The following is a 112,349-nucleotide window of genomic DNA, read 5'->3' as shown; positions in this document are numbered from 1 at the left end:
CGGCCATGTCGACGCGGCGGTGCGGGGCCAGCTGAGCGGCGTCCAGGGCGATGCGGGCGCCGTGGGCGTGGGCGACGCGGGCGAGTTCGGCGATCGGCCAGATCTCCCCGGTGACGTTCGACGCGCCGGTCACCGCGACCAGCGCCGGTTCCCGCAGTCCCGCAAGCGCTTGCTCCAGCGACGCCACCGCGTCGGCCGGGGTCGCGGGCACGGGCAGGCGGATCGGGTCGCGCCACGGGAGCAGGTTCGCGTGGTGCTCGCCCGCGAACGTCACCACCCGGGTACCCGCCGGGACCAAATGGGCCATCAGGTTGAGCGAGTCGGTCGTGTTGCGGGTGAACACGACCAGGTCCTCCGGCCGCGCGCCGACGAACCAGCCGACTGTCTGCCGGGCCGCCTCGAACGCGCGCGTACATCGCTGCGAGAGCGCGCCCGCGCCCCGGTGCACGCTGGCGTAGTACGGCAGCAGCTCGTTGACCGCCTCGTGGGCCACGACAGCGCACGGCGCCGACGCGGCGTAGTCCAGGTTGGCGTAGGTGAGCGGGCCACGCGGGGTGTCGACGACGACGTCGCCGCCGAGCACCCGAGGCCCGGGGGCGCTGGGTTGGTCAACGGGAACCCGCCTGGTGAGCATGGCCTCAGTCGACATCGGTGTCCTTTCGACGGTCGGGCGGCCCGGGTTGTGTCCGGCGCGCGCCACAACTTGGCAGGTTCGGCAGGAGGCGTCCACAGCCATCGGTGTGATCTCCGCCCGGTCTCATGATTCACATTTCCCGGTCGGCCCCGCGTCTTTCAGATTGGGACGCCCGCGGGGTGCTCGGGTTCAGCGGCCTAAAGTGGCTGTCGACGGTCGGATGAGGATGGGGCGAATGGCGAGGTCGCTGGCCTGGGAGGATTCCACCATTGTCGCGGTGGATCAATGCGCGTTGCCGCATGTTTATCGTCAGTTGCGGCTGCGCACGGTCGATGAGGTCGTCGACGCCATCAAGCGCCTGGCCATTCGCGGCGCCCCCGCCATCGGCGTCGCCGGGGCCTTGGCGGTCGCGCTCTCCGCTGAACAGAACACCACCGGCGACGGCTGCGACGAGGCCGCCGTCCGCGCCGACGCCCGCCGGATCGCCGACGCGCGGCCGACCGCGGTCAACCTGAGCTGGGCGGTCGAGCGGGTCCTCGGACATCTGTCCGGCGGCGCTGCCGCAGTGCTCGCCGAGGCCCAGCGCATCCTCGCCGAGGACGAGGACCGCAACCGCGCCGCCGCCGACCACGCCGCCGACCTGGTCACCCGCCTCTGTGGCGACCGTCCGCTACGGCTGCTCACCCACTGCAACACCGGCAGGCTCGCCACGGTGGCCTGGGGCACCGCGCTGGGCACGATCCGGGAGCTGCACGAGCGCGGCCGGGTCGAGGAGGTCCTGTTCGGCGAGACCCGCCCGCTGCTCCAGGGCGCCCGCCTCACCGCCTGGGAGCTGGCCGAGGCCGGGATCCCGCACCGGATGATGGTCGACTCGGCAGGCCCAGCCGCGCTGGCAGCAGGCCTGGTGGACGCGGTGCTGGTCGGGGCCGACCGAGTCTGCGCCAACGGCGATGTCGCCAACAAGATCGGCACCTATTCGCTGGCCCTGGCGGCCAAGGCGGCCGGGGTCCCGTTCATCGTCGTGGCCCCGGTCTCGACCCTGGACCCGGCGCTGCTCAGCGGCGCCGACATCGAGATCGAGCAGCGCGCCGCCACCGAGGTCACCACCCTCGGCGACACTCTCCTGGCGCCGCGAGGGACGCCCGCCTACAACCCCGCCTTCGATGTCACCCCGGCCGCGCTGGTGACCGCCGTGGTCACCGAGGACGGCGTCCACCAGCCCTCCGGCCACGGCCTCGCCGAGGTCGCCGGGCAGCTCTACGCGCGCGGCTGGATGGAGGGCACGGCGGGCAACATCTCGGTCCGGGTCGACGCCGAGACCGCGCTGATCACCGCCAGCGGCGTCAGCAAAGGCGCCATGACCAGCCAGGACGTCGTCCGAGTACGGATCGCGGACAGTTCGGCTGTCGGCGCGGGCCGCCCGTCAGCGGAGACGTCGATCCATACCGCGATCTACGCCGCGTTCCCCGAGGCGGGCGCCGTCGTCCACGCCCACCCGCCCTACGCGACCGCGGTCGCCGCGCTGGCCGCCCGCGCGGGTGCCGACGTGGTGGAGTTCGCCGGACTGGAGATCATCAAGGGCCTTGGCCTGACCGACGCCGTGTCGGTCCCGGTCTTCGAGAACCACGCGCACGTGCCGCGGATCGCCGCCGACGTGGCCGAGCGGCTCACCGCCGACGCTCCCCCGGTCCTGCTCATCGGCGCCCACGGCGCGACCACCTGGGGCCCGACCCTGGAGTCGGCGCGCAACCGGATGGAGTCCCTTGAGACGCTGTGCAGGCTGCGCCTGCTGATCGACCGCCCCGCTTAAGGAGAAGAAATGACCCTGCTGCAGGTCATGCCGGAGAACGACAGCTCGACGGTGCTGCTGCGCACCCGCGACCTGACCGAGATCGCCGCCCAACTCGCTCCGTTCAACATCACCTTGGAGCAGTGGGGCACCGTCCCGCTGCCCGCGGGCGCGGGCCAGGACGAGGTGCTCGCGGCGTACCGGGACGAGGTCGCCCGGGTGTCCGCCGAGGGCCCATACCCGCTGGTGGACGTCGTGCGGCTGGTCCCGGACGACACCGACCCGGAGTGGCCCGCCAAGGCCGACGGTGCCCGCCAGAAGTTCCTCAACGAGCACACCCACGACGAGGACGAGGTCCGTTTCTTCGTCGAGGGCACGGGCTGCTTCTACCTCCACCTCGGCGACAAGGTCTACGCCGTGGTCTGCGAGGCGGGCGACCTGATGTCGGTGCCCGCGGGCACCACCCACTGGTTCGACATGGGCTCGCGCCCATACTTCTGCGCCATCCGCTTCTTCCAGGAGGAAGACGGCTGGGTCGCGGGCTTCACCGGCGCCACCATCTCCGAGACCATGCCCACCCTGGACGAACTGCTGGCTCCCGCGTCGTGATCCGGCATGTAGTGCTCGATATCGAGGGCACCACCAGCCCTCTGTCGGCGGTCCACGACGTGCTTTTCCCGTACGCGCGGGACCGGATCACCCCGTGGATCACCGGTGGTCGGGAGGGCACGGCGGAGGTATCCAGCGGCGTGCGGGAGTTCGTCGGCCGACGCCTCGACGCGGCCGAGGTCGCCGCGGTGCTGGTCGACTGGCACGACCGCAACCTGAAACACAGTCCACTGAAGACACTGCACGGCCTGATCTGGGCAGAGGGCTTCGCCGCGGGCGACCTGACCGGCGTCATCTACCCGGACGTCCCACCCGCTCTGGCGGCGTGGCAGGCAGCGGGCGTCGGCCGATGGATCTATTCGTCGGGATCCGTGCTCGCGCAACGACTTTGGTTCTCCCGCACCGACCACGGCGACCTGCTCGGTCTGCTGGACGGCCATTTCGACACGGTCACCGGCGGCCCGAAGAAGGAAACCGCCTCGTACCAGCGCATTGCCGCCGCCATCGGCGCCGCTGGGCCGGAAATCCTCTTCCTGTCGGACGCGGTGGCGGAACTCGACGCCGCCCAGGCCGCGGGCTGGCAGACGATCGGCGTGAGCAGGCCGCAGGACGACAACCCCGACGTCGGCACCCACCGAGCCGTCAAGGACTTCGGCGACATCTGAGGAACACCCACCGCAAACGTGAGGACGTCACGCCAGGGGCATGTGGCGCACCCTTATGAGGCGGCGGAAAACGGGGACTTTGGTCGGCGATCCCGACCACCACCCGATCACGGCCGGTACCGCGCGCACGGTGCCGGTCGTGACATCCGCCCCTAACGTTTGATAGCGGTGACGAAGGCGGACCAGGCCAAGCGGTCAACCGCCAACCTGGGTCCATCCGCGTTCTTGGAATCCCGGACACCGGCCTGGCCCGAATGAAGGGCGACTTCGACGCAGTTGCCCTCGGAATTGTTGCTAGAGCTGCTCTTGCGCCACCTGCCAAGGGTCATCCCAGTAGCCTTCCGCCCGGTCGTACTCATCGGCCAATGTGGTGATGAACATCCGGGATTCTTCCTCATTGAGGGAGACCTTGACTATCTGCCGCAGGAGTGACCTCTGCGCCTCCACGTAATCGCGATCTTCCACGATGAATCCGCCGAGTGCCGCGTCGAGGTAGACCATCGGCGAATACTTGTCGTGGTCAAGGTAGAGAAACGATCCACCGAACAGGGCTCGGTGGCGGGCGGACGCGGGCATGACTCGGATGCTGATGTTCCACTGGTCGGCGAAGAACATCATGGCGTACAGCTGGTCGGTCATGATCCGGTAGTCGCCGACCTCAAGCCGAAGCGCGCGCTCGTGGATGACGAAGGTGAACTTCGCCTGCCGGTTCCGAATCAGGATCTGCTGCCGCTCCAAGCGATCCTTGACTCGCTCTTGCCGCCTGTCGACCGGGATGTCCTCGCGACTGAGCAACGCCTCGATGTATGGCTGGGTTTGCAGCAGGCCCGGGATCACCTCTGGTTCATAGTTCACCAGCCGGGTTGCATTGGCCTCGTGGAAGACGAGCGACCGGAGCGAATCCGACATGAACTGGCCGCTCGAACACAGCCGATACCCTCGATCGTGGATGGTCTCCTTGGAAAGGCGGACCAACTCATCGACGGCCTGGTAGGTCGAGCCGCAGGCGACCATGTAGTGGACGACCTCTGTCTCCGAGGTCGCCGACCGCTCCCCCACTTCCAAGCGGTGCAAGAACGTTGTCGACTTGCCGATCCGGGCTGACAGCATGTCCAGGGTCAGCCCGGCCTTCTCACGGTGGCGGCGCAGCAGGGCGCCAAGTTCACGCCCGCCTGCCCGACTCTTTGCTCGCATTCCCCACACGGTAAGGAATCCGTGTCACACCACGCGACCGGGCGGCAGCGAATCCACCTGATAGCGCGAGGTCTTGCCACCAATGGGAAACTCACACCGCCCGAAGTCGGGGCGCCCGAACGGAACCGAGAGTTTCGCGGCGGGCCAACGTGACCGCGATCGGCGGATCCGTCGGGTCCAGCTCACGCAGTTGGATCCGTAGGTCCGTCGGGCGGCCCTCGCCCACCACGACCGGGGTGCGAGGCGTGTCAAGCAGGATCGGGCCGTTGACCGCGCGCGCCATCGCCAGCGGGTACCAAGTCCCCGTGGGCACAGCGGGAATGGTGAACTGGCCGGACCCGTCCGCCGACAGGTACTGGAACGCGACCGGGGCGCTCTGTGGGATCGGGTCGGCGAACAGGCCGACAAGGACCTCACCGCGCAAACCGTCCGGGAAGCGCACTCGGCCGTGGACCGCGTCGGCGCTCGATGCCAGGCCGACCGGCGCACCCGCGCCGCGCAGGTCGTCCAGGGACGGCATGAAGAAGAACTCCGGGGCCAGCGCGAGCAGCAACTTCGACACGTCGGGCGAGCGGTACTGCGTGGGGGTCAGGCCGACGGCCTTGGTGAAGCGGCTGGTGAACGTCCCGACACTGCTGTACCCGACGCCGCAGACGATGTCGGAGACGGTCAGGGACGTGGTCAGCAGCAGTCTCTTGGCCTCGAACAGCCGGACCGCGGTGAGGTAGCGGCCGGGGGTCACCCCGGTCTCCTTGGCGAACACGCGCGAGAAGTGGAAGGGGCTGATGAACACCTCGGAGGCCAACTCGGTCAAGGTGATCGGCTCGGCGTAGCGGGCTCGGATCGCCGAGATGGCCTTCCGCACTACGGGTTTCATGGCACCCTCCTGTCCTGGTCCGCGGTCCGCGGTCACTCCCCGAATTCCGTGTGATCACACAATGCGACTTGCGGTTCGAACGAAAGACGAAGCAAGGTCTAACGCCACGTCTGGCGCATGAACTCGGCATGTTCGAGTACCCACCGACTCATCCACACAGTCGTGTCCGGATCACTGCCGCTCGCTCTCCGAGCTAGCTAGTGTCATGGAACCAGCGCTGGGCCCGCCGAAAGTCGGGGCCGGACCCGCGCGGCTGAGGGGAGGTCGACCACTGTGACACGCGCGCGCGGCGACCAACCTGACAAGCCCGCTGTCCGTTTCACACTTCTTGGCCCGTTGGAAGTCCGCATGGACGAAGTGGACTACGCACCCACCGGGCCGAAAGTGCTGCAGCTTCTCGCACTGCTGCTAATGCGCGCGGGCCAGGTCGTCGACGCAGACACGATCATCCGGGAATTATGGGCCCAGGACCCGCCCCGAAGCGTCCGCAAGACCATGCAGACCTACGTCTACCACCTGCGGCAATGCATCGAGCGCAACGGCCTGGCGGCGGGCGACGTGGTGGTAACCAAGCCGCCGGGGTACGTGTTCAAAGTGGACCGCGAGCAGATCGACGTCTTCACCTTCCAGCGGCTCTGCAAACAGGGCCGCGACCTCCTGGCCACCGACCCGGCCGCGGCGGCCAACACGCTACGGGCGGCGTTGGCGCTGTGGGCGGGACCGCCGATGGCCAACGTGCCGTGCGGGCCGGTGCTGTCGGCGTACGCGGTCGACCTGGAGGAGCAGTACAACGCCGCCCGATACCTGCGCATCCAGGCCGAGATCGAGGCGGGCCAGCACCGCGCCCTGATCCCCGAGCTGCGTTCCCTGGTCGCGGAGAACCCGCACGACGAGGGCCTGCACGGGCAGCTGATGAAGGCACTGGGACTGAGCGGACGGCGCCTGGAGGCCCTGGAGATGTACCGCGACCTGCGGACGAAGCTGAACGAGGAACTCGGCCTCGAACCCTGCGCTGATCTGCAGAAACTGCAACGGGAGCTGCTGTCGGTCGGGACGTCCACAAGCTGACACCGTCCGCCGCTGCGAGGGCATGCGCGGCGGGCGGTGTCCCCCCAATCCCGCCGCCGCACCGCCACCGGGGCTACGATGCTCTCGCTCTTCAAAGTTTGCACGAGCAAGGGGTCGTCGTGATCAGGGTGCTGCTCGCCGAGGACATGCATATGGTCCGGGGTGCGCTTGTGGCGCTGCTCAACCTCGAAGAGGACATCGAGGTAGTGGCCGAAGTAGCCGAGGGCGACAAGATCGTGCCCACGGCCCTCCAATGCTCGCCTGATGTCGCCATCATCGACATCGACCTGCCTGGAAAAGACGGCCTGACCGCCGCCGTCGAACTCCACGCCGAACTACCGTCGTGCCGCACCCTGATCCTGACCAGCCTCGGCAGGCCTGCGACGGTCCGCCGGGCACTGGCCGCGAAGGTCAACGGCTTCATGCTCAAGGACGCCCCCGCCGACAAACTCGCCAACGCCGCCCGCCGAGTAGCCGCAGGTGAGCGAGTTGTGGACAGTCAACTGGCACTGGCCGCCTGGGACATGCCCGACTGCCCACTCACCGATCGCGAAACCGAGATCCTGCGCCTCGCAGCGGATGGTTTGGACGCTCAACAGATCGCGGGCAGGCTGTTCCTCTCCCCCGGCACCGTACGCAACTACCTGGCCTCCATCGTCACCAAGCTGAACGCCCGCAACCGCGTGGACGCCATCCGCATAGCCCGAGAAGCAGGCTGGCTGTAGGCCGTGCCGGAACGGGTAGCGGTGGTCGGTCCTGGAGCGATCGGCTCGGTGTGCGCGGCAGCGGTGCAGCAGGCCGGGCGGTACAAGACGGTACTGTGCGGACGACGCGATCCCGGTCGGATCACTGTGGCGAACGAGCGAACCGGCGAGAAGACCGTGTTGCCTGGACCCGTGCTCACTTCTCCGGCGGATGTGCACGGCCCGGTGGACTGGGTCCTGCTCGCTGTCAAGGCTCATCAGACCGCCGCGACGGCGGGCTATCTGTCGGCACTGTGCGATGAGGACACCACTGTGGTGGTCCTGCAAAACGGTGTCGAACACCGGGAGCGCGTCATGCCGCTGGTGGGGCAGGCCGCGGTACTTCCCGCGATCGTCTGGTTCGGCGCCGAGTCGGTGGCGTCGAACCACGTCGTGCTGCGGGCAGGCTCGCGGATAATGGTGCCCTCGGGCGAGGCGGGCGACAGGTTCGCCTCGCTGATGCACGGCGGAATGACCCTGGTCGAGACCGTGGACGACTTCACCACCGAACTGTGGCGCAAGCTCACGAGCAACGCGGTTGGTGGATTGATGGCCCTCACCGGGCGACCAGCGGGCATCTACCGCCGCGAAGACATTCAGGAACTCGCGCGGGCGATGGCCGCCGAATGCCTCGCGGTGGCTCGGGCCGAGGGCGCCCGACTGGACGACACGGTGGGCGGGGAACTGGTCGACGCCCTGGCCGCGATGGCGCCGGGCCTTGGTTCGTCCATCTTGGCCGACCGCGTCGCCTGCCGTCCCCTGGAATGGGAGGCCCGCAACGGCGTCGTGCGACGCCTGGGACGCCGACATGGCATCGCCACCCCAGTCAGTGACGTCGTCGTCCCGTTGTTGGCCGCGACCTCCGAGAGCGGCTAGTAGGCATGGCCTGCCGTTAAGCGGGTCGGACCGTCACGGGCACTCCGGAGAACACCGCGTTTCCCGACGCCCGATCGATGACCATCTCGTTGGTGAGCGCGTTCGCGTTGACCCCTGCATGAGCCAGCGCCACTGGCATCGACTTCTCCGTATGGCCCCAACCGTGCGGCAGGCTCACCACGCCCGCCATGATCGTGTCGGTCGCCTCCACCGGCACGACAAGCTCACCCGCCGCCGACTTGATGATCGCCCGCTCCCCCAGGCCGAGTCGTTCGATGTCGGCGGGGTTCACCTGAAGCGTGCATTGGTTGCTCCCACCAACCAACGTGGGGACGTTGTGCAGCCAACTGTTGTTCGACCTCAACTGCCTACGCCCGATGAGCAACAGATCGGCAGGCTCAGCCGCCAGACGCTCCTTCAGTCGTCCCACTTCTTCGGCAAGGGGTTCCGGCGCCAGTTCGACCTTGCCCGACGCCGTCATGAGAAGCTCACCAAACCGCGGCTTCAACTCACCCAGATCAAGTCCGCTGGGGTGCTTCTTCAGTTCCGCCAACGAGAGCCCGTACGGTCCGAGTTTCAGCAACGCGTCCAGGAAGATCTCGGGGCCGGTGTCACCGGTAAGTTCCGCTCGAACCTCAACAGGATCACGACCAGCGATCGTAGTGATCGGGATCTGAGTCATAGCCTCCAGAAGCCCGCCGATGACCATCTCGTCAAAGCCCGCCACCTCACCATCCGGCCCCATACCGCTGACGATCATCGTCAACTTGGCCAGAATCTCCGCCTCCGAGCGCTGGTCATCCGCCAGCGGCTTCACAGCGGGCGAGAAACGGACGTAGTTGCGCACGACCACCGTCAACTCAAGGAAGTCGTAATGCGGGGCCTGGAGGATGCCTGGCGGGGGGAGGATGACGTTGGCGTGCTTAGTGGTCTCGTTGAGATAGGGATCGACGCAGACCATGAAATCGAGGTCCGCGAACGCCCGGTCAAGCCGCGGTCCGTTGGGCGCCGACAGAACGAGATTCCCGGCAATCATGATCATCGCCCGAACCTGACCCTCCCCAGGCGTCTCGATCTCATCAGCGAGAGTGGCGACCGGAACCTCGCCAAGAATCTCCGGAAGCCCGCGAACCCGACTGTGCCAGGAACCCATCGCGAACGTCTGACCAGTCCGGAAGATCTCGAACGCGGCCGTGCGGGTGAACATCACGCCGCCAGGAGAGTCAAAGTTTCCGGTCAGGATGTTGACCGTGTCGATCAACCACTGCGCCACCGTGCCGAACTCGACCGTGCTGGTGCCGATCCGCCCATACACCGCCGCGCTCGGGGCGGCGGCCAGTTCACGGGCCACGCGGTGAGTCGTCGCGGACGCGATACCGGTGATCGACTCCGTCACCGCCGGACTGAAGTCGGCAGCGAGCGCGCGCAGTTCATCAAGGCCCGCGACAGGGACCTCGATAGTCGTCAGATCCTCGGTGAGCAACGTATGCACGATCGACAACAGGAAGTACGGGTCGGTACCCGGACGAATGGCCAGGTGCTCGTCCGCGACCGCGGCGGTCCGGGTCCGGCGGGGGTCGGCCACCACGAGCTTGCCGCCACGCGCCTTCAAAGCCTTGAGCCTGCCGCCGAAGTCGGGGGCCACACAGAGGGAGCCGTTGGACACCAACGGGTTCGCGCCGAGGACCAGGAGATAGTCTGTACGGTCGATGTCGGGCACGGGGAATGCCATGGCGTCGCCGAACATCAGGCCGGTGGAGACGTGTTTGGGCATCTGGTCGATCGTCGCGGCCGAGTAGACGTTGCGGCTGCCCAGGGACTGCGAGAGCGGTTGGCGGTACATGAAACCCGCCATCGTGTGATAGGTCGGGTTGCCGAAGTAGACACCGACCGCGTCCCGGCCATGGGTGTCCATGACGGCGCGCAGACCCGTGTCGACCGCGCGGAACGCCTCTTCCCAGCTCGCCTCGCGCCACTGCTCGCCCTCACGGATCATCGGCATGCGCAGGCGGTCGGGGTCGGCGTCGATGTTGGCCAGGCTGGCGCCCTTGGGGCACAGGTAGCCCTTGGACAGCGGGTCGTCGCGGTCGCCCTTGACCGACGTGACCTGGCCGCCGTCGTCGACGGTGAGCCGCAGGCCGCAGATGGCGTCGCAGATGGGGCAGGTCCGGTGCGCGGTTCTCATCGGCACTCCTGGCACTGGCAGGTGGTGGGCCCACCCATCATGTCCCGCGCGTAGGCGCCGTTTGTCTTCCGAAATGCGGACTGTCCGGCCCGCGGCGAACGCAGGCCGGACAGTCCATAATGGACTTTCCCGCTAGCTCGCCAGCCATTCCTCACGCTGGGGCGGCGTGCGGCCCATGAAGGCCGTCAGTTGGCGCACCGAGTGGGCCAGCACCTGCAGGTCTTCCTTGACCAGTGCCTGGGGGCCGTCGCACAGCGCGGCCTCCGGCTTGGGGTGCACGTCGATGATCAGCCCGTCCGCGCCCGCCACGATCGCCGCGCGGCTCAACGGCAGGACCAGGTCGCGCCTGCCGCCGGAGTGCGACGGGTCGACGATCACCGGCAGGTGCGAGAGCCGTTGGGCGACGGGGACCGCGGAGATGTCGAGGGTGTTGCGGGTCGCGGTCTCGAAGGTCCGGATCCCGCGCTCGCACAGCACGATGTCGAGGTTGCCGCGCTGGGCGATGTACTCCGCGGCCATCAGCCACTCCTCGATCGTGGCGTTCATGCCGCGCTTGAGGAGAACCGGCTTGCCGCACTCGCCGACGGCTTGCAGCAGCGGGAAGTTCTGCATGTTCCGAGTGCCGACCTGCAGCATGTCGGCGTACTCGGCGACCACGTCGACGTCCTTGGGCCCGACCACCTCGGTCACGATCGGCATCCCGGTGGCGCGCTTGACGTCGGCCAGGATCCGCAGCCCGTGCACCCCGAGCCCTTGGAACGCGTACGGCGAGGTCCGCGGCTTGAACGCCCCACCCCGCAGGATCGTCGCCCCCGCCGCCTGCGCCATCCGCGCCGCGAGGAGGGTCTGCTCAGGTGTCTCGACCGCGCACGGCCCGGCGATCATGGTGACGGTGTGCGGGCCGATCTGCACCCCACCGACATGGACGGTGGACCGCGCCGGGTGGTGTTCCCGGCTGACCAGCTTGTACCCCGCGGTGATCCGGCGAACGCTGCTGACCCCACGCAGCCGGTCGAGGTCCATCTCGACGAACCGGTCGACGTCGCCGACCAGCCCGATGATCGTCCGGCGAACGCCCCGGCTGACGAACGCCTGGCCGTCGACCGATTCCACCTGGCTGACAACCGCCGCGACATCCGCCTCGGTCGCGTCGGCCGTCATGACAATTACCATTAGCGTGGTTCCTCTCGTCCTACCGTCACGCGGACAAGCCCGGCTCGCCGCGCGTAGTCCGCCGCTGGATTTGACGCGAGCGGTCGACCAGATCCGGCCGCAACCGCCCCGCGCCGCGCAGATAGACGTGTTCGACGTCGCTCCGCGAGAGGTCGGTGTTGATATGGGCGAGAACCCGAACAACCCGCCGCAGGGCGTTGGGCACCGCGATCTCGGTGGCACACATCAGCGGAACGTCCACCAGCCCCAACTCCCGCGCCGCCGCGGCCGGGAAACCGCTGGCCAGATCGGGGGTCGTGGTGAAGAAGAGACTGATGATGTCGTCGGGCGCGAGCTCGTTGCGGAGCAGGATCTCCTCCAGCAGGGTTCGCGTGTCAGCGATGATGAGGTCGCGCTCGTCCCGGTCGACCTGGATAGCACCCCGCACCGCCCGCACCGCCGCCATTCGCACTTCACCGCCCGTGGTTGGGGGAACCCAGCGTCTCACCGCCCTTTCCGGACCGTCTTCTCCATCGATGCTTACAAAGCAGACCGGAGTACGCGCAACAGGATCGCAATCTCTGTTGTTCTGGTGTCCGGACAGGGACGTCCGGGGAACGGGCAGGTGTGGTTGCGGATCAGCTGTCGGCCACGCGGGGGAGATCGAACAGGTCGACCTGTGGGAGGTCGTGGCCTAGTCGGTCTCGCTTGGCTGTTAGGTATCCGATGTTGTGGTCGGTGGCCCGGACCAGCAGCGGCACTCGGTCGACCACTGGTACGCCCTGCGACTCCAGTGCGTCGACCTTGTCCGGGTTGTTCGACATCAGGCGTACCGAGCGAACGCCCAAGTGTCGGAGCACCGTCGCGGCGGGGGTGTAGTCCCGGACGTCGACCGGCAATCCCAGTGACGTGGCCGAGTCGAGGGTGTCCAGGCCCTGCTCGTCCTGCAGCACATGTGTTCGGACCTTTGCCACCAGGCCGATTCCGCGACCCTCGTGGCCGCGTAGGTAGATCAAGACCCCGCTGCCCTCGCTGACAATCGCGTCTAGTGCGGCGTTCAGCTGTTCCCCGCACTCACAGCGCATGGCGCCGAAGATGTCGCCGGTCATGCACTCGGAGTGCACTCGTACGAGCACGCGCTCGCGGAGGCGGACCTTTCCGTAGACCATGGCCATGTGTTCGTGCCCGGCCAGTCGGAACGCGACAGCGCGGAACGTGCCACGTCGGGTGACCAGGTTCGACTCGGCGACGTCGTCGCCGTTGATGACATGCTGCTCGTGCATCCGGTCCTCTCGCCCGGGCCGACTTGATCGCCATTTACGATCGTCCGGCCGTCGTACCGTAACCCGCTCACACCGTGGAGGACACCCTGTTCAGCATCACTGTCCGTGATCACGTGATGATCGCCCACAGCTTCCGCGGCGAGGTCTTCGGACCAGCGCAGCGGTTACATGGAGCCACGTATGTGGTGGACGCCCGGTTCACCCGACCTGAACTCGACGCCGACAACATCGTCGTCGACATCGGACTGGCGACCGTCCAACTTCACGAGGTCCTCGATGAACTGAACTACCGGAACCTCGATGACGTTCCCGCTTTCGCCGGGATCAACACCTCGACCGAGTACCTCGCCAAGCACATCGCCGACCAGCTCGCCGACCGGGTGCACCAAGGCGCGCTCGGTGAAGGCGCGCGCGGGCTGGCCGGGATCGAGGTCACGCTGCAGGAGTCGCACGTCGCGTGGGCCGGCTACACGCGCTCGCTGTGATCCACATCGTGGTGCCGGGCGGCATCGACGACCCGGTGACGCCCAGCGGGGGTAACGTCTACGACCGGCGGATGTGCGCGGGGCTCGTGGACCTGGGGATCCCGGTCCACGAAATCTCTGTCCCAGGCACCTGGCCCAGGCCGGACCAAACAGCGCGTGCCCTGCTCGCCAAGGCACTCGCCGACTGCCCGGACGGCGCGGTCGTGCTGCTCGACGGTCTCGTGGCCTGCGGCGTGCCCGAGGTGGTCCTCCCCCATGCCGGCCGGCTGCGGCTGGCCGTGCTGGTCCACCTTCCACTGGCCGACGAGACCGGCCTGACGCCCGCTGACGCCGCGAAACTCGACGCGCGGGAAGGCGAGGTTCTGCGGGCCGCACGCCTGGTGGTGGCGACCGGCCCGTCGACGGCGTCGCGGCTGGTCCAGCACCACGAACTGAGCCGGGTGCGCACGGTCGTGCCCGGCACCGACCCAGCGCCGGTCGCGCCCGGCACGGACGGCGCGTCGCGGCTGCTCTGTGTGGCCTCGGTGACTCCGCGCAAAGGGCACGACGTGCTGGTCGAGGCCCTCGCGACGCTGACCGACCTGCCTTGGCACTGCGAGTGTGTCGGGCCGCTGCCCGACACGGCGCACGTCAAGCGGGTGGAGTCGCTGATCGAGCGGCACGGGCTCGGTGCCCGGATCCAGTTCACCGGTCCCCTGGTCGGCGAGCCGCTCGCCGACGCCTACGCCGCGGCCGACCTGTTCGTCCTGCCGTCCCGTGCCGAGACCTTCGGCATGGTGGTCACCGAGGCGCTGGCGCGCGGTGTCCCGGTGCTGGCCAGCGGCGTTCCCGACGCGCTCGGCCAAGGCGGGACACTCCTGCCGCCGGGCGACCCCGACGCGCTCGCGACGGCTTTGCGGAACTGGCTCAGCGACAGCGCGCTGCGGCAGCGAGCACGGGCTGCGGCGCTGCGCCGTCGGGATGAGCTGTCGACGTGGGACCAGTCAGTGCGGGATCTCGCCGAGGCGCTGTCTAGCCTGCGCCAATGACCTCGCCTGGTTTCGCCCCGGAATGGCTGGCACTGCGCGAGCCCGCCGACGCCGACGCCCGGTCGGCCGAGTTGGCCGACCTGGTTCCGAAGATCATTGTGAACCGAATCCCCTTGGTCGTACGTGACCTGGGATGTGGAACAGGATCAATGGGCCGATGGCTCGCAGGCAGGCTGGGTCGCCCCCAGGAATGGGTGCTGCACGACCGGGACCCCCGGCTGCTCGCGCTGGCGGCCGAACGCGTGGCGGGCCCGAACGTCACCGTGCGCACCCAGGAGGGCGACGTGACCGCGCTGACCGCCGCTGACCTCGACGACACCGACCTCGTGACCGCGTCGGCGCTGCTGGACCTGCTCACCGCCGACGACGTGCGGGCGCTGGCGAACGCGTGCGCCGGGGCGGGCGTCCCCGCCCTGTTCACCCTGTCCGTCGCCGGAGTCATCGAGTTCGACCCGGCGGACAAGTTGGACAGCGAGTTCGAGGCGGCCTTCAACGCCCACCAACGCCGCCGCGTCGACGGACACGAGCTGCTCGGCCCGGACGCCGTGGCGGTCACCGCCGAAGCCTTCCGCGGACTCGGCGCGCGCGTGACCACCCGGCCGAGCCCGTGGCGTCTGGGCCCGAATCAGGCCGCCCTCGCCCAGGAATGGCTGCGGGGCTGGGTCGGCGCGGCCGTCGAGCAGAAACCTGACCTGGCCGCCGAGGCCGACGCCTACCTGCGGCGCAGGCTGGAGACGCCGTTCCGCGTGGTCGTGCACCACACGGATCTGCTCGCGGTCCCGGAGGTGACCAGATGAAGCGCCTGTGGCCGTGGCTGCGGCTGGGCCTCGCGGTCGCCGTCCTCGTCGGCCTCGGTCTGCGGCTGGGAACCGACGCGTTCCTCGACGGCCTGCGCGCCGCCGCCGGGTGGCCGGTCGTCGCCGCGCTCGCCATCGGCGGGCTGACCACGGTGGCGAGCGCGTGGCGGTGGTGCCTGATCTCGCGCCGACTCGGCCTCCCGCTGAACCTGCGCACCGCGGTGGCGGACTACTACCGCGCGCTGCTGCTCAACGCGGTGCTCCCGGCGGGCGTCCTCGGCGACGTGCACCGCGCGGTGAGCCACGGGAAGCAGTCCGGTGACGTCGGCCGCGGGGTCCGCGCGGTCGTGTTCGAGCGGACCGCGGGCCAGCTCGTCCTGGTCGCCATCGGCCTCGTGGTGGTCTTCACCCAGCCCATCCGCGGCCTGGACCTGGTCCCGAGCGCCGACGTGGTGATCGCGTGCCTGATCGCGCTCACGGTGGCCGTCGGCGTCGCCGCGCGAGCCCCGCGAGTCCGCGAGGTGCTGCGGGCGACCTGGGCGGACCTGCGGGTCGGGGTCCTCGACCGGGCCGCGCTTCCCCACCTGGTGACACTGTCCGCGGCGGCCGTCGCGGGCCACGTCGCCCTGTTCATCGTCGCGGCCCGGGCCGCGGGCTCGACCGCGCCGGTCGGCACCCTGGTCCCACTGATCATCCTCGCGCTGTTGGTCATGGCCGTGCCGATCAACGTCGGCGGGTTCGGGCCGCGGGAGGCGTTCCTCGCGGTGGCCTTCGGCGCCGCCGGGCTGGGCGCGGCGCAGGGCCTGACCACCGCCGTGGTCTACGGCGTCCTAGCGCTGGTGGCGAGCCTGCCCGGCATCCTGGTGGTGCTACCCGTCAAGCGCCGCGAGGTGCCCCGCGAACGCCGCGACCAACCCGGCCAGCAGGTCCTCGCCTTTGCGGGCTGACGCGAGCGACGCCCGGCCGACCACACCGGACTCCGTGTAGGCCGACATGCCCAGCGTGAGCAGGTGCCGCCGGTCGTCGGCGACGTGGTCACTCGTCTCGTAACCGGGTTTCACCAGGTCAGGGTGGGCGTGCAGGAGGATCGAGGTCTCCACCTCACCGGCGTGCATGTCGGTGTCCATGCTGGTCTCGATCCCGGCCAGCGCGCGGGCGCCCAGCCAGTCGTCCAGGCTCGGGAAGAGCGCCATCGCGCCCATCGCCTCCTGGACCACGTTCGACAGCACGTAGTTGCCGCCGTGGCCGTTCACCACGACCAGGTGCGGCACCCCGGACCGCCGCAGCGAGTCGGCGATGTCCTCGACGACCGCGTGCAGGGTCCGCGCCGAAATGCTGACGGTGCCCGGCCAGGCGGCGTGCTCGTGCGAACACGAGATCGTCACGGGCGGGAGCAACTGGACCGGATAGGCCGCGGCGACCTCCCGCGCGATGGTGCACGCGATCACCGTGTCGGTCACCAGCGGCAGGTGAGGCCCGTGCTGTTCGAGGCTGCCGACGGGGAGCAGCGCGACCTTCGCCCCGAGGTCCCGCACGTCGGCGGTGGTGGTCAGGGGCACCAGGTACGCGTCACTCACCAGCGGCAGCGTAGTCAACGCGGTGGCACAGGGTGGCGATCTCGGCGCGGGCCAGCCGCGACATCACCTCGGGCAATTCGTCGAAGCGGCACTCCCCCGTGATCAGCGCGTCGAACCTGGGATCGGCGAGCAGGTCCAGCGCCAGCGCCATCCGTTCGCCGAAAGTCCGGTCGGGCCGCGCCACCGTGCCGACCTGGCTGGCGCGCACCGTGAGCCTGCGGGAGTGGAAGAACTCGCCCAGCGGCACACTGACCCGGCGGTCGCCGTACCAGCTCAGCTCGATGAGCCTGCCCTCCGGCCGCAGCAGTTCCAGCGACCGCGCGAGCCCGGCCTCGGTGGCGGAGGCGTGCAGCACCAGGTCGCGGTCGACCTCGGCGCTGTCCGGCGACGCGAACTCGACGCCGAGCGCCGCCGCGACCGCCGCGCGGGCCGGGTCGGTGTCGACGAGCTGGACCCGAACCCCGGGGAACCTGGCCAGCAGGGCCGCGACCGCGCAGCCGACCATCCCACCGCCGACCACCGCGACCCGGTCACCCAGCAGCGGCGCCGCGTCCCACAGCGCGTTGACCGCCGTCTCCACGGTGCCCGCGAGCACCGCCCGCCCGGGGGGAACGGCGTCGGGCACCGGGGTCACGGCGGCGGCGGGCACCACGTAGCGAGTCTGATGTGGATAGAGGCAGAACACCGTGCGGCCGAGCAGTCCGGGCGGCCCGGCCTCGACCACGCCGACGCTGAGATACCCGTACTTGACCGGCCAGGGGAAGTCGCCTTCCTGGAACGGCGCCCGCATCGGCCCGTACTGGCTCTCGGGCACCCCGCCGCGCGCGACCAGGGTCTCGGTGCCCCGGCTCACCGCCGAGAACAGGGTCCGGACTTCCACTTCGTCCGGGCCTGGCGCAGGCAGCTGAGCAGGGAGGATCACACTTTCTTCTGCGGAAGTGAACCAAAAGGCCCGTGCCGTGCGTGTCATCCTTAACCTCCCGGAAAGGGCCCGCGTGATGACCACACTTCAGCACAGCACGACCCCCGTCGCGCAGGAGCACGCGCTCTGGGCCTTCCTCCAGTTCATGGTGCTCGGCGCGCTCGACGGCGTCACCGAACTCGGCCCGACCGGCTGGCTCGCGGGCCTGGCCTACGGCGTGGCCACGTGGGCGCTGCTGAGCGGGGCGATGCGGCGGTCCGGCACGGTCACGCTCGGACCGGCCGACCGGGTGACCCTGTTGCGGGGCCTGCTGGTCGGCGGGGTGACCGCGCTGGTGGTGACCGGGACCGGTCCGACCGCGGTGCTCGTGGCGCTCGCGGGCATCGCGCTGGCACTGGACTTCGTCGACGGGCAGGTCGCGCGGCGCACCGGCACCGCGTCCGCGCTCGGCGCGCGCTTCGACATGGAGGTCGACGCGTTCCTGATCCTGGTGCTCAGCGTGCACGTCGCCTTCGTCGTCGGCCCGTGGGCGCTGCTGATCGGCGTCATGCGCTACGCCTTCGTGGCGGCGTCGTGGGCGCTGCCGTGGCTCAGCGGGCCGCTCTCGCCGAGCGTGGCCCGCAAGGCCGTCGCAGCGGCGCAGGGAATCCTGCTGGTCGTCGCCGCGTCCGGGGTCGTCCCGCACGCGGAGCTGCTGGTCGGGCTGGCCCTCATCGCGCTGGCCGCCTCGTTCGGCCGCGACGTCCTCGGCCTGTGGACGTCCCGGGTGGCTTCCCTCTCGGCACCGACGGAAGGATGCTCCTATGTCTGATCAAGGAGTTGCCGCGCGGGCGCGAACCGCCGGACTGTGGATCGTGCAGGTGACGCTGGCCGCGTATTTCGTCTACAGCGCCTTCATGCTGTTCGGCGACGATCTCGTCCGCAAGTTCGACGAGATCGGCTTCGGCCAGTGGCTGCGCTACCTCACCGGGTCGCTGGAGATCGCGGGCGCGATCGGCCTGCTGATCCCGCGCCTGTGCGGCCTGGCCGCGCTCGGGCTGGCCGGGGTCATGGTCGGCGCCGTCGGCACCGAGCTGTTCCTGCTGGCCAACGGTGACGCGGTGCTGCCCGCCGTCCTGCTCGCCCTGTGCGCAGGCGTGGCCCTGCTCCGGCTGGACACGATCGTCGCGCTGATCGACAAAGTCCGGCGCTGATCAGCCGCGCTTCGGGAAGAAGCGCAGCACGGCCATGTCCCCCACCTTCACCACGTCCTCCAGATGGAACCGGCGGCTCGGTCCGCCGGGGAACTCGGCGGGGTGCAGGAAGGTCGGGGCGGCGGCCTGGCCGATCAGCATCGGTGCAACGGCGAGGCGGATCTCGTCGGCCAGGCCCGCGGTGAGGAAGGCGGTGTGGACTCGACCACCGCCCTCCACCATGAGCCGGTTCACCCCGCGCGTGCCCAGGTCGTCGAGCAGCGCGCCGACCTCGATCTCGGGGCCCAGCGCCACGATTTCGGCGAGGTCGGACAGGCTCGCCGGGACGGCCGCTTCGCCGGAAGTGGTGGTGTAGACCAGTTTCCGGCCGCCGGTGTGCCAGAACCGCAGCTCCGGGTCGAGCCTGCCCGACCCGGTCACGGTGACCTTCAAGGGGTACTCGGGCAGCCCGCGCGCGACCCGCGCGGCCCGGCGTTCGGCGCTGTAGACGAGCAGGCGCGGGTTGTCCCGCCGAACGGTTCCCGCCCCGATCAGGATGGCGTCGGACTCGGCGCGCACCTGGTCGATGAGATCCCAGTCGGCCTCGTTGGACAGCGGCAGCCGCCGCGTTCCCTGGTCGCCGATATAGCCGTCGACGCTGACGGCGACGCTGAGCAGCACATACGGGCGGGTCACGGACCCAACGTACCGAGCTGAACCGAGGGCGGCGGGCGCACGTGTAGTGAGTAGGTCCAACACCGAGAGAGGGGCGACAGTGATCGTTCGGCGGGCAACCACGGTCTTCGCGGCCCTCTTCGTGCTGGCCGTCCTCCTCACCCCCAGCGACGCCGACCGACTCACGCTCGGGGCGTTCGCGCGGATCCCCGCCGAAGCGCTCGCGGGCGCCGTCCTGCTCCTGGTGCTGCCAATCGGGCCCCGGCGCTGGGCGGTCCGCGTGGGCGGGCTCGCCCTTGGCCTGCTCGCGGTCGTGAAGGTCATGGACATCGGGTTCGACACGGTGCTGAACCGGCCGTTCGACCTGGTCCTGGACTGGCCCCTGCTCGGCCCGGCGGTCGACTACGTCCAGGTGACCGCGGGCGGCGGTGCCGCGGTCGGCGCGGTCGCGGCGGCCATCGTCGCCGCCATCGCCCTGATCGCGCTCACGACGCTATCCGTGTCGAGGGTTAGTTCGGTGGCGGTCCGGCACCGCACCGCGACAGTCAGGACCGTGGCGGCGCTGTCAGTCCTGTCGATCGTCGTCACCGTGCCAGGCGTGCCCGTCGTCTCCAGCAATACGGCCGCGACGGCGTTCGCCCACGCGCGTGCGGTGAACGCGAGCCTGCGCGACCAGGAGCGGTTCGCCGCCGAGGCCGCCGTCGACGCGTTCCGGGACACCCCCGGCACCCAGCTGCTGACCGGGCTGCGCGGCAAGGACGTCGTCATCGCCTTCGTCGAGAGCTATGGCCGCAGCGCGGTCGAAGATCCTGGGCTGGCGCCGCGCGTCACCGCCGCGCTCGACTCGGGGACCCGGCGGCTGCAGGACGCGGGCTTCGCCGCCCGCAGCGGATTCCTCACCTCGCCGACGGCGGGCGGCGGCAGCTGGCTCGCCCAGGCCACCCTGCTCTCGGGCGTGCGGATCGACAACCAGCAGCGCTATCGCACGCTGATCGCCAGCGACCGGCTGACCCTCAACCACGCCTTCCAGCGCGCCGCCTGGCGCACGGTCGGGGTGGCGCCCGGGATCAGCGAGGCCTGGCCGGAGGGCGAGTTCTTCGGCTACGACCGGATCTACCCGGCCGCGGATCTCGGCTACCATGGCCCGAGCTTCGGGTTCTCCGCCATGCCAGACCAGTACACGCTGTCGGCGTTCCAGCGCTTCGAGCAGACCACGCCGGACCAGCCGCCGACCATGGCCACCATCGCCCTGCTGTCGAGCCACGCGCCGTGGACGCCGGTGCCGCGGCCGGTCGACTGGGCCGACGTGGGCGACGGATCGGTCTTCGCCGGGATGCCGTCCGGCGGCAAGGCGGCCGAGACGATCTTCAACCGGGACCCCGCCGAGGTCCGCGGCGACTACGCCCGCGCGGTCGAATACACGGTGGACACCCTTGTGTCCTATGTGGAGACCTACGGCGACGACGACCTGGTGCTCGTGCTCGTCGGCGACCACCAGCCCGCCCAGGTCGTGACCGGCCCGGACGCGGGCCGCGACGTCCCGGTCACCGTCGTCACCCGCGACCGCGCCGTCATCGACCGGATCTCCGACTGGCGGTGGGACGAGGGCCTGCGACCAGGCCGATCGGCCCCGGTCTGGCCGATGGAGGCCTTCCGCGACCGCTTCCTCACCGTGTTCGGCCCGAGCGACCACCGGCGGTGACTAGTGTCCTGCACCCGAAATCCGCCACATAATTCGGCGGCCCAGCTTCCCGCTGGCCGCACGGCCGAAAAGCCCACGGACAACCAGTACGAGGACCTTCCGTCCGCACACCCAGCGGAAACCTGGACCACCGACTTATGCACCGGATTTCGGGTGCAGAACACTAGTACTCGCCCCCGACTGTCCTGTTCGGACAATCGGGGGCGAGTCGACGGTGCGGTGACTCCTCTGGTGATCAGGGGTTGTTCGGCAGCGGCAGCGGCAGTGGGAGCGGCGCCGGAACCGGGGCGGGCGCCGGAGCGGGCGCCGGGGCGGGCGCGGGCAGCGGCAGTGGGAGCGGCAACGGGATCGGCAAAGACGCCAGCAGGCTGCCCAACAGGTTCATCACCAGCGACAGCAGGGACGCGACCAGGCCTGCGACGGCCGAGATCGGGTCCGGCAGACCCAGCGGCAGCAGCTTGGCCTGGATCTGGGCGGCCGTGTCGTCGGCCTCCTCGACCAGGTCGAGCGTCTGACTTGTCCTGGCGACGTCGCGGACGTCGTCGAGGACGGGCCGCAGTTCGGTGACCGAGGTGAGCAGTTCGGCAACGTCCTCGGCGTCGTGTGCCGTCTTGATGCGGTCGTGCATGACCTGGAGCTGCTTGACGGTGTCGGAGGTCGACACGGCCGCGGCCGGGGGCTGGTCGGGCGTCGGCGTGGTCGCGGTCGCCATACCGGCCCCGGCCAGAGAGAGCACGCTCACGGTCGTGACCGAGGCCACAAGCCGAACGAGGTGACGATTCATCGAAAGGTCCTTCCGGTTGGTTCTCACCGCTGAACAACGGCTACCAGCCTGAACGATCCGTCACCATACGATCACCGCTGGTGATTACCCCAGGTCACACCCTTCGCTGTCGACCCCACGCGAACGGGACTCCCGTCCGAATGAAGATCACGGGCGGATGGCCACCGGGTGCGACCAGATCGGAGGTGAATGACTCACGGGTACACCAGCACGCACGATCGGCTCATTGTGTGGCCAAGACTCTGAAAAACACTCGAAAGGGCTCTTGCAATTCGTCCGTTCGCGGTTTTTTGCCAGTTGCGGATATGTTTCTGGGACCAACATTCTTACCAAGACGACAACACCGCGGGCCGCAGCGCCGAGTCCAAGTCGCGGAACAGCGCCACAGCCTCGGCCACGCCGGTGATCTGCAAGGTGCCCAGGACCGCGCCCGGCGGGACCGCCACGCGCAGGCGTCTGCCGCGGTGCAGGCAGTGGTGGTGCGCCCGCAGCAGCAGCGGCGCCGTGCCCACGCTCAGGTACGTCACCCCGGACAGGTCCACCACCAACAGGGTTTTGAGACTTTCCTCGACGCAGGCGTCCTCGATCTGGTCGCGCCACGGCCCCTCGGACATCAGGTCGACCCGGCCCACGGCGGAGACCACGACAGCGGAGCGCGTCACGCGTGTGGTCACGTGCAAGGGTGCGCGCACGGCAGCCTCCGCAAACGTCCTGAACCGTCGGTGGTGTCGCCGAGGGCCAAGCGGGAGCAATACACGCCTGCCGTTAGCGAGTTGCCGCGGACTATAACGGATAGATTGCGAGGCGCCGCACGACACCCTGGACAAGCGTCGTAGCGTCCGAATTGCGGGAGGATCGAGCCGAATTGCGCAGCTGTTAGCGCGCGTTATTGATCTTCCTGGGATGGCGGCTCCGGGTCCGCGCCGACGGCGGCCCCGGACTCCTCCGGAGACCGCGTCTCACTGACCTTCGCCCAGGCCAGGTCCCTCAGTTCGACCGACACACGAACTTCGTCGGCCGAATGGAGCACTCCGTTACACAACGCGACGCCCCGTCACCCGTTTGCCGCATTGATCAGTCATTCGGCCGGTCGACTTCGATTGGCGAGTGATCGTCACCGCCGTCTACCGTCGTGCCATGACGAAACGAACAGCCGCGCGCGCGTGGTTCGGGGTCACCGCGCTGGTGGTCCTGGCTGGTCTGGTCACCCAGACCGTGGTCACCGCGAACCACACCGGCGGGCACTTCACCACCGTGTCCGGGCGCCTGTTCAACCTGCTGTGCTTCTTCACCATCGAGTCCAACATCATCGTGATGGCCACCACCGCCCTGCTCGCGCTGGACCCCGACCGCCGCTCGACGGCCTTGCGGGCGTTCCGGCTGATGGGCGTGCTCGGCATCACGATCACCGGCATCGTCTACCACACGGTCCTCGCCGACCTCAGCGACCTGCAGGGCGGTGCCGCGGTCGCCGACTTCCTCCTGCACACCGCCTCGCCGCTGCTCGCCGTCGCGGGTTGGCTCGTCTTCGGCCCGCGCGGCCTGATCGACAACCGGACGATCGTCCTGGCGGCCCTGTTCCCGCTGCTCTACCTGGTGTTCACGCTGATCCGCGGCCCGATCGTGGACTTCTATCCGTACCCGTTCCTGGACGTGACCGACCACGGCTACGGCACGGTGGCGTTCAACAGCCTCATCGTGGCCCTGCTGTTCGTCGTGCTGGCTCTGGCCGCCCGCGCCGTCGACCACGCCCTGGCGAAGCGGACCCCGGTTACCGAGGCGGGATAAGGGCGCGCGCGCCTCGGCCCGTGGGAGTGCCTAGGACTGGTTCAAGCCTGGCGGGAAGCCGCCGGTGGCGATGGGGCCCCAGCGGTCGATGGTGACCCGGATCAGGCACTTGCCCTGCCGAACCATCGCCGCGCGGTACTCCGCCCAGTCCGGGTGCTCGCCGCGGATCACCCGGAAGTACTCCACCAGCGGCTCCACCGCGTCCGGCAGGTCGATGACCTCAGCCCGCCCGTCGACCTGCGCGTACGGCCCGTCCCAGTCGTCGGACAGGGCGCACACCGAGACCGTCGGGTCGCGGCGGATGTTGCCGACCTTGACCCGCGCGGGATACGTGGAGATGACGACCCGGCCCTCGGCGTCGACGCCGTAGGTGACCGGGGAGAGCTGCGGGCGGCCGTCGGCCCGCGTGGTCGACAGCAGGCAGCGCGATCGGGCGCGCAGGAACTCCAAAAGCTGGTCGCGGTCGGGGCGGCGGGCGGTGGCGGTTCGGGGGGACATTTCCCCGAACCTAGCGGCCCGCCGCCCCGCGTCGCGACGGCTACTTGGCGAGTTTCGCGAGCCTGGCCTCGGTCGGCCAGCGGACCTCGCTGACCCAGCCGAACTTTTCGAAGATCCAGATGAGTCGGGCGGAGATGTCAATCTGGCCGCGCCGAACGCCGTGGCGGGCGCTGGTCGGGTCGGCGTGGTGCAGGTTGTGCCAGGCCTCGCCCATCGACAGGATCGCCAGCGGCCAGAAGTTGGCCGCCTTGTCGCGGGACTTGAACGGGCGCTCACCGACGATGTGGCAGACCGAGTTCGTCGACCAGGTGATGTGGTGCAGGAACGACACCCGCACCAGGCTGGCCCAGAAGAACGCGGTCAGCGCGCCCATCCAGGACCACGTGATCAGGCCGCCGAGCAGCGCGGGGGCCAGCATGGTGACCGCGGTCCACAGGCCGAACTGCTTGTCGATGCGGCGGATGTCCGGGTCGGCCAGCATGTCGGGGGCGAACCGCTCGGCGTTGGTGAGCTTGCGGTCGAAGATCCAGCCCATGTGCGCGTGCCAGAAGCCCTTGATCAGCGCGGCGGGCGACGTGCCGAAGGCCCACGGGGAGTGTGGGTCGCCGTCGCGGTCGGAGAACGCGTGGTGGCGGCGGTGGTCGGCCACCCAGTGCAGGATCGGGCCCTGCAGCGCCATGGAGCCCACGATCGCCAGGCCGATGCGCACCGGCCGGTTCGCCTTGAAGGCGCCGTGGGTGAAGTAGCGGTGGAATCCGACCGTCACGCCGAGGCAGGTGAAGGTGTAGAAGAAGGCGGCCAACGCGATGTCGACCCAGCCGAGCAGCCCCCATCCCCAGGCCAGCGGCACAGCCGCGATGAGCGCGGCGAACGGCACCAGGATGAAGAAGTACGTACCGATCTGCGGCCACAACCCGCGCGGCGTGCCGAACATCGGCTTGGGCCCCTCGGGATCCACCTGCGGGCCGCTGCCCTCGACGGTCGCGGTCATTTCTGCCCTCCGGCTCCTGGGTACCTGCCCAGTGGGTCTGGGGGAACTAGTACCTGCTCAGCAGTAAGCAAACCAGGCACTCAGGCAGAGACCAAGCGTCGGGCGGGTAAGGCTTGTCCGAATCGAGCAGGCACGAGCGCGAAGGTGGCGCGGGTCACAACGGCCCGCGCCACCGGGTCGCTCACGCGCAGAGGACGTCGATGAAGATCGTCGCGGAGCGCCCGAGATTGGTGATCTTGACGTCGACCGAGCCCGCGCCGTTGACGTGCTTGTGGCCGTGGTCGATCGCGAGCACCTGGCACCCTGGCTGGTGGGCGACGGAGATGCGGTGGGTGCCTGCCTCGACGGCCTCCACGTGCGCCTCGTGGTTCACGTCGAGCTGAGGCGCGTAGTACGACCACTTGCGGTTGCTCGCGCCGTTGGTGTCGGTCCAGGTGACCGCGAGTCCGTCGATCAGGTTCGGGTCGCCCGGCCGGTAGAACCGGGTGTCGATCTCGATGATGACGTCCTCGTCGACCTTGAAGTTGTCGGTCTTGCTGTCCGCGGGGACGAACCCGTGCCGGTTGCCCGGCGCGTTGCCGCAGTCGACCACGTTGAGCCCGTTGGCGACCCCGAGTTCCGCGCAGCCCGCGAGGAAGTCGCCGACGCGGGTCGCCCAGACCTTGTAGACGCCGCCGTTGTTCGGGGTGTCGAGGAACGGGAACAGCTGCACGGTCGTGGCGCCGTGGTCGACGTCGAGGCCGGTCACGTGCTCGCAGTCGGTGTCGACCACACCGGAGATGATCCCGGCGGTGACGACGAACTGGCGGCAGCGGGCCGGATCGGTGGACAGCAGGACTTTGCCGCTGGGGTCGGTCACCTGATAGACGTACGTGCCGTCGTCGAGCCCGGCCGCGTGCTGCGGGGCGCCGGGGCCGGGGCCGCCGTCGAGGTAGACGTCGGGCTTGGCGTCGAAGTGGTTGAAGTTGACCTCGGTCCCATCTGCCAACGTCGTGAAGATGGCGCCGGAGGGAGCGTCAGCCGACGCCGTCCCGGTCTGGAAGGACAGAGTCGTCGCGGCGAGCACCACGACGAGCCCAGCGCGCGTCAAGGACTTCATCACTCAGCTCCAATCGATGGATTACGGCCCCGACGTGCGGAAAGCCTATTCCGGAACTGATCAGCCGAAAGCCCTTGACCGGTACACGCGCGGGCCGTGTCCTCCTGCTCACTCAGGGCAAGTCGAACAGCGCGACGGCGCTCTCGTTCAGGCTGCCGAGGTAGACCGTGCCGTTGTGCTCCCGCACGCCCGTGACCATGTGGTAGTCCGGGGCCTTGCCGAAGCAGTCGTGCACCGTGCGGCCCGTCAGCCCGTCCACCGCCCGCACCCAGACAACCTTCTTCTCCTTGGGCTGCAACGGCTCCGGGAGCCGCCAGAGCACCTGCCGGACCTTCGGCGGCGTCCGCAGCAGCAGGTCGAGCACCGGTGCGCGCGGCGAGGCCAAGGCGATCCAGATGAGGCCGTCGCTGCCGGTGGAGATGTTGTCGGGGAAGCCGGGGAGGTTGTCGACGAGCACGTCGGAGGTGCCCGCGCGGTCGCCGGTCAGCCAGAGCCGGTTGAGGCAGTACTCCCCCGTCTGCGCCACCACGACGTAGGACTCGTCGGGCGCCAGGGCGACGCCGTTGGCGAAATGGAGGCCGGTCAGCAGGGTCTCGACCGCGCCGTCCGGGGTGCGGCGCAGCAGGCGGCCGGTGCCGGAGTGCTCCAACAGGTCGGCCTTCCAGAACTCCAGGTCGAAGCGGCTGGTGGAGTCGGAGAAGTAGATCGTGCCGTCCTTGGCGACGGCGGCGTTGTTGCACACCCGCAGGCCGGGGCCCGCCGGGATCAGCACCTCGATCTCGCCGTGGGTCCGGTCGATCAGCAGCAGCCCCCGGTCGGCGTCGCAGACCAGCAGTCGACCGTCCGGGTACAGCTCAAGGCCCAGCGGCCTGCCGCCGGTGTCGGCGATGGTGTCCAGCCGCCTGCCGTCGGCGGTGAGCCGCAGGACGCGACCGTCCGCGACGCCGGTGAACACGTGGCCGTGCTCGTCGACGAGGACGTCCTCGGCGCCCACGCCGGTGACCTGACGGACGGTCAGCGGCGGCAGCGACACCGCGGGCCGCGGCCCGGCTTTGGGCGCGCGCCACACCACGGGCTGGTCGATCTTCGGGCGACCCATCCACACTCCTCGTCGATTGCCATGGAAGTCCCCACGATACGAGGGAACCACCGGGCAGGCGCGGAGAAACACGCTGGGTGGGAATGTGAACGGGCCGAGGGTTTCCTCCGAATCATCGGTCGCGGCCGCGCTGGTTGGTTGGGCGGACACCACTTGCCCCGAGGAGGAGCAGTGAGAACTCGCACGAAGTTAGTCGCCGGTGTGTCGGCGGTCCTGGTGGCGTTGTCGACGGCCATCGGTGTCGCGAACTCCGCCCCGGTCGCCACCGCACCGAGCAACGTCATGGCCGCACCCGACATCCCGGTCGAGAACGTCATGGCGCACCTGAACCAGCTTCAGACCATCGCCACCAACAACGGCGGCAACCGCGCGCACGGCCGACCCGGCTTCCGCGCGTCCGCCGACTACGTCAAGGCCAAGCTCGACGCCGCAGGCTTCACCACGACCCTGCAACAGTTCACCCACAACAGTGCGGCGGGCTGGAACGTCATCGCCGAGTGGCCGCACGGCGACGCCAACAACGTGATCATGGCGGGCGCGCACCTCGACAGCGTCCCCGCCGGGCCGGGCCTCAACGACAACGGCTCGGGCACCGCCGCGGTGCTTGAGGTCGCGCTGGCCGTCTCCCGCGCGGGCCTGCGTCCGCAGAAGCGGCTGCGGTTCGGCTGGTGGGGCGCGGAGGAACTGGGCCTGATCGGCTCCAAGTACTACGCCGACAACCTGGGCGCGACCGAACGCGGCAAGATCAACGCCTACCTGAACTTCGACATGGTCGGCCAGAAGGACGTCACGACCTGGGGTGTCTACAACCACGACACCGCGATCGCGAACACCTTCAAGGAGTACTTCCAGGCCAAGGGCATCCCGACGACGCCGATCTCGTGGAATGGCAGCTCCGACCACTCGTCGTTCACCCGCCACAACATCAAGGTCGGCGGCGTCGGCTCCAGCTCCGATCCCTGTTACCACGCGGCGTGCGACACGATCAGCAACGTCGGCTCGCGGGTGATGGGCCACACCACCAACGCGATCGCGCACACGGTGTGGAAGCTGGCGGGCGTGAGCGACGACCCGACCGGTGACTACGCGGTGGCCCTGACGCCTGCTTCGGGCAGCGTCGCGCAGGGCGGGTCGGTGACGGTGGCGGTGTCCACCCAGACCACGCAGGGCACACCGCAGCAGTTGACGCTGTCGGCCACCGGGATGCCCGCGGGCACGACGGCGACCTTCGCCCCGCCCAGTGTCCAGTCCGGACAGTCCTCGACGCTGACGATCACGACCTCGGCCTCGACGCCGGTCGCGACGGCGCCGATCACCGTCGTCGCCACCGGCAACAACGGTCCGCGCCAGGCGTCCTACAGCCTGACTGTGACCGGGGTCCAGCCGGGCGGCTGCGCCGGAACCAACCCGACTGACTTCTCGATTCCGGACAACGGCGGCGTCGAGAGCCCGATCGCGATCTCCGGCTGCGCGATCACCCCGACCACCGCGACCGTCGCGGTGGACATCGCCCACACCTACATCGGCGACCTGGTGGTCGACCTGCTCGCCCCGGACGGGACGCCATATGTGCTGCACAACCGGACCGGTGGGGGCACGGACAACATCGTCAAGACGTTCACCGTCAACGTCACCGGCGAGACGGCGGACGGCACGTGGAAGCTGCGGGCCCGCGACCAGGCGAGCCAGGACGTCGGCCGGATCAACGAGTGGCGGCTGACCCTGGCCGCTGGGACGACCGGCAAGTGCGCCAGCCACCAGACCGTCAAGACTGGAACGCTCGCCACGGGCGCCAACGAGTACCACGCGTTCGAGGTGGCGGCGGGCGGCACGCTGACCGGGTGCCTGGACGGGCCGGACGGCGCGGACTACGACCTGTACCTGCAGAAGCTGAGCGGCACCACGTGGTCGAACGTGGCCTCCGGCACGACGTCGAGCGCGGACGAGACGCTGTCGTACTCAGCGACCGCCGGGTCGTACCGGTACCGCGTCCACGCCTACAGCGGCGCGGGCGCCTACTCCATGGGCTACTCGGGGCCGTAACTGTCTGATCGTCCGCCCGGGTGGCCTGCGTCCACCCGGGCGGACGCGTCCCGCCTGCCCAACACCCCCGCAAGCACCGCGACGGCGGCCAGGGCCGCCGCGGCTGTCCCGAAGATCACGAGGAGCGACGCGCCGAGAGGAACGCTCGGGAAGGCGGTGAACATGAAGTCCTGGATCCGCACCCAGATCGCGAACAGCGTGCACATCACCGCCGTCACCAGCACGGGCACCGCCGTCGCCGGTCGCGGGAACAGCGCCGCGACGACCACCCCGCCGACGATGACCGTGCCGAGCATGAACGGCCAGAACACCGCGAAGTTGGCGGCGAACCGGCCGCCTGCCTCCAGGTCGTCGATGGCCCCCACGTCGTAGGTGCCGAAGAAAATGGAGCGGCCGAGGACTACCCATCCAGCCGCGAGGACCAGGCCTGCGAGGGCCTTCAATGGGTACATGAGCGCAGCATCGCACGGTGGCTCACCGATACGTGAGCAGGTCCCGACCAGCGCCTTCGAAGTGGCGGTGTTCGTTGAACGACACCAGCGTCGCCCCCGACCGCCCCACGACGACCTTGGTGATCGCGGCGTTCACGACCACCCGGTTGATCGCGACGACACTGGATCCGGTGAGCCTGGAACAGAGCGCCGCGATGATCCCGCCCGAGGTGAACACGACCGCCGTGCCCGCCTCCGCCGCCGCCATCAACGCCGCGAACGCGCCGTCGGCGAAGTCCCGATAACCATCGGTCTGGACCCACTTGTCCAGCGCGCGGTCGAGCAGCGCCTGGAAGTCGCGCGACGACGCGGGCGGGTCGACGTGTTCGGTGTCCACCAGGGCCTGGACCAGTCCGATGTGGTCGTACTCGTCCCACCGGGCATCGACATCGGACTCGATGGTCCAGCCCGCCGCCGCGAGGGTGATCGACGCGGTGTCGCGCTGGCGGGACAAGGTGCCGGAGACCGCCCGCGACGGCACGACGCCGCGCGAGGCCAACTCCTCCCCCAGCACCTCGGCCTGCCGCTTGCCCACCTCGGACAGCACGTCGTAGTCCGCCGCGCCGAACGACGCCTGGCCGTGGCGCAGCAGATAAACGACGCTCACGACGCCATCACCTCGCGGCAGCGCCACTCCAGATAGCCCGAGAACATCCAGAAGTCCTTGAACGCGGGGTTCGTGGTCTGGCCGTGGTGATAGCGGTAGTAGATCTGCTGCAGGATCACCGCGAGCCGAAACAGCCCGAACACCTCGTAGAACGCCCAGTTCTCCGGCCGCAGCCCCATCCGCGCGCAGTAGTGATCGACGATCTCGGCCCGCGTCAGCATCCCGGGAACGTGCGACGGCTGCCGACGAGCCATCTTGAAGACGTCGTCGTCATCGGCCTGGATCCAGTAGGCGACCAGGCCGCCGAGGTCCATCAGCGGGTCGCCCAGCGTCGACATCTCCCAGTCGAGCACCCCGATGATCTCCCGCGCGTCGTCCAGCACGACGTTGTCGAACCGCCAGTCGTTGTGGATGACCACGGTCGCCACGTCGTCGGGCTGGTGGGTGTCGAGCCAGGCCATGACCTCGGCGAAGTCGGGCACGTTGTCGGTCCGCGCCGCCACGAACCGCTGCGACCAGCCCTTGACCTGCCGCCCGACGTACCCGCGGCCCTTGCCAAGGTCGGTGAGTCCGGCGGCGTCGGCGTCGACCTGGTGCAGGTCGACGAACCGGTCGATCAACGCGGTGGACAGCGAACGCGCCTCGGGCTCGGTCAGGGTCATGCCGTCGGGCAGGTCGCCCCGCAGGATGGTGCCCGCGATCCGTTCCATGACGTAGAAGTCCGAGCCCAGCACCGAGTGGTCCGCACACAGCCCGAGGACCGTCGGCACATACGGATACACCGGCTTGAGCGCCGACTGGACCCGGAACTCGCGCTTCATGTCGTGCGCCGACGCGGCCTTCTTCCCCACCGGCGGGCGGCGCAGGATCAGGTCGCGGTCCGGATAGGACAGCAGGTAGGTCAGGTTCGACGCCCCGCCGGGGAACTGCCGCACCGTCGGCTCACCCACCAGACCATCCACAATGGACGACAGCCAGGCGTGCACGGCGGCTGTGTCGAAGGCGTCCTCGGCACGCACCTCGCGCGGCTGGTCAGCCGTCATGAAATCCTGGCCACGATGCTCAGCGGCAGGTTCCGCATGGCGAAGCCCATCAGCGTCCACGGCCAGCCCGGCGTGCAGGCCTCGGCGGACTCCTTCTCGATCGCCTTCACCATCGAGCGCACGCCCGGCACGGTGTCGACCATCAGCGGGGTCTTCTTGACGCTGTCGTTCATCTCCGAGCGGATGTAGCCGGGGTAGATGGTGGTGACGTTGATCGGCGACTTGAGCGTGTCGGCCCGGATGCCCTCGGCCAGCGCGGCGATGCCCGCCTTGGTGGCCGCGTAGGTCGACAGGTTGCGCGGCAGGCCCCGCATGGCCGACATCGACGAGATCACCACGAGGTGGCCCGCGTTCTGGTCGCGGAAGGCCTCCATCGCCGCCTCGCACTGGGCCAGCGCGGAGACGAAGTTGGTCTCGGCGGTCTGCTTGTTGGCGTAGAAGTAGCCGGTGCCGACCGGCTGGCCCTTGCCGAGACCGGCGTTGACGATCACCCGGTCGAGTGTGCCCAGCTCGGTGCGGAACTCGCCGAACACCTTGAACACCGCGTCGTGGTCGTTGACGTCGAGCGCCTTGACCACGACCTTGATGCCAGGGTTGGCGGCGATGAGCTCCTCGCGCAGCGCCTCCAGACGGTCGGTGCGGCGCGCGGCGAGGGCGAGGTTGCGGCCCAACGCGGCGAACTGGCGGGCCATCTCCTCGCCGAGGCCGGAGCTGGCGCCGGTGATGAGGATGTTCTTGCGCGTCACGGGGATTCCTTCTCCATCTTGGGCCGCAGCCTGGCCCATGTCTTGGCGACCTGCTTGTCGACCAGCCGCGGCGCGATCCGCTTGAGCAGATGCGCGCGCTTGCCGTCGGCGTGGGTGTGGACGAGGAAGCGCTTGGCCGCCACGGCGTCGAACACCAGCTTCGCCACGTCGTCCGGGGTCACCTTGGACGAGGCCATGAGGTTCTGGCTGAACTTGAGCGCGGCCGGATCGGGCGAGCGCATCCGGTCGTTGAGGTTGGTCTTGACGAAGCCGGGGCAGACCACGGTCGTGCCGATCCCGTAGGGCGCCAGTTCATGGTGCAGCGTCTCCGACAGGGCCACGACGCCCGCCTTGGTGACGTTGTAGGAGGCCATCGCGGGCAGGTTCATGATCGCCGCGAGCGAGGCCACGTTGACGATGTGGCCGGACTTCTGCGCCTTGAACACCGGCACGAAGGTCGCGCAGCCGCGCACGACGCCCTTGACGTTGATTTCCCAGATCCAGTCCCAGTCGGCCATCGAGATCCGCTCGATCCGGCCGCCAGAGGCCACGCCCGCGTTGTTGACCAGCACGTCGAGCCCGCCCCAGTGCTCGTCGCACCAGGACTTGGCCGCGGCCCAGGACTCGTCGCTGGTGACGTCGAGCGCCAGATGGTCGGCATCGAGTTCCTTGGCGGCGGTCTCCGCGGCGGTCGCGTCGACGTCGGTGACCAGCACCTTCCAGCCCGCGGCCCGGTAGCGGGCGGCGACGGCCCTGCCGAGGCCGGAGCCCGCGCCGGTGATCAGGATTCGGTTCACGAGGTGTACTTCTTCAGCTCGATGCGCGACACGACACCGCGGTGCACCTCGTCCGGGCCGTCGGCCAGGCGCAGCGACCGGGCGCCCGCGTAGGCCGCGGCCAGCGGGAAGTCGTCGGTCATGCCCGCGCCGCCGTGCAGCTGGATGGACATGTCGATCACGTCGAGGGCCATGTTCGGCACCACGACCTTGATCTGGGAGACCTCCGACAGCGCGCCCTTGAGCCCATAGGTGTCGAGCTTCCACGCGGCGCTCAGCACCAGCAACCGGGCCTGCTCGATGGCGATGCGCGCGTCGGCGATGCGTTCGCGGTTGCCGCCGAGGTTGGCCAGCGGCTTGCCGAACGCCTCCCGGGTGGTGGCGCGGACACAGGCCAGCTCCAGCGCCTTCTCCGCCAGGCCGATCAGCCGCATGCAGTGGTGGATGCGGCCCGGACCGAGCCTGCCCTGGGCGATCTCGAAGCCCCGGCCGGGACCCGCGATGACCGCGTCGAGCGGCAGGCGCACGTCGGTGAAGCTGACCTCGCCGTGGCCGAAGGGCTCGTCGTGGCGGCCGAAGACCGGCAGCATGCGCTCCAGCTTGAAGCCAGGGGTGTCGAGCGGAACCAGAACCATCGAGTGCCGCGCGTACTTGTGCGCGTCCGGGTCGGTCAGGCCCATGAAGATGGCGACCTTGCAGTTCGGGTGGCCGATGCCGGTGGAGAACCACTTGCGCCCGTTGAGCACGATCTGGTCGTCCTTGACCACAGCGGTCGCGGCCATGTTGGTCGCGTCGGACGAGGCCACGTCGGGTTCGGTCATGCAGAAGGCGGACCGGATCTCCCCGCGCAGCAAGGGTTCCAGCCACTGCCGCTTCTGCTGCTCGCTGCCGTAGAGATGCAACACCTCCATGTTCCCGGTATCCGGCGCGTTGCAGTTGAAGACCTCGGGGGCGATGAACGAGCGGCCCATCAACTCGGCGAGCGGGGCGTACTCGACGTTGCTCAGGCCGGACTCCGCGTGCAGGAACAGGTTCCACAGCCCCTGCTCGCGCGCCTTGGCCTTGAGCTCCTCGATGACCGGGAGCACCACCCACGGGTTGTCCAGCGCGGCGAGCTCGCGATGGAAGGCGGGCTCGACCGGCTCGATCTCGGTCCGGATGAACTCACCGACCCGACCCAGGTAGTCGGCTGCCTTAGCCGAGTGCGCGAAGTCCATGTCGCCTCCTATTGAGCGTTGCTCAACAAGGTACCCTGCTTATCGAGCAACGCTCAACAGGTGGAGGGAGTGACCTATGGCCCAGGCGCCAGCCCGGACCCGGCGCACGGCGGCGGACCGGCGCAAACAGCTGATCGGCATCGGCCTGAGCATGTTGACCGTCCGCCCGATCCACCAGGTCACCATCGACGAGGTCGCCGCCGAGGCCGGGATCTCCCGCAGCCTGCTGTTCCACTACTTCCCCACCAAACAGGACTACTACGTCGAAGTCGTCCGCGCCGCGAGCCGCCGAATCCTGCGCTACGCCGCCCCCGACGACTCCCCCCGCGCCATAGTCGACGGCTACGTCGCCTTCATCGAACGCCGCCGCACCCAATACGTCGGCCTCTTCCGCGCAGCGGGCCTCGACGACTGGGTCCGCGAGATCCACGACGAAACCCAGGACGCTCTGACCGTGCGCATCATGTCGGCCCTGAACCTGACCGACCCCCCGGAACCGGTCGCGTTGGCGGTCCGGGCCTGGTGGGCGTTCGCGGAGGAACTCGCGATCGAGTGGACCGGCAAGAACCGAACCGACAAAGACGCCCTGGTCGAGCTGCTGCTGGGCGCACTCGACAACGTGATCGCGCTGGCCCAGAGGATCGCCTAGAAACGCGGATCCTGTTCAGCCGAAATCGGACAACCGATTCCGCAGGACCTTCCCGGTCGCGTTGCGCGGCAGCTCGGGCAGGAAGACCACCTCGCGCGGCACCTTGAAGCGGGCGAGATTGGCCTTCACGTGCTCACGCAACTCGTCGGCGCCGACGCTGGCGCCAGGGTCGACGGCGACATACGCCTTGAGCCGCTGGCCGAACTCCGGATCCTGCACCCCGATCACCGCAGCCTCGGTCACACCCGGATATTCGACCAGCAGGTTCTCCACTTCGACCGGAAAGACGTTCTCCCCACCGGAAACGATCATGTCGTCGTCGCGGCCGTCGATGAACAGCCTGCCCTCGGCGTCGAAATGCCCAACGTCGCCGATCGAGAGCAGCCCGTCGATGATGTCCTTGTGCCTGCCGTCGGTATAGCCGCCGAAACTCAGGCCGCTGCCGACAAAGACGCGCCCGGTGACGTCAGGCTGGGTGATCCGCCTGCCCGTGTTGTCATACAGCCGCACGACGCAGCCGACCGGCGGCCGCCCGACCGTGCCGGGCGCCTCCCGCCAGTCCTGCGGGGTGGCGACCGTGGCCACGGCGACCTCAGTCGAGCCGTAGAGGTTGTGCACGACGTCGCCGAACGCCTTGGTGGCCCGGTTGCCGAGTTCGGGCGAGAGCGCCGAGCCCGCGGTGAACAGGATCCGGAGGGAACTGGTGTCGTAGCGGGCGAGTACCTCGGGCCCGAGGTCAACGATCCGCTGAAGCATCGTGGGGACGACGACGAGCGCGGTGGCCTTGTTGTCCTGGATCGCCCGCAGCGTCTCCTCCGGATCGAACCGGCGGCGCATCACCACCGCCGACCCGAGCGCGAAGCTGATGATGAACTGCGAGAGCCCGGTCCCGTGGAACAGCGGCGCCCCGAGCATCGTCGTCTCGCCCGAGCGCAGCGGGATCCGGTCGAGGAACTGCGCGGCGGCCAGCGGCGACCGGACTTGCCGCGGCGCTCCCTTGGGCGTGCCGGTGGTGCCGCTGGTCAGCAGCACCATGCCGCCGGGCTCGGACGGCACGGCGACCGGTCGGTCGTCGGTGTTGGCGATGAGTTCCTCGATCGTGCGCGAACCGGCCTCGACGTCGTCGACCCACGCGATGAAGCGCGGGATGCTGTCGGGCAGCGCGGTGGCCAGGTCGGTGAACTCCTGGTCGTGGATGAACACGGTGACGCCCTCGCGCATGGCCACGTCGGCGAGCTGCGGCTTGGCGAATCCGGTGTTCATCAGCAGCAGCCGCGCCCCGAGCTTGCCCGCCGCGAGCATCGTGTCGACCGCCCCGCGATGGTCCCTGGCCAGCAGCGCGATGACGGAACGGTCGCTCACGCCGCGGTGGGCCAAGGCGCGGGCCAGGGCGTTGGACCGGGTGTCGAGCTGGCGGAAGGTGAGCGGGCCGAGGTCGTCGACCAGGCCGATCGCCCGGTGGTCACGGGTGGCGGCGACCTTGGCCGCGCCCGCGATCGGGCCGAGCTGCCGGACCGCGATCATGGACTTGACGACGTGGTCCGGGCGGGCCAACGGCACCAGGCCTGCCCTGCGCATCACGTCGACACTGCGAACCACGGTCGGAACCTTGCCCGCCAGGTCTCGCACCAGGGTCAGGTAGTCGCTCACCACAGCCTCCCGGCATCCGTGTCGCCCCCGGTAGCACGGTGCCGCAGAAGTTACCGGCGAGTCAACACCGGGGGTTGATTCCTGCCGTCCCCTGTCAGTCCCTTAGCGCAGAATGCGCACCATGCGGGTCATCGTCGTGCCAGAAGCCGAGGGAACGGCTCGCGCGCGCGTGCTCGACGACCCCGGTCCCCCGATCAGCGTTCCCGATGTCGCCGCCTGGATGGCCGAGCGACAGCGCGACACCGACGTGCGCTGGATCGTCCCCGCCGCCGACGAACTCTGCCCCACGCTGCTCCGGGCGGGCGTCCGCCTCGGCCGGTGCCACGACCTTTCCCTGGCCGAAGGCATCTTGCTGGCCTTCGAGGAACGCCCCGGCCGACCCCGCAACCTCGGCGCCGCCTACGCCCGCACCCGCGGCCTGCCCGAGCCCGCCGATCCCCGCCCGCTGATCCGCACCGAACAGCCCGCCCTCTTCGAGCCCGACCGCGGCACCGCGCCGCCAGGGGCCGACCCACTCGACGCCGCCGTCACCGTGTTCGCCGACCAGGAGCGCCGGATCGCCAAGACCGCGCATCCCGACCGGCTGCGCCTGCTGATCGCCGCCGAGTCGGCGGGCGCGCTGGCCGCGGCCGAGATGTCGCACTTCGGGCTGCCGTGGCGGGCCGACATCCACACCGCCCTGCTCACCGACCTCCTCGGCCCCCGCCCGGTGCCGACCGCCCGACCCGCGAAGCTGGCCGACCTCGCCGAGCGCATCTCGACGGCGTTCTCCGGCAGGCCGATCAATCCCGACCACCCGCCGAGCATCGTGCGGGCCTTCGCCAGGGAGGGCATCGAGATCCCGTCGGCCCGCGCGTGGGTGCTCAAGGAACTCGACCATCCGGCGGTCGAGCCGCTGCTGGCCTACAAGGAACTCTCCAGGCTCTACGTCGCCCACGGCTGGTCATGGCTCGATTCCTGGGTCGACAACGGCCGGTTCCGCCCCGAGTACGTCGTCGGCGGCGTCGTGTCCGGCCGCTGGGCCACCCGCGGCGGCGCGGCGCTGCAACTGCCCCGCACCCTGCGCACGGCGGTCCGGGCCGATCCCGGCTGGACACTGATGGTCGCCGACGCCTCGCAACTCGAACCGCGCGTGCTCGGCGCGCTGTCCGGAGACCGGAGGTTCGCCGAGGTGTCCGAGTCGGCCGACCTCTACACGAGCCTGGCCGCCGACGCCTTCGACGGCGACCGCGGCCGGGCCAAGATCGCGATGCTGTCGGCCATGTACGGCGGCACCAGCGGCGAGGCGGGCCCGCTGCTCGCGGTGCTGCGCAAGCGATTCCCACAGGCCGTCGACTATGTGGAGCAGGCCGCGCGTGCGGGCGAAGAGGGCCGGGTCGTCCGCTCCCGCCTCGGCCGCACCAGCCCCCCACCAAGCGACGCCTGGCGCGAGCTGACCTCCGACCCCGACGAGACCGCCGAACGCCGAGGCAGACAGGCCGCGCGCGAATGGGGCCGGTTCACCCGCAACTTCGTCGTGCAAGCCAGCGCCGCCGACTGGGCGCTGACCATGCTCGCCACCCTCCGCCGCCGCCTGACCACCTCGGCCCCGGACGCGCAGATCGTGTTCTTCCAGCACGACGAGGTGATCGTGCACTGCCCGCAGGCCACCGCCGACGTCGTCGCCAAGGAGATCAGCGAGTCCGCCGACCAGGCCAGCGCCCTCGTCTTCGGCGACACCCCGGTCCGCTTCCCCCTGATCGCCACCTCCGTCGACTGCTACGCCGACGCCAAATGACTAGTGTTCTGCACCCGAAATCCGGTGCATAAGTCGGTGGTCCAGGTTTCCGCTGGGTGTGCGGACGGAAGGTCCTCGTACTGGTTGTCCGTGGGCCTTTCGGCCGTGCGGCCAGCGGGAAGCTGGGCCGCCGAATTATGTGGCGGATTTCGGGTGCAGGACACTAGCGCGCCTTGGAGCAAGTGAGTCCGCGGCGGGCGCCGTCCGGTCCGATGAGCGCGACGGCCGCGTTCTCGGGGCCCACGACCATCACCGTGCAGGCGATCTGTTGGACGGCAGGCTCGGACAGCGTCCTGGGCACCGAGACCGCGCCATCGGCGTAGGACAGCGTCGTCCCCTGCGGGATCCCGGTCGTCAGCCCTTGGGCCGACTCTTCCGCGGTCGGCCCGAGGCCAAGCGCCTTCAGAGCGCCCAACACCCCCGCGTCGGTCGCGTCCGGCCGGACGACGAGCACCAACTCGGCGCCGGACAGCAGATAGAGCCGCAGACCCGTCGTCTCCCCGGCTGGGGCCTCGTCGCCGGTGATGGGCGCGGTCGACCGGACCCCACATCCGGCGACAAGGAAGAGGAGCAGGGCAAGGACGACTCGTCTCACAGTGGTCCTCCCAGCCGAGCGAGACGCAGCGTGAAGACCGCTCCACCGTCCGGCCGGTTCTCCGCGACCAGTTCCCCACCGCGGTGCAGCCGGGCGTTCTCCCGGGCGATTGCCAGCCCCAGCCCGCTGCCCTCGGACCGGGCGCGGGCGGTGTCGGCCTTGTAGAAGCGGTCGAACACCTGTGGCAGGACCGACGGCGGCAGGCCCGCACCTCGGTCAGCCACCTCGATCACGATCCACAACGGGTCCTCTCGCAGCCGCACCGACACGGGCTGGGCGCCGTGCTTGAGCGCGTTGCCCACCAGGTTCGCAACGATCACGTCGAGCCGCCGCGGGTCCAACCTGGCGATGACGCCCTCCGGCAGATCGGTGTCCACCTGATCGGCCCAGCGGCGCGAGCGCAGTGTGGCGCGGACCGCCGAAGCCACATCGAGTTCCTCCAGGACCAAGGTCGCCGCGCGGGAGTCGAACCGGCTGATCTCGATCAGGTCGTTGACCAGCCGGGTCAGGTTGTGGGTCTCCTGGCTGACCATCCGGGCCGCCGTACCCGCGTCCCCGGTGAGCGCCTCGTCGGCCAGCACGTCGGCGAACGCGGTCATCGCGGCCAGTGGCGTGCGCAGTTCGTGGGAGACGTCGGCGACGAACCGGCGGGCGTCGGCCTCCATCCTGCGCAGCTCGCCGACCTGGCGTTCCAGCGCGGCGGCGGTGTCGTTGAACGTCCCAGCCAACCCGGCCAGTTCATCCGAGCCACGGACCGCCAGCCGGGTGGTCAACTCGCCGGCGCCCAGTCGCCGCGCCGCCTGGCTGAGTTCACGCACCGGCCGCAGCACCCCGGCCGCGGCCAGCCAGGCGAGCGCCACGGCAAGACCGAACGCCAACGCGCCGGTCATCCACGCGATGGTGGCCAGCCGGTCGATGCTCAGCTGCTCGGGCGCCAACCCCCGAAAGGTGTAGACCTCGATGCCGGACGGGACCGACCGACCGCTCGGCACCGTGACCCGCAACTGCGTCCCCACGACCAGGCTGACCCCGCCGGGTTCGCCCACCCGCTGCCACGAGACCTCGCCCCGGCCGACCGCGCCGCGCAGCTCCGCCGGGATGTTCACCGCGTCCATCCCGGTCGTGGACGCGCTCGCGCCGTAGACGGCGACGGCGCTGTGGTCGCGGTCGGACAGCCGGCCCGCCAGCGCGTCGAGATCGCTCTGGGTCGGGGGCAACCGCGGAATCGGGTACATCGACTCGGTCCGATCGATCAGTGCCCGCGCCTCGGCGTCCTGCGCCTGCTGCAGGATCCCATTGCTGGCCTGCAGGAAGATGCCACCGGCCACCGCCGCCGCGGTGATCACGCTGAGCAGCGCGAACGCGGCGACCAGCCGGGTCCGCAGTCCCCAGGCGCGGATGCCCGCACCGCCGGTCACAACGGGCCGAACCGGTACCCGAACCCGCGGACCGTCTGCACGTACACCGGCGCGGACGAATCCGCTTCGATCTTGGCGCGCAGCCGCTGCACGCAGGCGTCCACCAGCCGTGAGTCGCCTAGATAGTCGTGGTCCCACACCGCTTCCAGCAGTTGGCGGCGGCTGAGCACCTGCCCTGGTCTCCGCGACAGCTCCAGCAGCAGGCGAAGCTCCGTCGGCGCGAGTGCGAGCGGGACGCCGTGCTTGGCGATCACCAGCGCCCGGCGGTCGATGGTCAGCGCGCCGTGCGACTCGGGGTCGTCCGGTCCGGCGGGGTCCCCTCCGGCGCGCCGGAGCACCGCGCGGATGCGGGCCTCCAGGACCCGCGGCTGCACCGGCTTGATCACATAGTCGTCGGCGCCCGCCTCGAGCCCGGCGACCACGTCCATGTCGTCGCCGCGGGCGGTGAGCATGATGATCGGCAGATCGCCGTCGGCCCGGATGCGGCGGCAGACGGCGAATCCGTCCATTCCGGGCAGCATGAGGTCCAAGACCACCACGTCGGGCGGGGTGTCGCCGAGCCGCCGCAGCCCCGATTCCCCGGACTCCGCCGCGTCCACCGCGTGCCCCTGCCGGGTGAGCGCGAGCCGAAGGCCTTCGCGCACGGCCGGGTCGTCCTCGATCAGCAGCACCCTGGACATGCCGCACAGCATCGCAAATCCCGTTCCGCCGCGCGCGATCACGCGACCCGGGTCACAGCGGCGACCACCAAGGCGAGTGCCGCGGCGATGAGCACGGCACCGACGACGTCGCTGGGCCGGTGCCAGCCCGCGTCGACCGTCGCCCAGGCCACCGCGGCCACGCTCAGCCCGCCCGGCACGGCGATCCACGGGCGCGCGGCGGCCGGGACGACGAGCAGGAAGGCCACCAGCAGGCCCGCCGCCGCGGCGACGTGACCGCTGGCGAAGCTGTTGTGCGTGGTGGATCCGACGATGTCCAGGTCGGGGCGGGAGAGAGTCGCCTTCAGCAAACGCGCGACACCCACCGCGCCGAGTATGACGCCGACCCCGGCCACCCCGCGCCACCAGCGCCCGCCCAGTGCCCCGATCACCAACACGACGGTGACCAGGACCAACCACAGCTTGACATCACCGGTGGCGGCCAGCACCTCCTCCGCCGAGCGGGGCAGCCCCCGGTAGTCGCTGAGCAGCAACCCGTCCGCCCACTGGCCCGCGGCGGTGCGCACGAACAGCAGGTAGGTCAGGATCAGCCCGACCAGGCACGCGGCGGCCCCGCCGAGCAGCACGGGAGCCGAGGTGTGCCGCGCGGGTCGGGAAATTGTCGTCGTCACGCCTTTCATCGTTCGTCCGGCAGGTGATGGCCGCGTCCGCGCTTTGTCATGGTCTCGTCACAACACCCGGTCCGTGCGGAACCGTGACACGACGGTCGGCGACCCCGGACATCGGCGCACAAGTGTCGTGGCCATGACCGAACACACCGTCATCCCCGACAGCGATCCCGAACCCGCCGTCAGCCCCGACCGTGTCCGCGACCGGCTCTACGCGGCGATCACCCGGCTGATGGCCGTGCTCCTGCTGCCCGCGGCCTATATGACCGGCCGCGCCCGCCACCACGCCTGCCAGTGGGCGCTGGCGCTGCGGTACCCCGCCGAGGACCTCGCCGGGCTGACCCCGCCCGCCCGCGCCGCGTTCACCGAGGCGCGCGCGGTGGCGTTCTGGCGGGACGGCCAGCTCATCGGCCTCACGTCGGGCCACCGCGACGCGGGCACGCAACGCACCTTGTTCGCCGAGGAGGTGCGCCGCGGCGGATCAGTGGACGCGGCGCGCAAGCGGGTGCTTCCGCCGGACGAGTCCAGCCACGTCAAGGGAATCGCCTTGGACGTCCGTCCCGTACAAGGCGCGCTGTGGCTGGAACGTCACGGCGCGCGGTTCCACCTGCACCGCACCTACGACAACGAGTGGTGGCACTTCGAGTACCGCCCCGAAGCCTGCGGCAAGCCGCTGCCGCGCCTGCCGCATCCCGGCGCTAAGGCAGATACCGAAGCGCGCTCGGCGTGAGTTCGTCGGGCGTCCGGTGGCCCGACAGGCCCAGCGTCAGATCGAAGTCGGCCAGCAGACCGCGCACCGCATGCCGCACACCAGCCTCACCACCAAGCGCCAACCCGTAAACGTAAGGCCGACCCACCAACACCGCCCTCGCGCCAAGGGCCAACGCCTTGACCACGTCAGCACCGGTGCGGATCCCGGAGTCGAAAAGGATCTCGATCCGGTCCCCCACCGCCGCGGCGATCTCCGGCAGCGCGTCGAGCGAGCCGATGGCGCCGTCGACCTGCCGGCCGCCGTGATTGGACACGACGATCCCGTCCATCCCGGCGTCGACCGCCCGGCGCGCGTCGGCGACGTGCTGGATTCCTTTGAGGACGATCGGGCCGTCCCAGTTCTCGCGCAGGAACGGCAGTTGGTCCCAGCTCTTGTCGGTGCCGGTGAACAGCCCGACCCACCGCAGCACCGCCATCGCCTGGTCGTCGGCAGGAGGCTTTTCCAGCCCCGCGAGGAAAGCCGGGTCGGTGAACGCGTTCGCCACGCCCACCGCGCGCAGGAACGGCAGGTAGGACTGGTCGAGGTCGGTGGGCCGCCAAGCCAGCGTCCACGTGTCGAGGGTGACGACCAGTGTCGAGTAGCCCGCCTTCTTCGCCCGCCGCAGCAGGCTCGCGCACACCTCGGGCTCGTTCGGCCAGTACAGCTGGAACCAGCGCGGCCCGGCGCCGTTGGCGGCGGCGACCTCCTCCAGCGAGTGCGACGCCGCCGTCGACAGCACCATCGGCACCCCCAGCGAAGCCGCGGCGCGGGCGGTGGCGAGTTCCCCCTCCGGGTGCACGATCGACTGGACACCGACCGGTGCGAGCAGCACGGGTGCGGGCATCTTGGTGCCCAGCACGGTCACCGACGTGTCGCGCGTGGTGGCGTCGGTGAGCATGCGCGGCACGATCCGCCAGCGGGCGAAGGCGTCACGGTTGGCGCGGGCGGTGTCCCCCGACCCAGCGGCCCCGGCCACGTAGCCGAACGGGCCGGGTTCCATCGACTCGCGGGCGACGTCCTCCAGCCGGGTGGCGTCGGTGGTGAAGGGCGGGACCTGGTCAGCGAGGCCCTGCAGATAGATCTCGTTCTGGTAGCCGGCGTGCTGACCCATGGGGCTCCTCACTCTCGCGGGGCGTGCGGACCGCAGTCTCGCACGCCCCGCAGGGTGATCATGCCTGCGGCGGAACCGGCGCCTGCGCGGGCACGGGGCACGACACTCATGATCGTTTCCCCTAGTCGACGCGGCGGGCGGGCGAAGGGTTCCCCCATCCGTGATGGTGCGCCAACCTAACGGGTGAATGCGCGCATCCGCCAGAGGCCGTACCAACCGACTATCGACGCCCCGACAGCGCAGATCAGCGCGGGTGTCAGCAGCTGCATTCCGCGTGCCCCGAGGGCCAGCGCGAGGGTCCACACGGCGAGTAACACGGCGCCCAGCCCGAACAACACGACGCCGAAGGCCACCAAGGGCGCTCGGCGGGCCAATAACCGCGGCGGCGGCCAATAACCGCGCGGCAGCGTGAGCACGCCGTGCGCGATCATGACCAGCTCGGCGAGCAGCAGGGCGAGGGCGAACCACACCAACAGCGGGCTCGGCCGGGGAAGCCCGGCGATCATCAGGACGAACGAGCCGACCGCCAGCCACCCCGCACAGCGACGCAGGACCAGCCATAACGCGATCCGCTGGGCCCGCCCGAACCTCGGCTCGCCCGCGACCGCCCGCGCGGGCGGCGCGGCGCGGATCCCGGCCAGCCTGGCCAGTTCCGCCCGCACCGACTCGTTGCTCGGATCGAGTCGCAGTGCGTCGCCGAAAGCCCGTTTGGCCAGCGGGAAGTCCTTCGCCTTGGTCGCCGTGTCGCCCAGGACCTCGTGCACCCTGGGCTCCTCCGGCGCGGTGATCACCGCGCGGCGGGCGGCGTCGAGCGCGGCGGCGGGCGAGGTCGGGCCGAGGGCCTCGGCCAGGGTGACGTGGTTGCGCCAGTCGCCGGGGTCGCGGCGGGCGGCCTCGCGGGCGGAGACGGCGGCCTGGTCGTGTCGGCCCAGCTCAGAGAGGGCGAGGCTGGCCAGCCGGTGCGCCCAGGACGGCTCGCCGAGGGTGATCGCGCGCTTGGCGGCGTCCAGGCAGTCCTGCGGCCTGCCGGCGTCGAGCAGGGCGGCGGCCAGCCTGCACCACGCCTCCGGATGGTCGGGGTGGTCGGCGAGGACCGGGCCCAGAATGTCTATGGCGACCTCCGGGCGACCCTCCGCCGTCAGCTCCGCGGCCTGTGCCAGCACGGCGTCGATCGGCTCGGCCATGGCATCCCTCCCCGCGTCTGGGGCCCCAGTGTGTCAAGGGACCGATCGGGTTGGGGGGCGACCCGCCCGGATATCTGTCAGTGATCATGCGGAATTCCGCGCACCGGCCCGTCGTGAAACGGCCGGCGGATTGATCACGCTCGGCAGCGAAATCCGGCCATCCATAGCCCGACCGGGTGGCCGCACCACCATCAGGCCGGTACCGCGTTGGCTAGGCCAGGTCCGCCAGCGGCACGGTCCGCAGATCGTCCGCCGACACCGGAGCCTGCCGATCAACCATCGCCTGCAGCGCCTCTCCGTCATCCCACTGATTGACGTTCATCGCCGCCCGCACCCGGCCGCCGCGCGTCCAGAACGCGGTGAACTCGCGCGACTTGAGGTCGCCGCGCACGACCAGTTCGTCGGTGAACGGATTCGCCAGGCCGCGCACCTCCATGCCGAGGTCGTACTGGTCGGAGTAGAAGTACGGGGAGGCGGTGTACGGCTCGGCGTCGCCGATCAGGTTGCCCGCGACGTGCGCGCCTTGGTCCTTGGCGTTGGCCCAGTGCTCGACCCGCACGCGCCTGCCGTAGCGGGGGTGGAAGTGCGCGGCGACGTCGCCGACGGCGAACACGTCCGGCGCCGACGTGCGCAGGCTCGCGTCCACATCGATGCCGCTGCCCGCCACCGAGTCGGACAGCTCAAGGCCCGCCGCCTTGGCCAACTCCAGCCGCGGCGCGGCCCCCACACCGACCACCACGACATCGGCGGGCACCGCCGTGCCGTCCTTGAGGTGCACGGCGGTGACCACGCCCTCGTCGCCGGTGAACGCGTCGACCCCGACGCCCAGCCGCCAGGTCACGCCGTTGACCTCGTGCAGGTCGCGGAACACCTCGGCGACCGTGTCGCCCAGCGTCTTGTGCAGCGGCAGCGGCAGCGGCTCGATCACGGTGACGTCCGCGCCGTGCTTGCGCGCGGCCGCGGCCACCTCGCAGCCGATCCAGCCCGCCCCGACGATCACCACACGGACGCCGGGGGCCAGCGCGGCACGCAGGCTGAGGGAGTCCTCCAGCGTGCGCAGGGTGCGCAGGCCCGCCAGGTCGCCGCCGGGGATCGGCAGCGTGCGGGGCGCGGAGCCGGTGGCGAGCACGAGACGGTCGTAGCGGTGGTGCTCCCCCGCCGAGTCGACCACGGCGCGCTCACCCAGGTGCACCTCGCGGACTTCGGTATCGGTGCGAAGGTCGATCGAGTGCTCGGCGTAGAAGGTCTCGTCGTGCACCCAGTCCGGTTCGTCGGCCTCGCCGAGCAGGACCGCCTTGGACAGCGGCGGCAGCGCGTACGGGCGGTGCGGACCCTGCCCGATCAGCACGATCTCGCCGTCGAAACCCTTGTCCCGCAGGGTGCCCGCGGCGGTGCCGCCCGCCAGGCCGGTCCCCACGATGACGATCCGGTGCACAGCGCCCATGTCGACCTCCTCGTCGGGATTCGACGTTAGTCGCCGGCGCGGTCGGCTGCTTGTCAGGAAAATCTTGATAAGTCGAACCTGGCGGCGTCACGTCTCGTTACGGTCCGCGTCATCTCTATGACAGGGCGAACCGGCCGGTAACAAGCCAGCGGTCGAGAGGGTGGGCGCAGTGAGCAGCAAGGAATGGTCCGTCAGCTGTCGAGACATCGCGGGCCGCAGGCGCGATGTGACGGTTTTCGTCCGACAGGGACGGGTGGTGCTGGTCGCGCCGCCCGGCGAGACGGCGATCCTTTCCCCGCTGGATGTCGGCCGGTTAAGAGCCGCGCTGCGCGACGCTGTGGTCGACGCCTCGGCGGAAACCGCCTGACCACTGTTCCTACTCAATAGTAGGTAGTGGCAGACTTGTCGGATGGCGACATATCTCGTGACCGGTGCGACCGGGTTCCTCGGCCGCGCGCTGCTCGACCGGCTGCTGGCCCGGCCCGACTGCGACTCGGTGCACGTGCTGGTCCGCCAGCGGTCGATGGAGCGCGCGGCGGCACTGTGGGCCGGTGATGACCGGGTGGTCCCGGTGGTCGGCGACCTCGCCGAGCCAGGACTCGGCGTCGACGCGGGTCCGCTGATGGGCGCCATCGACCACGTGGTCCACCTTGGCGCCGTCTACGACCTGACCGCCTCGGAAGACGCCAACCGCACGGCCAACGTCGTCGGCACCGCGAACGTCCTCGACTTCGCCGCGGCGATCAACGCGGGCGTCCTGCACCATGTGTCGTCCATCGCCGTCGCGGGCGACTACCGCGGCGTGTTCACCGAGGCCGACTTCGACCGCGGCCAGCGCCACCGCTCGCCCTACCACGCCACGAAGTTCGAGGCCGAACGCCTGGTCCGCGGCCAGTCGCGGGTGCCGTACCGGATCTACCGCCCGGCCGCCGTCGTCGGCGACTCCCGCACCGGCGAGATGGACAAGATCGACGGCCCGTACTACTTCCTGCCCGCGCTGGCCCGCCTCGCCCGCCTGCCCGCGTCGCTGCCGCTGGTCACCCACGACCTCGGCGGGACCAACCTCGTCCCGGTCGACTACGTCGCCGACGCGATGGCCCACCTGATGCACGTCCCCGCACGCTCGGGCCAGACCTATCACCTGACCCACAACGGCAAGCAGCGCCTCACGGACGTCTACAACGCACTCGCGGCGGCGTTCGACGCACCCAAGATCGTCGCCACCGTCCCGGTCCGACTCCCGCGCGTCGAACGCCTGCCCGCCCTGCCCGCCGCGGTGCTGGCCGAACTCGGCATCCCGCCGGAGGTCGTGCCGCACCTCGACCTGCCCACGGTCTTCGACGCCACCGCGACCGAAGCGGCGCTGGCCGGATCCGGGATCAGCCTGCCGCCGCTGACCGCGTACGCGGGCGCGCTGGTCCGGTACTGGGTTGAGCACCTCGACCCTGACCGCGCCTGGGTCCACGCGAAGTCGTTGCGCGGCAAGCGAATCGTGGTGACCGGCGCGTCGTCGGGCATCGGCCGCGCGACTGCCCTGGCCGCCGCCCGCAAAGGTGCGACGGTGCTGCTGGTGGCTCGCAGACTGGACGAACTGGAGAAGGTGGCCGACCGGGTCGCCGCCGCGGGCGGGAAGGCCGAGGTCCACCCCTGCGACCTCACCGACGGCGACGCGGTCGACGCCCTGGTGAAGGACCTGGGCGTGGTCGACATGCTGGTCAACAACGCGGGCCGGTCGATCCGCCGGTCGGTGCACCTGTCGGTCGACCGGCTGCACGACTACGAGCGGACCATGGCCCTGAACTACTTCGCGCCGCTGCGGCTGACCCTGGGCCTGCTGCCAGGCATGCGCGCTCGTGGGTTCGGGCGGATCGTGAACGTGACGACCATGGGACTGCAGACCGACACCCCGCGCTTCTCGGCGTACTTGGCGTCGAAGGGCGCTCTGGAGGCGTTCGGGCGGTCGGCTGGGCGAGAGCTGCTGGCGGACGGGGTGACGGTGGTGTCGGTCCGGATGCCGCTGGTCCGCACGCCGATGATCGGGGCCACGGACGCTTACAGCCGGATGCCCGCGACCTCGCCGATGGCCGCCGCGGATCTGGTGATCAAGGGGCTGACCGGGCGGGGTGAGGTGGTTCAGCGACCGGAGGGGCTGGCGATGGAGGTGCTGCGGGTGTTTCTGCCCGGAGTGGCCCGGCAGGCATTGAACCTGGCGTATCGGGTGATGCCGGAGTCGGCGCCCGAGGCCCGGGAACGGCCGGAGGCACCCGTGTCGGCACTCGTCTCCGCCGCGATCCGCCCCCTCTGGCGCAGGCTGCGCTAAGCCAACCGTTCGTCCACCTGCGTAGCCCCACACTGCTGCGCCCGCTTGCGTAGACGCTTCATTCGCTCGGCGATCCGCTCGGAGGCAACCCCCTCCATCGCATTGATCACCTCACCAGTGATCCGGCCTGCCTGATCATGCTCACCAAGCTCAAGGAAGGCGGTGGCGATGTGAATGCGGGTCTTGACCTGCGACGTGACCCGACCTGCGGGAAGGTCGGCCACCGCGCGCTCGAGCAGGGCGATCCCTTGCTGCGGCCTGCCGATGTCGCGCAGGCACTGGCCAATATCTGAGGTGAAGTCGACTTCGCTGTAGTGGCTCAGCCAGCCCGGCTCGTCACACGGGCCTCGATCGAACGCGCGCTTCGCGGCGTCGAGCGCCACGGCAGAAGACTGCCGATCACCGAGCAGGCTGAGGCTGCGCGCCTCCACTGCGTGGAGGTATGCGGACACGGCGGGCGTAGCACGGCCACCGATCACGTGCTGCGCGGATCGCGCAAGCGAGACCGCGTGCTGCCCTGCCTGACCAGCCTCACGCTGATCCACGCTGTTGGCCCCGATGTCGATCGTCAGGACGCTCATCTCGGCGAGCACATTCGCTCCGAATGACTGATCCCCTGCTCGCATCGCCAACCCGAGTGCCTGGGCGAAGTATCGCTGGCCGAGGGCGTGGCGCCCGCTGTCGACCGTAGCGAGCCCCGCCAGGAAGGTCGCCTCGGCGAGTGCGCCTGCGAAGTCTCGCCCGACCGCCTCGCCGTAGTTGCCGTCCCGGATGGCGCGACTGTGCTGATGCACCAACTGGACCACCTGCGGCCGAACCCGACCACCACCGTGCACCCGGTGCAACCGCTCGAAGTGGCGCACCGTCGACCGCAGGATCTCCACGTCGGTCCGCCCGATGCGCCCACCTTCGGCCAGGTCCCGCGCCGGCCCGGACGTCATCGCCATCCACGCTGGCTCCGCGAACGCCGCCGCGGCGAAGGTGGACCCGAGCATGAAGTTCCGCCGACTGAGGTCCCGCCCCGACAGTTCCGCCACAGTGGCGATAGTGCCACCGAACGTCACCGCCGTGCGCAACCCGTCGAACGTGTCGCCGTCCTGCGCTCGGTCGGAGAAGCCGCAGTCGGCCACCGAGACCCGGTAGCCGAGCCGTCTGCTCAGTACCTCGGCGACCACCCTCGGCACCGGCCACCTGGGCTGACACCCGTCGAGCATGCGCCGGACCGAGGTGGTCGTCGTGCCCAGATGCACTCCTTCGGCCCGCCCGCCCGCCACGATCGCGTTGGCGAGCGCGGTATTGCTCATCTCGGCGTCGGCCATCAGCACTTGCAACGCCAGGTTTCCGTCAAGGCCGTCTCCATCGGCCTGCAGTAGTCGCACAGTCGCTCACGGTAGCCGCTCCCACCGACAATCGGGACGCCCCGAGTGCCCCCAAGGCAGAAGTGGGACCCCAGTGAGACCCCTGCCACCGCAGTGATCGGACAGCGCCGCCACCGGGACTCCCGCGCCCGCGTCCTGGCCGCTTCGCTGAAGCCACTACGACGTTCGGGAAGGACACCGATGACCAGCACTGTCCATCTGACCAACGGACGATCCCTCGTCCCCGACCGACTCTTCGCCAAGCTCGTGGCCAGACTCGTCCGCGACGGGCATCGGCAGGGCCGCGCGGAACTCATCGTCGACCAGGCGCTCGCCTTCCTTGGCGCGTGCGCTGTCAACGTGGGTGAGCCGCTGACCCCGAGCCCGCTCGTCGATGAGGGGTGGCATGCCTTCGTCCTGCACACCCGCGAGTACGCCGAGTTCTGCCGCATGATCGCGGGCCGGTTCCTGCACCACCGCCCGTCCGACGAACCCATGTTCGGCAGCCATCACCTCGAACGCTCCAAGCGGGCGATCCACCGAGCCGGATACCTCGTGCGCGACGAGCTGTGGTTGCCTTCCAGCGCCGTGTGCACCCAGTGCCACGGCGGCTGCCACGACGACCCGCCGCCCCCGCCCGCGAGTTGAGAGCCGATGAGCCGCACGCCCTGGACCGACCTGCCCGACGCCGTCCGGGCGGCGATCATCGCCGAATGCGGCGCGGTCCGCCGAGTCGACCACCCAGACGCGGGGAGCCAGTCGGACTTCACCGCCACCCTCCACACTGACGCGGAACCCGTGTTCTGCAAAGGCATCCGCACCACCACACCGCGGGCGGCCATGCACCGGCACGAGGCGGCGATCAATCCGCATCTGCCCGCGGCGGCACCCCGGTTGCGCTGGATGGTCGAGGTGTCGGGCTGGCTGGTCCTCGGCTTCGAGCACGTCCAGGGTGGACACGCCGACCTCTCCCCCGGCTCGCCGGACGTCGGCGCGGTGGCGAGGGCGGTCGCGGGGCTCGCCGTGCCCGCCCCGCCGATCGCGCCCTCGCTGGCCGGTCAGTGGAGCAGGCTCGCGGCTTGGCGGCGGCTGCGCGTCCACCAGCGGGTCCCCGATCACTTCGTCGCCTGGGAGTCCCGGGCGTTCGACCTTGTCGACGGCGACACCTTGCTCCACACCGACATCCATGCCCTCAACCTGCTGGTCGACGGGAACATCAGGGTGGTGGACTGGGCGTGGGCGCGACGCGGCGCGTCCTGGGTGGACCGTGCGTTTCTCGTCCTGCGGCTGATCGAGGCGGGTCATGCGCCCGCCGAGGCCGAGCGGCTCGCGGGGCCGCTGCCCGGACCCGGCGCGACCGCGTTCGCCGTCGCGGTGTTGGGCATCTGGACGCACCTGCGACACACAGACCCGCGCCCGCACGGACCAGCCCTGGTCGCGGCGGCGCGGGACTGGTCTGAGTACCGGCTAGGGCTTTGGTCCTAAGACCAAAGGATGAGTTCGGCGCACGCCCAAACCAGGCAGACTGGACCCGTGGAGAACACCGAGTGGCGGCTTCGGCCCCCAGCCAACCTGGTCAGCAGGCGAGCCATCCTGCACTGGACGCTGCGTGCGGCGGTCGGATGGGTCATCGTGGTCGGAGCGCAGGCCATCCACCTGCTGGTGAACACCGATTCGCCGACCTGGGTGCGGATCGCGGCGCTGGTCAGCCTCGTGGTCGCCGTCGCGCACGTCGCGGTGATGCCGCGGTGGCGGTACGCGGTGCACCGCTGGGAGACCAATCCCGACGCCGTCTACACCCGCAGCGGCTGGATCAACCAGGAGTGGCGGCTGGCGCCGGTGTCGCGGATCCAGACCGTCGACACCGCGCGGGGACCATTACAGCAGGTCCTCGACCTCGCCACCGTCACCGTGACCACGGCGTCGGCGGCGGGGCCGGTCAAGATCGAGAATCTGGACGCCTCCGTGGCCGCCCGCCTCGCCGACGAGCTCACCAGCACCACGAAGGCCACCCCGGGGGACGCGACATGACGACCCAGGCGCAGGAGTTCCCCGCGGCACCACCGGTCGTCGAGCCGAGTCACGAGTGGGGCAGGCTCGACCCGCGGATGGTCATCGTCCGACCGCTCAACGAGATGCTCGGCCTGCTGATCCCCGTGTTCGCCTTCGTGTTCCTCGGCAACGGCGAGCCGTGGCGCCTGGGGTTGAGCGGGGCTGCAGTCGGCTCGTTGTTCCTCTATGGACTGTTCGCGTGGCTCACCACGAAGTACCGGATCTCCGACACCCAGGTCGAACTCCACAAAGGACTCTTACACCGTCAGCGCCTGGCCATCCCGCGCGATCGCATCCGCACGGTCGACCTGACGTCCAAGCTCGGCCACCGTCTGTTCGGCCTGACGGCCGTGCGGGTCGGCACCGGCCAGCAGGAACGCTCCCCCGGCGAGGGGGTCGTCCTCGACGCGGTCACCGCCGCCGAGGCCGACCGGTTGCGCCAGGTCTTCCTACACCGCCGCGCGAGCACCGACACCACCGAGCCCGCCGACTTGCCCGCCGACGAGGGCACCCCCATCTCCACCCTCGACCGCCGCTGGTACCGCTACGCCCCGCTGAGCATGTCGGGCCTGGTCACGATCGGTATCGCGGTCGGCTTCGGGATGAACATCGCCAACGAGCTCGACCTGGAGTTCTCCCAGGTCGGCGTGATCCGCTCGGTCTTCACGTGGGTCACCGAATCGAGCCCGCCGGTGGTGGCGCCCGCCGTGGTGGGGGTCGTGCTGGTGGTCTCGGTGGCGCTGTCCTTCGTGACTTACCTGCTGCAGAACCACGGCTTCCACCTCAACCGCCACGCCGACGGCACCGTCCGGGTCCGGCGCGGCCTGCTCACCACCCGCTCGGTCTCGGTCGAGGAACAACGCTTACGCGGCGTCACCCTGCACGAACCCCTCTTACTGCGGGCCGGACGCGGCGGGCGGCTGACCGCCGTCACCACGGGGTTGGGCAGGACCAGCGGCAGCGGCCTGCTCCTGCCGCCCGCTCCCCGCTCCGAGGCCGACCGGGTAAGCGCCGAAGTCCTGCGCACGACGACGGCCGCCACCGCCGTCGCACTCACCCGGCACCCGGCCCGCGCGAGAACACGTCGCCTGGTGCGGGCCTTGGCACCCAACCTCGTATTAGTCGGCGCGCTCCTGCTGCTGGCTTTGTTGGCGCACTGGCCGAACTGGCCGTGGATCACCGCGGCGGGTCTGCTCCCCGTGTCCGTCCTCATCGGACTCGACCGCTACCGCAACCTCGGCCACGCCCTCACCGACCGCTACCTGGTCAGCCGGTCCGGGTCATTGGACCGCGAGACGGTCGCCTTGCAGCGCACCGGCATCATCGGCTGGAAGTTCACCCAGACGGTCTTCCAACGCCGCGCGGACCTGCTGACGGTCACCGCGATCACGGCGGCGGGCAAAGGCGGCTACCCCGTCGTCGACATCGGCGAGAGCGCCGGACTGACCTTGGCCGACACAGCGATCCCCGACCTCTTACGCCCGTTCCTGTCGAGGTCCGACCCACCTCCGCAGCCAGCTGTCCCAGCAGGAGGTAGATGAGCGCACAGTCTAAAGCCCGTCACCCGGCTCAGCCTGCTGTCCCAGCGCGGCCCCCGCGCAGCGCGGTCAGTCCGTTGCCTGTACCGGCTGGGATCGACGGTCTCCTCCGGGATAACGACGGCGCCTTCGTCCGGGATGAGGCGGAGGACGGGCACCGACCGCACCGCCATTCCACTCCGGCGAGGCCGACGTGCTGGTCCGCGGCGAGGTGTGCTCCGGTGGACGGGAGCGACCCGCCCACCGGAGCGTGCCCGCCTACAAGGTCAGCGTCCAGCTATCGATTCGTCCGGTGTCGACGGCCGCGGCGTCCTGCACCCGCAGCTTCCAGGTCCCGTTCTTGGCCTCACCGCTGAGATTCACGGTGTAGGTCTGGTTGATGTTGTCGGCGCTGCCGCCCGCCCGGTTGTGCAGCACGTAAGCGCTGCCGTCCGGGGCGATGAGGCTGACCACGAGGTCGCCGATGTAGGTGTGCACGATGTGCACCTCCACCTTCGACGCCGCCGACGCGTTCCCGGCGCAGCCGGAGACCGCGATGGAACTCTCCACCGTGGACAGGTCCGGAATCGTCACGTCAGTGCCGTTGGTGCCGCCGCACGCCGGTGTCCCACCGCCGCCGAGTGACAGCGTCCACGAGTCGATCCGGCCGGTGTCGGCCGCCGCGGCGTCCTGCACCCGCAGCTTCCAGGTCCCATTGGCCGCTTCACCGGAGAGGTTGACGGTGTAGGTCTGGTTGATGTTGTCGGCGCTGCCGCCCGCCCGGTTGTGCACCACATAGGTGCTGCCGTCCGGCGCGACCAGGGTCACCACGAGGTCGCCGATGTAGGTGTGCACGATGTGCACCTCCACCGTCGAGGTCGCCGAGGCGTTGCCGGTGCAACCCGCGATGGCGATCGAACTCTCCACTGTGGACAGGTCCGGGATCGTCACATCGGTGCCGTTGGTGCCGGAGCACCCGGGGACCGGCGCCGAGGTGATGGTCCAGCTGAACGTGGTGGTTCCGGTCCGGCTCGCCGAGTCGGTCACCGTGGCGGTCACGCTGCTGGTGCCCGCGGTGGTCGGCGTCCCGGAGATCAGGCCGGTGCTCGCGTTGATCGACAGCCCGGCGGGCAGGCCGGTCGCCGCCCAGCTGTACGGCGGTGTGCCGCCCGAGGCCGCCAGCTGCAGACTCGCGGCGGTGCCGACGACGCCGGACTGGGCGCCCGGGTTGGTCACCGACGGCGAGCCAGGGGTGCCGCCGCCGGGTGCGGTGTAGAGCAGCCGGTTCGGCGAACCGGTGCCCGGGTTGGTGATCTTGTTCGGGGTCGAGTTGTTGATCAGCGCGGTGGCCACGGCCGGGGGCAGGTCGTTGGGATGGGTGGCCAGCCACAGCGCCGCCGCGCCCGCGACGTGCGGGGCGGCCATCGAAGTGCCGCTGATCGTGTTGGTCGCGGTGTCGTTGGTGATCCACGCCGACGTGATGCCGACACCGGGGGCGAAGATGTCGGTGCAGGTGCCGAAGTTCGAGAACGACGCCCGCGCGTCATTGATGTCGGAGGCGTTCACCGTGAGGCCCTCGGCCACTCGGGCCGGGGAGGAGTTGCACGCGTTGGCGTTCGAGTTGCCCGAGGCCAGCGCGTAGGTGACACCGGAGGCGATCGAGTTGCGCACCGCGGTGTCCAGCGCCGCGTCGGCACCACCACCGAGGCTCATGTTCGCCACGGCTGGCTTCACCGCGTTCTGGGTGACCCAGTCGACGCCGTTCACCACACCGGCGGTCGTGCCGGACCCCTGACAGTTCAACACCTTCACCGCGACCAGCGCCACACCCTTGGCGACGCCGTACTGGCTGCCGCCGACCGTGCCCGCCACGTGCGTGCCGTGGCCGTGGCAGTCGGTGTTGTTGCTGTCCACCGTGTTCGTACCCCAGGTCGCGCGACCGCCGAACGTGGAGTGCGTGACGCGGATACCGGTGTCGAGGATGTAGGCGCGCACGTTGCCCGCCGTCGTGTCATAGGTGTAGCTCTGGTCCAGCGGCAGATCCCGCTGGTCGATCCGGTCCAGTCCCCACGACGGCGGATTGGGCTGGACGTCGTTGACCCGCAGGACCTGGTTCTGCTGGACGAAGGCCACCTTCGGGTCGGCGGCCAGCCTGCGCGCCTGCGTCCCCGACATGGTCGCCGCGAACCCGTTGAGCGCGTGCCGCCAGGACGCGGTTACCGTGCCGCCGTACTTGCCCGCCAAGTCGGCGGCCGCCCGCGCCGACGCCGACCGCGGCGACGCGCTGTCGTCGAGCACCACCACGTAGCTGTCCGGCACCGCCTCGGCGACCGTGTGGACCTGGCCTTCGGCGTAAGCGGGCGTCGCCAGCCCGACGAGCGTCAACAGGGCCGCTGCCCCGACGGTTCCAAGACCGGCTAATCGGCGACCAACGCGAACGTGTCCCATGTGAGGGCTCCCTTGCGAGGGCGCTCACCCCAGGCCGGTGCGAGTCGGCCCGGGGTGATCACCGTGGATGGGATGGGTTCGCGCGAACGTGAATCGAGATTCAATCAGCACCGGACGAATAAAGTGAATGAACCGGCAACCGCGAAAGCCGTTCAGCCCAACGCGGTTACCCACCGGTATCCTCACGGCGACCTGTCGTCCTCCGAACGGAGTAGCGCACGCATCCGTCGCGGCGGGGAGAAGGCGTTCCGATGACAGACCCTGACGAACACCGACCTGACCCGGCGCGTGGGAACGCAGGAAGTGGGGTCCGGCTTCCGCCACGAAACGATGTCGGCGCCGGACCAGCCTCCCGTGCGACATCACCCACTCGGCGTCTGGACCCATGCGGTGACGCGGTTTCCGGTGAGCGACAGAACAAGATCGCACTCGAGGAGTTCGTGCCGTGCGGCCAAGGCCGGGTATGAGGCGCCTTCGTGGACGAAGACGACGCTGATCCCGTCGGGTGCGTAGAAGACCAGCTTGCGGGCGATCGTCGGCCTGCCGTCGATGAACCCGACGGTGTTGTTGCCGGGTCCGTGGACGATGGTGGTCTGCGCACCGTCGCACGTTCCGGCGAGGGTGAAGGTCGCGGCGTTCCCGTTGTCGTACGGGTCAGCGGCGACCGGGGCCGCGGTCGCGAGGACCACGAGCCCGGCGGCGGCCGCCGCCACGAGCCCGCGGATCATGACGTCACCATCAGGTTCACGCTGGACGCCAGGGTGTAGTCGACACCGCTGAACTCGTCGCACAGTTCACGGCAACGCGTGAAGTACCGGCCGAACTCCGGCTGTGCCTTCCAGGCCGCGACGCTCTCGTCGCTGTCCCACGCGCCGTACGAGACGAACTCATCCGGTGCGTCGGCCGCGCGCAGCAGCAGGAACATCCGTGCGCCCGGTGCTTCGGAGTGCGCCCAGGTGGTGAATTCGGTCCAGCGAGCGATGAAGTCGTCCGCCTGGCCCGGCGACACGTGCCAGGCGCCCGAGGTGTAACGCTGTCCGTTCATGTCCGGCTCCCTTCAGGTCGGTTGGCCCGACCCTAGAAACCAGCCATTCCCTGAGCGTTCCTCAGCCGCCGGACCGCGCCGACACGGTCGAAGACCTCGATCGCGGCGTCCAACTGTCCCGGCGCGACCTGCCCGACCTGAGCTGCCTGCATGGTGGTCCGGGCGGCCCAGAACGGCATCCGGGCCCGCTCGTACAGTGCGACGCCCGCCGCGAAATGCTCCTTGGCCGCGGCCGACTCGCCCTTGGCGGCGTCGACCGCGGCCCGAGCGGTCTCGGCCATGGCCCGCCAGGCGGAACTGTCGAACATGCGGGCGACCTCTTCGGCCGCGGCCGCGTGCAAATCTGCCGCCGCGACATCGCCGAGCGCGGCACAGGTCTCGGCCGCGATCGGGTTGAGCAGTGCCGCGCAGCTGGGGCACGCACCGTGGCGCGCCGCCGCGCCGCCCGCCGAGCGAATGGCCCGAAGCGCTTCTTCGGGTTGTCCGCGCTCGACCGCGTCCAGCGCCGCGGTCGCGTACAGCCGCCCCCAGTGGTGCCGCGCGAGCGGGGACACCACGGCGATCGCCATGCCGTGCCGCAACGCCGCCGCCGCCGACTCGCTGTCGCCCCGGACCGCCGCGAGCTCGGCGAGCCGCTGCCAGGGCAGGGCGCCGGAGTTCGAGCCGAGTTCGCCATGGATCTCGGCGCTTCGGTCGAGGCACCCTTCGGCTTCGTCCCAGTTGCCGTGCAGCAGCAGGGACTCACCGAGCAGGCACCAGGCGAAAGCCTGCGCCCGCAACGCCCCCCGCTGGGTGGCGACGGTGAGGGTGCGCCGGGCGTAGTCCTCGACTCCAGCGGACAGGTCGTCCCCGTAGAGGTGGTACTGGCCGATGCAGTGGTGCAGGTCGAAGATCCGGGCCAGCGCTTGATCGTCGTCGAGTTCGAGACGCTGCAACTCGCGGTGCATGCCCTCGCGCCAGTCACCGCGGAAGTGGTGGACGATGGCCAGCGTCTCATTCACGGTGGCCACATCGTGCGCGGTGCCGTGTTCGATCGCGGCCGCCAGCGCGTCCTCGGCGGTCGCCAACGCGTTGTCGAACCGCCCGAGTTCGCACAGCCAGTTCGCCCGGACATCGAGCAGCCGCGCCCGCTCGGCCGCGTCGGCAGGCTGGGCGCTCGCGGCGCGCAGGTGACGGTTGGCCGCGCCGGGGTCATGGCACATCAGCAGCGCGCCCGCCGCCTTGCGGTGCAGCCGGGCCCGGTCCGGCGCGGCGGCCGACGCCAGCGCCGACTCATAGGCGAGCCGAGCGCCGCGCAGGTCGCCCGCTTCCGACCGGAGGTCGCCGACCTGGTGCCACAGGTCGGCGGTCAACTCCGGCGGAGTCATGCGGCCCGCCCGAATCTGCTCATAGAGCTGTTCGGTCGCGGGGCTCGGGGCCACCCCGAGGTCGCGGTCCAGCGCCGCCCGCAACGCGTCGTGCGCGGCCATCGCCACGGACCTGCGCCCGGCGAGTGCGTGCAGCCGCATCACCGCCGCCCCGGCTTCCTCATGGCTGGGTTCGTCGGCCAGAACCCGACGCAGGGCAGCGATCGCCGCGTCGACGTCGGCCCGCGCCGCCAACAGGGCGGCCCACTCGACAAGTAGCTCGTGGGCTTCGCGGCGCAAGCGGTCGGTGTGGGGTTCGGCCCACTCCTCGTAGCAGTCCTCGGGGAGCAGGTCTCCGTCGTAGAGGTCCACCGCGGCTTGGTAGGCCCCCGGCTCACCGGAGCGGCGAGCGGCGAGAATCGCCGTCTCGAACGCGGAGACGTCCACGAAGTCCGCGCGCAGGCTCAGCTGGTCCCCGATAGAGGCGACGCTGTCGACCCCCAGCACCTGTCGGACCTCGTGCAGGGCTTTGCGCAACTGGTTGGCGGCCGCGGCGACCGGCAGGCTTGGCCACAGTGCGTCGGCGAGCTGCTCGCGATGCATTCGACGACCGGGTGTCAGCGCGAGCAACTTGACGATCGCGCGCGCTTTGCGTAGCCGCCAGGCCGCCTCGGGCACCTCCTGGCCACCCACAGCCACTCGGAACCCGCCGAGAAGCCAGATGCGTAGCTCGTCCACGCGCGCCTCCGGGGAGAGACGCCTAACTGTACGACTGAGCGACCGATCACACTCGCGGTCCGCTCTGCAGGGAATGACCGCTGTGACGAGTCCGCCAGTCCTTCGTGGGCCAGATTCGGTCCCACGGTCGCGCGAGGGTGGCGCTCAGCGGGCTTTCCTGCCGACCACGACGAGATACTCGGCGGGAACGACGATCTGGGCGTCGTGTGAGGTGTTGTGGCGGGCGAAGAGTTCGACCATGTCCGCGCGCAGGTCTGGCCAGCGTCCGTCCGCGTCGGCCAGCGTTCGAGCCTGGATGACGGGGCCGAACTTGGTCGCGTAGCAGTCGACGGCGGCATCGAGCGAGTCGTGGTGGATGTCGGCGGTCTCGTGGTGGAACTCCAGGGTGATCCCGGTGCCCTCGAACAGCTCCCGCACGTGATCGTCGTCCCCCCACGCCAACGGCGGGTCGACGAACTCCGGCAGCGGCGGCAGGTAGGCGCCGACGGTGCGGAAGAAGTCACCGATCGACCCGTCCGGCGTCCATGTGCACAATCCGACGCGACCACCGGGCCGCAGGACGCGGGCGATCTCGTCGGCGACGACCTCGTGGCGGGGTGCGAACATGCAGCCGAAGGTGGACAGCACCACGTCGAACCGCTCGTCCGGCGCGGGCAGATCCTCGGCGTCGCCCTCCACCCAGTCGATGTCGAGCCCGACCGCCCGCCTGCGCGCGGTCGCGAGCATCTGCGGGGTCAGGTCCAGGCCGGTGACCCGTGCCCCGGCCCGCGCGGCGGGGATCGTGGCGTTGCCGGTGCCACACGCCACGTCGAGCACCTCGTCGCCCGCCCCGACACCCAGGCGCCGGACAAGGCGCTCCCCCACCACATACAGGCCTTCCTGACGCATCATCGCGTCGTAGTCGCCACTGGCCCAAGTGGACTTGGCGATCTCCTTGAACTCCGACAGTCGCGGCATGGCTGACCTCCTTGGTCGCGCCGCCCAGTGTCGAGTCCGGACACCTCGCCGCGCTTCGCCTGTGGAAGCCAACTCCGGTGATGACACGGCATGGCCCGAACAGGCCGGCTACAACAGACCGAGTTTGCCTGCCCGCGCGACGGCGGCCGCCCTGGTGGAGCAGTCGAGCCGGGTGTAGATGTTGGCGATATGGCGGTGCACCGTGTGCTCGCTCAGGACGAGCCTGGCTGCGATCTCCCGGTCGCCGAGCCCCTCGGCCACCAGTCGAAGGACCTGCACCTGACGTGCGCTCAGCAGCCGGTGGGTCAGACCGAGTCCATCCAGCACGGTCTCCTCGCCGCCTACCGCGCCCACTGCCCGCAGCGTGTCCAGCGCGGCCCGTGCTTCACGCCGGGCGGCGTCCTCGCGACCGAGCGCGGACAGGGACCTGGCGAGCTCCAACCGAGTCCAACCGGCCTCCACGGCGGCGCCCCCGCGCCCGAACAGGTCGACCGCGTCCTCGAAGCAGCCGCGCGCGTGGTCGTGGTCGCCCCTTGCGGCCGAGACAAGCCCCTCCGCGAAGCACACGGCGGCGCGCAGCGGCAGCGTCGGCATCGCGACAGCGCGCAGCTCCTCCAGCCGGAGCACCGCCGACACGGTGTCGCCGAGCGCGATCTCGGCGCGGATGAGCAGTTCCAGGGGCCCGACCCGACTCATCGTGGCTTCGGCGGGCAACCCGCGCAGCATCCGTTCGAGCAGATCCCTGGCCAGTGCGGCGTCACCACCGTCGAGCCTCAGCTCGGCGAGGCCGAGCCGGGCCAGCGGATGCCCGCCCGCCTGCTCGAACAGCCGTTCCGCCGCCGCCGTGCGCCCCTGCCTGCGCCGCAGGTCGCCCAGCCGAACCAACGCCTCGGCCAGCCAGAACGGCCGGTTCGCGGTCAGATCCGCCTGTGCCCCGACCAGTTCCCGCTCCGCCGCGCCCCACTCGCCGCGCCGCACAAGAATCGCCGCGTAGTGCGCACGGCACACCCCGGTGACGAACCGGGTGTCCATCCGCCTGGCGAACTCCGCCACCTTCGCACACCACTGGGCGCCGCGGTCGTAGTCGCGGACCTGCTCGCAGGCCGAGATCAACCGGCAACAGGTCCACGCGGCGGGCGCCAAGTTCTCGTACTCGCCCGCCAGCGCCGCGGCCGTCGCCTCGTCGAGGCAGCGCAGGCCCGGCTCCACCTCGCCCCGCTCGACCATCGCCAGGCCCTCAGTGGCGAGACTGAACATCTCCAGGTCCACGGCGGCATGTCGGCGCCCGACCGCCCGCGCCTCGCCCGCGAGCAGAATCGCCGTCCCCGGATCGTGTCGGTTCAGCGCCGCGTGCGCCTCGAACACGGCCAACCAGCCGTGCTCCGGCGACGGCTCCGACTCCCCCAGCAGGCTGCGAGCCCGCCCGAACCAGCCCTCGGCCACCGCGGCCGCGCCCAGGAACTCGATGTGGTCGTCGCCCAGCCACAGCGCCATCCGCGCCGCGCCCCGCAGATCGCCGGACTCGCGGTGCAGCCGATACGCCCGCTCCCGCGCGTCCAGACACGCGGCGACGTCCTCCAGCCACCAGGCGACCCAGCTGAGCCCTTCCGGCGCTTCCGGCGTCGTCGCCTCGGCCAGGGACCGCTCGAAACAAGCCCGCGCCACGGTCCACGCGCCCCGCGACAGCGCGGCTCTCCCGTCGGCCACGCCCGACCCGACCAGCGGTGACTCGGACACGAGACCACGGTACGAGACGAGCGCGGCCGGTGCCCGCCGTTCAGGCCGCGGTCCTGCCCAGGAAGGCGAGGACCCGCTCGGCGAAGACGTCCGGGATGAAGTCCATGGCCACGTGCCCCTGGCCTTCGAAGATGCTCACGCGCGCGTCGGGCAGTGCGGCGGCCACGGTCTCGTAGTCGGCCTTGATCAGGTCCGGGCTGTCGCCGCCGACCAGCAGCAGGACCGGCACGGTGATCTTCGCCGCCGCGTCAGGATGGAACAGGTTGACGGCGAACTCACGGGGAATCGTGTGCGCGGCGGCGATGCGGACCTGCCACACGGGCAGCGCGCGGTACGCGGCGAACTCGGCGTCGGGCATCCCCACGACCTCACGGAACATCAGTTCCAGCACCTTCTCGCGCTCGCCCGCCGTCAGCAGCGAGTTCATCCGCTCGATGATTCCGGGCGGGAGGACCTCGGCGTGCGGGTGCTGCTGTGGCCAGCCCTCATACAGCACCAGCCTGCCGATGTTCGAGGTCAGCGCGGCCGCGCCGAACGCGCACTCCCCGCCGTAGGAGTGGCCGAGCACGTCGACCGGGCAACCGCTGCGCTCGGCGATCGCGTCCACCACGGCGGCGACGTCCTCGAACTCGCGTGCCAGGTCATAGCCCGGGCCGTCGCCGCTGGCACCGCGGCCTCGCCGGTCCATCATGCACACCTCGGTGCCCCGCAAGTACGGCACCAGAGGGAGCCAACGGGTGTGGTCGGCGGTGGTTCCGTGCACGAGCAGCAGGGGCGCCCCCTCGCCGCTCGACCAGTAGGCGATCTCGGTGCCGTCGCGCGACACCACCAGTGTCGCCTCATCTGTGCGTGTCATGACGTCCGTCCTTTGTGTCGGGAAGTTCCAGGCTCCCTTCGCACGCCGGGGCGAACATCGGTAGACCTACCCATCCTTGTCCGCGAGCAGGTCGTGCTCCATCGCGAACAACGCCGCCGCGGCGCGGCTGGACACCCCGATCTTGGTGTAGATGTGCTGGACGTGGTGCTCGGCCGTCCGCCGCGAGATCACCAGCCGCTCGGCGATCCGGGCGTTGCCGCACCCTTCGGCGACCAGTCTCAGCACCTCCAGCTCCCGGTCGGACAGCCCCGCGGGCAGTGCCCGCCGCACGCGCCCCGGATCGTCGCCCGCCACGGCGAGCACGGCGCGCACGGCCTCGGCGTCCAACAGTCCGGCACGGGCATCGGCGATCAGTTCCACTCGCGCGCGCTCCGGCGGCAGCGCGGGGCGGTGCGGCCTGCGCTCGGTCATCGCCTGGTACGCGTCCGCCGCGGCCAGCACCCGCGCGGGCATGGCGAGGTCGGCACCCGTGCAGCCGCGGTGGTAGCCACTGCCGTCGAGCCGTTCGTGGTGCCTTCCCACGATCGGCGCCAGCGGCGCCAGCCGATCCGATCCGGCCAGGATCCGCTCGGAGTGATAGGCGTGCAGCCGGACCTGCTCACCATCGTCGCCGGTCAACCTGCCCGGCTTCTCCCAGACCGAGGTCGAGACCGCGACCCGGCCGACGTCGTGCAGCAACCCGGCCACCCGCAGATCGGCGGTCAGACCGAGCCGTTCACCCGCCCGGCCCGCCAGCGCCGCGACACCGGTCGAGTGACCGTGCAGGTACGGCGTCTTCAGGTCCGCGAGGTCGGCGAAGACCTCGGCCACCTCGGCGAGCCGCTCATCCGCCACGGAAACGACCGGTCGGGGTTCCGCGGCGAGCGCCACCGACCGCGGATCGGTTCGATTGACATCACCGAGCATGGCCGCGGCGCGGTCGGTGAAATGCGCGACCATGCCCGGATCCAGCATGCCGCCACCGCGCTTGGCGACCGCGGCGACAGCCAGGTCCACCCCACCAACCGTGTCGAACAGGACCGCGACGCCGGTCAGCCGCGCGATACGGGAGGCGACCGGGATCTCGTCCCCGCGCAAGCCGCTCGGAAACCCGGAGCCCGCCCACATCTCGTAGACGTGGTAAACCCCGCCCTGGACCTCGTCGGGCAGCCCTAGCCGCCGCGCCGCCGCCCGACCGACCTCGCACGCGGCCGTGGTGAAGTCCACCCCGAACCGACTCCCCTTCGCCAAGGTCGTCAACACCAGCCGAGCCCGCTCCAGCACGGGCTTGCCGTGGGTGAGCATGGGAAGAAATGTGGTGAACACGTCACGGGGATCAGCGTCGTCCCCCCGACCCGCGGCCACGTTCACGGCAAGCTCGTCACCGAAGAGGCTCGCGGTCTCATGGGCGTAGCCCGTGCACCCCACATGGTGCAGCAGCGCGGTGTACAGGGCCGCGCGAACCTCACCGTCGGGCAGATCCATCGACCGCGCGAGCGCCGTGGCCAGCGCACACGACCGCATCGCTTCCCCAGCGCGGAGCCCGAACCCGAGGTCGGCGAGTCGCGACAAACCCGCCAACAGATCCACCAGCCGCACCGCGACCACCACCATTCCAGACGGCGCCCCCACCATCATCACCGACGAACCCACGCCGCGCGGCACGGTCGCCACCGACACAACGACGAGATCGTGCCTGCCAGGGAAGCGGCGACGCCGAACGGATCGCCGTGGTCAAGTCCCTCGGGCCTCGACGCGTCTTCTCGGGCTCCCCTCGGGCTCGCAGGAGACCACAATGGACAGTCGACTTCACGAAGAAGATTCACCAGAAACAACAAATCCCCAGGTCAACACGAATGTCGACCAAGGGATTTGTGGTGCGCCGCCAGGGACTCGAACCCCGAACCCGCTGGTTAAGAGCCAGCTGCTCTGCCAGTTGAGCTAGCGACGCTCATCAGGACTCTGTCCTGCTGACGGGAGAAAAGTTAGCACAGGGTGTCTGCCGCAAAGAAATCGGGGGGTCAGGTCACGGGTTGACCGGACCTGGCACCGGATGGCCCTCCAGTCAGGCACACTTGTCCAGCAGGGTCGGGGTGGGCTTGAGCAGGGACGGAAGAGCGAGATGAACTGGGGTTGTCGAGCGCGGGCGGGGATCGCCATCGGGGCGGTGCTCGCGCTGGGTGGGTGCACCGCCGAGGTGGCTCAAGGGGGCGGTACGACGACGACCGCGAGTTCCAAGGTCACCGAGTCCTCCGCCGCGGCCGCGGGGCCGCTGGCGTTGGCGTTGACGCCCGCGGACAAAGCGGTGGACGTGGCACCCGGGGAGCCGCTGAGTATCGCGGCGACCGGGGGGAAAGTGACCGAGGTGCTGGTCAGCGGGGCCGACGGGAAGCCCGTCGCGGGTGCGCTCGCGGCCGACGGGGGGACGTGGAAGGCCGCTGAGGGGTTGGGGTACGGCAAGACCTACACGGCCACCGCGACGGCCACCGACCCCAAGGGAAAGACCGCGACGTCTGCGTCGACCTTCACCACGGCCAAGCCGAAGCGGCAGATCTCGGTGTCGATGAATCCGCTCGACGGGGACAAGGTCGGCGTCGGCCAGCCGCTCGCGTTCTATTTCGAATCGGCCATCGCCGATAAGGCGGCGGTGGAGAAGGCGATCCAGATCACTTCGGCGCCGGTGATCGAGGGTGCGTTCTATTGGTTCAGTGACCGTGAGGTGCATTGGCGGCCGCAGCAGTATTGGCCGACGGGGACCACCATCACCATCAACGCCGGGATCTACGGGCGGCACTTCGGCAATGGGGTCTTCGGCAAACAGGACCGCAAGGCGACGGTGACCGTCGGGGACGCGGTGGTGGCGGTGGCCGACGGGGTGACCCACCAGATGACGGTGACGGTCAATGGCACGCTCGCGCGGACCATTCCGATCTCCATGGGCAAGAAGGCGCATGAGACGCCGGTGGGCACTTATGTCGTGATGAGCGAGCACACGAACTACACGATGGACTCGTCTACGTACGGTGTTCCGGTGGATGATCCTCGGGGTTATCGGACGAAGGTGGCGGTGGCCAGCCGGATGTCCAACAGCGGGATCTTCTATCACTCGGCCCCGTGGTCGGTGCGGGATCAGGGGCAGCGCAACGTCAGCCATGGGTGCGTCAACATGTCGACGGAGAACGCTGCTTGGTTACAGAGCATCTCGGTCAAGGGTGATGTGATCACGGTTCAGAACACTGGTGGGCCGGTGCTGGAGCCTACTGACGGGCTGAGCGTTTGGCAGATTCCGTGGGAGACGTGGAAGCTGGGCGGTAAGCGTTAGAACGGGCTTGACCGTGGGGCGCCTGTTTGGGTGGTTCGCCTTGATTTGGGGCCCCTCGAAATGGGCCTGTGCGGGTCAAAAGGCGAGCTCAAGGAACCTCACCCGCACCGCGATTTTAGGCCCATTTCCCCCAAATCAAGGCGAACCACCCAAACAGGCCGTTCGATTCGGCCCCTTACGTTGGGGTGAACCGATTTCTGGCTTGTTCTCGTTCTAGCTCTTGACTACGCGGACTTCGTCTTGGCCTACGGTGACGATGTCGCCGGGGTGTACTTGCCTGCCTCGGCGGATCTCGGGTTCGCCGTTGACGGCTACCTCGTCGGCGTCCAGTAGGTCTTTGGCGTGGGTGCCGTCCTCGGCGATGCCTGCCAGCTTGAGCAGCTGGCCGAGCCTGATCATGTCGTCCCGGATCTCGATGTCCCGCATCCGTCCATCATCGCGCGGACATGGCGGTGCCCCCACCCGGGGCTGGGTGGGGGCACCTGGGGAAGCGCTTAGAGCGCGCCGGTGTACTGCTGGATCCAGCTGCGGAAGGCGACCACGTCGGTGTAGATCGACGGGGCCTGGGCGCAGACCGAGCCGCCGCCGGAGCGGCTGGTGGCGCCGATCAGTTCCCACACGCCGCCGACGGACTTGATCTCCGGGCCGCCGGAGTCGCCGTAGCAGGCGCCCGAGTTGTTGTTCGGGTTGTCGGTGCAGATCTCGATCGAGCCGCTGATGCCGCCGCACTCGTTGTCGGCCACGATCGAGGTGTCGAGCTGCTGCAGGGTGATCGGCGCGCTGCCGCCGGGGGTCGGGCGGGTCTGGCCCCAGCCGATGATGCGGGTGCGGGTGCCGACCGCACCGGACGCGGCCGAGATGCGGACCGGGGCCTGGCTGACGCTGGTGCTGAGCTGGACCAGAGCGATGTCGTACGGGCCCCGGTAGCTCGGGTGAATGATGATCCGCGACGCGCGGGCCACCGAGCCGCCGCTGGTGCGGTTGGTGGTCCCGATCCGCGCCTGGACGCTGGACGGGGACTTGCCCTGGACGCAGTGGGCCGCGGTGACGACCCAGTTGGCCTTGATCAGCGAACCACCGCAGAAGTGACCGCCACTGGTGCTCTGCAGGGAGACCATGAAGCTGTACGTCTGCGTGGCGTTGACGCCACCGACGATCATCGGGGTCATGTCCGGCCCCGGGTCCGGCGCCGCCGCGGCGGTCGCCGGGGCCGCAACCGCGGCCGCGACCGCCGCGAGTCCGACGATCAGGCTCCTGATCCTCATGTTGATCTCCTTCCACCGCCGTGCCCTCGCATGGCGGATAGAAGGAAACTAAGTGCCAACCATCAATGTGAATGGCCAACTGGGAACGTCACCAGTTACCATCAGCGACAATCGGTCACGCCTTGGGAACACGCAGGCCGGACCAGCGCCTGCCGGGATCCTGAGTGGACGATTCCGACTCAAGGCCAACACGGCACTTCATCCACGCGATCGACAGATCCTGATGCCACTGGCAGTAGTGCTTGGTGGCCCCGCCCGCCACCAGCTATGGACGCCGGGCACGGCTGGATCGCGAGAATACGCCCGGGGGCGACTCAGCTACGGACGCCGGGCATGGCTGGTTCGGGAGAGTACGCACCGTGGGGGACTCGGCTATTGGTTACAAACCACGCCCGCCACCGGCTACGGATGCGGGGCACGGCTGGATCGCGAGAGTACGCACCGTGGGCGACTCGGCTATTGGTTACACACCCCGCCCACCACCAGCTACGGACAACGGGCACGGCTGGTTCGTGAGAGTACGCACCGTGGGGGTCGCCCCCCGGTGCAATGAAAAACCCGGCCCGTCTGCGCTTTCCGCAGACAGGCCGGGCGACCGGGTGAGTGACGGGACTTGAACCCGCGGCATCCTGGACCACAACCAGGTGCTCTACCAGCTGAGCTACACCCACCATGTGCGTCGGCGAACCAACGCGTGAACATCGTAGCGTGCCACCTAGGTGGACTTGAAATCGGTTAGGACTCTGGGTCGATCAGGACCGCGTCGGCGACGGCTTTCGCCTCGTCGGAGGTGGGGCCGGGTTGGGGGACGAAGGCGGTGCCGCGGTAGTAGCGCAGCTCGCGGATCGACTCCTTGATGTCGGCGAGGGCGCGGTGGGCGAGGCCTTTGTCGGGCTGCGCGTAGTAGATGCGCGGGTACCAGCGCCTGCACAGTTCCTTGATCGACGAGACGTCGACCATCCGGTAGTGCAGGTGGTTGTCGAGTTCGGGCATGTCGCGGGCGATGAAGCCGCGGTCGGTGGCGATCGAGTTGCCGCACAGCGGGGCGGTGCGCACGTCCGGCACGTACCCGCGGATGTACTCCAGCACCTGCCGCTCGGCTTCGGCCAGGGTGAGAGTGCTGGCTCGGACCTCTTCGGTGAGTCCGGAGCGCGCGTGCATGTCGCGGACTACGTCGGGCATGCCGTCGAGGGTGGGTTCGTCGGCGTGGATGACCAGGTCCACCCCGGGGCCGAGCACGTTCAGCTGCGAGTCGGTGACCAGGGCCGCGATCTCGATGAGGGCGTCTTTGCCCAGGTCGAGGCCGGTCATCTCACAGTCGATCCACACCAGTCGATCCGTCACCAGGGGAGCTTAGGCCATGTCCTGCGGATCATGGCGGGCGCTATCCGCGCCCGCTCGGCCCCTGGGCGGGCTGCGGGAACGGCCACGGACAACCAGTACGCGACCGTCCCCGCGGCCCGCCCAGGAACCAAGCGGATCACGGATCCCACCCACCATGATCCACAGGACACGCCCTGGCCCGACACGCCGGGCGGGCCGACGAGCGCCGCTCGGGCCGGTTTCGGGTGGCGCGGTCAACTAGGCTTCCGCCTGGTTCTGACCGCTGGTGTCGAGGGAGGCCACCGTGCCCGAGCAGTCGAGTCCGGCCCAGGAGATCGCCGCGGGCTATTCCACGTCCGGCGGGGCGATCGAGCTGGGGTCGATCGTCGTGGACGGGCAGGTCGACGCCACCGCCCACGTTCGGATCCCGCTGGCGATGATGAACCGGCACGGGCTCGTCGCGGGCGCCACGGGCACCGGCAAGACCAAGACGCTGCAGGGCATCGCCGGGCAGCTGTCGAACGCGGGCGTGCCCGTGGTCATGGCCGACGTGAAGGGCGACCTGTCGGGCCTCACCCGCGGGGGCGAATCCAACGACAAGATCACCGCCCGGGCCACCGACACCGGCGACGACTGGACCCCGACCGCGTACCCGGTGCAATTCCTGTCCCTGGGCACCAGCGGCATCGGCGTGCCCGTGCGCGCGACGATCAGCGGCTTCGGGCCGATCCTGTTGTCGAAGGTGCTCGGCCTCAACGACACCCAGGAGTCGACCCTCGGCCTGATCTTCCACTGGGCCGACTCCAAGGGCCTGCCCCTGCTCGACACCAAGGACCTCCGCGCGGTCATCACGCACCTGACCAGCGACGAGGGCAAGGCCGACCTGCAGGGCATCGGCGGGGTGTCCTCGGCCACGGCGGGCGTCATCCTGCGCGCACTGTCCAACTTGGACGCCCAGGGCGGCGACGAGTTCTTCGGCGAGCCCGAGCTCGCGGTGACCGACCTGATCCGCCAGACCGACGGCAAGGGCGTCATCAGCCTGCTGGAGCTGGGCAACCTGCAGGACAAGCCCGCGCTGTTCTCCACCTTCCTGATGTGGCTGCTGGCCGAGCTGTTCGAGGAGCTGCCAGAGGAGGGCGACCTCGACGCGCCCAAGCTGGTCTTCTTCTTCGACGAGGCGCACCTGCTGTTCCACGACGCGTCCAAGGCGTTCCTCGACCGGATCGAGCAGACGGTCAAGCTGATCCGGTCCAAGGGGGTCGGGGTGTTCTTCTGCACCCAGCTGCCCACCGACGTGCCCAACGCCGTGCTCTCCCAGCTCGGCGCGCGCGTGCAGCACGCGCTGCGCGCGTTCACCCCGGACGACCAGAAGGCACTGTCGCGGACGGTCAAGACCTACCCGACCACCCCGCACTACGAGTTGGACAAGGCGCTGACATCGCTGGGTATCGGCGAGGCCATCGTGACCGTCCTCAGCGAGAGGGGCGCCCCGACGCCGGTCGCGTGGACCAGGCTGCGCGCGCCGCGGTCGCTGATGGACACCATCGGCGACGAGGCGATCAAACAGTCCTCGGCGTCGTCCGACCTGCACGGCAAGTACTCGCAGACCGTCGACCGGGAGTCGGCCTACGAGAAGATGGCGCAGAAGATGGCGCCGCCCGCGGAGCAGGCCCCCGACGAGCAGCAGGCCCCGGAGCCGCAGCGCCGCGAGCAGGAGGAAGAGGGCTTCTTCGAGAAGGTCATGGGCAACACCGCGGTCAGGTCGTTCTTCCGCTCGGCCGCGAGCGCCCTGGGCCGCGAGATCACCCGGGGCGTGTTCGGCACCCGCAAGCGCTGAGCTGTGGCGCCGCGGGCGCCGATGGATCACGCTTGAGGCATGGGTAAGGATGTCGAGTCCACGGAGTTCACCCGCGCCGACCGCCAGCGGTTCCGCCAGAAGGTCCGACGCTGCCTGGACGTGTTCGCCCAGATGCTGGCCGAGTCGCGGTTCGACGCCGACCGGCCGATGGCCGGGCTCGAGATCGAGCTGAACCTGGTCGACGACGCGGGCGATCCGTCCATGCGCAACGCCGAGGTGCTGGCCGCGATCTCGGACCCCGCGTTCCAGACCGAGCTGGGCCAGTTCAACATCGAGATCAACCTGCCGCCGCAGCCACTGCGGCCCAACGGCCTGGCCGCCTTCGAGGACATGGTCCGCGCCAACCTCAACGAGGCCGAGGCCAAGGCCAACCGGGTCAACTCGCACATCGTGATGGTCGGCATCCTGCCGACGCTGCGCGGCGTGCACGTGTCGGAGGACACGCTGTCGGCCAACCCGCGCTACAAGCTGCTCAACGAGCAGGTCTTCGCCGCCCGCGGGGAGGACCTGGAGATCAACATTGTGGGCCAGGAGCGGCTGGTCACCACGGCGGACTCGATCGCCCCGGAGAGCGCCTGCACCAGCGTGCAGTACCACCTGCAGGTCGCCCCGGAGGACTTCGCGAAATTCTGGAACGCCAGCCAGGTGGTCGCCTCGATCCAGCTGGCGCTGGGCGCCAACGCGCCGTACCTGTTCGGCAAGCAGCTGTGGGCCGAGACGCGGATCGCGCTGTTCGAGCAGGCCACCGACACCCGCCCGGACGAGCTCAAGGCCCAGGGCGTGCGGCCCCGGGTCTGGTTCGGGGACCGGTGGATCACGTCGATCTTCGACTTGTTCGAGGAGAACGTGCAGTACTACCCGGCGCTGCTGCCGTTGACCGATGACGAGGACCCGGCTGAGGTGCTCGCCCGGGGTGACACACCGGAGCTGCACGAGCTGCGGTTGCACAACGGCACGATCTACCGGTGGAACCGGCCGATCTATGACGTGGTGCATGGTCGGCCGCATCTTCGGGTGGAGAACCGGGTGCTGCCCGCTGGGCCGTCGGTGGTGGACGTGATGGCCAATGGGGCGCTGTATTTCGGGCTGGTTCGGGCATTGACGGACCAGGATCGTCCTTTGTGGACGCAGATGAGCTTCTCGGCGGCGGAGGACAACTTCCACGCCGCCGCTCGGGCGGGGATCGACGCTCGGGTGTACTGGCCTGGGGTCGGCGAGGTCCCCGCCGCCGAACTGGTGCTGCGGCGGCTGCTGCCGATGGCGCACGACGGCCTCGACGCGTGGGGCGTGTCGGCGGCTGACCGGGATCGGCTGCTCGGGGTCATCGAGCAGCGCTGCATCACCGGCCGCAACGGCGCGACGTGGCAGGTGGACACGGTGCGGGGGCTGGAGGCGAACACGTCGGTGAACCGCGAGCAGGCGTTGCGGGAGATGACCCGCCGGTATGCGAAGTTCATGCACAGCAACGAACCCGTGCATACTTGGCCGGTGTCATAGAGATCAACGAACGGGGTACTTGAATGAGTGACGACACGCTGCGCACGGTCTCCATCGAGCGCGGCGGCCTCGGCCACTACACCGCCACGAACGTTCGCGGCGGAACGCTGTCGATCGGCGAGGGCGATGGAGCGGATTTCACCCCCGTGGAGCTCTTCCTCGCCGCGATCGGCGGCTGCACGGCCGTCGACGTCGACTACATCACCAGCAGGCGCGCGGAACCGGTCACCTTCACCGTGACCGTCGCGGGCGACAAGCTGAAGGACCCGGTGATCGGGAATCACCTGGCGAACTTGAACGTCACTTTCGCGGTTCACTTCCCGGAGGGACCGGAGGGCGACACCGCGCGGGAGGCGTTGCCGCGTGCGGTGAAGCAGTCCCACGACCGGCTGTGCACAGTCAGTCGTACGGTCGAGACCGGAGCGGCGATCGAAGTCGTGATCGCGGAGTAGGACGGCTTACCCCGCGTGCCCATACCACTACGCGGTGAATAGGGGTCAGCTGACGACGGGAAGGTCGTCGTTGCGGATCAAGCCGTGGCGCAGCGCGGTCATCAGCGCCTGCGCGCGGTTGCTGGCGCCGAGCTTCTCGTAGAGGCGGGCGACGTAGGTCTTGGCCGTCGACGGGCTGACGAAGGTCGACCGGGCGATTGCCGGGACCGACAGGCCGTCGCGCAGCAGGCCGAGCACCTCGCGTTCGCGGGGGCTCAGGGCGAAGCGGGTGTCGCAGTCGCGCTTGCGGGCCAGGGCGCTCACCAGGCCGGTGGCGGTGAACGAGGTGGCGGCGACGTCGGCGTGCCGGATCGCGCCGAGGACCTCGGCCATCGGGGCGGTCTTGCCGACGAAGGCCGACACACCGGAGTCGAGCGCGCGGAAGAGCACGTTGTCCTCGCCGCACGCGGTGATGACGACGATGCCCAGGTCGGGGTACCGGTCGCGCAGTTCGCGGGCCAGGTGTAGGCCGTCGCCATCAGGGAGGTCGACGTCGATGGTGACGACGGTGGGCCGGGTCTCGGCGACGGCCGCGCGGGCTTCGGCGACAGATCCGCACTCGGCGACGACGGCGATGTCCGGATGCTGCGCGACCAGCCCGGTGAGTCCGAACCTGGTCAGCGTGTGGCCGTCCACGACGGCTAGACGTATCGACATCGTTGCTCCCATCGGCAGGCGCCCACTTTGCTCGACTGGCCGCCTTGATGCGTCAACTACCTTTCGGATGAGCGACGGTCTCAGTTACAGATCCGTACGCCATCCGCGCCGTTCGGGGTCTTAAGACCCTAGGGACCCAGTTGGCGTCACCCGATCGGCCGACAAGTGTCGGCTTGTTAGGCACGTTCTGTCACCTCTCAGCTGCGCCAGTTGTGGCCGTTCGCCCGATGCCGCCGGGACCCCGCCGCGCCGCACGCTTTCTCCACCAGCAGGTGCGGGAGGAGGTGTCGGATGGCAGGCAGCCGAGGCAAGCGCTCAGGCACGGTGGTCACCGTGTTCGCGGCCAAGGGCGGCTGCGGCAAGACGACCTTCGCCACCAACCTTGCCATCGCGCTGCACGCCAACGGCGCGCGGCGGACCTGCCTGGTCGACCTCGATCTCAACTTCGGCGACCTCGCCGCCACCCTGACGTTGCAGCCGCACCGGGCGCTGGCCGACTCGCTGCCGCTCTCGCAGCGGGCCGTGTGGTCGCACACCTCGATCGCGACCTACCGCCCCGGCCTCGACTGCGTGCTCGCCCCGGTCCGGCCCGGCGCCGCCGAGCGCATCCCGGCCACCCAGGTCCGCGCGCTGCTGACGCTGCTGCCGACGCTCTACGAGTACGTCGTCATCGACACTCCCGCGCAGCTGTCCACGCACGTCCTGGCCGCCTTCGACTACTCCCACCACCACGTGCTGCTGACCACGCCCGAGCGGCCCGCGCTGAAGAACCTGCGCAACACCCTCGACATGCTCGACCTGCTGGCCTTCGGGCAGACCTCGCGGTCGATCGTGGTCAACCGGGCCAACGGCCACGCGGGCATCACCGCCGAGGACATCGACGGCGTCGTGCGCAACCCGATCGCCGCCTATCTGCCCTCGACGTGGGAGTTGTCCGCGTCGGTCAACCGGGGGGTGCCGCTGGCCGAGTCCGCGCCGGGGCACCCGTTCAGTCTCGCCGTCCGTCGGTTCGCCGACACCCGCATCCGGGGCGGGGAGGTGGTCGCGGTCAACCAGGAGACCGGTCGGGAACCGCCTCCGGGTTGAAGTCTCTTTCCGCAGGTCACCCCCACATTTCCAATCCACAGGAGAACTCCATGAACAGCTTGCTTGAGGCCGTGCACGAGGCCCGGAAGGACCAGAAGGGCTTCACCCTGATCGAACTGCTGATGGTCATCGTCATCCTCGGCGTGCTGGCCGGGATCGTCGTCTTCGCCGTCAACGGCATCCAGGACAGAGGCAAGGCCTCCGCCTGCAAGGCCGACGTCAAGACGGTTGAAGTCGCCCTGGAGGCCTACTACGCGAAGCTGTCGAGCTACCCCCCGGCTGACGACTGGGCGGCGCTGACCACGGCGCCCAACAAGTTCCTGCACAGCCAGCCCAACAGCCCGGACTACGTCATCGCGTTCAACGGCGCGGGCCACGTGACCGCGAGCGGCGCCTGCACGCAGGTCTGATCCACCAGGGAGGGCCGCCCAGGGGGCGGCCCTCCCGCCCACCCCGACTCACCCCGGAGGTTCGCGATGCACGGCCCCGCCCTCGGCAGCCACGTCGACAAGCTGCTCGACGTCGTGTGGCAGGAAGGCGCCACCGACCTGCTGCTCACCGTGGGCCTGCCGCCGCAGATCCGGATCCACGGGTCGCTCTTCCCGGTCCCCAACCACCCGGTCCTCACCGCCGAGAACACCGAGGCCCTGCTCGCGCAATTGCTCAACGACGAGCAACGGCAGCACTGGGCCAAGACCCACGAGTACGACTTCTCCTTCAGCTGGCGCACCGACGGCCGGGTCCGCGGCAACGCCTTCACCCAGCGCGGGGACACCGCGGTCGCCCTGCGGATGATCCCGCAGGAGATCCCGACGATGGAGCTGCTTGGCCTGCCGCCGGTGCTCGGCGAGTTCGCCAAGCAGCACCAGGGGCTGGTCCTGGTGACCGGCCCGACCGGCTCCGGCAAGTCGACCACGCTGGCCGCGGTCATCGACCGGATCAACACGCAGCGCGCCTGCCACATCATCACCGTCGAAGACCCGATCGAGTACGTGCACCGGCACAAGCGCGCCGCGATCAGCCAGCGCGAGGTCGGCCACGACACCTTCTCGTTCCACACCGCCCTGCGCAGCGCGCTGCGCGAGGACCCCGACGTGCTGCTCGTCGGTGAGATGCGCGACCTGGACTCGATCCGGTTCGCGCTGACGATCGCCGAGACCGGCCACCTCGTCTTCGCCACACTGCACACCAACGACACCGCCCAGTCGCTGGCCCGCATGATCGACGTGTTCCCGTCCGAGCAGCAGACGCAGGTGCGGGTGCAGCTCGCGGCCGCGCTGACCGGGATCGTCTACCAGCGGCTCATCCCGCGCGTCGGCGGCGGGATGGTGGCCGCGTTCGAGGTGCTGGTCGCCAACTCCGCGATCCGCAACCTGGTCAAGGAAGGCAAGACCAACCAGCTGCGCAACTCGCTGGTCACCGGCAGGCGCGAGGGCATGGTCACCTTCGAGCAGTCACTGTCCCTTTTGGTCCAGTCCGGCCAGATCACGGTCGACGACGCCGCCGCCCGCAGCCTGTACCCGCACGAGATCGAGGCGCGGCCGCACGTCCGGGTGGAGGCGTCATGAAGTTCCGCGGCAACCGCCCCGAGTCCGCGGCCCCGGCCGCGCAGTCCCCCACCCCGCAGGCCGCGGCGACCGACGTGCAGGCCGAGCGGATGCGGGTGCGCGCCATCGCGCAGGAGCGTTCGCTGCAAGTGGTGGACCTTCGCGACGTGACCCCGGAGCCCGCCGCGACCGCGCTGGTCACCGAGGCCGTGGCACGCAGGCTGGTCACGGTGCAGCTCAAGAGCGACAACGGCGCGGTGTTCGCCGTGGCCGACCCGACCGACACCGTGCTGCACGAGCTGCGCGAGGCCGCGGGCGTGCCGTTCGCGGTGCGGTTGGCCACGCCGTCGGACATCCACAAGGCCATCGGCAACACCTACCGCGCGCTGACCAACATCGATGCGCGGGTCAAGGACTTCGCCGCCCGCGACATGATCAACCGCAGCGCCGCTCGCACCGACTCGGCCTCGGCCACCGACGCCGCGCCGGTGGTGCAGGTCGTGCAGCTGATCATCACCCAGGCGCTGCGCGACCGCGCGTCGGACGTGCACGTCGAGCCGCAGCCGGAGCGGATCCGGGTGCGCTACCGCATCGACGGCGCGCTGCACGACGTGCTCGACCTGCCGGAGTCGATCGGGCCCGCGGTGGTCAGCCGGATCAAGATCCTCGCCGACATGAACATCGTCGAGCGCCGCCGCCCGCAGGACGGGCAGATCAGCATGGACGTCGAGGGGCGCGCGGTCGACATCCGGGTGTCCACCACCGCGGTGGTCGGAGGCGAGAAGGTCGTGTTGCGGCTGCTGGACAAGAGCCGCCCGCTGTACCGCCTCGAACAGCTCGGCATGCCCGCCGAGATGGCCGCGCGCTACTCGGCGCTCCTGCGCTCCCCCTACGGCATGGTGATCTGCGCGGGCCCGACGGGCAGCGGCAAGACCACCACGCTCTATGGCTCGCTTGGCGAGATCAACAGCCCCGAGCGCAACATCATGACGATCGAGGACCCGGTCGAGTACACGTTCCCGTCGATCAACCAGATCCAGATCAACGAGCAGGCCGGGATCACGTTCGCGGGCGGACTGAAGTCCATCCTGCGGCAGGACCCCGACATCATCCTCGTCGGCGAGGTCCGCGACGTGGAGACCGCGCGGATCGCCGTGCAGTCGGCGTTGACCGGCCACTTCGTCCTGTCTTCGCTGCACGCCACGGACGCGGCGGCGGCGCTGCACCGGTTGCTGGACATGGGAATCGAGAACTTCCTGATCGCCTCGTCGATCACCGCGGTGCTCTCCCAGCGGCTGGTCCGCCGGGTGTGCACGTACTGCACCGAGCCGTACCAGCCGACCAAGGAGGAGTTGGTGTTCCTCGACTCGGTGGGCGGAGCGAAGCCGACGTCCGGGTTCGTCCACGGCGCAGGCTGCAACTTCTGCGCCCACACGGGCTATCTGGAGCGGATCGGCGTCTACGAGATGATGCCGGTCACCGAGCCGATCCGGGACCTGGTGCTGAGCCGGGCGTCCCATGAGGAATTCCGCAAGGTCGCCCGCTACGAGGGCATGCGGACCATGGCCGAGAGCGCGGTCCACCTGGTCGATACCGGGGTCACCACGCTGGCCGAAGTGCTGCGTTCCGTCTACGTGATCGGGAGCTGAGATGGCCAGATTCGCCTATGTGGCAACGGGTCCGGACGGCGCGGCGACCAGCGGCACCTACAAGGCCGACAGCCGGGAGCAGGCCGAACTCGCACTCTACGAACGCGAGCTGCGCGACATCCAGGTCACCGAGAAGAAGAGCTTCCTCAAGGCCGAGCTGACCGCGCCGCGGGTCAAGCGCGAAGAGGTCATGCACCTGTCGCGCCAGCTCGGCGCGTTCATCCGGGCGGGCCTGCCGCTGATCGAGGCGGTGCGGACGCTGGGGGCCGAGGCGGACAACTCGTCGGTGCGCAAGATGATGCACGAGGTCGAGGACGGGCTGCGGCGAGGGGAGAAGTTGTCGGACTGCTTCGACCGCCATCCCAAGATCTTCCCCGAGTTCTACCGCGGCATCCTGCGGTCGGCGGAGCTGAGCGGCAAGCTCGACAGCGTCCTGGACCGGCTCGCCAAGTACCTGGAACGCGATCTGGAGGCCAAGCGCAAGATCAAGTCCGCGCTGATCTACCCGGCGATGATCGCGGGCATGTCGATCGTGACCGTCGTGGTGCTGGCCAGCTTCGTGCTGCCCCGGTTCAAGGCGTTCTTCTCCAGCCTGGGCGCAGACCTGCCACTGCCGACCCGGATGCTGTTGGCGGTCACCGACTTCCTCACCAACTGGTGGTGGGCGCTGCTGGCGGGCTTCGGGTTGGTCGCGCTGATCGTGGTCGGGATCGTGCGCACGCCTCGCGGGCGGTACGCGCGGGACAAGCTGTTCCTCGCGCTGCCGGTCGTGGGCAACACGATCCAGTACGCGCTGGTCGAGCGGTTCAGCCGGATCCTGTCGTCGATGGTGAGCGCGGGCGTGTCGCTGCCCGAGGCGCTGCGGGTGGCCACGGAGTCGCTGCGGAACCGGGTGTTCGTGCGCGCGCTGACCCAGGCCGGTGAGTCCCTGTTGGAGGGTGAGGGCCTGGCCAAGCCGATCGCGGCGACCGGCCTGTTCCCGACCACGGCGAGTCAGATGATCCGGGTCGGCGAGGAGACCGGCACGCTGGACACCCAGCTGGAGGTCACCGCGCAGTACTACGAAGGCGAACTGGACTACAAGCTCAAGAAGCTGACCGCGCTGTTCGAGCCCGCGGTGATCGTGGTGATGGGCCTGGTCGTCGGGTTCGTCGCCGTGGCACTGGTGTCGGCGATGTACGGCATCTTCAACCAGGTGTCCTGACATGCGCGACGACCGGGGCGAGACCCTCATCGAGCTGCTGATCGCCGTGGTGATACTGGGGATCGGCGCGGTGGCCATCGGGGCCGGTCTGACCACCGCGGTGCTCGCGTCTGACATCCACCGCAAGCAGGCCACGGCCGGGGCCACGGTCCGCGACTACGGCGAGGCCATCCAGCACGCGGTCGCGACCGGCGGCTACGTCGCCTGCGCGGGACCGGGCGCGTACACCGCGCCATCGGGCTTCACCGCGCCGTCGGGGTTCACCGCGTCGGTGACGGCGACGAAGTACTGGAGCGGCAGCGCGTGGGTCGGCTCGTGCCCCGCGCCGGACAAGGGGCTGCAGCAGCTCTCGCTCCAGGTGGCGGGCAGCGACGGGCGGGCCACCGAGCGCGTGGTGATCGTCATCCGCAAGCCGTGCGGACTGGGGGACCCGATATGCGCGTGACCCGTGACGAGGCCGGGTTCACCCTGGTCGAGCTGCTGATGGCCATCGTCGTCCTCGCCGTGATCACCGTCCCGCTGGCCGGGATGCTCATCTCCGGGCTGCGCAACACCACCACCACGTCGAGCCGGATGGAGCTGTCGCACGACGCGCAGATCACCTCGACGTACTTCGGCCGGGACGTGGCCACCGTCGGAATCCGCGACTACGAGAGCGCGGCGGGTGCGGGCGGGGTCGCGTTCAAGCCGTCGATCCAGGAGAACGCCGCGTTCGACGCGGGCGGGTACGCGTGCGGCACGGCGTCGACCCCGGTGGCGCGGCTGCGCCTGCTCTCCGACCACTGGGACAGCTCCGGCGCCGAGCCGGTGATGACCGTCCACGTGGTCGGGTACTACCTCGAAGGCACCGAGCTGCACCGGATCAAATGCGCGGGCACCGTGACCGACATCGTCGTCGCGCACAACGTCGTCGCCGGATCGCTCGCGGTGGACTGCGGCGGCCCGTGCGGCACCGCGGCGGTGCCACAACAGGTCACCATGACGTTCACCGTGTCGAAACCCGGCGCCGATCCCTATCCGATCAGCCTCAACGGCCAGCGGAGGCAGACATGAGACGCCCCGGCGTGAACCGCGACGAGTCCGGCGCGGCGCTGATCCTGGTGCTGGTCCTGGTCACGTCCGTGTGCCTGGTGATCCTGTCGCTGCTGACGTTCTCCAGCACCAGCATCCGCACGACCGTCGAGCTGCGCGAGCAGGCGGCCACAGCGTCCACTTCGGACGCCGGGATGGCGGCGGCGATCAACACCATCCGCAACAGCACCTACAACAACTCCGCGGGCCAGAACTGCTTCGGCGGGTCGGACACGCTGGCGCTCAACGGTCTCGCGGACGCGGAGTCGGTGGCGGTGACGTGCGAGCCGGACCCGAAGAAGGTGCTCATCCACTGCCCGTCGCTGTCGGTGTGCAACCGGCCGGGCAGTGCGGTGCTCACCCTCGGCAGGTCCGGGGCCGAGGACGGCGTCCACATCGACCAGCCGGTCGGCTCGACCTTCCGGGTGCACGGCGTGGTGTTCTCCAACTCCAACATCAACGTCGTCAAGGGCAACCTGACCACCAACACCCGGGTGTACGCACGGACCTCGTGCAGCGGCACGATCATGAGCGTCCCCTCGCCCCGTCGTGCAACTACGGCAACACCGCCAACCCGCTGGGCAACGACCCGAACTACCCGGCCGCGATCTCGGCGCCGCCGGTCCACCGGTCGCTGCCCGCCTGCACCACCCAGAACACGGTGATCACCTTCAATCCCGGCTACTACGACGACGCCCACGCCCTGACGGACATGATGGCGTCGAGCAGCCCTTGCCGGGACAGCACGTGGTGGTTCAAGCCGGGGGCCTACTACTTCGACTTCCACAACACCACGAACCCGCTGCTCGACTCCGGGGGCGGCAACGTCTGGACGATCGACAACGGCACGTTGGTCGCGGGGACCCCGGTGAACGGGGCGGGCCAGGTCATCGCGTCCCCACCGGTCCCCGCCACGATCCCCGGCTCGTGCAACAACCCGATCAAGGACGCCAACGCCGTCGGCGTGCAGTTCGTCTTCGGCGGCGACAGCCAGCTGGTGGTGAAGTCCGGCCAGGCCGAGATCTGTGGCACCTACAGCACCACCAGGCCGCCCGTTGCTATCTACGGGCTCAAGTCCGGCGCCGAGTCGGACACGGTGCTGACCGGCCGCAAGCTGACCACCGTCGTCTCCCAGGGCGACTTCAACCCCACCGCGACCACGGTCAACCTCGCCGACGTCGACACGACCAACTTCGCCACCTGGAAGGCCAAGAAGAAGAACGACAACACGACGGTGTCCGTCAACGGTTTCGCGGCGCCCGCGGCCATCCCGGCGGGCTCGGTGCTGAAGTCCGCCGCCGTCAAGGTCGTCCACCGCCACACCCACCCGACGACGTTCGACGGCTTGACCGTCACCCTGACCCCGACGGGCGGCACCCCGCTCACCGGCACCAGCGTCGGCAGACTCGGCTCCCCCGCCTTCCAGACCGACTCGATCCCGATCGATGTCTCCCGCACCGGCTCGCTCGCCAGGGCGATCTACAACGGCACCTACAGCGGCGCCAGGATCGACGTGCGGGTCAACCTGTCGGAGAAGGACGACATCGAGGACATCGACGCCATCCAGCTGGACCTGACCTACACCGCGCCCGCGCTGCGGGCGGGCAGCGGGTGCGTCACCACGGGTCCGTACACCGGCAGCGGCAACGCCTCCCGCTGCGCGGTCGTCACCTCCACCGGCAGCCCGAACAACCAGTTCTACGTCCAGGGCACCACCTACACCCCGATCGCCGCCCTGGACCTCACCCTCAACAACGCCGCGGAGCAGGTGTTCCGCTTCGGGGTCGTGACCAGGACCCTGTGGGTCAAGCTGACCGGCAGCTTCTCCTACACGGGCCCGGTGATCGAGGTCCCCGACGACTCCCCCGGCTTCGTGTTCAGCGTGTACCTGAGCGTCTATGTGTGCGCGGCCCCCGGCCCCTGCTCGACCAGCGGAAACCCGTCGCTGCGGGCGAAGGTCGCCTTCGTCGACGCTGATCCGGTGACCCCGGTGGCGGGCGCCAGACAGGTGAGCGTGCTCAGCTACTCGGCTACCCGGTGACCAGGTCGAGGTACCACCCGGCGATTGGGTCGGCTACGAACACCGCAACCAGCGCACCGAGGATCATGAACGGCCCGAACGGCAGGGCGGTCTTGCGATCGCCGCGTCGGGCCACCACCACCGCGACCCCGGCGACCGCCCCGAGGAGGAACCCGCCGAACGCCCCGACCACCAGCGTCGACCAGGACAGATAGGCGAGAACGCCGCCGAGGATGCCCGACAGCCGCACGTCCCCGAACCCCATGCCCGCCGGGTAGAGCAGCACCAGCAGGAAGTAGAACGCGAACAGCGCCGCTCCCCCGATCCCCGCCCGCGCGAGCGCCCACCAGTCGCCCTGGACGGCGGAGGCGACCGTGAGAAGCGCCGCGAGGACGGGATAGGACGGCAGGATGATCTTCGAGGGCAGGGTTCGGGTGTCGAGGTCGATCAACGCCAGTGCTATCCCGATCGCCGCGAAGCAGAGAAAGGCGGGCCACAGCGCCGGAGCGAGCGTGACGGCTATGGCGAGGAAGACAAGCCCGGTCCCCATCTCGACAAGGGGATACCTGGCCGAGATGGGGGCCGCGCAGTCGGCGCAGCGTCCTTTGAGGATCAGCCAGCCCAGGACCGGGAGGTTGTGCCGGGCCCGGATCGGCTTGCCGCAGTTCGGGCACCGGGAAGGCGGCGACACCACCGACTCGCCCGCGGGGACCCGGTGGATGACGACGTTGAGGAAGGACCCGACGGCCAGGCCCAGCAGCGTGACGAAGACCAGGATGACGACGGCTCCCGCACCCAGTCTGTCCACTCCGCGAGGGTATCGACCACGATCAAGTCCCGCCCGTCGTGACGCTACTGACTCACGAGTTGCTGGACGGCCCACCCGTTGCCGTCCGGGTCGCTGAAGAACACGAACCGCCCCCACGGGAAGTCCTGGACCTCGCTCACCTCGACCCCGCTCTTCACCAGATACGCGTGGGCGACCTCGACGTCGTCGACCACGACCTGCAGACCCTGCACCGAGCCCGGCTCGGCCTCGGTGATCCCGGTGCCGATGGAGATCGAGCACGCCGACCCGCGCGGGGTGATCTGGACGAACCGCAGGTCGTCGGTCACCCGGTGGTCGTGGTCGAGGTTGAACCCGACCTGCTCGGTGTAGAACTTGATCGACCGGTCGACGTCGCTGACCGGGACCGAGATCAGTTCGAGCCTGCACTCCATGTCAGTTCCTTTCATCGAGGTAGGACCAACCTATCGAGCATTGCGGACAGATTCAGTCCGCAAGTCATACTCAGTTCGTGAAGTCGAGTGACGCCGTGGTCGCAGGGGCCGTCGCGGCCTGTCTCAGCGGCGTGCCGTCGACCGCGTGGGCCCTGCTGACCAGAGCCGACCCGCTCGAAGCCACGCTCGCCGCGGGGTCGATTCTGCTCCCGCGCGAGACTCGGCGCGGCAGATTGCTGGTGTCGGCGGCCGTCACCCACATCGGGCTGTCGCTGGGCTGGGCCCAGGTGATCGCCCGGCTGCCGCCTAGGAAGACCGTGGGCGCGCTGGCGGGGCTCGCTATCGCGGCGGTGGACCTGGGCCTGGTTGGTCGGCGGTTTCCGCGGGTCCGTGCGCTGCCGTTGGGGCCGCAGGTGGCCGACCACGTCGCCTATGGGGTCATCGTGGCGGTCGTGCTCAGATCACAGTCCCGGAAAGCTGTGCGGCAGTAAGGTTTTGGGTGTGGATGACACGGGTTGGGCGAGGGTGCGGCGGCTGCTGCGTGAGTCCGACGGTAATGAGGGTGTCGTCCGGACTGCTCGAACGGTTCGTCGGCTGGCGCCTGGGCGGTATGTGCCGCCGGTGGGCAACCAGCCGTCCGCGCGCGTGGCTCGGCTGATTGAGCAGGCGGGTGTCGACCGGCCTAGTGCGTTGCGTGAGCTTGGGCTGACTGCGGTGCAGGTGTGGCAGGCGGTTCGTGGGTCTGCGCCTGCTACTGCCGAGGTCACCATTCTGTTCACTGATCTTGTCGGGTTCTCTACCTGGGCGTTGCGGGCGGGCGATGATCAGGTGCTGCGGCTGCTTGGTGAGGTTGGGCAGGCTAGTGAGACTGTCATCGCTCGTCACGGCGGGACGGTGGTGAAGTCGCTGGGTGACGGTGTTATGGCTGTGTTCGCTGACACCGGGCGGGCGATTTCTGCTGCGTATGAGGCTTGTACTGCGGTTAGTGCGATCAGCCTTGAGGGGTATCGGCCGCAGTTGCGTACGGGTTTGCATGCGGGGCAGCCGCGTCGGGTCGGTGCGGACTATCTCGGGGTGGATGTCAATATCGCTGCCAGGGTGGCTGGGGCTGCTGGTGGGGGTGAGGTTCTGGTGTCCGGGCCCGCGCTGGCCAATGTGGACACCGACCGGTACACGGTGCGGCGCAGGCGATTCCGCGCGAAGGGTGCTCCGCGTGGGCTTGAGGTGTTCGCGGTCGTGCCGCGTTACGGCGATGATGGTGCTGTCCGGTGAGTCCGGTCGCGCTCGGGCTTGGTGCGCCGCGATTGAGTGGGCTCGTTCGGGCTTCGGAGGACGGGTCGCTCCCTCGACAATCAGCGTCTTGTCCGGAAACAGGCCTGTCAATGGCGCCTGCGGCGTCGCTGCGCGATCAGCGAAGCTGACCATTGACAGGCCTGTTTCCGGACAAGGGATTGCCAGGACGAGGGTGCAGGGGGAAGTGCAGGGACCTGCGGTCCCACAAGCAAAAGCAGAGCAAGGGCCTCTGGCGGTCAGCCTGGGCCAAGTGGCAAGTCGGGTTCGGAAGTCGGCCAGGCCGAGGGCGGGCTGTCCAGTTCCGTCCAGCTTCGTCAACCCACCCGCTAACCGCCTGACGATGGACCAAACCACCGTCAGGAGACGCCATGACAACGCTGCTGGTCATCCCCAGGTCCGCCGAGGACCTCGACACCCTGCGCGAAACCGAAACCACCGTGCTCGCCCGCTACCCCCACGCCGTCCTGGTCGACGCCACCGACGCGCAGGTCGCGGACCTGGAACAGCGCGGCCTGCAGACCGCCGAGCTGCCCGCGCAGGCCGTGCGGGCGACCGGCAACGAGTTCGACTTCGCCGACGCGCAGGCCGCCGAGGAGCGCGCGCCGACGCCGACCGATCCGGGCCGGACCGGGTACTACCTGGTCCGGCTGGCCGGTCCCGCCGCGGCGGCCTGGCTCACCTGGCTGACCCAGCACGGGGTGACCGTCCTGGACAGCCTCGAAGACCTCACCCTGCTGGTCAGCGCGCTGCCCGACGCCGCCCACCGGCTTCGGGCGCAGCCGTGGGCGGCGGGCGTGACGCCGTACCGGGCGGCGATGTGCGTCGCGCCCGCGCTGCGGGGCGGCGGCCGCAGGCTGGACCACGCCGCACTCGCCGAGCCCGGCGGCTACCGCGCGGCCCAGGTCGAGGTCGCGGTCTTCCCCGCCGAGGACCTCGCACCGGTCGTCGCCGTGGTCGAGGCCGCAGGTGGCTCCGTACTCAGCGCCGAGGCAGGGGTCGTCGTGGCCTCGGCCCCGGCCGCCGCGATCACCGAACTGGCCGAACTCCCCGGCGTGCGGTCGATCGAGCCCCACACCCGCGTGGTCGCGCACAACGACCAGGCCAGGAAAGTCATGCGGGTGCCGAGCGACAACACCTTCGACACCACCGTGCTCACCGGGTCCGGCCAGATCGTGGCCATCGCCGACTCCGGCATCGACACCGGCGTGCCCGAGACCATGCACCCCGACCTGCGCGGCCGGGTCGCGGGCATCACCAGTTGGCCGACCAAGGCCGACTACCGCAGGTTCACCACCGACGAACCCGAGCACGACGACGGTCCGGGCGACCCCGACTCCGGCCATGGCACCCACGTGGCGGGTTCCGTGCTGGGCAACGGCCGCGCGGCCAGGACCGTCGGCGGCGACACCGTGCCGTCCGGGGTCGCGCCGAAGGCCAGGGTGTTCTTCCAGTCCATTGGGCAAAAGGTGGCGTGGAAGACCGCTGAGCAGCTTGCCGCTGAGGGGATCAGGCCGTTCGAGGACGAGTGGCCGCCCAACGCGGTCGGGCTCTACGGGCTTCCCCTCAACTTGCAGCCGCTGTTCGAGCAGGCCTACCAGGCGGGCGCGCGCATCCACACCAACTCGTGGGGCTCGCCCGCGGACGGCGCGTACACCACCACCGCGCAGGTGGTCGACAAGTTCATCTGGGACCACCAGGACATGCTGATCCTGTTCTCGGCGGGCAACGCGGGCGTCGACGCCAACGGCGACGGCGTCGTCGACCAGGACACCATTTCCGCGCCGGGCACGGCGAAGAACTGCCTCACGGTCGGCGCGTCGGAGAACGTGCGGCCCGCGGGCTCCCAGCCGCCCCCCGGGCGGAACAAGCGGTGGGACGAGCTGAAGGACAAGGACGGGAACCTGCGCTACCCCGCGTTCGGCCCGGCCGGTCACCTCTCCGACAACCCTGACGGGCTGGCCGCGTTCTCCTCGCGCGGGCCCGCCGACGACCAGCGGATCAAGCCGGACGTGGTGGCGCCGGGAACGAACGTGCTCTCGACGCTGTCCACGGTCATCCCGCAGTCGATCGATCCGCTGTGGGGCAGGCTGCCCGCGGGCCATCCGCTGCGGCCGTTCTACTGCTGGAGCGGCGGGACGAGCATGTCCACGCCGCTGGTCGCGGGCGCGGTCGCGGTGGTCCGCCAGCACCTCGTGGAGCAGCGGCGCCACCACCCGTCGGCCGCCCTGCTCAAGGCGATGCTGATCCACGGCGCCACGCCGCTGCCGGGGCAGTTCCCCGGCGAGGTCTCCGGCGCCGCCGCGACGGCCGCCGGGTTCGGCCGGGTCGATGTGGCGCGCTGCCTGACCACGGTGTCGGGCAAGCCGGTCTGCTTCGCCGACTCGCCTGACGACGCCGTGCAGACCGGCGAGTTCCGCGTCCTGCGGATCGACGGAATGACGGCGGGCGAGCCGCTGCGCGTCACTCTCGTGTGGACGGACGCGCCGTCGGGTTCGGGCGGTGGCCTGGTCAACCAGCTCTACCTGCGGGTGGTCGACCCAGAGGGGAAAGCGCTCGACGGCGATGTCAGCCGGTTCCCGGACCCGGTCAACAACGTGCAGCAGGTGACCGTCCCCGACGCGCTGCCCGGGGTGTACCGGATCGCCGTGTTCGGGTTCTCGGTCATCATGCCCGCCCCTGGTGTCCCGGTGGGGCCGGTGGCGCGGCAGAACTTCGCGCTGGCGGTGTCGAACGGGACGTCCCTCACCAAGCTCCAGTGAGCCGCTGCCGGACCGCGCCGCCCTCCGGCACACCCAGCCGCTCGAACAAGTCCGCCGCCGCGAGCCACCGCTCGCGCGCGGCGGACGCGTGTCCGGCGGCGAAATCCAGTTCCGCCAGCGCCGCCAGCGCGCGGCCGTGGTCGTAGTCGTCGCCGGTCCGCACCGCCAGGTCGTGCGCTTGGCGGAGCACGTCTTTGGCCTCCCGCGCGCCGCGCAGGCGCAAGGTCTCCCCGAGTTCGACCGACGCGCCGATCTCGACGTCGATCTCGCCGACGTCGTGGGCGATCTCGATGGCCCACCGCAGCTGGTGCTCGGCGTCGGCGAGCCTGCCCAGCGCGCGCAGGGCGGCGCCGAGGCCATAGCGGCCGTCAGCCTCGCCGGTCCGGTAGCCGATCTCCAGGTAGAGCGCCAACGCCTGTTCGTGGTGCTTCACCGCGTCATCGAGCCTGCCGAGGCGGCACTCCGCCGACGCGAGGTTGGTGGTGGCCACCGCTTCACCCATCCGGTTGCCGATCACCCGGTTCAGTGCCAGCGACCGCTCGCAGTGGTCGAGAGCGTCGGCGAAGCGACCCATCCGCTCCAGCGTCGGGCCCAGATTGTTGAGGACGCGGCTCTCCCCGAGCTGGTCGCCGCACGCGCGATAGAGCAGCAGCGCGCCGCGCTGGTAGTCGAGCGCGGTCTCGTAGTCGCCGAGCTGGCGGTGGACGGTGCCGAGTCCGTAGAGCTCGGTGCCCTCGCCGGGCACGTCGCCGATGTCGCGCCGGATCGCCAGCGCGGCCGTCAGGTGTTCGCGTGCGTCGGCGTAGCGGCCCAGCCGCCATGACACCACCCCGAGACCGTGCCGCGCCCCGGCTTCCTCGGCCAGGTCACCGGTTTCCCGGCTGATGCCGAGGGCGATCTGGTGGCGTTCGGTGGCGGCCGGATAGGCGCCGACCCGCAGCAGCGCGGTGCCCAGCCGGTTCAGCGCCGCCGCCTCCCCCGCGCGGTCGCCCAGGTCGCGCGCGGCCCGCACCGCCGACTCGTGCAGCGCGAGGCCGTCACGGTAGTGCGCACGCAGGTCGAAGGGCTTGGCCAGGCATTCCGACAGGTCGAGCGCGAACCTGGGCGGCGCGACGGCGGCCACGGCGACGAGGTTCTCGTGCTCGTCGCTGAGCCAGGTATCGCGTGGATCGACGGCTCGCGCGCGGGACAGATAGTGATCGAACAACCGCTCCCGCGCCTGGGCCCGGTCGGCCCGGCCCGCGGCCTGCTCGGCGGCGTACGCGCGCAACAGGTCGTGCATCGCGAACCAGCCGGGCCGGATCTCGTCCACCAGGTGCGCTTGGGCCAGCGCCGCCAGCGACCGGCGGGCGGCGGTCTCGGCCACGCCGAAGAGCGCGGCGGCGACACTGACCTGGACCTGCTGGCCAGGGTGCAACCCAAGTAGTTGGAACGAGTCCAGGTCGGCGGGCCACAAGTGCGTGCAGGACCAGGAGAAGACCGCCCGCACGGCGGTCTCGTCGTCGTCGCCCGCGGCGAGTAGGTCGAGCCTGCCCGCCTCGTCGGCCAGTTCGGCGGTCAGCCACGACAGCGGCGCCTTCGGCCGGGCGGCGGCGAGTTCGGCGGCGATCCGGATCGCCAGCGGCAGCCGGGCGCAGCGCGCGGCCAGCGCCTCGGCTTCGCCGGGTTCGGCGTCGACCCGGTCGCCGAGGAGCCTGCGCAACAGGTCGACGGACTCCGCGACGGTCAGCACGTCCAAGTCGACCCGGACGGCACCGTGCCGCGCGACCAGCGCGGCCAGGGTGTCGCGGCTGGTCACCAGGACCTGGCAGGTCGGGGCGCCGGGCAGCAGGTCGCGCACCTGCTCGACCGAACGGGCGTTGTCCAGCACGATCAGGAGGTGTTTGCCCGCCACCGTCGTGCGGTAGAGCGCGGCCCGCTCGTCGAGTGCGTGTGGCACGGCCGACCGCGCCACCCCGAGCGCGACCAGCAGGGACTCCAGCGCGGCGGCGGGTGGGACGGGCTGGTCGGGCGAGTAGCCGCGGAGGTTCAGATAGCACTGTCCGTCCGGGAACCGCGCCGCCGCGCGGTGCGCCCAGTGCACGGCGAGGGCGGTCTTGCCCACCCCACCGGTCCCAGTCACCGCGGCGATAGTGACCGCGGGCGGCGGCGCGGCGGCCCGGTCGAGCGCGGCGAGTTGGGCGGCCCGGCCGGTGAACGCGGCGACGTCGGCGGGGAGCTGGCGGGGCGCGGAGGTCGCGGACCCCGCGGTCGGCTCGGGTGCGGGCTCGGCTTTGCTGCTCGCCGCGAGCCACCGCGCGTGGAAGGCGCCGACGTCACCGCCCAGCGCCTCCACGATCAGTTCGACCAGGCCCCAGCGCGGCACGGCTGAGCCGGAGAACGCCGCGGAGATCGTGGTGTGGCTGCACCCGACCTCCTTGGCCATGTCCCGCAGGCTCGGCCAGCCCGCGCGATGGTGCAGGTCGTGCAGGTCGTCGAAGAACACGCGGACCGGGCCTTCGGACACGCTCGGTCTGGGCAGCTCACCCATCCGTCCTCCCCTCCGGCGTCGAGGGTCCTCCCCGGGATCCGGGCTGTAAACCGGTTTGCCCTTTGGGGCGGCCGGTTCTGTTCGATTCCGTCAACCGGCTACCGACCGCGCTGAGACTGGATCCACCTGGGAGACAGGGCATCCACGAAGGGAAGCACCATGAAGCTCACCAAGATCGACGTGACCACCTCCGGTTTCAAGTCCTCTGACCTATGGTCGGGCACGCTGGCGGCGGGCGAGGTCGGCAAGCTGGTCGAGGCGCCGATCGACACGCTCAACGCCGCGGGCCTCGACCTGGCCGCCGACGCCGACGTGTCCGTCCAGTTGGACCGGTCGGCGGCCAAGGCCAAGGGCGGCGTCGGCGTGCTGGTCATCGTGCTCGAAGACGGCACCGTGATCATCATCATCGTCGCGATGTGAACCGGTCTCCTCGGCATCGCCCGTCACGGTGCCGAGGAGACCACCACCTCAGAGCAGGACCGGGACGGCGTCGGTGCCGTGCTGCACGAAACCCCTGGCGCCGTACTGGAAGGACATCGGGCGGTCCGGGTCCGAACGCAGGTTCGGGTAGGCGTCGAGCAGCGCGTCGACAGCGGCCCGGACCTCGATCTTGGCCAGCGGGGCGCCGACACAGTAGTGCGGTCCGAGTCCGAAGCCGAGATGACTGGGGGCGCGGGTGACGTCGAAGGTCTCCGGGGAGGGGAACGCCTCGGCGTCGTAGTGGGCGGCGGCGATACAGAAGTAGGTCATGCTGCCCGCTGCCATGGGGGTGCCCGCGATCTCGGTGTCGCGCAGGACCAGCCGGTAGAGCCCGGCCGACGGGTTGGCCCAGCGGAACGCCTCGTCGATCGCGCCGTCGATGAGCGACCGGTCGGCGCGGACCTGGGCCAGCGCGTCGGGGTTGAGCAGCAGCGAGCCGACGGTCGCGGTCATCATCTGGATCGTCGTCTCGAAGCCGCCCAGCAGCAGGCTGACGACCGCGGCCACACAGGACTCCAGCGAGAACTCGCCCTCGTGGGCCCGGATGATCTCGCCGAGCAGGTTGTCACTCGGCTTCGCCCGCTCCTGCTCCACCAGGGTCGCGGTGTAGTCGCTCAGTTCCTGATACGCCTGGAGACCGGGCGCGACCATCGCCTCGTCCATCGGCGAGCCCAGCCAGCTCACGATCGTGCGCACCCACTGAAGCCCTTGGTCACCGACCTCGTCGGGGATGCCCAGCAGGTCGAGGAACACCTGCATCGGGTAGCGCGCGACCGCCGCCTCGATCAGCTCGACCCGCGGCCCGGCCAGCGAGCCGAAGACCGCGGCCGCGATCGGGCGGATGCGCTCCTCGTACCGCTTGCTCGCGCCGGGGCTGAAGAACCGGTTGTGGATGCGCCGCTGCCGCACGTGCTCGGGGCCGTCGTGGGCGATCATCGACGCGGCCATGGGGCCCATGCCGTAGAACTTGGTGCTGAACGTCGTGGTGTCGCGCAGCCCCGTGGAGACATCGGCGTGCCGCAGCACCACCGGGGCGCCCATCCGCTCGTCGAACACGACCGGGTTCTCCCGACCCAGCGCCGCCAGCGTGCGCCCCAGCGTCATGGGTGAGTCCGACCGGGCCATGAACGCGCTTTCGGCGATCGTGATCATGGAAGCAGCCTCCGCGATGTGTGGTTTGACCGCTACATCGCCGAGCCCCCGGCCGGTGTGACGTCATTCCGTGACGCCGCTGTCGCCCAACGCAAGCTTACCCGCGTAAGTAAGAGTCAACTCAGGCGTGAACGGGTGGAACGCGCCCGCCCGAACGTCGCGGTAAGCCCGCTCCAGCGGGAACCGGCGGTAGAACGCGCGCCCGCCGACGACGTCCATCGCCAGGTCCACCACCTCGATCGCCGCCGTCACGGCCTGCCGCTTGGCGATCATCACGGTGTTCAGCGTCGTCGGGTCGCAGGTGTAGTCCTCGCCGAGCTCGTCGACCGCGCCCATGAGCGCCCACCACGCGACCCGGAGCCTGGTGTCCATCAGCCCGACCGCCCGCTGCACCCTGGGCAGGTTCGCCAGCGCTGTCGGTCCGCGGGTCCCGGCGGTCGCGGCGGCGACGGCGATAGCCCGCGCGCCCGCCCCGATCCCGTAGTAGGTGGCGCCCACGACCGGCGCGAAGTGCATCGCGGCGGCCGCGAGCGGCCCGCCGAACTCGCCGTACGGGCGGCGGCCGGTGATCTTGTCGGCCGGGATGACGACATCCTCGATGACGACGTCGTGGCTGGCCGTGCCGCGCATGCCGAGCGTGTCCCAGGTCTCCTCGATCCGGACGCCCTCGGCGGCGAACGGCACGCTGAAGTGGATCACCTCGGCGCCCGCGCCCTCACCGAGCACCGCGCACGTCGCCACGACAGTGGCTCCGGGCGACTGGCTGCAGAACGCCTTGCGGCCGTTGATGAGATACCCGCCGCCGACCTCGACCGCCGTGGTCGTCGGCCACAGCCAGTCGGAACCTCCGCTGGTCGCGATGACGATCCCGTCGTCGGCGATCCGGCGCAGCACGGCTTCCGCGTCCGGGGCACCCTTGCGCCGCCGATACACCTGCATCAGGGTCAGGTACTGGTGCATCGCGCAGGCCAGCGCCGTCGCGCCGTCATGCCGGGCGAGCTCGGCCTGCGCGTGGCAGACCTGCTTGAAGCTCGCGCCGAGTCCGCCCAGCTCCACGGGTACGGCCAGCGCGAGATATCCCCGGTCCCGCATGAGCGCGTACGCCTCACTGACGAACGTGGCGTCCCGATCGTGCTCGGCGGCGTGCTTCGCGGCGACCGCGCCGATCTCGGCGGCGAGTCCGACGAAGCGGGTGTCGGTGTCGGGCGGTGAATCGATGAGCGTCATGTTCAGTGCCTTTCGCTGGGTAGTGGCACTGACGGTAGGAAGGGTCCGAGCGGCCAGGTAGTGCAGAAACTGAACCGCACCCGTAACGGTCGGACCGTCCCGACCCGACTCACCTGGTGTGCGTCCCTACGCCCAGTACTGCCCGATCGTCCGAGCCGTCGAGGTCCTCGGCGACCGCTGGACGCTGCTCATCGTCCGGGAACTGCTGATCGGCAAGACCCGCTTCAACGAGATCGCCAGGGGTCTGCCCGGCCTGTCCAGGGCCCTGCTCGCCCGCCGGTTCAGACAGCTGGAGAACGCGGGCATCGTCGTGCGGACCGACACCGGCTACGAGCTGACCCACTCCGGCGAGGACCTGCGGCCGCTGGTGTTCGGCCTGGCCGACTGGGGCGCCCGGCACGCCTTCGGTGACCCGCAGCCCGAGGAGATGGACCCCGAGCTGCTGATGTGGTGGCTGCACGGCCGGGTCGACACCAGCGAGATCGCGAACCGGGCGGTCATCCAGATCCAGGTCCCCGACCGCAAGCGCGTCTTCTGGCTCGTACTCGAACCCGACGACGCCTCGGTCTGCTACACCGACCCCGGCTTCGACGTCGACGCTGTCCTGGCCTCGGACATCGCCACGCTGTACCGCGTCTGGGAGGGCGAGGTCGACCTCATGGACGCGGCCAAGGCGGGGCGGCTGACCCTGACCGGGGCCCGGTGGGTGGTGCGGGGGCTGCCGCACTGGCTCCAGCTGAGCCCCGTCGCGCCGCTTGTCAGAGCCGCGCGTGCTTGAGGACGGCTTCCGCCAGCGGACCGTGCACCGCTGAGGGCAGCGCGTGGCCCATGCCGGGGATCTCCAGCAGTTCCGCGCCCGGGATGAGCTTGGCGATGTGCTCCCCCTGCGGCGGCGGGTTCACCGGATCCTCGGGCCCTTGGACGACCAGGGTGGGGATACGCACGGTCGTCAGTTCGTCGCCACGAACGAGACCGGACGTGTCGGCGTGGGCGTGCGCGGGGAATTCGGTGTGGGTGCCCGCGTGCTCGATGATCCGCTCCTCCATCCGGCGGAACTCGGCCTCGTCGAAGGGGATCACGCCGCCGTTGAGGATCTTCCAGTGCCGGACCCGCCAGTCGATCTCGGCCGCACGGTCACGCGGCTGCCCGAGCTCCTGCCAGAGCGCCAACAACTCCGGCGACGGACCGGCCCACTCCGGGGAGTCCGCGCCGAACAGGGCGGCGGTGCAGAGCAGCGTCATGGTGCGCAGCCGGTCCGGGTGGTCCAGCAGCAGGAGCTGCCCGACGATGCCGCCCATCGACATCCCCACCACATGCGCTTTCTCGACCCCGAACCCGTCCAGCACCGCGACCGCGTCGGCGGCCAGATCAGTGATGGCGTAGGGGTTCTCGGCGAACGCGTGCGTCGACTTGCCCGTGTCCCGGTGGTCGTAACGGATCATATGGTGGGTCTCGGCAAGCAGGCCGACGAACGCGTCCGGCCAGGTGTACCCCGCTGCGTTCGCCCCCATGATCAGCAGCAGCGGCGGGTGCGCCGGGTCCCCGAGGTCGTCGGCCCAAAGCTGGACCCCGTCAGCGGCGGTGATGAATCGAGACATGATCGCAGTTTAGTGCGGTATACGGAGCACCTCGTGTTCACCAGCACGTCACCCGAAGGTGTTACGTTGCGGGCTCTTTCCGCAGCTGAAGGGTGATTCCGTGTACCTCCGTCTCGCCGCGCTCGCCACGGCGACGACCGCGTTGCTCGTCTGCGGCCCCCCGGCCCACGCCCAGCCCGCCGCCATCGAATCCCTGTCGAGCACCGTGACCGGCTGGAACACCAACCCGTCCCGGGACCTGACGATCGCCGTCCGCGTCGGCCCCGACGTCCGCACCTTCACCGCCCCGGTGACCAAAACGTCGGCCCGCGTCGCAGGCGTCCTATTCGTCGACGCGGACGGCGACAACGCACCCGACCCCGGCGAAGAACTCGCCAACACGGTCGTCCACGCGGTGAACACCAAGGTCGTCAGCGACGCCCACAACACCACCACCGACGCCTCCGGCCGCTTCGACTTCGGCAACCTGGGCACCGTCGCCTACCAGGTCATGCCCACCCGCTGGCCAGACGGCGTCACCGCCCCATACATGGAGACCAACCCGGACCAGGCGGCCAACGCCAACCTCCACCTCATGGGCGTCCGAGCAGCCCCGCCAGCCGTCGCCGCTCAGCCCGGCTTCGACATCGCCGTCTCCATCGCCCCAATCACCACCACGCCTCCCCCATCCACCACCACCCCGCCACCACCAACCACGACGTCCCCAAACCCCCGCCACGACACGTCACGCCTGCCCAACACAGGCGCAGACGTAGACTGGCTAATGATCATCGGCACAACGGCCGTAGCACTGGGCGCTGTACTCATCGCCCTAACACGCAGACGCCGCACCTAGCGCATCCTTGCGCTTGGCTTTTGCCTTAGGGACCGCAGGTCCCTGCACTTCCCCCTGCACCCTCGTCCTGGCAATCCCTTATCCGGAAACAGGGATGTCAATGGTCAGCTCGCTGATCGCGCAGCGACGCCGCAGGCGCCATTGACATCGCTGTTTCCGGATAAGACGCTGATTGACGAGGGAGCGACCCCGCCCTCCGAAGCCCGAACGAGTGCACTCATCGGCGGAGTCCAAGCCCGACCGTTGCCTAGAGCCCCGCCATCACGCCCTTCACCACAGCAACAGCTGCATCCCGAGCAGCCGGTCCAGATGCTCCAGATGCCTTAGCCTCCACCGTCACCCCCAACCAAAAATCGTTGTCCCGCACCAACGACACAACCGCCCGCCCACCAAACGAGTCAGTATCAACACAAGCCGACGCAGACGGCGCAATATCCAGCGAAGCCACCGCAGCCACATCCACAGGACACCCCTGGACCAAATAGTCCGAAGCCGCCCGACGCAGATTCTGCAAGCGGCGCCGCCATTCCTCCGCATCAACAGGCGGCCGGGCAACAGTGACAGTGGTCCGACCAGACAAGCTGTCACCGGAGCGGAACTCACACCGACGAGTCGGCCCAACGTCAGTCGCGTGAGCAACAACGGCCGCCGCATAGATCCCAGCAGGAAAAGCGAGCTTCGCGCACGCAGGAAGATCACCACCAACAGGCAACGGCGGCGAACTCTCCTGCGTCACCAAATACCCACACTCCTTGATCACAACCGCCCCAGAAACCCCCGCCCCCCGATAACCAAAACTGCCAGTCGAACCAGACACCACCCGCCACCCCCGCCCAACGATGTCCCGCTCAACCGCCGCCCTCAACTCCCCCAAATCACCACTGACCTTCCCCGCCACCACAGTCCGAGGCACATCCGGATCCGGCATGGCCAAAGTGGACTCCCCCGCCGGAACCTCAACACCAGCCTGAGGCGGAATCACCGTCGCCCGAGCGTCAACCACCCCAGAAGGCACCGGCATCCCAGCAGGCACCGCACCCCCCGCACCAGCCAACGAACTGATGCGGGCGCAGTCCGGCGAAGCCGAAGGCGAGCCGCACCCGACCGCGCCCACCAGCAAGACAGTCACGGCAACGAGACACGCGCCTTGGACTCGCAAAAGTGCTCCCCATTGATCTCAGCGAGACTGTCGAACGTGACCTCGACCGCGGACAACGTCGCCCCCGGCCGGTCCAACGACGACCGGTCGACCACCACCCGCGCGACCCCGTCACCCCCGGTCGTGCCCTGGCCTGCCAGATGGCCTTCCTCACCGTTGGCGCCCTTGGCAAGGATGTAGAAATCGAGCCGCGCACCCGCGACAGGATCGCCGCCGGAGGTGAGCTTGGCCTCGAAGGTCACCGGTCCCGATCCGACATTCGGCGGCACGACCGAGATCGCGGTGTCCGAGCAGAACGCCGAGCAGCCCGCCAGCGCGAACAGGACCAGCCCGCGGGGCACCCAAGTGAGTGCCCCGCGGCGGAGGTTCAGCATGAGCCGAGGTTCCAGTCGCTGATGTCGAGTTCGGCGTTGGGGAACGGCGAGGCGAACTTCGCCAGCAGGTCGATCAGGTAGTCCTCCACGGCGTCTCCGGGGTCGAGGAAATTGACCATCTGCTGCCCGTCGGCGGCGCGGATCACGATGCCGTTGGTACCGGTGGCCACCTTACCGGGGCGGGTCGACAGCTGCAGGCAGCCCAGATCCGCGCCGAGCGCCTTGAGTTGCAGTTTGTCGCTGATCGGGCGGAACTGCTGGTCGTAGCGGTGGAACTGGAGCACGTTGGTGTGCCCCAGGTTCAGCACCTCGTGATAGGCGTCGGGGAACGGCGACGGCCGCTCGATCTTGAAGTCGAGTGCCACGTCGCCCTTGATGTCGATCCCCGCCGCGCCGAGTTCGACGCGGTCGTAGTCGCCGCTGTCGAACGCGGGCATGAGGTAGCCGACCGCGCGCGGCACCTTGTTCTCGTCGTCGAACGGGATCTTGGCGGGCCGGATCGTCAGGTCGCCGATCCCGTGGATCTTGAACCCGAGGTCGTCGATGCGGCTGGCCCCGAACCCGTAGTGACCGCGCAGGTGGCCGGTGAAGAAGCCGCCCGCGTACTCGAACAACTCCTTGTCGACCGACTGCCGGGCCATCCCCGACACCAGCAGCCCGGTGTGGAACTCGATCAGCGGGGTGCGCGGCGTCGAGGTGAACTTCAGCGACGTGTCGTCCTGCAGCGTGATCTTGGTGTCGCCGCCGAGGTCCTGGAATCGGAAGGAGATCCCGGAGATCCCCGCCTGCACCGGGTCCACGTCGGTCATCAGCCGCGCCTCCACGGCGAACAGGCCGTCGAGGGTGCTGGCGGGCGAGCTGTAGACGAAGTTCGGCGCGGTGACGCCCGCCGCCTTCGGGGCGGTGGTGATCGAGAACTTCGCGGGCACGTCGGTGAACTTGACGATCGCCGACGCCGGGTTGTTGTCGTAGACCCCGGTCGCACGCAGCGACAGCTCGTTGATCGCCGTCGAGTTGTCGACCGACACCGTGGCGGTCTTTCCGAACTTGGCCTTCACGTGCACCTTGCCCGGCGCCGGGTCGAGCGTGGCCAGTGCCCGGGCGTTGCCGAGGACCGGCACGCCGAACGCCTCCGCGTGCACCTGGATCGAGGTGATCTTCTGCACGCCCGCGTCGTAGGCGAAGTCCAGCCCGTCGTCGACCTTGATCGGGCCGAGGGTGAACGTGATCGCCTGCGGCAGGCCCTTGAGGATGACCTTCGCCCTGGCCCTGGTGAGCGGCGCGGGCACGAACACCCGATCGTCCACATAGAACTCAAGCTGGTCCACCACCGGGGTGTACCCGCTGAACGCGAACGACTTGTCCTTGGTGTTCACCGTGATCTTGTCCGGCAGCCCGGACACGTTGATGATCGCGGTGGCACCGAAGCACTTGCCGTCCTGGCAGAACGGGCCGTCGTCACTCGCGCACCCCGCGCCCGGCGCGCACAGGTTGTCGACGGCGGAGATGCCGTTGGCGAACCTCGGCGTGCCCAGGCCGTTGAGCGCGGCCACCTTGCCCAGCCAGAGCTGGGCCTCGAGGTTGAGCTGCTTGTCGGCGGTGTAGCCGATCACGCCCTTGGCCGAGCTGATCGTCAGCTCACTCGGGATCGGCCCGAGCGTGCCGAGTGCGGCCAGCCGCACGTCGTCCGCGCCGTTCGCGGCGAGCACGACATCGGCGTCCAGGCCGATCTTCTGTGCCGCCGAGTCGAACCGGGTGGTGAAGTCGCCACCCGTGTGGGTGTACTCCGCGCGGCGGAAGCCCGACAGCGACGCGCTGGCGTCGATATCGCCGTTCGACTGCCGGTAGTGCACGGCCAGGTGCGACCCGACCGGCGCTTTCGCGGCCCCGTGGTTGGTCACCGCGAACGCCGCCGAGGCCAGTGGCGAGGAGATGGTGTTGAGCGCGTACCTGCCCTTCGCCCAGTCCGCGGTGAACTTCGCGGGGATGTTCCGCAGGTCGCCGTAGGCCGACCAGGTGCGGCCCGCGGCCGGGATGTCACGCGCGAGCGCCGTGACCGCCCGGATCGGCGCCGACATGGTGACCTCGGCGTGCTTGGCAGGCATGTCCACCAGGATGTCGGCCTCGGCGGGCACCCCGAACACACCGGTCCGCAGGTAGCCGGACCGGTCGCCGGTCACGGTCAGGGAGATCTCCTCGACCGGCGCGGAGTTGCGCATGCTGACCGACGTGCGGTCGCCCAGCGTGCCGGTCACCCGCAGTGTCGCGGGCAGCGAGTCGACGACGCCCTTGGCCCGCAGCACCGGGAACCGACTGTCCGTTGTGGACACATCAGCGTCCAGGGTCAGCTTGCCCAGCGGCGCGGACGCGGTGTAGCCGACATCGACCTTGCCGTCGCCAACACTGATCGGACCGACGGTCAGGTCGAGCGGCGAGGCCAAGCCCGCGAGCGTGGCCAGCGCCTTGAAGCTCGGCGCGCGGTCGATCAGCCCGTGCACGCCGACGTAGGCCTGCAGCGGCGCGGTCGGGCGGTAGTCGTCGAGGGTGAACGTGCGGTTCTTCATGTCGACCACGACGCTGGTCGGCAGGCCAGGCAGGTTCACCGTGCCCACGACGCCGAAGCAGCGCGCGAACGCGGTGCAGAACGGCGACTCGTCGCGCGTGCAGCCCGCGCCGTCGTCACAGCCTCGGGCAACGGCGGCGACACCGTTGTCGAACAGCGGCGCGCCCAGGCCGTTGAGCGCGGCGGCCTTGCCGAACGCGACGTTCAGCGCGAGCCCGATGTTACGGTCGGCGGCGTAGGTGATCTTGCCGTCGGCCACGTCGACCCGGATCGTGCTCGGCAGGTTGTCGATCCGTCCCGACACCGCGTAGCGGGTGTCGTCGGCGCCGAGGACCACGTCCGCGTCCACGAACACCGGCGCTCCCGCGGTGTCGACGTCAAGCCGGAACGTCTGGTTGCCTTGCTCGGTCCGGGAATACTCGATGTGCGACAGCTTCCGCACCGACACGCTCGCGTCGAGATCGCCCGTCGACTGTCGATAGTGGACAGCGGCGTGCAATCCGGTGGGCGCGGTCGTGTTCGCGTGGTTGGTCACGGCAAGCCGGACGGCCTCCAACGGCCCGCTGACGCCGCGGAACCGCAGGTTCCCGTCGGCCCAGTCGGCGTCGAACTCCTTCGGGACTCCGGTGAACTCGGCGATCGCGGTCCAGTCGCGGCCCCCGACCGGGAACCGCGCCACGGCGGTCACACCGTCCAGCACGTCGGTCAGGGTGCCCTGCAGGTGCTTGGCGGGCAGGTCGACCAGGATATCGATGCCCGTGGGCACGTTCACCGTCGCGGCGGACAGGTAGTGGTCCTCCAGCGGCCGCAGCTGCTCGACGTGGCCGGGCGCGGCGAACAGCTCGATCCGCGGGATCCGGCTGCTCGCGGTGTAGCGCAGCCGGGGCTTGTCGCCGAGGTCGTAGTTCAGCTCGACGGTGCTGGGCACAGCCAGGACCGTGCCGAACAGGGTCGGGCCGGTCCGGGTGTTGGTGTAGGCGACGTGCGCGCGGCTGATGACCGCGCTCGCCTGGTACGCGACCTTGCGCGCGGCCGTGTCCGCGTCGATGGACAGGGTCGCGGGCAGGTTGGAGATCTCCAGCCGCGCCTTGTGCACGTCATCGATGTCGCCCGCGACGATGAAAGCCTGGCCGCCCGGGTCGAACTCGGTGGCGAGGCGGGTGTGGCCGTCGAAGTAGGCGTCGACCTTCTTCATGCCAGTGATCCGCGCGCTCGCGCCGATCGCCTGGTCGCGGGTGATGACCGTGGCGTGGTCGCCGTCGAGCGGCGCGTAGGCGCCGAGGTTCTTGGCGAAGGCCACGGTGGCCGACCCGATCGCCTGGTCGCCGAGCAGGCTCACGTGGCTCGCGGCGCGGTCGACCAGCAAGTCCAGCTTGGTCGGCAGCGACCGCAGCGCGCCGCGGCCGACGATCGCGGGATCCTTGTCGTAGAAGTTCACATCTAGCGCGTCGAGCCTGCCCGAAGCGGAGTAGTTCGCGGTGATCCGGTCCGGCGCGGTCTTGAAGGTCGCCGTCCACCGCGCGGGCACCGTCTTCGCGGTCGCCTGCACGGCCCAGGTCAAGTTCTGTCCTGTATAGACAAAGTCAGCGAACAGCACGTCGGCGATGGGCGCGGAGGCGTCGTAGCGGACGGTCGTCTCACCGCCGCCGACCGGTCTGGTCAGCTCGGCGGACACGCTTCGCGGGAGGACGTCGACCTTGACCTGGTCGAACCGGTTGGCCTGAGCGGTGTTCGCCAGCACTTGCGCGTCGAGATGGGTGTCGGTGGTGCTGGTCGCGGTCACCTTGGCCGTCTGCGCGCGGTCGGCCGCGCCCATGTCGATCCGAGCGTGCGCCTCGAACAGCAGCGGCACCGGCGAGAACCGGGAACTGGCCACCGTCGGGTCATACGCCGCGCCCTGCTGGTCGTCGCGCACCGACGCCATACCGGCGGTGATCGCCATCGCGTCGCCCGCGCCCACCTGCAACAGGGAGGCCTTGATGTCGAAGACGCCGTTCGCGGCGGCCTCGAACGGGTTCAGCGTGAACACCCCGAGGGTCGCGGTGGACAGGCTCGTGCCGCGGCGGAAGCCGTCGTAGCCCAGGGACAAGCGTTTGCGGCCGGGGATGTCGTAGACCGCCCAGACGTGGCCGGGCAGGTCGCGGCCCGCGAACTCGCTGGTGGGCAGCCGCACCTCCAGCATCGCGAGGCCGACGTTGATGACCCGCAGCAGCGCCTCGGTCTTGGTCCGCAGCGCGTCGCCGAGGGTGATGAGCAGGCCTTCGAGGTTGAGCCGCTCGATCAGCAGCTCGGGGTGCAGGATCACGTTGAGCGGGTTCTTGAGCAGGTCCAACACCGCGTTGAGCCGCGACGTGGCGGCGTCGAGCTGGCGCTGCAGGTCCAGGATCTCCCGCACCGCCCCGAGGATGTCGCCCAGCGCGACCGCCGGAAGCAGGTCGGCCAGCACATCGGGGGTGCGGTCGCCGGTGACGTCGACGATCGCCGGCACGCCCAGCGGCAACGTCAGCGAACACGACACCGGCTTCGTCGCCGACTCCGAACAAACGCGATAGGTGATGCGCGGGATGCCGTCAGGCAGCTGCTGGAGCAGCGCCAACGGATCGACCGGCAGCGGCGGCGGCAGATTTCCGGAGAGCAACGCGTCGATCAGTTCCTGCAACGTGGCCCGCCTGGTCGGGTCGATCACCTGCGCCGAAGCCACCTGCGGCTGCAACGCGTTGGCATCCAGCGCGGGCTTCCCGTCGGTCCCAAGGCGCCCGGCCCGCCCCAACGTGGCCAGCGCGTCGGCGGCGGTCGCGTCGACCAGTTCCTGTCCGGGCCGCTGCGGGAGGGTGAGCTGATAGGGCGACACCGGCGGCTGCGGGGTCATCGGCCCCTTGGGCACCGGCACCGTCCCGGCAGCCGGGCTCAACCCCGGCAGGGCAGGGATGTCTTGGAGCGCCTTGGAAGTCTCGCGCTCGACCGAGACCGACCCGTCCGGCCCAGGATCAACCGGCGGCACCGGTTCGATCTGCTGAACACTCGGCGCAACGGCCGTCCGATCCTGCGCGACCAACCCGGTGGGGTGGTGCTCGGCCCCTGGATCAGGCTCCGGATCAGCGGCCGCGACACCCCCGACCCCAAGCTGCCCAACGACAACCACCGCGACAAGCGCGCGCGAAACCCACCCTCTGGTACCCATACTCCCCCGTCCCCACCGCACGGCGGGGAGCCCGACGACCGAGCCCCCGCTCACGTACGTCCGTCGAACAGCCTGTCCCCGATCCGGCGGGGGAAGCAACCCCCTATCCACCGAACGGCCGCGCGACTGGTCCGGGCGCGGCACCATGATCTGTGGGTTTCCAACCAGGACACCCCGTTTGGAGTAATCTGTTCCCAATTACCAGACATCGGGCTCGATGTGGACACCGCGCCCGTTGAGCGGCTGGGCCTGCCGAGAGTTCCCGTCGGCGAACAGCTCCTGGAACCGCGCCACCGTCGCCGCGGCGACGTGCTTCTCCCGCATCAACACCCACCGCACCCCCTCAGTGAACGGCGCCGTGGTGAGCGACCCGTCATAGCGCAGCGACGAGCGCTCGGCGGGCAGCAGCCCGTTCAAATCGATCCGCCCCACCGCCACCGCAGGCCCACACTCCGGCGCGAGGGTACGCAACACGGTGTCCACAGTGGAGCCGCCACCGCCGACCACCAGCGGAACCCCGATCACCAAGAGCTTCCCGGTCGCGTCCCGATGCACCAGATGCAACTCCATCGGTGCGGCGAGACCGCCGAACCGGTGTTCGGCCGGGGTGTGGAAATGGAACTGGACCAGGTCATACCGGACGCCCGCCAGCGCGACCCGCCCCGCGCCGGGCTCGACCATGCCCTGCTCGGTCTCCTCCTCGCCACGGACAGCGCGATCGCCGTCTCTGCTCACGTACTCAAGGGAGACATCGGTCCACCCGTAGTCGATCCGCAGTGGCGACGACGGCCAGTCCGCGCGCAGCGCGGCGGCGGTGATGTTGATCGGACTCTGCCTCGGCAGTGATTGGGCGACCGACCCACCTGCGGTCAGCACCAGACCAGGTAGAGCGAGTACGGCGGCAAGAACGAGCAAACGACGACTGATCACAGAACACCTTCCGAATACGCCATTTGGGCTAACAATCGCGCCACTCTAATGGGCACCCAATAGCGATCTTAGTCGGGTACTCCCCAACCGTCCGTGATCATGGACGAGACCGTCACCCGATCTTGGTCAAGACGCGCGTCAAGCCGAAGTCATGATCAGCCTGACGCAGTCCGCACACGGCCGAACCGTTACGGCGCGGAGCCGCGGACCAGGCGGCGCTGACACGGCGATCAGCCAGGTTCCACAGAGTGCGCCGCCGCGGCCGTTCCGCAGCGGCGGATCTTCGATGACGTGGGCGACGGCCTGCTGGATGATTCCGTTGGCCCAGCGGCGTCGTGGCGCGGGCGGGTGTGGAGATCGTCTGCCACGCGCTCGACCTGACCCTCGCACCCGACGATCTACTCGACCAGGTCAACCAGCTCACCGACGCCATCGCGGTGTGATCAGGGGAGCCGCGGCGAGGTCCGCCACAGGGAACGGCGGCGACGGGCTCGTCGAACAATCGCGCGGGCCGGTCACCGATTGCGCCAACGTCGTCGGACGCTATAGTCTGTGCTGTCTAGATAGGGAGCTGGCGATGTCAGAACACGCGCACTGGCAGGTTCAGGAGGCAAAGCAGCGCTTTAGCGAGGTGCTGCGCGCCGTCGAGCGGGAAGGGCCGCAGACGATTACCAGACATGGCGAGGACGTCGCGGTGCTGATCGACATTCGGGAGTACCGTCGCCTCAGCGGTCGGACGGGCGACTTCATCGAGCATCTGATGGCGTTCCCCAAGAGTGACGACATGGATGAAGTCGATGTCTTCGACGAGATCGAGGCCGAGCGTAAGAACGACCTGCCCCGCGCGACGGACTTCGAGATCGAACTCGGTCTGGCCGACGGGGCAGCACAGTGACCTACCTGCTCGACACGAACGTCCTCTCGGAGTGGCGCAAGGCCGAGCCCGACGCCGGAGTGGCCGACTGGTTCGCGCGCGTCCACGTCGATGACCTCTACATCAGTGTCGTCACCATCGGCGAGATCCGGCGGGGCATCTCACGGCTCCAACATCGATCGGCTCACCGCCAGGCGGCGCAGTACGAATCGTGGCTGGCGGCGACGAAAGACAAGTTCGCCGACCGCGTCATCCCGATCGACGCCGACATCGCCGAAGAGTGGGGTCACGATAGCTCGCGGCATCTGACGCCGATGGCTGATGCGTTGATCGCGGCGACCGCGCGGGTTCGGGGCTGGACTGTGGTCACCCGCAACGTCAAGGACTTCGAACCGACCGGCGTTCGCCTGCTCAACCCATTCGCCCATCCGCGTCCAGCCTAAGGTCGGCTATCAGGTCGGACAGGAAGAGTTCTTCCTCGAACTTGCGCGCACCCCGTACCAACGCCGGCCGCAGGCCGGGGTCCCAGGCCGCGGTCACCGGCGATCCCCGCAGTTCCTCACCGCCGTGTGCGCGGACCGCGAGTTCGTAGGTTCCCGCGTCGAACCGCCAAGGCCGCCACGTGATGTGACGCGACAAGGTGTTGGCGATGCTGACGCCGCCCCAGTCGAAGTCGCCGTGGTAGCCGAAGTCGGCGCCTTGGGTCGCGAGCAGGGTCAGCAGTTCCACCGCCGCGGCGGACGGTTGGCCGGCTAGACAAACCAGTGGCGGGCAGGCCGGTCCCAGTTCGTCCGCGGCGGTGGCGACGACGATGGGGTTCTCGCAGACCCACACCCGGCCTTCGCCGACGCCCAGTTGGGGGCTGCCTCGCACAAGCTGCCGCAGCGTCACCACGCACGGTTCCCCCGCAGCCCTGGCCAGGCCCAAGACCCGACCCACGAAGGACTCGCCGCTCCCTGGCAGCCCTGCGCACAGCACGGTGGACGAGAGGTCATCCCGATGGACACCGACAGCCGACCACGCGGTGCGACGTTCAGCGGCGTTGCCCGCGCCGGTCGGATTCGTGCCCGCGAGGACCCGCGCTGCCGCGAGGACGACCGTGGCCAGCGGTTGCCCATCGTCAAGGGCGTGTGCGCCACCAGCTCGATCCGCGGCGAGTCTCCCGAGGGCGATGCCCGGTGAGGGCAGCGCCTCGATGACTCGCACTGCCTTGAGCAGCAGGTCGGCGGCCTGATCGGGCTCCGGGGCGAGTCGGCGAACCAGCCCGGTTGCGGTCAACCAGTCCAGCCAGCGGTGCAGATCCGGGCGTCCGCGCACCAAGGCGTCCGCTGGGGCGAAAGCCGCCGCCCACGCGGCTCGGGCGGTGGACTGTTCGGCGGCGATGTCCCGGATGTCGCCGAGCAGGACCCGCACCGCCTGCCCAAGACCTTCAGGTGCGATGCCGCCCGTGCGCAGCAGGCCGTCCAGTTCATCAAGGGAGACCGACACGGAGGTTCCCCGACCCGCGCGACGGCCGAGCAGCAGCTCGACCGCTCGACGCTGTTCAGGGCGAGCGTTCGGGAGTGTGACCGTGCCGGTCAGCGGCGCGGTCTTCTCCAGGCGGGCGCGGACCCGGTCGACCAGCCACGCGAGGTCCGGGTTGCCCAGCAGCCGGTGCAGGCGGTCGGTATCCATCAGCCGACCAGCCACGCGAGATCCAGGCTGCCCCTGTGCAGCCGAATGGTGTCCATCAGTCGAACAGCGATCCGGTGATCGACCCGGAGCCCGGGCGCGGGAGTTTGCTGCGCTGCTTGCCATCCCAGCGCCACGGGGTGACCAGGACGGCGTCGATTCCGTCGCGGCGGGTGAGTTGGGAGATGGCGAGGCCGGGCACTTCCGGGTAACAGCCCCATTCCCGTTCGCTGGTCATCACCACGTCCAGGTCGAACGACGCGAGCAGGCCGAGGCACTTCGCGCGGGAATCGTCATCGACGCCCGCGAAGGCCTCGTCGAGCGCGATCAGCCTGGGGGCGTGGGGATTGCCCGCTGAACTGTAGAAGGACGACGCTGCCGCGAACAACGGGACCGACGCGGCGAGGACGCGTTCACCGCCCGATGCTGGGCCGGACGCGGACCGCCACTGGCCGTCCTGGAAGCGTTGGATGGCGAACTCGTGCCAGCTTCGGTAGTCCAGCGCGCGGGTGAGCTGGTCGGCCCAGCCGCCGCCGATGTCCTCGCTGTGTTCCCGGTTGATCTGCTCCTGTAGGAACCCGCCCACCAGCGCGCGGTCGGCCGGGCTCCAGGCGTCGGCGGTCTGGCGGAGCAGACGGTCGCGGACGCGGTCCAGTCCGTCCGGCGCGGACTTCGCCGACTTCCAGAGCAGCCGCAGGCGCATCCCGGTGGAGGTGGGCCTGGCCTCCAGATCGGCGTTGATACCGCTCACCTGCTGTTCGGCTCCGGCGATCAGTTCCTGGAGCGTGCCTGCGACCTCGTTGATCAGGTGGTTCTCCAGGATCTCGCGTTCCTTGGCCGACAGCAGGGTCGCGCGCTGCTCGGTCTCGGCGGCGAGGGCGTCGACCAGGGTCGGCACGTCCAGGGTGCGGCCCTGGAACCGGACGTCCACCACGATCACGCCGCTGCGCACGGTCATCCCGACGGAATGTCCTTGCCGCGAAAGGGCGTCGGTCAGCAGCTTGTGCTCGGCGGTCACCCGCTGCTGGATCAGTTCCCACGGCCGGTCGGCGTCGTCCAGCCCCTCCAAGGCGGCGTTGATGGCGCGGGCGACGGCGACGGCGGGCTTGGCGGCCCATTCGGTGTTCGGGTCCGGGGTGTCGAGATCAGGGAGCGCGGTGGCCAGCAGGCCGGTCGCGGTGAAGGCCCGGAGGTCGTCGATGGCGGTGGCACGCTCCTGCGTGGCCTCCTGGATCTCATCCGCCAACCGCTCGCGGAGTCCTTCGGCCTTGCCTTTGTCCCCAAGTGCCTGGGATTCCGACGCGCGGGCGTGCTTCTCCGTCGCCGCGGCGGCTTCGAGTGCCGCCTTGGCCGCGTTCAGCTTGCGGTAGAGATCGTCGACGCCCGCGCCCGCGGTCTCGATGAGGACGTTCAAGGTCTCGTCGGCGGCCAGCGACCGCTCCCGCGCCTCGCCTGCCTCCTCGGCGGCGACCGCCAGCTTCTCCTCGGCGGTGGCCATCTCCTCCTCGACCTCGGTCACCTCGCGTGCCGCCCGCCACGCGGCCTGGGCCGCGGGCCACAACCCGGTCAGCGCGATCCGATACTCCCCGGTCGCGGCGCGCACGTCGTCGAGCCGGGCGCGATCGGCGGGAAGGCTCACATCATCGGCGAACTCGTCGGCCCGTCGCTCGGCCACAGCCGCTTGATCCGCCGATTCCTTCGCGCGGACTGCCGCCGCGCCGAGGTTCTGATCGATGACTCGCTTGGCGGCGTGCGCGGCGGCGAGAGCGCTGTGCGCCTCGCGAAGCGGCTCGTCGGCGGGCAACCGCTTTCGCTCTTGCCGGAGGACGTCCAGCATGGCATCCAGTTCGCGCCTCGCGGCCGCCAACTCGTTGATGAGCTCCGCCAGGCGGTCGAGTTCCGAGCGTAGGAACGCGAGCCGCGCCCGGCGGGCCGCCTCGCGGGCGCCCTCGCCGAGGTAGACGGCGGAGTCCTTGTGCCAGGAACCCGCCAGCACGCCGACCTGGAACCGGCCGTCGACATCGACCCACGTGGTGCCTTCCCCGACGCCGATGGACCGCAGCACCGTGGCGACAGCCGCGTCGTCCAGCGCCGCGGCGGACTCGTCGGCTCGGTCGATCGCGGGGACCAAGAGCTGGGCCAGGCCGCCGCCCGGCGCGGGACCCGTGGGCCGAACGATTGTGTCGTCAGTGATCCTGTCCCGGAGTTCCCCGTCCGGAGTCACCCACGCGTCCAGGATGCCCGACGCCTCCAGCGCGGCCTCCAGTCCCGCCCGATCGGCGTCGCCCACACCGTCGGCGAAGTCCACCACCCTCCACAGTGGAGCGCCCGGCCTGCCCGCACGGCCGATCGGATCGCGGGTGTGGGGCGACGGCGGCGCGTCGTGCCCACCCGCGGTCAGGCGACGGACCTCGGCTCGACGTCGGCCGTCTCGCGCTTGACGGCGGCCGACTCCGCGTCGACGGATGCCTGCCGCCTGCCCAGGTCGGCCGTCGCGTCGGACACCGCTTGGTCGACCGCGGCGGTGACCGGGTTCGGTCCGGTCGCCGACTCCACCCACCCCTCAAGGTCACCGATCACGGCGTCGACGTCGGCTATCGCGAACCCGGTCGCCGCCGCCAGGTAGGCCACGCAGTCCGCCACGAGTTCCGCGCCCGCCGCGGCGACACCGCCGCGGCGTGGCCGATCCGCTCCTCGGCCTCCTGCTGTTCCCCGGTGATCCGCTCCACTTCCTGTCGCGCGGAAAGCAAGTCCGCTCGGGCTCGGTCCCGCGCGATGAGCAGCCCGTCGAGTTCGGCGACGATCCGGCGACGCTTGTCCATCAGCGCGCCCGCCGCCGCGACCGCGTCCACATACGGCGGTTCCTCTTCGCCGAACACGGACATGATCCCGGCGTGCTCGGCGCGCAGCCACGCGTCCTCCGCGCGCGAGTCCGCCGCGGAACGCGTCCTGGTGAGGGCGGCGGCATCTCCCTCGGCGTCCCGCCGGACCCGATCGAGCTTGCCGCGCTTGGCGTTCAGGCCCTCTGCGGCGGCGACCTGGTCGCGTTCGCGCGCCTGAGCGAACCGGGCGAGCCGATCGGCCTCTTCGCGCGCGTCCGCCAGCTTGCGCGCGTTGTCCATCTCGGGCTGTTCTCCAGCGCCCGGATCCGCGCGTCGACCACGGCCCGTTCCGACGCGAGTTCAGCCAGCTTGGTCTCGGCCGCGGCCAACGCGGTCACCGCCGCGTGGAACGCCGCGTCCGCCTCCGTCAGGCTCGCGCTGAGCTTCTCGTACTTGCTGTGCGCGCGCCGGGGTTGGACACTTCGGCGCTTGGCGGCCACGCTCGCGTAGCGGCGGTAGTGCCCGAGGAACGTCTCGGCGGCCGACTTCGCCTCGCTCAGGCCGAGCACCGCGTCGCGTTCCTCGTCCAGACCGCGGAAAGCGTCGGCGACGGTCGCAACCAGCGTTTGGTCCAGCGGAGGCAGCGCCTCGGTCAGCGCACGGGAAGCAGTTTCTCATCCGGCCGCTTGGTCAACTGCGGCTGGCGAAGCTGGATGAGCAGGTTGACCAATGCCTCGTACCGATGGGAACCGAGGCCGAACAGGGCCTCGTCCACGGCCCGCCGATAGTCGGTCGCCGTGTCGTAGACCGTCCCGAACCCTGCCACCGCCTCTTTGAGCCGTTCCCGCGTGAGGGCGACCTTGGTCGGGCTGACCAGCGAGAACTCCGGCCCGACGCGCTGGCTGGTGACGAAGAACCAGTGACGTGCCATGCCGCGGCCCGCGACGGCCTTGAGGCCACAGCCGATCGTGCGGTATTCCGGCGCACCATTCTCGTCCAGTCTGCGAACTCCAGCCACGTGTAGCCGAGGCGCTCGCTGTGCGGATGTCTGCCGCCGAGCAGCAGGTTCCATTCCATGCGCTTGTTGCGATCGCCGTCGGGTTCGACGCGGTGCGGGGCAAGGTCGCCGTCGAGCAGGAACGGCAGGGTCAACGCGAGGACTTGGACTTGCCTGTCCCGTTGTTGCCGCGGAACAGCAGGCGGCCGTCGTGGAAGTGGAATTCCTCGACGTCGTAGTAGAAGAGGTCGACCAAGCCGGTGCGCAGTGGCTGCCAGCGCTGGGTCCGGGGCTCCTGGGTCATCGCGCCTTTCCTGACCTGATCGTGGGGGCGTCGACGGCGTAGCGGGCGATCGCGGGCAGCGGAACGACCATCGCACCGGGCAGATCGGCGACGAGCCGCAGCGCGCGCAGCTTGCCCAGCGCCACATCGAGGAGTTCCAGTTCGGCGCCTGGCTCGGTGACGCCCTTGCGCCAGTAGTCACGTGTTGGGCGGCCAGGGTGCGGACATACCTGGCCAACGTATCGATCGACACTGGTTCCGACCGGTCGCGAGCCGCTCGGCGACGAGAAGGGTGACGTGGCCATCCGTGCGCTGCTCGGGCATCCGCACATCGGTGAGCTCGTCGTCGGCGTCGACCATGGCGACCCCTTCGGCGCGCATCTCGGCGATCAGCCCGTGGCCTCGGTGATGCGGCGGGTGATGGCGTGCCGCTGATTGACCAGGTAGGCCCGCTCGTCTGGGGTGAGTTCGTCGTAGTAGACGACCGGGTCCTCCAGCAGCCGACGGGTCAGGCGGTGCCGCAGGGCACGGGTCCTCAGCTCATCGGTGTCCGGCGCGGGCTCGTCGGTCAGTTCGGCCAGCCTGCGCTCGAAGGTGTCTGTGTCTATTGTGGACGGACCGCGCTGACCGGTGAGCAATGCGGCGAGCACTCGCCTGCGAACGTCGTAGAGGACGTCGCCGGTGTCGGACAGGTAAGCGTCCTCCTCGCCCGCGACCCGGTCGAGCACACCCCACTCCAACAGCACCGCACGACCGCGACCAGGTCGGACCGCTCGTCCCGGCGACTCAACGTGAACGAGACTCCAGCGGCGGCCAGATCCGGCTCGGCCGCCGCCGCGATGACGCCCTCCGAGCCTGCCGAGGGTGATCTGCGCGTCGGCGCGTTCCAGGATCGCCAGCGCCAGGCACAGCAGGACATACCGCCGCCTGCCGAACGCGGCTTCCCCTTGTCGTCCCGAGCGGCGTGCGTGCTGTCTGTGGTGGTCGGCGCGGTCTTGAACAGCCGCACGGACTCCGCGTCCACCTGCAGGCGCCACCCGGCCTCGCGCGCCAGCCACTCGCGCAGCTCACCCGCGTGTCCGCGCACCAGCCTGATCGCCTCGTCGTCGCGCCCCGCCACGAGCAGGGGCCGGACCAGGAGCGCGCGCAGCGCCTTGCGCCGCTGCTGGGCCGATCGCCCGCCAGCGAATCCGTCACTGTCACGCCGTCCCCCGCATGAGGTCGATGATGTCGATGACGTGCTCAGGTCCACGCAGAACACCGTCTTCGGTGTCGATGGCGACCTCGCCGCCGTCGGCGACCAGGGACAACCGGATCTCCATCGAACCGTCGCCGGTGGTCGTCTTGACCTCCGTGTCGTCCGGCGACCGCGCGGACAGCGCGTCCCCAGCAGACCCAGGAACAGCCGAAACGTTCGCGCTTCCAACACGCCAAGGTCGGACAGCAGCACCGGGCCGTCGGTGGCCAGGCGGCGTCTGGCTTCGGCCACTTCGTCGGCTTCCCGCTCGGCGTGGGCGAGCAGCAACTGGCGATGGGCGTGCCGATCAGTGATCTGGGACTGCCTGCCGCGCCGCTCGTAGGCGCCGGTCTTGCGCAGCTGGGGGCTGATCCGCACGGCGGGCGCGTCCGCCCACGGCGTCTGCGGGGTCGGCTGGTCGGCCTCCCAGGCGTCAGCGTCGCGGCCGTCACGGTGAGGTGTCGCGTGCTGGTCAGCCCGAACGCGACCCTCCACAGCCGGTGCGCCGCGGCGTCGTCGGGGGTCTTGGCGAACCATCGGGCGAGCGCACGGAAGTCGGCGGCCCGGTCCGACCTTCCGGACCGGCGCTCGTTCAGCGCGGACACCGTGTCGATGAGCTGGGTGATCGCGTTCAGCGCCGCGCCGCGGAGCAACCGGGCCTGCGAAGGTGCCGCGCGTCCGCGGACAGAACCAGTCGCGCAGTCCACGCCATCGGTTGCGCCAGCCCGCCACGGCGGCGGCCAGGACATCCGCGTAGCCGTCCTCGTCCGGAACGGCGTCCTCGGCTTCCCGACGCGGGCGACGGCCAGCAGGCGTTCGACGTCATCGGCCTCGATGCGCGCCAGCAGCCCGGCGATCTCGGCGCCGGGTCGGCCAGGTCCGCGATGAACCGCTCGACGTAGCCGATGAGCCGCTGCTTGTAGGCCACGAAGGCCGCGACGTCGCCGTCCGCGAAGTCGATCACTCGGCGCAGCGAGGCCATGAACGCCTGCGCGTTGTCGGCCAGTCCGGTGAAGCGGTCGGCGAGGGCGAGCAGCAGGAGATGCACCTTCGCCGGATCAAGGTCTTCTCCGCGAGCGACCTCCACGAGCGCGCGCAGCTGCACCGCGATGTCCGCGAGCGCGACCGACTGCAGCGACCCACGTCGGCCGATGGCCTCCTCGTAGACCGCGATCGCTTCCTCGGCGGCCTGACCGGCTCCGGTGAGCTGGTAGAGGTAGCGGGCACGGTGGAAGTCGGCGACGGTGGTCACCCGGCCGTGTCCGGGTCGGAACGCAG

Annotated in this window: 105 protein-coding genes, 2 tRNA genes and 5 pseudogenes (1 of these 112 running past the window's edge); 45 read left to right on the top strand and 67 right to left on the bottom strand. The window is 69.9% G+C overall.

Annotated elements, in window-relative coordinates; genetic code table 11:
• Window positions 1-649, bottom strand: partial view of an aminotransferase class V-fold PLP-dependent enzyme gene (locus BN1701_RS00510; RefSeq protein WP_231949384.1) — the 5' portion only. 608 nt of this gene lie to the left of the window's left edge; 649 of the gene's 1,257 nt are visible here — the first part of the coding sequence; its start codon is at window positions 647-649; its stop codon lies beyond the left edge, outside the window.
• A gap of 211 nt (window positions 650-860) precedes the next feature.
• Between BN1701_RS00510 and mtnA the strand changes: the two are divergent.
• From mtnA to mtnC, 4 genes and pseudogenes are all read left to right on the top strand, one after another.
• Window positions 861-1,856, top strand: a pseudogene (gene mtnA / locus BN1701_RS37060) (S-methyl-5-thioribose-1-phosphate isomerase); the annotation flags it as partial.
• Window positions 1,857-1,880: 24 nt separating this feature from the next.
• Window positions 1,881-2,444, top strand: a pseudogene (gene mtnB, locus BN1701_RS37055) (methylthioribulose 1-phosphate dehydratase); the annotation flags it as partial.
• 9 nt (window positions 2,445-2,453) lie between these two features.
• Complete coding sequence (locus BN1701_RS00500) at window positions 2,454-3,032, top strand: acireductone dioxygenase (protein WP_054044411.1); 579 nt, start codon at window positions 2,454-2,456, stop codon at window positions 3,030-3,032.
• Window positions 3,029-3,697, top strand: a complete 669-nt coding sequence (gene mtnC / locus BN1701_RS00495) for an acireductone synthase (protein WP_054044409.1) — start codon at window positions 3,029-3,031, stop codon at window positions 3,695-3,697. The genes BN1701_RS00500 and mtnC overlap by 4 nt, the downstream gene beginning before the upstream one ends.
• A 152-nt stretch (window positions 3,698-3,849) precedes the next feature.
• Here mtnC and BN1701_RS33815 read toward each other — a convergent pair whose 3' ends face one another.
• The 3 genes from BN1701_RS33815 to BN1701_RS00485 form a co-directional block, all read right to left on the bottom strand.
• Window positions 3,850-4,026: a DUF397 domain-containing protein gene (locus BN1701_RS33815; protein ID WP_082859577.1), complete on the bottom strand. Its 177-nt coding sequence runs from the start codon at window positions 4,024-4,026 to the stop codon at window positions 3,850-3,852.
• Window positions 3,992-4,891: a helix-turn-helix transcriptional regulator gene (locus tag BN1701_RS00490; RefSeq protein WP_082859576.1), complete on the bottom strand. Its 900-nt coding sequence runs from the start codon at window positions 4,889-4,891 to the stop codon at window positions 3,992-3,994. Before BN1701_RS00490 ends, BN1701_RS33815 begins: the two co-directional genes overlap by 35 nt.
• Window positions 4,892-4,982: 91 nt before the next feature.
• Window positions 4,983-5,768: a helix-turn-helix domain-containing protein gene (locus tag BN1701_RS00485; RefSeq protein WP_054044404.1), complete on the bottom strand. Its 786-nt coding sequence runs from the start codon at window positions 5,766-5,768 to the stop codon at window positions 4,983-4,985.
• A 348-nt stretch (window positions 5,769-6,116) separates the two neighbouring features.
• On the opposite strand from BN1701_RS00485, the gene BN1701_RS00480 reads away from it, so the two are divergent.
• The 3 genes from BN1701_RS00480 (at window position 6,117) to BN1701_RS00470 (ending at window position 8,455) form a co-directional block, all read left to right on the top strand.
• Window positions 6,117-6,836 carry an AfsR/SARP family transcriptional regulator gene (locus BN1701_RS00480; RefSeq protein ID WP_054044402.1) on the top strand — a complete coding sequence of 240 codons (720 nt, stop codon included), beginning with the start codon at window positions 6,117-6,119 and terminating at the stop codon, window positions 6,834-6,836.
• Window positions 6,837-6,955: 119 nt separating this feature from the next.
• Window positions 6,956-7,561, top strand: coding sequence for a DNA-binding response regulator (locus tag BN1701_RS00475; RefSeq protein ID WP_054044399.1), 606 nt, complete (start codon window positions 6,956-6,958; stop codon window positions 7,559-7,561).
• A gap of 3 nt (window positions 7,562-7,564) precedes the next feature.
• Window positions 7,565-8,455 carry an oxidoreductase gene (locus BN1701_RS00470; protein ID WP_082859575.1) on the top strand — a complete coding sequence of 297 codons (891 nt, stop codon included), beginning with the start codon at window positions 7,565-7,567 and terminating at the stop codon, window positions 8,453-8,455.
• Between the two features lie 16 nt (window positions 8,456-8,471).
• Here the strand turns inward: BN1701_RS00470 and BN1701_RS00465 are convergent, their stop codons facing one another.
• The 4 genes from BN1701_RS00465 to BN1701_RS00450 all read right to left on the bottom strand — a co-directional run bounded on the left by BN1701_RS00465 (window position 8,472) and on the right by BN1701_RS00450 (window position 13,075).
• Window positions 8,472-10,640 (bottom strand): molybdopterin-dependent oxidoreductase, encoded by a 2,169-nt coding sequence (locus BN1701_RS00465; RefSeq protein WP_054055507.1) that lies wholly within the window; start codon window positions 10,638-10,640, stop codon window positions 8,472-8,474.
• A 132-nt stretch (window positions 10,641-10,772) separates the two neighbouring features.
• On the bottom strand, window positions 10,773-11,801 hold the full coding sequence (aroF, locus tag BN1701_RS00460) for a 3-deoxy-7-phosphoheptulonate synthase (RefSeq protein WP_231949381.1): 1,029 nt from the start codon (window positions 11,799-11,801) through the stop codon (window positions 10,773-10,775).
• Between the two features lie 37 nt (window positions 11,802-11,838).
• Window positions 11,839-12,258, bottom strand: a complete 420-nt coding sequence (aroH, locus tag BN1701_RS00455; RefSeq protein ID WP_067520453.1) for a chorismate mutase — start codon at window positions 12,256-12,258, stop codon at window positions 11,839-11,841.
• 172 nt (window positions 12,259-12,430) lie between these two features.
• Window positions 12,431-13,075, bottom strand: a complete 645-nt coding sequence (locus BN1701_RS00450) for a GTP cyclohydrolase II (RefSeq protein WP_054044394.1) — start codon at window positions 13,073-13,075, stop codon at window positions 12,431-12,433.
• A gap of 86 nt (window positions 13,076-13,161) precedes the next feature.
• On the opposite strand from BN1701_RS00450, the gene BN1701_RS00445 reads away from it, so the two are divergent.
• Genes BN1701_RS00445 through BN1701_RS00430 form a run of 4 tightly spaced genes read left to right on the top strand, consistent with a single transcriptional unit; the run spans window position 13,162 to window position 16,332 of the window.
• Window positions 13,162-13,560: a 6-carboxytetrahydropterin synthase gene (locus tag BN1701_RS00445; RefSeq protein ID WP_054055506.1), complete on the top strand. Its 399-nt coding sequence runs from the start codon at window positions 13,162-13,164 to the stop codon at window positions 13,558-13,560.
• Window positions 13,533-14,588: a glycosyltransferase family 4 protein gene (locus tag BN1701_RS00440; protein ID WP_054044392.1), complete on the top strand. Its 1,056-nt coding sequence runs from the start codon at window positions 13,533-13,535 to the stop codon at window positions 14,586-14,588. Before BN1701_RS00445 ends, BN1701_RS00440 begins: the two co-directional genes overlap by 28 nt.
• On the top strand, window positions 14,585-15,385 hold the full coding sequence (locus tag BN1701_RS00435; protein WP_054044390.1) for a class I SAM-dependent methyltransferase: 801 nt from the start codon (window positions 14,585-14,587) through the stop codon (window positions 15,383-15,385). Before BN1701_RS00440 ends, BN1701_RS00435 begins: the two co-directional genes overlap by 4 nt.
• On the top strand, window positions 15,382-16,332 hold the full coding sequence (locus BN1701_RS00430; protein ID WP_054044388.1) for a lysylphosphatidylglycerol synthase transmembrane domain-containing protein: 951 nt from the start codon (window positions 15,382-15,384) through the stop codon (window positions 16,330-16,332). The genes BN1701_RS00435 and BN1701_RS00430 overlap by 4 nt, the downstream gene beginning before the upstream one ends.
• Here the strand turns inward: BN1701_RS00430 and BN1701_RS00425 are convergent.
• A complete protein-coding gene (locus BN1701_RS00425; RefSeq protein WP_054044386.1) occupies window positions 16,255-16,962 on the bottom strand; it encodes a creatininase family protein in 708 nt (235 codons plus the stop codon). The genes BN1701_RS00430 and BN1701_RS00425 overlap by 78 nt on opposite strands.
• Complete coding sequence (locus BN1701_RS00420) at window positions 16,955-17,932, bottom strand: zinc-binding alcohol dehydrogenase (protein WP_054044384.1); 978 nt, start codon at window positions 17,930-17,932, stop codon at window positions 16,955-16,957. Before BN1701_RS00420 ends, BN1701_RS00425 begins: the two co-directional genes overlap by 8 nt.
• Window positions 17,933-17,960: 28 nt before the next feature.
• Here BN1701_RS00420 and BN1701_RS00415 point away from each other — a divergent pair, with 28 nt between their 5' ends.
• A complete protein-coding gene (locus tag BN1701_RS00415) occupies window positions 17,961-18,695 on the top strand; it encodes a CDP-alcohol phosphatidyltransferase family protein (RefSeq protein WP_054044382.1) in 735 nt (244 codons plus the stop codon).
• Window positions 18,688-19,077, top strand: coding sequence for a DoxX family protein (locus BN1701_RS00410; RefSeq protein ID WP_054044380.1), 390 nt, complete (start codon window positions 18,688-18,690; stop codon window positions 19,075-19,077). Before BN1701_RS00415 ends, BN1701_RS00410 begins: the two co-directional genes overlap by 8 nt.
• Here BN1701_RS00410 and BN1701_RS00405 read toward each other — a convergent pair whose 3' ends face one another.
• Complete coding sequence (locus BN1701_RS00405) at window positions 19,078-19,752, bottom strand: dihydrofolate reductase family protein (RefSeq protein ID WP_054044378.1); 675 nt, start codon at window positions 19,750-19,752, stop codon at window positions 19,078-19,080.
• A gap of 79 nt (window positions 19,753-19,831) precedes the next feature.
• On the opposite strand from BN1701_RS00405, the gene BN1701_RS00400 reads away from it, so the two are divergent.
• Entirely contained in the window at window positions 19,832-21,433 is a 1,602-nt protein-coding gene (locus tag BN1701_RS00400) for a sulfatase (protein ID WP_054044376.1), read from the top strand.
• A gap of 235 nt (window positions 21,434-21,668) precedes the next feature.
• Here the strand turns inward: BN1701_RS00400 and BN1701_RS35105 are convergent, their stop codons facing one another.
• Together BN1701_RS35105 and BN1701_RS36265 are read right to left on the bottom strand one after the other, a co-directional pair.
• Window positions 21,669-22,217, bottom strand: a complete 549-nt coding sequence (locus BN1701_RS35105; RefSeq protein WP_172803154.1) for a hypothetical protein — start codon at window positions 22,215-22,217, stop codon at window positions 21,669-21,671.
• A gap of 326 nt (window positions 22,218-22,543) precedes the next feature.
• The gene (locus BN1701_RS36265) at window positions 22,544-22,891 is read right to left on the bottom strand and encodes an STAS domain-containing protein (RefSeq protein WP_054044372.1); all 348 of its coding nucleotides are present in this window, start codon (window positions 22,889-22,891) and stop codon (window positions 22,544-22,546) included.
• 463 nt (window positions 22,892-23,354) lie between these two features.
• Here BN1701_RS36265 and BN1701_RS00385 point away from each other — a divergent pair, with 463 nt between their 5' ends.
• Complete coding sequence (locus BN1701_RS00385) at window positions 23,355-24,005, top strand: Pr6Pr family membrane protein (protein ID WP_054055505.1); 651 nt, start codon at window positions 23,355-23,357, stop codon at window positions 24,003-24,005.
• 30 nt (window positions 24,006-24,035) lie between these two features.
• Here the strand turns inward: BN1701_RS00385 and BN1701_RS00380 are convergent, their stop codons facing one another.
• From BN1701_RS00380 to BN1701_RS00365, 4 genes are all read right to left on the bottom strand, one after another.
• On the bottom strand, window positions 24,036-24,503 hold the full coding sequence (locus BN1701_RS00380; protein WP_054044369.1) for a PPOX class F420-dependent oxidoreductase: 468 nt from the start codon (window positions 24,501-24,503) through the stop codon (window positions 24,036-24,038).
• A 40-nt stretch (window positions 24,504-24,543) separates the two neighbouring features.
• Window positions 24,544-25,494, bottom strand: a complete 951-nt coding sequence (locus tag BN1701_RS00375) for an acyl-CoA desaturase (RefSeq protein WP_054044367.1) — start codon at window positions 25,492-25,494, stop codon at window positions 24,544-24,546.
• A 181-nt stretch (window positions 25,495-25,675) separates the two neighbouring features.
• A complete protein-coding gene (locus BN1701_RS00370) occupies window positions 25,676-26,593 on the bottom strand; it encodes a hypothetical protein (RefSeq protein WP_054044365.1) in 918 nt (305 codons plus the stop codon).
• Window positions 26,594-26,705: 112 nt separating this feature from the next.
• Window positions 26,706-27,692: an SMP-30/gluconolactonase/LRE family protein gene (locus BN1701_RS00365; RefSeq protein WP_082859571.1), complete on the bottom strand. Its 987-nt coding sequence runs from the start codon at window positions 27,690-27,692 to the stop codon at window positions 26,706-26,708.
• Between the two features lie 171 nt (window positions 27,693-27,863).
• Here BN1701_RS00365 and BN1701_RS00360 point away from each other — a divergent pair, with 171 nt between their 5' ends.
• Window positions 27,864-29,735: a M20/M25/M40 family metallo-hydrolase gene (locus BN1701_RS00360; protein WP_082859570.1), complete on the top strand. Its 1,872-nt coding sequence runs from the start codon at window positions 27,864-27,866 to the stop codon at window positions 29,733-29,735.
• On the opposite strand, the gene BN1701_RS00355 is transcribed toward BN1701_RS00360, so the two are convergent.
• The 6 genes from BN1701_RS00355 to BN1701_RS00330 are packed head-to-tail and all read right to left on the bottom strand — an operon-like array spanning window position 29,720 to window position 34,615.
• Window positions 29,720-30,187, bottom strand: a complete 468-nt coding sequence (locus BN1701_RS00355) for a hypothetical protein (protein WP_054044363.1) — start codon at window positions 30,185-30,187, stop codon at window positions 29,720-29,722. The two genes, BN1701_RS00360 and BN1701_RS00355, sit on opposite strands and share 16 nt — an antisense overlap.
• Before the next feature lie 22 nt (window positions 30,188-30,209).
• Window positions 30,210-30,833 (bottom strand): histidine phosphatase family protein, encoded by a 624-nt coding sequence (locus tag BN1701_RS00350; protein ID WP_067521022.1) that lies wholly within the window; start codon window positions 30,831-30,833, stop codon window positions 30,210-30,212.
• Entirely contained in the window at window positions 30,830-31,876 is a 1,047-nt protein-coding gene (locus BN1701_RS00345; RefSeq protein WP_054044357.1) for a phosphotransferase family protein, read from the bottom strand. The genes BN1701_RS00350 and BN1701_RS00345 overlap by 4 nt, the downstream gene beginning before the upstream one ends.
• Window positions 31,873-32,661 carry an SDR family oxidoreductase gene (locus BN1701_RS00340; RefSeq protein ID WP_172803163.1) on the bottom strand — a complete coding sequence of 263 codons (789 nt, stop codon included), beginning with the start codon at window positions 32,659-32,661 and terminating at the stop codon, window positions 31,873-31,875. The genes BN1701_RS00345 and BN1701_RS00340 overlap by 4 nt, the downstream gene beginning before the upstream one ends.
• On the bottom strand, window positions 32,619-33,419 hold the full coding sequence (locus BN1701_RS00335) for an SDR family oxidoreductase (RefSeq protein WP_054044355.1): 801 nt from the start codon (window positions 33,417-33,419) through the stop codon (window positions 32,619-32,621). The genes BN1701_RS00340 and BN1701_RS00335 overlap by 43 nt, the downstream gene beginning before the upstream one ends.
• Window positions 33,416-34,615: an acyl-CoA dehydrogenase family protein gene (locus BN1701_RS00330; protein ID WP_054044352.1), complete on the bottom strand. Its 1,200-nt coding sequence runs from the start codon at window positions 34,613-34,615 to the stop codon at window positions 33,416-33,418. Before BN1701_RS00330 ends, BN1701_RS00335 begins: the two co-directional genes overlap by 4 nt.
• Before the next feature lie 76 nt (window positions 34,616-34,691).
• Here BN1701_RS00330 and BN1701_RS00325 point away from each other — a divergent pair, with 76 nt between their 5' ends.
• Complete coding sequence (locus tag BN1701_RS00325) at window positions 34,692-35,264, top strand: TetR/AcrR family transcriptional regulator (protein ID WP_054044350.1); 573 nt, start codon at window positions 34,692-34,694, stop codon at window positions 35,262-35,264.
• Between the two features lie 15 nt (window positions 35,265-35,279).
• Here the strand turns inward: BN1701_RS00325 and BN1701_RS00320 are convergent, their stop codons facing one another.
• Complete coding sequence (locus tag BN1701_RS00320) at window positions 35,280-36,842, bottom strand: acyl-CoA synthetase (protein ID WP_231949800.1); 1,563 nt, start codon at window positions 36,840-36,842, stop codon at window positions 35,280-35,282.
• Between the two features lie 193 nt (window positions 36,843-37,035).
• Between BN1701_RS00320 and BN1701_RS00315 the strand changes: the two genes are divergently transcribed.
• Window positions 37,036-38,691: a bifunctional 3'-5' exonuclease/DNA polymerase gene (locus BN1701_RS00315; RefSeq protein ID WP_082860230.1), complete on the top strand. Its 1,656-nt coding sequence runs from the start codon at window positions 37,036-37,038 to the stop codon at window positions 38,689-38,691.
• Window positions 38,692-38,854: 163 nt separating this feature from the next.
• Here the strand turns inward: BN1701_RS00315 and BN1701_RS00310 are convergent, their stop codons facing one another.
• Genes BN1701_RS00310 through BN1701_RS00295 form a run of 4 tightly spaced genes read right to left on the bottom strand, consistent with a single transcriptional unit; the run spans window position 38,855 to window position 42,034 of the window.
• Window positions 38,855-39,286, bottom strand: a complete 432-nt coding sequence (locus tag BN1701_RS00310) for a GerMN domain-containing protein (protein ID WP_054044344.1) — start codon at window positions 39,284-39,286, stop codon at window positions 38,855-38,857.
• The gene (locus tag BN1701_RS00305; RefSeq protein ID WP_231949379.1) at window positions 39,283-40,704 is read right to left on the bottom strand and encodes a HAMP domain-containing sensor histidine kinase; all 1,422 of its coding nucleotides are present in this window, start codon (window positions 40,702-40,704) and stop codon (window positions 39,283-39,285) included. Before BN1701_RS00305 ends, BN1701_RS00310 begins: the two co-directional genes overlap by 4 nt.
• Window positions 40,701-41,384 (bottom strand): response regulator transcription factor, encoded by a 684-nt coding sequence (locus BN1701_RS00300; protein WP_054055500.1) that lies wholly within the window; start codon window positions 41,382-41,384, stop codon window positions 40,701-40,703. Before BN1701_RS00300 ends, BN1701_RS00305 begins: the two co-directional genes overlap by 4 nt.
• A gap of 38 nt (window positions 41,385-41,422) precedes the next feature.
• Entirely contained in the window at window positions 41,423-42,034 is a 612-nt protein-coding gene (locus BN1701_RS00295; protein WP_172803162.1) for a phosphatase PAP2 family protein, read from the bottom strand.
• A gap of 133 nt (window positions 42,035-42,167) precedes the next feature.
• Here BN1701_RS00295 and vanY-N point away from each other — a divergent pair, with 133 nt between their 5' ends.
• Window positions 42,168-42,761, top strand: a complete 594-nt coding sequence (gene vanY-N, locus BN1701_RS00290) for a D,D-peptidase/D,D-carboxypeptidase VanY-N (RefSeq protein WP_054044340.1) — start codon at window positions 42,168-42,170, stop codon at window positions 42,759-42,761.
• On the opposite strand, the gene BN1701_RS00285 is transcribed toward vanY-N, so the two are convergent.
• The 3 genes from BN1701_RS00285 to BN1701_RS00275 form a co-directional block, all read right to left on the bottom strand.
• A complete protein-coding gene (locus tag BN1701_RS00285) occupies window positions 42,730-43,893 on the bottom strand; it encodes a lactate 2-monooxygenase (RefSeq protein WP_054044338.1) in 1,164 nt (387 codons plus the stop codon). The two genes, vanY-N and BN1701_RS00285, sit on opposite strands and share 32 nt — an antisense overlap.
• Before the next feature lie 176 nt (window positions 43,894-44,069).
• Window positions 44,070-45,077 carry a tetratricopeptide repeat protein gene (locus BN1701_RS00280; protein ID WP_054044336.1) on the bottom strand — a complete coding sequence of 336 codons (1,008 nt, stop codon included), beginning with the start codon at window positions 45,075-45,077 and terminating at the stop codon, window positions 44,070-44,072.
• A 211-nt stretch (window positions 45,078-45,288) separates the two neighbouring features.
• Window positions 45,289-46,521 carry an NAD(P)/FAD-dependent oxidoreductase gene (locus BN1701_RS00275; protein ID WP_054044334.1) on the bottom strand — a complete coding sequence of 411 codons (1,233 nt, stop codon included), beginning with the start codon at window positions 46,519-46,521 and terminating at the stop codon, window positions 45,289-45,291.
• A gap of 169 nt (window positions 46,522-46,690) precedes the next feature.
• On the opposite strand from BN1701_RS00275, the gene BN1701_RS00270 reads away from it, so the two are divergent.
• Both BN1701_RS00270 and BN1701_RS00265 read left to right on the top strand, forming a co-directional pair.
• Complete coding sequence (locus BN1701_RS00270; RefSeq protein ID WP_054044332.1) at window positions 46,691-46,888, top strand: hypothetical protein; 198 nt, start codon at window positions 46,691-46,693, stop codon at window positions 46,886-46,888.
• Window positions 46,889-46,930: 42 nt separating this feature from the next.
• Window positions 46,931-48,841, top strand: a complete 1,911-nt coding sequence (locus BN1701_RS00265) for an SDR family oxidoreductase (RefSeq protein ID WP_054044330.1) — start codon at window positions 46,931-46,933, stop codon at window positions 48,839-48,841.
• Here BN1701_RS00265 and BN1701_RS00260 read toward each other — a convergent pair.
• Window positions 48,838-50,016: a hypothetical protein gene (locus BN1701_RS00260; protein ID WP_231949376.1), complete on the bottom strand. Its 1,179-nt coding sequence runs from the start codon at window positions 50,014-50,016 to the stop codon at window positions 48,838-48,840. The genes BN1701_RS00265 and BN1701_RS00260 overlap by 4 nt on opposite strands.
• A 384-nt stretch (window positions 50,017-50,400) precedes the next feature.
• On the opposite strand from BN1701_RS00260, the gene BN1701_RS00255 reads away from it, so the two are divergent.
• From BN1701_RS00255 to BN1701_RS00240, 4 genes are read left to right on the top strand one after another with little or no spacing between them, the layout of a single operon-like run.
• Window positions 50,401-50,847, top strand: coding sequence for a hypothetical protein (locus BN1701_RS00255; RefSeq protein WP_054044328.1), 447 nt, complete (start codon window positions 50,401-50,403; stop codon window positions 50,845-50,847).
• A gap of 6 nt (window positions 50,848-50,853) precedes the next feature.
• Window positions 50,854-51,684, top strand: coding sequence for a phosphotransferase (locus BN1701_RS00250; RefSeq protein ID WP_054044326.1), 831 nt, complete (start codon window positions 50,854-50,856; stop codon window positions 51,682-51,684).
• 9 nt (window positions 51,685-51,693) lie between these two features.
• Complete coding sequence (locus BN1701_RS00245; protein WP_054044324.1) at window positions 51,694-52,230, top strand: PH domain-containing protein; 537 nt, start codon at window positions 51,694-51,696, stop codon at window positions 52,228-52,230.
• Entirely contained in the window at window positions 52,227-53,792 is a 1,566-nt protein-coding gene (locus BN1701_RS00240) for a PH domain-containing protein (protein WP_054044322.1), read from the top strand. Before BN1701_RS00245 ends, BN1701_RS00240 begins: the two co-directional genes overlap by 4 nt.
• 255 nt (window positions 53,793-54,047) lie before the next feature.
• Here the strand turns inward: BN1701_RS00240 and BN1701_RS00235 are convergent, their stop codons facing one another.
• The 9 genes from BN1701_RS00235 to BN1701_RS00195 form a co-directional block, all read right to left on the bottom strand.
• Window positions 54,048-56,216 (bottom strand): proprotein convertase P-domain-containing protein, encoded by a 2,169-nt coding sequence (locus BN1701_RS00235; RefSeq protein WP_067520444.1) that lies wholly within the window; start codon window positions 56,214-56,216, stop codon window positions 54,048-54,050.
• 362 nt (window positions 56,217-56,578) lie between these two features.
• The gene (locus tag BN1701_RS00230) at window positions 56,579-56,944 is read right to left on the bottom strand and encodes a hypothetical protein (RefSeq protein WP_054044320.1); all 366 of its coding nucleotides are present in this window, start codon (window positions 56,942-56,944) and stop codon (window positions 56,579-56,581) included.
• A complete protein-coding gene (locus tag BN1701_RS00225; protein WP_054044318.1) occupies window positions 56,941-57,261 on the bottom strand; it encodes a putative quinol monooxygenase in 321 nt (106 codons plus the stop codon). Before BN1701_RS00225 ends, BN1701_RS00230 begins: the two co-directional genes overlap by 4 nt.
• A gap of 32 nt (window positions 57,262-57,293) precedes the next feature.
• On the bottom strand, window positions 57,294-59,345 hold the full coding sequence (locus tag BN1701_RS00220) for a BTAD domain-containing putative transcriptional regulator (protein WP_054044316.1): 2,052 nt from the start codon (window positions 59,343-59,345) through the stop codon (window positions 57,294-57,296).
• Window positions 59,346-59,489: 144 nt separating this feature from the next.
• Window positions 59,490-60,302 carry a class I SAM-dependent methyltransferase gene (locus tag BN1701_RS00215; protein WP_054044315.1) on the bottom strand — a complete coding sequence of 271 codons (813 nt, stop codon included), beginning with the start codon at window positions 60,300-60,302 and terminating at the stop codon, window positions 59,490-59,492.
• Between the two features lie 108 nt (window positions 60,303-60,410).
• Window positions 60,411-62,039 (bottom strand): LuxR family transcriptional regulator, encoded by a 1,629-nt coding sequence (locus BN1701_RS00210; protein ID WP_054044312.1) that lies wholly within the window; start codon window positions 62,037-62,039, stop codon window positions 60,411-60,413.
• Between the two features lie 40 nt (window positions 62,040-62,079).
• A complete protein-coding gene (locus BN1701_RS00205) occupies window positions 62,080-62,895 on the bottom strand; it encodes an alpha/beta fold hydrolase (protein WP_054044310.1) in 816 nt (271 codons plus the stop codon).
• A 66-nt stretch (window positions 62,896-62,961) separates the two neighbouring features.
• The gene (locus tag BN1701_RS00200; protein ID WP_231949371.1) at window positions 62,962-64,569 is read right to left on the bottom strand and encodes an HD domain-containing phosphohydrolase; all 1,608 of its coding nucleotides are present in this window, start codon (window positions 64,567-64,569) and stop codon (window positions 62,962-62,964) included.
• Window positions 64,570-64,770: 201 nt separating this feature from the next.
• A tRNA-Lys gene (locus BN1701_RS00195) sits at window positions 64,771-64,846 on the bottom strand.
• A 171-nt stretch (window positions 64,847-65,017) separates the two neighbouring features.
• On the opposite strand from BN1701_RS00195, the gene BN1701_RS00190 reads away from it, so the two are divergent.
• A complete protein-coding gene (locus BN1701_RS00190) occupies window positions 65,018-66,217 on the top strand; it encodes an Ig-like domain-containing protein (RefSeq protein WP_082859568.1) in 1,200 nt (399 codons plus the stop codon).
• Window positions 66,218-66,430: 213 nt separating this feature from the next.
• Here the strand turns inward: BN1701_RS00190 and BN1701_RS00185 are convergent, their stop codons facing one another.
• The 4 genes from BN1701_RS00185 to orn form a co-directional block, all read right to left on the bottom strand.
• Window positions 66,431-66,643 (bottom strand): RNA-binding S4 domain-containing protein, encoded by a 213-nt coding sequence (locus tag BN1701_RS00185; RefSeq protein WP_054044305.1) that lies wholly within the window; start codon window positions 66,641-66,643, stop codon window positions 66,431-66,433.
• 68 nt (window positions 66,644-66,711) lie between these two features.
• Complete coding sequence (locus tag BN1701_RS00180) at window positions 66,712-67,482, bottom strand: trypsin-like serine protease (RefSeq protein WP_054044303.1); 771 nt, start codon at window positions 67,480-67,482, stop codon at window positions 66,712-66,714.
• 598 nt (window positions 67,483-68,080) lie between these two features.
• A tRNA-His gene (locus tag BN1701_RS00175) sits at window positions 68,081-68,153 on the bottom strand.
• Window positions 68,154-68,217: 64 nt separating this feature from the next.
• The gene (gene orn, locus BN1701_RS00170; RefSeq protein WP_054044301.1) at window positions 68,218-68,826 is read right to left on the bottom strand and encodes an oligoribonuclease; all 609 of its coding nucleotides are present in this window, start codon (window positions 68,824-68,826) and stop codon (window positions 68,218-68,220) included.
• A 283-nt stretch (window positions 68,827-69,109) separates the two neighbouring features.
• Between orn and BN1701_RS00165 the strand changes: the two genes are divergently transcribed.
• Genes BN1701_RS00165 through BN1701_RS00155 form a run of 3 tightly spaced genes read left to right on the top strand, consistent with a single transcriptional unit; the run spans window position 69,110 to window position 72,612 of the window.
• Window positions 69,110-70,642, top strand: a complete 1,533-nt coding sequence (locus BN1701_RS00165) for a helicase HerA-like domain-containing protein (protein WP_054055497.1) — start codon at window positions 69,110-69,112, stop codon at window positions 70,640-70,642.
• A gap of 39 nt (window positions 70,643-70,681) precedes the next feature.
• Window positions 70,682-72,160 (top strand): glutamate-cysteine ligase family protein, encoded by a 1,479-nt coding sequence (locus BN1701_RS00160; RefSeq protein WP_054044299.1) that lies wholly within the window; start codon window positions 70,682-70,684, stop codon window positions 72,158-72,160.
• Window positions 72,161-72,183: 23 nt separating this feature from the next.
• Window positions 72,184-72,612 carry an OsmC family protein gene (locus BN1701_RS00155; protein ID WP_054044297.1) on the top strand — a complete coding sequence of 143 codons (429 nt, stop codon included), beginning with the start codon at window positions 72,184-72,186 and terminating at the stop codon, window positions 72,610-72,612.
• 45 nt (window positions 72,613-72,657) lie between these two features.
• Here the strand turns inward: BN1701_RS00155 and BN1701_RS00150 are convergent, their stop codons facing one another.
• Window positions 72,658-73,308 (bottom strand): response regulator transcription factor, encoded by a 651-nt coding sequence (locus BN1701_RS00150; protein WP_082859567.1) that lies wholly within the window; start codon window positions 73,306-73,308, stop codon window positions 72,658-72,660.
• A gap of 291 nt (window positions 73,309-73,599) precedes the next feature.
• Between BN1701_RS00150 and BN1701_RS00145 the strand changes: the two genes are divergently transcribed.
• From BN1701_RS00145 to BN1701_RS00110, 8 genes are all read left to right on the top strand, one after another.
• Entirely contained in the window at window positions 73,600-74,394 is a 795-nt protein-coding gene (locus tag BN1701_RS00145; protein WP_054044293.1) for a P-loop NTPase, read from the top strand.
• A 50-nt stretch (window positions 74,395-74,444) separates the two neighbouring features.
• Window positions 74,445-74,804 (top strand): type II secretion system protein, encoded by a 360-nt coding sequence (locus BN1701_RS00140; protein WP_157367696.1) that lies wholly within the window; start codon window positions 74,445-74,447, stop codon window positions 74,802-74,804.
• 66 nt (window positions 74,805-74,870) lie between these two features.
• The gene (locus BN1701_RS00135; protein ID WP_054044290.1) at window positions 74,871-75,962 is read left to right on the top strand and encodes a type IV pilus twitching motility protein PilT; all 1,092 of its coding nucleotides are present in this window, start codon (window positions 74,871-74,873) and stop codon (window positions 75,960-75,962) included.
• Window positions 75,959-77,590, top strand: a complete 1,632-nt coding sequence (locus BN1701_RS00130; protein ID WP_231949366.1) for a GspE/PulE family protein — start codon at window positions 75,959-75,961, stop codon at window positions 77,588-77,590. Before BN1701_RS00135 ends, BN1701_RS00130 begins: the two co-directional genes overlap by 4 nt.
• A 1-nt stretch (window position 77,591) precedes the next feature.
• Window positions 77,592-78,794, top strand: coding sequence for a type II secretion system F family protein (locus BN1701_RS00125; protein ID WP_054044288.1), 1,203 nt, complete (start codon window positions 77,592-77,594; stop codon window positions 78,792-78,794).
• Window position 78,795: 1 nt separating this feature from the next.
• Entirely contained in the window at window positions 78,796-79,239 is a 444-nt protein-coding gene (locus BN1701_RS00120; protein WP_054044286.1) for a type II secretion system protein, read from the top strand.
• The gene (locus BN1701_RS00115) at window positions 79,230-79,847 is read left to right on the top strand and encodes a type II secretion system protein J (RefSeq protein WP_054044284.1); all 618 of its coding nucleotides are present in this window, start codon (window positions 79,230-79,232) and stop codon (window positions 79,845-79,847) included. The genes BN1701_RS00120 and BN1701_RS00115 overlap by 10 nt, the downstream gene beginning before the upstream one ends.
• Before the next feature lie 529 nt (window positions 79,848-80,376).
• The gene (locus tag BN1701_RS00110; protein WP_231949361.1) at window positions 80,377-81,906 is read left to right on the top strand and encodes a hypothetical protein; all 1,530 of its coding nucleotides are present in this window, start codon (window positions 80,377-80,379) and stop codon (window positions 81,904-81,906) included.
• Here BN1701_RS00110 and BN1701_RS00105 read toward each other — a convergent pair.
• Window positions 81,896-82,693 (bottom strand): A24 family peptidase, encoded by a 798-nt coding sequence (locus BN1701_RS00105; RefSeq protein ID WP_231949357.1) that lies wholly within the window; start codon window positions 82,691-82,693, stop codon window positions 81,896-81,898. The genes BN1701_RS00110 and BN1701_RS00105 overlap by 11 nt on opposite strands.
• 44 nt (window positions 82,694-82,737) lie before the next feature.
• Window positions 82,738-83,121 carry a VOC family protein gene (locus tag BN1701_RS00100; protein ID WP_231949354.1) on the bottom strand — a complete coding sequence of 128 codons (384 nt, stop codon included), beginning with the start codon at window positions 83,119-83,121 and terminating at the stop codon, window positions 82,738-82,740.
• Between the two features lie 62 nt (window positions 83,122-83,183).
• On the opposite strand from BN1701_RS00100, the gene BN1701_RS00095 reads away from it, so the two are divergent.
• The 3 genes from BN1701_RS00095 to BN1701_RS00085 all read left to right on the top strand — a co-directional run bounded on the left by BN1701_RS00095 (window position 83,184) and on the right by BN1701_RS00085 (window position 87,158).
• Window positions 83,184-83,597 (top strand): hypothetical protein, encoded by a 414-nt coding sequence (locus BN1701_RS00095; RefSeq protein WP_054044280.1) that lies wholly within the window; start codon window positions 83,184-83,186, stop codon window positions 83,595-83,597.
• Window positions 83,598-83,727: 130 nt separating this feature from the next.
• On the top strand, window positions 83,728-84,378 hold the full coding sequence (locus BN1701_RS00090) for an adenylate/guanylate cyclase domain-containing protein (RefSeq protein ID WP_369800459.1): 651 nt from the start codon (window positions 83,728-83,730) through the stop codon (window positions 84,376-84,378).
• A gap of 389 nt (window positions 84,379-84,767) precedes the next feature.
• Window positions 84,768-87,158: a S8 family serine peptidase gene (locus BN1701_RS00085; protein ID WP_054044278.1), complete on the top strand. Its 2,391-nt coding sequence runs from the start codon at window positions 84,768-84,770 to the stop codon at window positions 87,156-87,158.
• Here the strand turns inward: BN1701_RS00085 and BN1701_RS00080 are convergent.
• The gene (locus BN1701_RS00080; RefSeq protein ID WP_054044276.1) at window positions 87,142-89,688 is read right to left on the bottom strand and encodes a tetratricopeptide repeat protein; all 2,547 of its coding nucleotides are present in this window, start codon (window positions 89,686-89,688) and stop codon (window positions 87,142-87,144) included. The two genes, BN1701_RS00085 and BN1701_RS00080, sit on opposite strands and share 17 nt — an antisense overlap.
• Before the next feature lie 159 nt (window positions 89,689-89,847).
• On the opposite strand from BN1701_RS00080, the gene BN1701_RS00075 reads away from it, so the two are divergent.
• Entirely contained in the window at window positions 89,848-90,108 is a 261-nt protein-coding gene (locus tag BN1701_RS00075; RefSeq protein WP_054044274.1) for a hypothetical protein, read from the top strand.
• A 48-nt stretch (window positions 90,109-90,156) separates the two neighbouring features.
• Here the strand turns inward: BN1701_RS00075 and BN1701_RS00070 are convergent, their stop codons facing one another.
• The gene (locus BN1701_RS00070) at window positions 90,157-91,320 is read right to left on the bottom strand and encodes a cytochrome P450 (RefSeq protein WP_054044271.1); all 1,164 of its coding nucleotides are present in this window, start codon (window positions 91,318-91,320) and stop codon (window positions 90,157-90,159) included.
• Window positions 91,321-91,383: 63 nt separating this feature from the next.
• The gene (locus BN1701_RS00065; RefSeq protein WP_054044269.1) at window positions 91,384-92,547 is read right to left on the bottom strand and encodes an acyl-CoA dehydrogenase family protein; all 1,164 of its coding nucleotides are present in this window, start codon (window positions 92,545-92,547) and stop codon (window positions 91,384-91,386) included.
• A 118-nt stretch (window positions 92,548-92,665) separates the two neighbouring features.
• Between BN1701_RS00065 and BN1701_RS00060 the strand changes: the two genes are divergently transcribed.
• On the top strand, window positions 92,666-93,325 hold the full coding sequence (locus tag BN1701_RS00060; RefSeq protein WP_054044267.1) for a winged helix-turn-helix transcriptional regulator: 660 nt from the start codon (window positions 92,666-92,668) through the stop codon (window positions 93,323-93,325).
• On the opposite strand, the gene BN1701_RS00055 is transcribed toward BN1701_RS00060, so the two are convergent.
• Window positions 93,306-94,145: an alpha/beta fold hydrolase gene (locus tag BN1701_RS00055; protein WP_054044265.1), complete on the bottom strand. Its 840-nt coding sequence runs from the start codon at window positions 94,143-94,145 to the stop codon at window positions 93,306-93,308. The two genes, BN1701_RS00060 and BN1701_RS00055, sit on opposite strands and share 20 nt — an antisense overlap.
• A gap of 100 nt (window positions 94,146-94,245) precedes the next feature.
• Between BN1701_RS00055 and BN1701_RS00050 the strand changes: the two genes are divergently transcribed.
• Window positions 94,246-94,980 (top strand): LPXTG cell wall anchor domain-containing protein, encoded by a 735-nt coding sequence (locus tag BN1701_RS00050; protein ID WP_054044263.1) that lies wholly within the window; start codon window positions 94,246-94,248, stop codon window positions 94,978-94,980.
• A 1,125-nt stretch (window positions 94,981-96,105) separates the two neighbouring features.
• On the opposite strand, the gene BN1701_RS00045 is transcribed toward BN1701_RS00050, so the two are convergent.
• From BN1701_RS00045 to BN1701_RS00035, 3 genes are all read right to left on the bottom strand, one after another.
• On the bottom strand, window positions 96,106-96,513 hold the full coding sequence (locus BN1701_RS00045; protein WP_054044262.1) for a hypothetical protein: 408 nt from the start codon (window positions 96,511-96,513) through the stop codon (window positions 96,106-96,108).
• Window positions 96,507-102,077, bottom strand: coding sequence for a hypothetical protein (locus tag BN1701_RS00040; protein ID WP_054044260.1), 5,571 nt, complete (start codon window positions 102,075-102,077; stop codon window positions 96,507-96,509). The genes BN1701_RS00045 and BN1701_RS00040 overlap by 7 nt, the downstream gene beginning before the upstream one ends.
• A 378-nt stretch (window positions 102,078-102,455) precedes the next feature.
• Entirely contained in the window at window positions 102,456-103,187 is a 732-nt protein-coding gene (locus BN1701_RS00035; RefSeq protein WP_172803161.1) for a carbonic anhydrase family protein, read from the bottom strand.
• Window positions 103,188-103,764: 577 nt separating this feature from the next.
• Between BN1701_RS00035 and BN1701_RS00030 the strand changes: the two genes are divergently transcribed.
• Entirely contained in the window at window positions 103,765-104,082 is a 318-nt protein-coding gene (locus BN1701_RS00030) for a type II toxin-antitoxin system Phd/YefM family antitoxin (RefSeq protein WP_054055492.1), read from the top strand.
• Window positions 104,079-104,504 carry a type II toxin-antitoxin system VapC family toxin gene (locus BN1701_RS00025; RefSeq protein ID WP_054044256.1) on the top strand — a complete coding sequence of 142 codons (426 nt, stop codon included), beginning with the start codon at window positions 104,079-104,081 and terminating at the stop codon, window positions 104,502-104,504. The genes BN1701_RS00030 and BN1701_RS00025 overlap by 4 nt, the downstream gene beginning before the upstream one ends.
• Here BN1701_RS00025 and BN1701_RS00020 read toward each other — a convergent pair.
• From BN1701_RS00020 to BN1701_RS37730, 12 genes and pseudogenes are all read right to left on the bottom strand, one after another.
• Window positions 104,473-105,735 (bottom strand): TIGR02679 family protein, encoded by a 1,263-nt coding sequence (locus BN1701_RS00020; protein ID WP_054044252.1) that lies wholly within the window; start codon window positions 105,733-105,735, stop codon window positions 104,473-104,475. The two genes, BN1701_RS00025 and BN1701_RS00020, sit on opposite strands and share 32 nt — an antisense overlap.
• 55 nt (window positions 105,736-105,790) lie before the next feature.
• Window positions 105,791-108,133 (bottom strand): TIGR02680 family protein, encoded by a 2,343-nt coding sequence (locus BN1701_RS37045; protein ID WP_231949798.1) that lies wholly within the window; start codon window positions 108,131-108,133, stop codon window positions 105,791-105,793.
• Window positions 108,130-108,363 (bottom strand): hypothetical protein, encoded by a 234-nt coding sequence (locus BN1701_RS37040; protein WP_231949968.1) that lies wholly within the window; start codon window positions 108,361-108,363, stop codon window positions 108,130-108,132. The genes BN1701_RS37045 and BN1701_RS37040 overlap by 4 nt, the downstream gene beginning before the upstream one ends.
• Window positions 108,327-108,854 carry a hypothetical protein gene (locus BN1701_RS37035; RefSeq protein ID WP_231949346.1) on the bottom strand — a complete coding sequence of 176 codons (528 nt, stop codon included), beginning with the start codon at window positions 108,852-108,854 and terminating at the stop codon, window positions 108,327-108,329. Before BN1701_RS37035 ends, BN1701_RS37040 begins: the two co-directional genes overlap by 37 nt.
• Window positions 108,749-109,123, bottom strand: a complete 375-nt coding sequence (locus tag BN1701_RS37030; protein ID WP_231949343.1) for a hypothetical protein — start codon at window positions 109,121-109,123, stop codon at window positions 108,749-108,751. Before BN1701_RS37030 ends, BN1701_RS37035 begins: the two co-directional genes overlap by 106 nt.
• A gap of 83 nt (window positions 109,124-109,206) precedes the next feature.
• Complete coding sequence (locus tag BN1701_RS37025) at window positions 109,207-109,572, bottom strand: hypothetical protein (protein WP_231949341.1); 366 nt, start codon at window positions 109,570-109,572, stop codon at window positions 109,207-109,209.
• Between the two features lie 130 nt (window positions 109,573-109,702).
• Window positions 109,703-109,855 carry a hypothetical protein gene (locus tag BN1701_RS37020; protein ID WP_231949340.1) on the bottom strand — a complete coding sequence of 51 codons (153 nt, stop codon included), beginning with the start codon at window positions 109,853-109,855 and terminating at the stop codon, window positions 109,703-109,705.
• Entirely contained in the window at window positions 109,852-110,139 is a 288-nt protein-coding gene (locus tag BN1701_RS37015) for a DUF2398 family protein (protein WP_231949339.1), read from the bottom strand. Before BN1701_RS37015 ends, BN1701_RS37020 begins: the two co-directional genes overlap by 4 nt.
• Window positions 110,033-111,086, bottom strand: a pseudogene (locus tag BN1701_RS38055) (TIGR02678 family protein). The gene BN1701_RS37015 and the pseudogene BN1701_RS38055 overlap by 107 nt, the downstream one beginning before the upstream one ends.
• Window positions 111,034-111,213 (bottom strand): DUF2397 family protein, encoded by a 180-nt coding sequence (locus BN1701_RS37740; protein ID WP_197672171.1) that lies wholly within the window; start codon window positions 111,211-111,213, stop codon window positions 111,034-111,036. Before BN1701_RS37740 ends, BN1701_RS38055 begins: the two are co-directional and overlap by 53 nt.
• Window positions 111,214-111,287: 74 nt before the next feature.
• Window positions 111,288-111,608 (bottom strand): annotated as a pseudogene (locus BN1701_RS37735) (DUF2397 family protein); the annotation flags it as partial.
• Window positions 111,575-112,323, bottom strand: a pseudogene (locus BN1701_RS37730) (TIGR02677 family protein); the annotation flags it as partial. The pseudogenes BN1701_RS37730 and BN1701_RS37735, both read right to left, overlap by 34 nt.
• Between the last annotated feature and the right edge of the window lie 26 nt (window positions 112,324-112,349).

It is taken from the genome of Alloactinosynnema sp. L-07 (assembly GCF_900070365.1).
Taxonomy (GTDB): Bacteria; Actinomycetota; Actinomycetes; order Mycobacteriales; family Pseudonocardiaceae; genus Actinokineospora.
Note: the sequence above shows the minus strand (reverse complement) of the source record. Positions and strands in the feature narration are given on the sequence as shown.

What these genes read in the sequence shown, in the direction of transcription:
- BN1701_RS00500 (WP_054044411.1), top strand. Translation starts at nt 2,454, where the DNA reads ATGACCCTGCTGCAGGTCATGCCGGAGAACGACAGCTCGACGGTGCTG.
- BN1701_RS33815 (WP_082859577.1), bottom strand. Translation starts at nt 4,026, where the DNA reads ATGACCCTTGGCAGGTGGCGCAAGAGCAGCTCTAGCAACAATTCCGAG.
- BN1701_RS00490 (WP_082859576.1), bottom strand. Translation starts at nt 4,891, where the DNA reads ATGCGAGCAAAGAGTCGGGCAGGCGGGCGTGAACTTGGCGCCCTGCTG.
- BN1701_RS00485 (WP_054044404.1), bottom strand. Translation starts at nt 5,768, where the DNA reads ATGAAACCCGTAGTGCGGAAGGCCATCTCGGCGATCCGAGCCCGCTAC.
- BN1701_RS00480 (WP_054044402.1), top strand. Translation starts at nt 6,117, where the DNA reads ATGGACGAAGTGGACTACGCACCCACCGGGCCGAAAGTGCTGCAGCTT.
- BN1701_RS00465 (WP_054055507.1), bottom strand. Translation starts at nt 10,640, where the DNA reads ATGAGAACCGCGCACCGGACCTGCCCCATCTGCGACGCCATCTGCGGC.
- aroF (WP_231949381.1), bottom strand. Translation starts at nt 11,801, where the DNA reads ATGACGGCCGACGCGACCGAGGCGGATGTCGCGGCGGTTGTCAGCCAG.
- aroH (WP_067520453.1), bottom strand. Translation starts at nt 12,258, where the DNA reads ATGGCGGCGGTGCGGGCGGTGCGGGGTGCTATCCAGGTCGACCGGGAC.
- BN1701_RS00450 (WP_054044394.1), bottom strand. Translation starts at nt 13,075, where the DNA reads ATGCACGAGCAGCATGTCATCAACGGCGACGACGTCGCCGAGTCGAAC.
- BN1701_RS00435 (WP_054044390.1), top strand. Translation starts at nt 14,585, where the DNA reads ATGACCTCGCCTGGTTTCGCCCCGGAATGGCTGGCACTGCGCGAGCCC.
- BN1701_RS00430 (WP_054044388.1), top strand. Translation starts at nt 15,382, where the DNA reads ATGAAGCGCCTGTGGCCGTGGCTGCGGCTGGGCCTCGCGGTCGCCGTC.
- BN1701_RS00420 (WP_054044384.1), bottom strand. Translation starts at nt 17,932, where the DNA reads ATGACACGCACGGCACGGGCCTTTTGGTTCACTTCCGCAGAAGAAAGT.
- BN1701_RS00415 (WP_054044382.1), top strand. Translation starts at nt 17,961, where the DNA reads ATGACCACACTTCAGCACAGCACGACCCCCGTCGCGCAGGAGCACGCG.
- BN1701_RS00410 (WP_054044380.1), top strand. Translation starts at nt 18,688, where the DNA reads ATGTCTGATCAAGGAGTTGCCGCGCGGGCGCGAACCGCCGGACTGTGG.
- BN1701_RS35105 (WP_172803154.1), bottom strand. Translation starts at nt 22,217, where the DNA reads ATGAATCGTCACCTCGTTCGGCTTGTGGCCTCGGTCACGACCGTGAGC.
- BN1701_RS00385 (WP_054055505.1), top strand. Translation starts at nt 23,355, where the DNA reads ATGACGAAACGAACAGCCGCGCGCGCGTGGTTCGGGGTCACCGCGCTG.
- BN1701_RS00380 (WP_054044369.1), bottom strand. Translation starts at nt 24,503, where the DNA reads ATGTCCCCCCGAACCGCCACCGCCCGCCGCCCCGACCGCGACCAGCTT.
- BN1701_RS00375 (WP_054044367.1), bottom strand. Translation starts at nt 25,494, where the DNA reads ATGACCGCGACCGTCGAGGGCAGCGGCCCGCAGGTGGATCCCGAGGGG.
- BN1701_RS00370 (WP_054044365.1), bottom strand. Translation starts at nt 26,593, where the DNA reads ATGAAGTCCTTGACGCGCGCTGGGCTCGTCGTGGTGCTCGCCGCGACG.
- BN1701_RS00365 (WP_082859571.1), bottom strand. Translation starts at nt 27,692, where the DNA reads ATGGGTCGCCCGAAGATCGACCAGCCCGTGGTGTGGCGCGCGCCCAAA.
- BN1701_RS00355 (WP_054044363.1), bottom strand. Translation starts at nt 30,187, where the DNA reads ATGTACCCATTGAAGGCCCTCGCAGGCCTGGTCCTCGCGGCTGGATGG.
- BN1701_RS00345 (WP_054044357.1), bottom strand. Translation starts at nt 31,876, where the DNA reads ATGACGGCTGACCAGCCGCGCGAGGTGCGTGCCGAGGACGCCTTCGAC.
- BN1701_RS00340 (WP_172803163.1), bottom strand. Translation starts at nt 32,661, where the DNA reads ATGGGCCAGGCTGCGGCCCAAGATGGAGAAGGAATCCCCGTGACGCGC.
- BN1701_RS00330 (WP_054044352.1), bottom strand. Translation starts at nt 34,615, where the DNA reads ATGGACTTCGCGCACTCGGCTAAGGCAGCCGACTACCTGGGTCGGGTC.
- BN1701_RS00325 (WP_054044350.1), top strand. Translation starts at nt 34,692, where the DNA reads ATGGCCCAGGCGCCAGCCCGGACCCGGCGCACGGCGGCGGACCGGCGC.
- BN1701_RS00320 (WP_231949800.1), bottom strand. Translation starts at nt 36,842, where the DNA reads ATGCGCAGGGCAGGCCTGGTGCCGTTGGCCCGCCCGGACCACGTCGTC.
- BN1701_RS00315 (WP_082860230.1), top strand. Translation starts at nt 37,036, where the DNA reads ATGCGGGTCATCGTCGTGCCAGAAGCCGAGGGAACGGCTCGCGCGCGC.
- BN1701_RS00300 (WP_054055500.1), bottom strand. Translation starts at nt 41,384, where the DNA reads ATGTCCAGGGTGCTGCTGATCGAGGACGACCCGGCCGTGCGCGAAGGC.
- vanY-N (WP_054044340.1), top strand. Translation starts at nt 42,168, where the DNA reads ATGACCGAACACACCGTCATCCCCGACAGCGATCCCGAACCCGCCGTC.
- BN1701_RS00285 (WP_054044338.1), bottom strand. Translation starts at nt 43,893, where the DNA reads ATGGGTCAGCACGCCGGCTACCAGAACGAGATCTATCTGCAGGGCCTC.
- BN1701_RS00280 (WP_054044336.1), bottom strand. Translation starts at nt 45,077, where the DNA reads ATGGCCGAGCCGATCGACGCCGTGCTGGCACAGGCCGCGGAGCTGACG.
- BN1701_RS00275 (WP_054044334.1), bottom strand. Translation starts at nt 46,521, where the DNA reads ATGGGCGCTGTGCACCGGATCGTCATCGTGGGGACCGGCCTGGCGGGC.
- BN1701_RS00265 (WP_054044330.1), top strand. Translation starts at nt 46,931, where the DNA reads ATGGCGACATATCTCGTGACCGGTGCGACCGGGTTCCTCGGCCGCGCG.
- BN1701_RS00255 (WP_054044328.1), top strand. Translation starts at nt 50,401, where the DNA reads ATGACCAGCACTGTCCATCTGACCAACGGACGATCCCTCGTCCCCGAC.
- BN1701_RS00250 (WP_054044326.1), top strand. Translation starts at nt 50,854, where the DNA reads ATGAGCCGCACGCCCTGGACCGACCTGCCCGACGCCGTCCGGGCGGCG.
- BN1701_RS00245 (WP_054044324.1), top strand. Translation starts at nt 51,694, where the DNA reads ATGAGTTCGGCGCACGCCCAAACCAGGCAGACTGGACCCGTGGAGAAC.
- BN1701_RS00240 (WP_054044322.1), top strand. Translation starts at nt 52,227, where the DNA reads ATGACGACCCAGGCGCAGGAGTTCCCCGCGGCACCACCGGTCGTCGAG.
- BN1701_RS00235 (WP_067520444.1), bottom strand. Translation starts at nt 56,216, where the DNA reads ATGGGACACGTTCGCGTTGGTCGCCGATTAGCCGGTCTTGGAACCGTC.
- BN1701_RS00230 (WP_054044320.1), bottom strand. Translation starts at nt 56,944, where the DNA reads ATGATCCGCGGGCTCGTGGCGGCGGCCGCCGCCGGGCTCGTGGTCCTC.
- BN1701_RS00225 (WP_054044318.1), bottom strand. Translation starts at nt 57,261, where the DNA reads ATGAACGGACAGCGTTACACCTCGGGCGCCTGGCACGTGTCGCCGGGC.
- BN1701_RS00215 (WP_054044315.1), bottom strand. Translation starts at nt 60,302, where the DNA reads ATGCCGCGACTGTCGGAGTTCAAGGAGATCGCCAAGTCCACTTGGGCC.
- BN1701_RS00205 (WP_054044310.1), bottom strand. Translation starts at nt 62,895, where the DNA reads ATGACACGCACAGATGAGGCGACACTGGTGGTGTCGCGCGACGGCACC.
- BN1701_RS00190 (WP_082859568.1), top strand. Translation starts at nt 65,018, where the DNA reads ATGAACTGGGGTTGTCGAGCGCGGGCGGGGATCGCCATCGGGGCGGTG.
- BN1701_RS00185 (WP_054044305.1), bottom strand. Translation starts at nt 66,643, where the DNA reads ATGCGGGACATCGAGATCCGGGACGACATGATCAGGCTCGGCCAGCTG.
- BN1701_RS00180 (WP_054044303.1), bottom strand. Translation starts at nt 67,482, where the DNA reads ATGAGGATCAGGAGCCTGATCGTCGGACTCGCGGCGGTCGCGGCCGCG.
- BN1701_RS00160 (WP_054044299.1), top strand. Translation starts at nt 70,682, where the DNA reads ATGGGTAAGGATGTCGAGTCCACGGAGTTCACCCGCGCCGACCGCCAG.
- BN1701_RS00155 (WP_054044297.1), top strand. Translation starts at nt 72,184, where the DNA reads ATGAGTGACGACACGCTGCGCACGGTCTCCATCGAGCGCGGCGGCCTC.
- BN1701_RS00150 (WP_082859567.1), bottom strand. Translation starts at nt 73,308, where the DNA reads ATGTCGATACGTCTAGCCGTCGTGGACGGCCACACGCTGACCAGGTTC.
- BN1701_RS00145 (WP_054044293.1), top strand. Translation starts at nt 73,600, where the DNA reads ATGGCAGGCAGCCGAGGCAAGCGCTCAGGCACGGTGGTCACCGTGTTC.
- BN1701_RS00140 (WP_157367696.1), top strand. Translation starts at nt 74,445, where the DNA reads ATGAACAGCTTGCTTGAGGCCGTGCACGAGGCCCGGAAGGACCAGAAG.
- BN1701_RS00135 (WP_054044290.1), top strand. Translation starts at nt 74,871, where the DNA reads ATGCACGGCCCCGCCCTCGGCAGCCACGTCGACAAGCTGCTCGACGTC.
- BN1701_RS00130 (WP_231949366.1), top strand. Translation starts at nt 75,959, where the DNA reads ATGAAGTTCCGCGGCAACCGCCCCGAGTCCGCGGCCCCGGCCGCGCAG.
- BN1701_RS00125 (WP_054044288.1), top strand. Translation starts at nt 77,592, where the DNA reads ATGGCCAGATTCGCCTATGTGGCAACGGGTCCGGACGGCGCGGCGACC.
- BN1701_RS00120 (WP_054044286.1), top strand. Translation starts at nt 78,796, where the DNA reads ATGCGCGACGACCGGGGCGAGACCCTCATCGAGCTGCTGATCGCCGTG.
- BN1701_RS00115 (WP_054044284.1), top strand. Translation starts at nt 79,230, where the DNA reads ATGCGCGTGACCCGTGACGAGGCCGGGTTCACCCTGGTCGAGCTGCTG.
- BN1701_RS00100 (WP_231949354.1), bottom strand. Translation starts at nt 83,121, where the DNA reads ATGAAAGGAACTGACATGGAGTGCAGGCTCGAACTGATCTCGGTCCCG.
- BN1701_RS00085 (WP_054044278.1), top strand. Translation starts at nt 84,768, where the DNA reads ATGACAACGCTGCTGGTCATCCCCAGGTCCGCCGAGGACCTCGACACC.
- BN1701_RS00080 (WP_054044276.1), bottom strand. Translation starts at nt 89,688, where the DNA reads ATGGGTGAGCTGCCCAGACCGAGCGTGTCCGAAGGCCCGGTCCGCGTG.
- BN1701_RS00075 (WP_054044274.1), top strand. Translation starts at nt 89,848, where the DNA reads ATGAAGCTCACCAAGATCGACGTGACCACCTCCGGTTTCAAGTCCTCT.
- BN1701_RS00070 (WP_054044271.1), bottom strand. Translation starts at nt 91,320, where the DNA reads ATGATCACGATCGCCGAAAGCGCGTTCATGGCCCGGTCGGACTCACCC.
- BN1701_RS00065 (WP_054044269.1), bottom strand. Translation starts at nt 92,547, where the DNA reads ATGACGCTCATCGATTCACCGCCCGACACCGACACCCGCTTCGTCGGA.
- BN1701_RS00055 (WP_054044265.1), bottom strand. Translation starts at nt 94,145, where the DNA reads ATGTCTCGATTCATCACCGCCGCTGACGGGGTCCAGCTTTGGGCCGAC.
- BN1701_RS00045 (WP_054044262.1), bottom strand. Translation starts at nt 96,513, where the DNA reads ATGCTGAACCTCCGCCGCGGGGCACTCACTTGGGTGCCCCGCGGGCTG.
- BN1701_RS00030 (WP_054055492.1), top strand. Translation starts at nt 103,765, where the DNA reads ATGTCAGAACACGCGCACTGGCAGGTTCAGGAGGCAAAGCAGCGCTTT.
- BN1701_RS00020 (WP_054044252.1), bottom strand. Translation starts at nt 105,735, where the DNA reads ATGGATACCGACCGCCTGCACCGGCTGCTGGGCAACCCGGACCTCGCG.
- BN1701_RS37035 (WP_231949346.1), bottom strand. Translation starts at nt 108,854, where the DNA reads ATGGACAACGCGCGCAAGCTGGCGGACGCGCGCGAAGAGGCCGATCGG.
- BN1701_RS37020 (WP_231949340.1), bottom strand. Translation starts at nt 109,855, where the DNA reads ATGACCCAGGAGCCCCGGACCCAGCGCTGGCAGCCACTGCGCACCGGC.
- BN1701_RS37015 (WP_231949339.1), bottom strand. Translation starts at nt 110,139, where the DNA reads ATGGCCACGTCACCCTTCTCGTCGCCGAGCGGCTCGCGACCGGTCGGA.